The following is a 111,149-nucleotide window of genomic DNA, read 5'->3' on the forward strand; positions in this document are numbered from 1 at the left end:
CGCGCTCGAGGCCTGGGCACTCGACGAGGTGCCGGGCAGCTTCGACGTGGTGGTGAACGCTACCGCCTCCAGCCTCGCCGGCGATGCCGTGCCCGTGAACGCGAGCGTGCTGCGCCCGGGCGGGCTGGCGGTCGACATGATGTACGGCCCCGCGGCCGCCGGCTTCATGGCCTGGGCCGAGGCGCACGGCGCCACGGCGCGCGACGGGCTGGGCATGCTGGTCGAGCAGGCGGCCGAAGCCTTCGAGATCTGGCGCGGCGTGCGCCCGCCTTCGGCGCAGGTGCTGGCGGAGATTCGCGCCGAGCTTGCGGCGCTGGCCGCGGCCAAGCACCCCGCCGCATGAAAGCCGTGCTGCGCCTGATCGCCTGCCTCGTGGTGGCGGGCGTGGCCCTGGAGCTGTTCTTCGTGGTGCGCATCGCGGCCATGGCCGTGGTCGATCCGCAGAGCACGGCCTTCCAGCGCTCCGAGGCCTGGCAGATCGCCATCCACCAGGGCAGCGAAGGCGGCTGGCGGCAGCAATGGGTGCCCTACGGGCAGATCAACGACACGCTCAAGCGCGCCGTCATCGCGAGCGAGGACGCGGGCTTTGTCGACCACAACGGCGTGGAGTGGGAAGCCATCGAGCGTGCGCGCCAGCGCAACGCCAAGGCCGAGGAACTGGCCGCCAAGCGCGCCGCACGCGCGGTGGCGCGCGGCAAGCCGGTGCAGCCGGTGCGCCTGCGCGGCGGCTCGACCATCACGCAGCAGCTGGCCAAGAACCTGCTGCTGTCGGGCGAACGCACCATGCTGCGCAAGGGCCAGGAGCTGGTGCTCGCCACGCTGCTCGAGGTGTTCCTCGGCAAGCAGCGCATCCTGGAGCTGTATCTCAACAACGTCGAGTGGGGCGAGGGTGTGTTCGGCGCGGAAGCCGCGTCGCAGTACTACTTCAGGAAGCCCGCGGCGCGCCTGAGCGCGAACGAGGCCGCGCGCCTCGCGGTGATGCTGCCGAGCCCCAAGTTCTTCGAACGCCGGCCCGGCTCGCCCTACCTGAGCGGGCGCGCCTCGACCGTCATGGCGCGGATGTCTTCGGCCGAACTGCCTTGATCGCCTTGGCCTCCCTGAGCGACCGAACTGCGTTGCGCAGGGCTTCGAGCGCCAGCACCGCTGCGAAGCCGATCACGTAGGCCACCACGTCCCACCAGTCGGCCGTGCTGCCGAGCACGATGCGCAGCGCGCGATTCGGAATGCGCAGGTGCCACGCCGACGCCAGGTACTGCCCGAGTTCGACCGCGCACCCCACGCCCAGCGCGGCCAGCGCCAGCGGCCACGCGCGCGCGCCGATCGCCGTCTTGAACACGAAGTACACCCACACCACGGCGAGCACGTCGCCGAAGAAGCTGCGCACCCAGCCCCATCGCGCGCCGACGGTGGCCAGCAGCACGAGCAGGACAAAAAGGGCCACCGCCCACGCCAGGGAAAGAGGATCGAAACGCCATCGCATGGCCCGTATCATCGCGCCCATATGCTGGCTAAGCTCACAGGTTGGTTGTTGTTGGGAATCGTCCGGTTGCTCACGGGCGCGCAAGCGCGCTGGTACGGGTGTCCGCCGAAGGCCGAGCAACGCATCTATTTCGCCAACCACCAGAGCCACGCCGACCTCGTGATGATCTGGGCCGCGCTGCCCGAGGAATTGCGCAGCATCACGCGGCCCATCGCGGCGCGCGACTACTGGGCCAACACGCCGTTCAAGCGATGGATCACGACGGAGGTGTTCAACGCGGTGTACGTGGAGCGCGCGGCGACGGCGCCCGTCGTGCCGGTGGCTCCAAGTGCTTCAGTAGCTCCGGCGGATGTTCCGGCACCGGCACCGACACCGGCACCGACGGCATCACGCGCCGCCGCAGCGTCGCCCGCCGAGCGCATCGAGCCGTCGATGGAGCCGCTGCTCCCCATGTCGCTGCCCTTCGCCGACGCGTCCGTGGAGGTCATGAACGAAGTGCAGGGGCAACTCGACCTTCCTGCGCCACCGCCACCGCCACCGCCACCACTTTCGCCCGCACCTGAAGCACCACCGGCAGCCACCCAGCCCGAGACGCCGCCCGCCACCGACCCGCTGGCCCCGCTCATCGAGGCCCTGCGCAGCGGCGACTCGATCATCATCTTTCCCGAAGGCACGCGCGGCCACACCGGCGAGCCGCAGAAGTTCAAGTCGGGCCTGTACGCGCTAGCCACGATGTTTCCCGAGGTGGTGCTGGTGCCGGCCTGGATCGACAACGTGCAGCGCGTCATGCCCAAGGGCGAGATCGTGCCCGTGCCCATTCTTTGCTCCGTCACTTTCGGCGCGCCGCTGCGCGTGGAAGAAGGCGAAGAGCGCCGGCCTTTCCTCGACCGCGCACGCGCCGCCGTGATCGCCTTGCGCGACGTCTGACATGAACCAGTTCCTGCGCAACCTCAGCCCGACGCACCAGGTCGCGGCCCTCTTCCTCATCGTCTTCGGCGTGCTGGTCATCGTGAGCACCACGGCCTTCTTCCTGTCGTTCAGGGAGCGCCGCAACCCCGTGCACGACGCCGCCTGGCAAGCCGAGCTGGCGCACTTTCGCGGCCTGCTGGGCACCACCTGGTTCATGGTGGTGATCTTCTGGGTCGGCTGGGCGCTGGGCGAGACGGTGGCCACGGTGCTGTTCGCGCTGATCTCGTTCTTCGCGCTGCGCGAGTTCATCACGCTCTCGCCCACGCGGCGCGGCGACCACCGCAGCCTGATCCTCGCGTTCTTCGTGGTGCTGCCGATCCAGTTCTGGCTGGTGGCCACGGCGCGCTTCGACCTGTTCACGGTGTTCATTCCGGTCTACGTGTTCCTGGCCATTCCGGTGGCCAGCGCGCTGTCGAACGACGCCAGCCACTTCCTGGAGCGCAACGCCAAGCTGCAGTGGGGGATCATGGTCTGCGTCTACGGCATGAGCCACGTGCCGGCGCTGCTGCTGCTGAGCTTTCCGGGCTACGAGGGCAAGAGCGCGTTCCTCGTGTTCTTCCTGGTGTTCGTGGTGCAGACCTCGGTGCTGGTGCAGCACCTGATCTCGCGCCGCATGCAGCGCACGCCCTTCGCGCCCAACGTGAGCCGCAGCTTCAACTGGACCAGCTGGGGCATCGGCATCGTGGTGGCCAGCCTGGTGGGCGCGCTGTTCTCGTTCATCACGCCGTTCAAGTTCGGGCAGGCGCTGGCGGTGTCGGTCATTGCCTGCATCGCGGGCTCGATGGGGCACCTGGTGATGAAGGCGCTCAAGCGCGACCGCGGCATTCCCAACTGGGGCAAGAAGGGCGTGGGCGTGACGGGGGCCAACGGGCTGCTGGACCGCGTCGACGCGCTGTGCTTCGCGGCGCCGATCTTCTTCCACTCGATCCGCTGGTACTTCAACGCCTGAAGCGCCTGCATCGCATGCAAGGCGCGGCGTCTGCGCTCAGGGCTTGCGCCGCATCACCCGGGCCAGGGCCTGCTTCGCCATCCGCCCCAACGCCTTGGCCTTCAGCGCCTGCAGTTCGCGCGACATGCGCGTGCGCTGCTCCGCCGACAGCGCGGTGCCGAAACGCCCCAGCGCCTGTTCGAGCGCCGCGCGCTGCTGCTCCACGCGCCCCTGCCGCCCTTCGGCCTCGGCCAGCCATTCGCAGGCATTGGCCACGCGCTCGCGCAGCGCCGCATCGCCCGACTCGCCGAAGCGCGCGATCAGCACGCGGTAGGCCTTGGCCTGGCCCGTGGCATCGCCGAGCTTCTCGAGCACCTTGGCCTTGTTGACCATCGACCTGGCGGCCCACAGCTGCAGCGCGCTCTCGCGCGCGACCGCGGTGCGCGCGACCACTTCGTCGTAGCAGGCAACGGCGTCGCCGAGCCGCCCGGCCTGGCGCAGCGCGGCCCCCTTGCGGAACAACGCGCCGGCCACGCGCGCGCGCAGCTCGGGCAGCTCGGAGTTGCCCCAGCGCGCGACGATCTGGTCGTGCACCCGCACCTCTTCGTCGCGCTGGCCGAGGCGGTCGAGCGCCGTGCTCTTGTACTGCAGGCACAGCGCCACCTGCTCCTGCATGGCGGTGGAAGCGTCGGCGCCGTAGCTGGCGTCCATGGCATCGGCGGCCTCGACCACGTCGGCGAAGCGCCCCAGCGCGACCAGGCAGAAGGCCTTGTGCACCAGCGCACGCGCGCACTGGCGGCGCAGCTCGGGGTGCGGCGATGCGGCCTGCGCGGCCAGCACCTCGTCGAACAGCGCCACGGCCTCCAGCGGCTGACCCGCATCGCCGAGCGTGCGGCCCTGCCTGATTTTTTCGCGCACCGCATCGCGCAACTCGCCAGGCAGCTCGCCCGCATCGGCAGGCCCTGCCCTGCGCAAGCGCCGCATGCAGGCCGCGCGTCCGCTCGAGGCCTTGCCGAGCGTCACCTGGTGCTCGGGCGCGCTGGCGTCGCGCAGCGCCGCCACGAGCTGCCCGTACACGGCCAGCGCTTCCTCGGCCCGGCCCAGCAGTTCGAGCAGCACATGGCCCTTGTTGAGCAGCGCGCTGGTCACGGTGCGCTGCACCGCGACGTCGGTGTCGTCGGCGAAGATGGCGAGCATGCGGTCGCAGGCGGCCAGCGCCGCCTCGCCGTCGCCGCGGTCGCGCAGGCCCACGGCCCAGTCGTAGGCGCGCACCGCCGCCATGCGGCGCACCTGCGAGGACGCATCGCGCCCGTAGCGCTCAAGCAGCCAGCCCACCAGCTCGGCGCGCCGCGCCTGCTCCTCGAAGCCCAGTCCGTCGAAGAACAGCGCCAGCGCGCGCACGCCTTCCACGCGCAGCTCGGCCGCCGCATCCGACAGGCTCGCCTCGATCTGGTCGGCCACCTGCAGGCACAGCACCTGCGCCTGCGTGTGCTGCGCCAGCTCGCGCAGGTTCAGCACCGAGGCCAGCCGCGCCCGCGCCACGCGCAGCACCACGTCGGGGTCGGTGCTGGCGTCGAAGCGCTCCACGGCGGCCTCCAGCGTGGCCAGGGCCTGCTGCGGAAGGCCTCGGTGGTGCTCGACCTCGGCCTTGCGCAGCCGGGCCTCCACGCGCTGGGCATCGAGCGCGGCGTCGGCCTTGGTGTCGAGCAGCTCGCTCATGGCATCGCAGGCCTCGCAGCGGGCTTCGGGGTCGTCGAGCAGCCAGGTGCGCTGGAACAGCGCGTCGGCGATCTGCAGGCGGATCTCGGGTTCGCTGCGATGGCCGTGCGCGGCCAGCAGGCGGTCGAGCGTGGTCAGGGCGTCGGCCGAGCGGTGCATCTGCCGCAGCATGTGCGCGATGAGGCGCAGCGCTTGGCAGCAAGGCGCCACCACGTCGGCCCCGGGCATGGCGCCGAACTCCTCCAGCAGCCGGCCGCAGGCGGCCAGCGCTTCGCCGCGGCGACCCATCTCGTTGAGCAGCTCGGCGCGGCGAAAGCCCGCGACGACGCGCTCCGAGGGCGACGCCGCGTGTGCGTCGGGCAGGGCCTGCGCCTCGTGCGTTTGCCGGCGCGCGGAGGACTCGACTACATTCACATTCGCTTCCTTGTGTGGCGCGCGCCGCGCGCGGCGGGGTGGACTGTACGAACCGGGCCGGATTCTGCCCGTGATCGAACCGGTTTCACACAAGGTTTCGCAGCTCTTTCTGCTCTCTTTACCCGGGCTTAGGCCTTTACGTTTCCTTTCATGCGCATTCTTGGCATCGACCCCGGCTTGCAGACCACCGGCTTCGGCGTGGTCGACGCGGACGGCCATGCGCTGCGCTACGTGGCCAGCGGCACCATCAGCACGCGGCACCTGGGCACCGGCAATCTGCCGGCACGCCTGAAGGTGCTGTTCGACGGCATCGCGGAGATCACCGCGCGCTACCAGCCCGATGCGTCGGCGGTGGAAATCATCTTCGTCAACGTCAACCCGCAGTCGACGCTGCTGCTGGGGCAGGCGCGCGGCGCCTGCGTCACGGCCCTGGTGACGAACAACCTGTCGGTGGCCGAGTACACGGCGCTGCAGATGAAGAAGGCCGTGGCCGGCCATGGCGGCGCGGCCAAGGCACAGGTGCAGGAGATGGTGCGCCGCCTGCTCGACCTGCCCGGCGTGCCCGGCGCCGACGCGGCGGACGCATTGGGCATCGCCATCACGCATGCGCAGGTGGGGCGCTCGATGGCGCGGCTGGCGCAGGCCGCGGAGCTGTCGAAGACGCATGCCGGCACGTACCGGCAAGGCCGTTCGCGCTAGCGCAGGCCCGGACGCACGCTCAGGCCACGCGCTCCGCGATCAGCACCGCGAAGAAACCGAAGGCCGCGAGCAGCGTCCACTTCAGCACGATCCAGCCGAAGCGCCGGTACTTGGCCTGGCCGGTGCCGGCATAGAACGCGAACGACACGCCCGCCACCAGAAGCAGCAGCAGGATGGCCCAGCGGAAGAGAAGCATCGGGAAGGTTGCCGGCGTTGCGAGCGTCGAGGGGCGTTGCGCCTACCAGGCGCGCGCCACTTCGTTGAAGCCGCGCGGTGCGCGCTTCTCGTCGTCGAAGCTCACGACCTCGTAGGCATCGCTGTGCGAGAGCAGCTCGCGCAGCAGCTTGTTGTTCAGCGCATGGCCCGAGCGGAACGCCGTGTAGGCCGCCAGCAGCGGCTTGCCGACCACGTACAGGTCGCCCATGGCGTCGAGGATCTTGTGCTTCACGAACTCGTCGTCGTAGCGCAGGCCGCCGGCATTGAGGACCTTGGTGTCGTCCATGACGATGGCGTTGTCCAGCCCGCCGCCGAGCGCGAGGCCCTTGCTGCGCATGTACTCGACTTCTTTCGTGAAGCCGAAGGTGCGCGCGCGTGCGATGTCGCGGCTGTACGAGTCGGTGCCCAGGTCGAACTCCACGCGCTGGCCGGTGGAGTTCACCACGCGGTGGTCGAAGTCGATCTCGAAGGCCAGCTTGAAGCCGTGGTACGGCTCCAGCCTCGCCCACTTCTCGTTGGCGCCCTCACCTTCGCGCACCTCGACCTTGCGGGTCACGCGAATGAAGCGGCGCGGCGCCTTCTGCAGCGCGATGCCCGCGCTTTGCAGCAGGAACACGAAGGACGAAGCCGACCCGTCGAGGATCGGCACTTCGTCTGCCGTGATGTCGATGTAGAGGTTGTCGATGCCCAGGCCCGCGCAGGCGGACATCAGGTGCTCGACCGTCTGCACCTTGGCACCGCCTTCGGAGACGGTGGAGGCCAGGCGCGTGTCGGTGACCGCCTCGGCGGTCATGCGGATCTCGACCGGCTCGGGCAGGTCGACGCGGCGAAACACGATGCCCGTGTCGGCGGGGGCCGGTCGCAGGGTCAGTTCCACGCGTTGCCCGCTGTGAAGCCCCACGCCCACGGCGCGGCTGATCGACTTGAGGGTTCGTTGTTGCAGCACGCCGGGGATTTTAGGCGCGCCACGCGCGTGGCGGCCTATGCCCCTGGCTATGGCACCGATAGACATGGGTTCTATGAATGACCAGGCGAATGATGGACGCAACGGGCACGAAGCAAACGCAGCGCGTAGGGCCGGTGGAAGTCCCTTTCAGGTCTTCCCCGTGCCCCTTGCGAACCTTCGTGCCCGCTGCGTCTGGTCAGCCACTTCGCACAACACAGCGGAACCGGCCGGGCCGGTCCGCGGGCGTCGCCCCCGGCAGGGGTCGGCGAAGCGGCACGAAGTGCGCGCAGCCTGGCGGCGAGCCAGGTTCAGTCGGCCTGGCGGCGCAGGAAGGCCGGGATCTCGAAGTCGTCCATGCCGCCCGAGGACAGCGCGTCGACCTTGGCAGCGGCCATCGTGCGGTTGGTGCGCCACACGCTGGGCACGGCCATGCCGTCGTAGTTGGGCTGGCTGCCGTGGCCGCCGCTGCTGGCGTGGCCCATGCCACCGAGCGTGGGCACGGTGAACGGGATGTTGTCGGTGCCGGTGCGGATCACTTCCAGCGTCGGTGCCTGGCGGCGCGCGTCGGCGCGCGACAGGCCCGTGGCCACCACGGTCACGCGCATTTCGTCGCCCAGCGTGTCGTCGTAGGCCGCGCCGTAGATCACGTGCGCGTCCGGCGAAGCGTAGGCGCGGATGGTGTTCATCGCCAGCTTCGACTCGTTCAGCTTCAGCGAGCCCTTCGATGCCGTCACCAGCACCAGCACGCCCTTGGCGCCCGAGAGGTCGATGCCTTCCAGCAGCGGGCAGGCCACGGCCTGTTCGGCGGCGATGCGCGCGCGGTCGGGGCCAGCGGCCGCGGCCGTGCCCATCATGGCCTTGCCGGGTTCGCCCATCACGGTGCGCACGTCTTCGAAGTCGACGTTCACGCCGCCGTACTCGTTGATGATTTCCGAGATGCCGCCCACGGCGTTCTTCAGCACGTCGTTGGCTTGCGCGAAGGCTTCGTCCTGCGTCACGTCTTCGCCCAGCACGTCGAGCAGCTTCTCGTTGAGCACGACGATCAGCGAGTCGACGTTGGCTTCGAGCTCGGTCAGGCCGGCGTCGGCGTTGGTCATGCGGCGGCCGCCTTCCCAGTCGAAGGGCTTGGTCACCACGCCCACGGTGAGGATGCCCATTTCCTTGGCCACGCGCGCGATCACGGGGGCCGCGCCGGTGCCGGTGCCGCCGCCCATGCCGGCCGTGATGAACAGCATGTGCGCGCCGTCGATGGCCGCGCGAATGTCGTCCACCGCGAGCTCGGCTGCTTCACGGCCCTTGTCGGGCTTGCTGCCGGCGCCCAGGCCGCTGGTGCCGAGCTGGATGATCTTGTGCGCGTTGCTGCGTTGCAGTGCCTGTGCGTCGGTGTTCGCGCAGACGAACTGAACGCCCTGCACGCCACGCTCCATCATGTGGGCGACTGCATTGCCGCCGCCACCGCCGACACCGATCACCTTGATCTGCGTGCCCTGATTGAACTCTTCGACTTCGATCATTTCGATGGTCATTTTTAACTCCTTGAATCTTGCAGTTGCCGTTATGTATCTGTGAATGTTCTTGTGCCTGACGCGCTCAACGTTCGAGCGTCACGATGGTGGACCTGTGCGTCGCCATCGCTCGTTGAAATGCAAAGGGGGGCTGCCGCGCGCGAGCCAGAGTGGAGACTTGATCATGGCTAGAAATTCCCCACGATGAAGTCCTTGAAACGTCCGAATGCAGTCTTTACCGACCCATTCTTCTGTGCCACCTTGAAGCCGCGCATGCGTGCGAAGCGAGCCTCCTCGAGAAGGCCCATGACTGTAGCGGCGCGAGGCTGCGCGACCATGTCGGACAACGCGCTGGAATACTTCGGAATGCCTCGGCGCACGGGCTTCAGGAAGATGTCTTCGCCGAGCTCGACCATGCCCGGCATCACCGCGCTGCCGCCCGTGAGCACCACGCCCGAGGACAGCACCTCTTCATAGCCCGACTCGCGCACCACCTGCTGCACGAGAGAGAAGATTTCCTCGATGCGCGGCTCGATCACGCCGGCCAGCGCCTGCTTGCTCAGCATGCGCGGGCCGCGGTCGCCGAGGCCCGGCACCTCGACCTGCGACTCGGGGTCGGCCAGCAGCTGCTTGGCATAGCCGTGCTCGACCTTGATGTCTTCCGCGTCCTTGGTCGGCGTGCGCAGCGCCATCGCGATGTCGCTCGTGATGAGGTCGCCCGCGATCGGGATCACGGCCGTGTGGCGGATCGCGCCGTTGGTGAAGATGGCCACGTCGGTGGTGCCCGCGCCGATGTCCACCAGCACCACGCCCAGCTCGCGCTCGTCCTCGGTCAGCACCGCCTGGCTGGAGGCCAGCGGGTTGAGCATCAGCTGGTCGACTTCCAGGCCGCAGCGGCGCACGCACTTGATGATGTTCTCGGCCGCGCTCTGCGCGCCGGTCACGATGTGCACCTTGGCTTCCAGGCGCATGCCGCTCATGCCGATCGGCTCCTTCACGTCCTGGCCGTCGATCACGAACTCCTGCGGCTCCACCAGCAGCAGGCGCTGGTCGCTGGAGATGTTGATGGCGCGCGCCGTCTCCACCACGCGGGCCACGTCGGCGGGCGTGACTTCCTTGTCCTTCACCGCCACCATGCCGCTGGAGTTGATGCCGCGGATGTGGCTGCCGGTGATGCCCGTGTACACGCGGCTGATCTTGCAGTCGGCCATCAGCTCGGCCTCTTTCAGGGCCTGCTGGATGCTCTGCACCGTGGCGTCGATGTTCACCACCACGCCGCGCTTGAGCCCGTTGCTCGGCGCGATGCCGAGGCCGGCCAGCTTGAGCTCGCCGCCGGGCAGCACCTCGGCCACCACCACCATGACCTTGGCGGTGCCGATGTCGAGTCCTACGACCAGGTCTTTGTATTCTTTGGGCATTGATATGTCCTCGATTCCTCGGTGTTCGCTACTTGATTTTTCTTGGGGTCTCGGGCGAGACCGTGGTGACGCCGCGCAGCCGCAGGGCATACGCGTCGTTGTGGCGCAGATCGGCGCCTTCGACATCGGCCATCGAGCGGCGGTACTGGGCCGAGACCTGGGTCACGGTCTTCAGGAACCGTTGCAGCCGGGCCGTCACTTCCTCGCTCTGGCCGCGGCCGAGTTCGATTTCCGCGCCGCTGTCCAGCACCACCTTCCAGCTGCCCCGGCTCGACAGCGTGAGCTCGTCGATGGCCAGGTCGTAGGGCTGGAACTGCGGCTGCAGCACGCGGTACATGCCCAGCACCTGTCCGGCCTGCTCGATCGGGCCGTCCAGGCGCGGCAGGTTGTCGTCCACCTCCGCCACGTTGGCTTCGAACACATCGCCGAAACCGTTGATGAGCTTGGAGCCCGCGTCGTCGCCCCACGTGGCCACCGGCACCTGCTCGGTCAGTGTGACGTGCAGCTTGTTCGGAAACTCGCGCCGCACCACCGCGCTGCGCACCCACGGCACCGACTCGAACGCCGCGCGGGCGCGCGACAGGTCGATGGTGAAGAAGTTGCCGTTCAGCTGCGGCGCCACGTTGGCGCGCAGGGTCACCGCGTTGTTGTGCGTGACCTCGCCATCGACCTTGATGCCGGCCAGCGGGAAGAAAGGTTGGCGCAGCACCCACCAGGCACCCGCCGCCAGCAGCATGAGCGTGACCATCACGAAGGCGATGTTCGCGACGATGTTCATGAGCTTGACGTCGAAGGGTGCGGGAATGCTGTCGGCCATGGCTATTGCGAGCCTCCCGTGGCGTCGAGCGTGGCCGAGGCCAGCACGCGCACGCACAGTTCTTCGTAGGCGATGCCCGCGGCGCGCGCGGACATCGGCACCAGCGAATGGCTGGTCATGCCGGGCGAGGTGTTCATCTCCAGCAGGAAGGGCTTGCGGTCGCTGGCGCGGATCATCACGTCGGCGCGGCCCCAGCCGCGGCAGCCGAGCGTGCGGTACGCGGCCAGCGTGATGCGCTGGATCTCGTGCTCCTCGGCGTCCGACAGGCCGCTCGGGCACTGGTACTTCACGTCGTCGGTGAAGTACTTGTTCTGGTAGTCGTAGGCACCTTCGGGCGCGCTGATGCGCACCACCGGCAGCGCGCGGGCATCGAGCCCGTGGCCGAGCACGGCGCAGGTCACTTCCTCGCCCTCGATGAACTCCTCGCACAGCACGTCGGCGTCATACCTGGCCGACAGGGTGATCGCGTCCTGCATCTGCGAGTAGCCCTCGACCTTGGTCACGCCGATGGACGAGCCCTCGCGCGGCGGCTTCACGATCAGCGGCAGGCCCAGCACATCGGGCACGGCCATGACCTGCTCGCGGCTTTGCTGGTCGAAGGCCAGGCGCACGTACTTGGGCGTCGGCAGGCCGTCGGCCTGCCAGATGCGCTTGGTCATGACCTTGTCCATGGCCACGCTCGAGGCCATCACGCCCGAGCCGGTGTAGGGAATGCCGAGCAGCTCGAGCGCGCCCTGCACGGTGCCGTCTTCGCCGTGGCGGCCGTGCAGCGCGACGAAGCAGCGCGCGAAGCCTTCGCGCTTCAGGTCGGCCAGCTCGCGCTGCGAGGGGTCGAAGGCATGCGCATCGACGCCGCGCGAACGCAGGGCCTCGAGCACGCCGGTGCCGGACATCAAGGAGACTTCGCGCTCGGCGGAACTGCCGCCGAACAGCACGGCCACCTTGCCGAAAAGCTGGGGGTTCTGAAGGCTCACGAGGCCCTCCCTTCGCGCGAATCGCGCTGCGATGTGGGGGACGCCGCGATGGCGGCGGTGGCAGTGGAGGTGGCGGTGGCCGAGGCGTTGGTGTTGCCGAGCTCGACGACCTTGCCCGGCACCGCGCCGATGGAGCCGGCCCCCATGGAAAGAATGACGTCGCCCGCACGGGCGTTGTCGAGGATGGCGCGCGGCATGGCCGCGATGTCGTCGACGAACACCGGCTCGACCTTGCCGGCCACGCGCAGCGCGCGCGCCAGCGTGCGGCCGTCGGCGGCCACGATGGGCGCCTCACCGGCGGCATACACCTCGCCGAGCAGCACCGCGTCGGCCGTGCCGATGACCTTCACGAAGTCTTCGAAGCAGTCGCGCGTGCGGGTGTAGCGGTGCGGCTGAAAGGCCAGCACCAGCCGGCGCCCCGGGAACGCGCCGCGCGCGGCGGCGATGGTCGCGGCCATCTCCACCGGGTGGTGGCCGTAGTCGTCGATCACGGTGAAGGTGCCGTTGCCGGCCTCGCCCTGCACCTGGATGTCGCCGTAGCTCTGAAAGCGCCGGCCCACGCCCTTGAAGCCTTCGAGCCCGCGCTGCACCGCCTCGTCGGCGATGCCGAGCTCCACGGCCACGGCGATCACCGACAGCGCATTGCGCACGTTGTGCTCGCCCGGCAGGTTCAGCACGATGGGCAGGTCGGGCAGCGTCACGCCGTTGCGGCGCTGCGCGGTGAAGTGCATCTGGCTGCCGACGGCGCGCACGTCGATGGCGCGCACCTGCGCGTCTTCGTTGAAGCCGTAGCTGGTCACGGGGCAGTTCACGTCGGCCGCAATCTCGCGCACCGCCGGATCGTCGGTGCAGAGAATGGCCACGCCGTAGAACGGCATGCGGTGCAGGAACTCGACGAAGGCCTTCTTCAGCTTGCCGAAGTCGTGCCCGTAGGTCTCCATGTGGTCGGCGTCGATGTTCGTCACCACCGCCATCACGGGCAGCAGGTTCAGGAACGACGCATCCGACTCGTCGGCCTCGACCACGATGTAGTCGCCGCTGCCGAGCTGCGCGTTGGCGCCGGCGCTGTTCAGCCGCCCGCCGATCACGAAGGTCGGGTCGAGCCCGGCGGCGGCGAGCACGCTCGCCACCAGGCTGGTGGTGGTGGTCTTGCCGTGCGTGCCGGCAATGGCGATGCCCTGCTTCAGGCGCATCAGCTCGGCCAGCATCACCGCGCGCGGCACCACCGGAATGCGCTTCTCGCGCGCGGCCAGCACCTCGGGGTTGTCCGACTGCACGGCGGTGGAGGTGACGACCGCGTCGGCACCTTCGATGTGCGCGGCCGCATGGCCCACGAAGGTGCCGATGCCCAGGCCCGCGAGCCGGCGCAGCGTGGCGCTGTCGGCCAGGTCGGAGCCGGTGATCCTGTAGCCCAGGTTCAGCAGCACTTCGGCGATGCCGCTCATGCCCGAGCCACCGACGCCGACGAAATGGATGTGACGAATCGCGTGCTTCATTTGGCAAGCTCCTCGCAAGCGCGGACGACCGCCTCGACGGCTTCGGTCTTCTGCAGGGTCTTGGCCTTGGCGGCCTTGTCGATCAGCGCGGCGCGCCCGGTTTTCTGTAGCAAATCAGCCAGCAATTCAGGAGTGAGGTCGGCCTGCTGCACCAGCCATCCGCCGCCCGCGTCCACGAGGAAGCGCGCGTTGGTGGTCTGGTGGTCGTCGACCGCCGAAGGAAAAGGCACGAACAGCGCTGCTGCGCCGACGGCCGCGATTTCTGTGACGGTGCTGGCACCGGCGCGCGCGACGATGAAGTCGGCGTCCGCATAGGCCTGCGCCGTGTCTTCGATGAACGGCGTGAGCTCGCCCTCGACGCCGGCGGCCGCGTAGTTGGCGCGCAGCTCGTCGATCTGCTTGGCGCCGCTCTGGTGCAGCACCTGCGGACGGGCTTCGCTCGCGATGCGGGCCAGCGCCTGCGGCACCACGGTGTTGAGCCCGCGTGCGCCCAGGCTGCCGCCAACCACCAGCAACTTCAGCGGACCGGTGCGGCCCGCGAAACGCGCGGCCGGTTCGGGCTGCGAAGTGAAGGCCGCGCGCAGCGGGTTGCCCACCCACTGCGCCTTCTTCAGCACGTTGGGAAAGGCCGTGAACACGCGGTCGGCCACGCCGGCCAGCACCTTGTTGGCCAGGCCGGCGACCGAGTTCTGCTCGTGCAGCACCAGCGGCTTGCCCATGAGCACGCCCATCATTCCGCCCGGAAAGGTGATGTAGCCGCCCAGGCCCACCAGCACATCGGGCTTCACGCGGCGCACCACGCCCAGGCTCTGCCAGAACGCGCGCAGCAGCTTCAGCGGCAGCAGGAACAGCGTGAGCGGGCCCTTGCCGCGCACGCCGCCGAACTGCACCGGCTCGAAGGCGAAGCCGCGCGGGGGGACCAGTTTTTCTTCCATGCTGCCGGGCGCGCCCAGCCAGTGCACGCGCCAGCCGCGCTCGCGCAGGGCCTCGGCCACGGCCAGTCCGGGGAAGATGTGGCCGCCCGTGCCGCCCGCCATGACGAGTGCGATCTTGCCAGTCATACGCGGCCTCCCCGCATCAGCACCCGGTTCTCGTAGTCGATGCGCAGCACGATGGCCAGCGCCACCAGGTTCATCAGGATGGCCGAGCCGCCGAAGCTCATCAGCGGCAGCGTCAGGCCCTTGGTCGGCAGCGCGCCCAGGTTCACGCCCATGTTGATGAAGGTCTGGAAGCCGAGCCACACGCCCACGCCCTGGGCCACGAGGCCGGAGAACACGCGGTCGAGCGCGATGGCCTGGCGGCCGATGTGCATGATGCGGCGCGTGAGCCAGAGGAACATGCCGATGATCAGCAGCACGCCGACCAGGCCGAACTCCTCGCCGATCACCGCGAGCAGGAAGTCGGTGTGCGCCTCGGGCAGCCAGTGCAGCTTTTCCACGCTGCCGCCCAGGCCCACGCCGAACACCTCGCCGCGCCCGATGGCGATCAGCGAGTGCGACAGCTGGTAGCCCTTGCCCAGCGCATGCTCCTCGCTCCACGGGTCGAGGTACGCGAAGATGCGCTCGCGCCGCCACGGGCTGCTCGCGACGATGCTGCCGAAGGCCACCACCACCAGCGCGGCAATCACGAAGAACATGCGCGCGTTCACGCCACCCAGGAACAGGATGCCCATGGCGATCACGGCAATCACCATGAACGCGCCCATGTCGGGCTCGGCCATCACCAGCATGCCGACCACCACCACCGCGATGCCCATCGGCAGCACGGCGCGGAAGAAGCGCTCCTTGATCTCCATCTTGCGCACCATGTAGCTGGCGGCGTACAACACCATCGCCAGCTTGGCCAGCTCCGACGGCTGGAAGCGCATGAAGCCCATCGGCAGCCAGCGGCGCGCGCCGTTCACGTTGATGCCGATGTGCGGAATGAGCACGGCCACCAGCAGCAGCAGCGAGGCGACGAAGAGCCAGGGCGCGGCGCGCTCCCAGGTCTTCATGGGGATCTGGAAGGTCAGCAGCGCGGCGACGAAGGCGAACGCCACCGAGGCCGCGTGCCGGGTGAGGAAGTACGACGCGCTGTAGCCGGCGCGCGCGAAGCGCGGGTTGTCGGGCAGCGCGATGGAGGCCGAATACACCATGATCAGGCCCCAGGTCAGCAGCGCGACCGTGACCCACACCAGCGCCTGGTCGAAGCCCAGCACGCGCATGGGCGTGGCCTTGGTCTGCGCGATGCCGGCGCCGCCCAGCCGCACGGGCAAGTGCACGGGCAGCGCGTCGATGCCGCTGCGGGCGCGCCTGAACCAGCCGCTGAAGCGGCCGGTGCGGGTGTTGGACGTGGCGCCTGCGGTTGCGGGGTTCAAAGCGGTTCCTCCGTCGAAGCATCGGACGCGGGGTCTTCCACCAGCCCGCGCGGGCTGTCTTCCCAGGCCTGCACGGCCTCGCGGAACACCTCGGCGCGGTGGGCGTAGTCCTTGAACATGTCGAAGCTCGCGCAGGCCGGCGACAGCAGCACGGCGTCGCCCGGGTTGGCGCGCTTGCCGGCCAGCGTCACGGCCTCGTGCATCGAGGCGGCATGCAGCAGCGAGACGCCGGTGGACGCCAGCGCGGCCTCGATGATCGGCGCGTCGCGGCCGATGAGCACCACGGCGCGCGCGTAGTGGCGCACCGGCTCGGCCAGCGGCTCGAAATCCTGTCCCTTGCCTTCGCCGCCGAGGATGACGACCACGCGGCGCTCTTCGCCCAGGCCCACGAGCGCGGCCACGGTGGCGCCCACGTTGGTGCCCTTGCTGTCGTCGAAGAACTCGACCTCGTCCACGACGGCGACGGGCTCCACGCGGTGCGGCTCGCCGCGGTACTCGCGCAGGCCATAGAGCATCGGGCCCAGCGCGCAGTCGGCCGCCGTGGCGAGCGCCAGCGCGGCCAGCGCGTTCAGCGCGTTGTGGCGGCCGCGGATGCGCAGCGCGTCGGCGGGCATCAGGCGCTGCAGGAAGATTTCTTCTTCCACCACCGCGCCGCGCTTGCGCTTCTGCGTTTCGTCGGCTTCCAGCGCGCGCACCAGCCAGGTCATGCCGTTGACACGCTCGATGCCGTAGTCGCCCGGGCGCAGCGGCATCGCCGAGCCGAAGGTGACGTGCGTGCGGATCAGCGGGCGCTGCAGCTTCACGCGCACCGGCGCGGGCAGCATGGCCATCACGCCGTCGTCGTCGCGGTTCAGCACCATGAGGCCGCGCGCGCCGAAGATGCGCGCCTTGGCCGCGGCGTAGCCCTTCATGTCGCCGTGCCAGTCGAGGTGGTCCTGCGTGAGGTTGAGCACGGTGGCGGCGGTGGGCTCGAAGCCCTGCACGCCGTCCAGCTGGAAGCTGGAGAGCTCCAGCACCCACACGTCGGGCAGCGTGTCAGCGTCGAGGTGCGCGCTGAGCGTGTCCAGCAGCGTCGGGCCGATGTTGCCGGCCACGGCCACGGTCTTGCCCGCGCGCTCGACCAGCTGGCCGGTGAGCGAGGTGACGGTGGTCTTGCCGTTGGTGCCGGTGATGGCGAGCACGGCGGGCTTGTAGCCCTTGGGCGCTTCGGGCTCGACGGGCGGCGCCAGCTCGAGCTGCGGCGTTTCCTCTTCCACGGCGGCCGAGGCCGGGTTGGAGGCGGCGAGTTCGGCGATCTTGGCGACGAACTCGGCGGCCTCCCTGGCGGCGGTGGGGACGTAGGGCTTGCCGGTGGTGGGCAGGCGGGAAACGGTGGCGGGTGCAGTTGAAGCAGCGGGGGCTTCAGGAGCTTCCAGTGCTTCGGATTCGGGGCCGCTGGAATCAGCGGCTTCGGCTGCTGCAGCGGTGGCCTCTGTTGCGGGGGCTTCCGTAGCAGTGACTTCCGATGCCGGCGTTTCGGCGGCTGCGTCTTGCGGCACGGCTTCAGGCTCTGCGGCCACGGGCGCGTCAGGTGCCTCGGTCGGCGCAGGCACGGTCACGCTGATCGATGGATCACGCGGCATGGCCTCGGCCATCGCGGGCACGGCCGGTTCGGGTTGCGCTTCGGCGGTTTCGGTCGTCGGCTCGGGTTCGGCGGCCTGGGCAGCTTCGACCTCTGCAACCTCTTCGACGGCTGCCGCCTCGAGCGGCAGTTCGGCCTGTGCTTCAGCTTGCTCGGCTTCGCCGACGACTTCAGGCGCGGCTTCCAACGCAGGCTCGGCGTCGGCTTCGACCACCGGCACGTCGACGGTCTGCAGATCGAGCAGCGCGCGCGCGAACAGGTCCAGCTCGCCGCCGACCGGCAGCCCCATGGCGCGTGCCGCATCGGCCACCGGCGCGATGGTCTCGGGCGACAGGCCCGGCGAGCGGTACACCGCGCGAATCGGCGTGCCGTCGACCAGCGCGGCCGAGAACGGACCGCCGACAAAAACCACATCGGGCAGCTCGGCCTTCAGCGTGGCCAGCTGCGCCGGCGCCTCGCGCGTGTCCGCCACGGTCACGACCGCGCCGTGGCGCGCGCACCAGCGCGCCATCGCCAGTCCGGACGCGCCGAGGCCGAGGATGAGAACGGGGAGGTCTTGCAGGTGCCGCATGTTTTTATTACCGCAGCTTCAGCGTGGACAGGCCCACGAGGCACAGCAGCATCGTGATGATCCAGAAGCGCACCACGACCTGCGTCTCGCGCCAACCGCTCTTCTCGAAGTGATGGTGCAGCGGCGCCATCTTGAGCACGCGGCGGCCTTCGCCGTAGCGCTTCTTGGTGTATTTGAAGTACATCACCTGCGCCATCACCGAGATCGCCTCGACCACGAAGATGCCGCCCATGATGAAGAACACGATTTCCTGGCGCACGATGACCGCGATGGTGCCCAGCGCGCCGCCCAGCGCCAGCGCGCCCACGTCGCCCATGAAGACCTGCGCCGGGTGCGTGTTGAACCACAAGAAGGCGAGGCCCGCGCCGGCCATGGCCGAGCAGAACACCAGGAGCTCACCCGAGCCCGGAATGTTGGGGAACAGCAGGTACTTGGAGTACACCGCGCTGCCCGTCACATAGGCGAACACGCCCAGCGCCGAGCCCACCATCACCACCGGCATGATCGCCAGGCCGTCCAGCCCGTCGGTGAGGTTCACCGCGTTGCTCGCGCCCACGATCACCAGGTACGTGAGGATCACGAAGCCGATGCCGCCCAGCGGGTAGCTCACTTCCTTGAAGAAGGGCACCAGCAGGTTGATCTTGGGCGGAAAGTCGAGGTCGAACCCCGACTGCACCCAGGCGAAGAACAGCTGCAGCACGCGCCAGTTGGAGCTTTCCGAGATGCTGAACAGCAGGTAGAAGCCCGCCAGCAGGCCCACCACCGACTGCCAGAAATACTTCTCGCGCGAGCGCATGCCTTCGGGGTCCTTGCGCACCACCTTGCGCCAGTCGTCGACCCAGCCGATGGCGCCGAAGCCCATGGTGACCCACAGCACGATCCACACGAACCGGTTCGAGATATCGAACCACAGCAGCGTGGCGAAGGCGATGGCGAACAGCACCAGCACGCCGCCCATGGTGGGCGTGCCGCTTTTGGTCAGGTGCGTTTCCATGCCGTAGCCACGCACCGGCTGGCCGATCTTGAGCGCGGCGAGCCGGCGGATCACGAAGGGGCCGGCCACCAGGCCGACCACGAGCGCGGTCACCGCGGCCATCAGCGCGCGGAAGGTGAGGTACTGGAAGACGCGCAGGAACCCGAATTCGGGCGACAGCGTCTGCAGCCATTGGGCGAGAGTCAGCAGCATGTGTTTTCGCGCGGCTCATGCGTCATGACCGGCCTCCTTTTGTTGTTGTGCCTCGATGGCCTGCACGATGCGCTCCATCTTCATGAAGCGGGATCCCTTGACCAGCACGCTGCCGACCTGCGGCAGGCGCGCGAGCACGGCCGCGCCCAGCGCGTCGAACTCGTCGAAATGTCGTCCGTCCGCACCGCCCTGGAAGGCGGTGGCGGCATGCGCCGTGGCGGCGCCCAGCGTGTAGACCGACTCGATGCCGCGCTGCCGGGCCCAGGCGCCGACCTCGGCGTGGAACTCCGGCGAGCGGTTGCCCACCTCACCCATTTCGCCGAGCACCAGCAGGCGCGGCGCCGGCAGGGCGGCGAGCACGTCGATGGCGGCGATCACGGAATCGGGGTTGGCGTTGTAGCTGTCGTCCACCAGCGTGAGCGCGTGGCCGCCGGCCAGCACCACCTCGCTGGCGCGCGAGCGGCCCTTGACCGGCACGAAAGCGTCCAGGCCCGCGGCAATGGTCTCCAGCGACACGCCGGCCGCCAGCGCGCAGGCGGTCGCCGCCAGTGCATTCACCACGTTGTGGCGCCCGGCGATGTGCAGCCGGGTGGCGAAGGCGCCCAGCGGTGTGCGGATGCGCACGGCCCACGCGCCCTGCGCCCATTCGGCGCTCTCGAGCGAGATGTCGGCGTCCTGCGCTTCGCCGAACGTCATGCAGCGGCGCGAACCGCCGGCGCGCGCCATGTCGGTCCACAGCGCGGTGAAGGTGTCGCCGTACGGGAACACGGCCGTGCCGTCGTCGGGCAGCGCCGCGAACACGGCGGCGTTTTCCACGGCCACCGCCTCGACGCTGGCCATGAACTCCTGGTGCTCTCGCTGCGCGTTGTTCACCAGCGCGATGGTCGGGCGCGAGATGGCGGCCAGCCGCGCAATTTCGCCCGGATGGTTCATGCCCAATTCGAGCACCGCGCGGCGGTGCTCCGCGCGCAGGCGCAGCAGCGTGAGCGGCACGCCGATCTCGTTGTTGAAGTTGCCGGCCGTGGCCAACGCACGTTCGGCCCGTTCAGCACGTTCGGCGGCGGACGCGAACAGCACCGCCGCGATCATCTGCGTGACCGTGGTCTTGCCGTTGCTGCCGGTGACCGCAATGAGCGGCAGCGTGAACTGCGCGCGCCAGCCGGCGCCGAGCGCGCCGAGCGCGGCCAGCGAATCGGGCACCTCGAGCCCGGCCAGTCCGGCGGCTTCGAGGCCATGGTGCGCAATGGCGGCGACGGCGTCCTGCGCCTTCGCGTCGGCGAGGAATTCGTTGGCGTCGAAGCGCTCGCCCTTGAGCGCGACGAACAGGTCGCCGCTCGCGAGCGTGCGCGTGTCGGTGTGCACGCGGGCGATGACGGTCGCGCCGTCGCCGACCAGGCGCGAACCCGGAATCCATTGCTGCACCTGGGCCAGCGTGAGGTTGAGCGGCGTGCTGTCGGTCATGCCACGCTCCCGGTGTTTACCGGGTTACCTGGGTTACCCGGGTTCACCCTGCGTGCCAGCGCCTGCAGCGCATGGGCCTTGTCGGAAAACTCGATGCGCTGGCCGGCAATTTCCTGCCACGCCTCGTGGCCCTTGCCGGCGATGAGCACCACGTCCTGCGGGGCCGCCTGCGCGAGCACGTTGGCAATGGCCATGGCGCGGTCGGGCTGCACCTGGGCGGCCTCGGGGCGCGAGAAGCCGCGCAGCACCTGCGCGATGATCGCGTCGGGCTTTTCGCTGCGCGGGTTGTCGCTGGTGACGACCACATGGTCGGCCTGGCCCTCGGCCACGGCGGCCATCATCGGGCGCTTGATCGGGTCGCGGTCGCCGCCGCAGCCGAACAGGCACCACAGCGCGCCGCCGCGCTGCTTCGCGAGCGGGCGCAGGCCGATGAGGGCCTTGTCGAGCGCGTCGGGCGTGTGGGCGTAGTCGACCACGGCCAGCGGCGCGCCCTCCCCGGTGCCGGCGCGGTCCATGCGGCCCGGCACACTGGTGAGGTTGGCGCAGGCGGCCACGGCCCGCTCCAGCGACAGGCCCAGCGCGCGCAGCGTGCCCAGCACGCCCAGCAGGTTGGCCACGTTGTACTGCCCGATGAGGCCGGTCGACAGGCGCTGCACCTCGGCCGTGCCGTGCTCGGCCACGGAAAACTGCAGGCCCTGCGCGTCGTAGCCGATGTCGCGCGCCATCAGGCGGGCCGGCTTGCCCTCGGCGGACACGGTCCACACGTCGAGCGCGCCGATGCCGGCGTCGATCAGGTTGGCGCACAGGCTCGCGCCGTGCGTGTCGTCGATGTTGATCACCGCGGCGCGCAGGCCGGGCCAGCGGAACAGCTCGGCCTTGGCCTGCCAGTAGGCGTCCATGCTGCCGTGGTAGTCCAGGTGGTCCTGCGTGAAGTTGGTGAACACGGCCACCGCGATCTGCGCGCCGTCGAGCCGGCGCTCGGCGATGCCGATGGACGAGGCCTCGATGGCGCAGGCGCCGAAGCCGCGCTCCACCAGGGAGCGCAGCTCGCGCTGCATCATCACGGGGTCGGGCGTGGTCAGGCCGGTGTAGGTCAGCGCGGGCGGCATGCCGATGCCCAGCGTGCCCATCACGGCGCACGGCGAAGGCGCGTCGCGCTGCACGGTGCCGTCGGGCTTCATGGCGCGAACGCCGCCCGCCGCGCGCAGCGTGGAGAGCGACTCGGCCAGCCACCAGGCGGTGGAGGTCTTGCCATTGGTGCCGGTCACGGCCAGCACGTCGAGCAGCGCCGAGGGGTTGTCGTAGAAGGCCGAGGCGATCGGGCCGGTAGCGGCCTTCAGGCCGGGGTAGCTCACGATGCGTTCATCGCCGTCGAAGCCGAATGCTTCCACGCCTTCGTGCTCCACCAGGCACGCGGCCGCGCCCTGCGCCAGCGCGGCGGCCACGTGCTTGCGGCCGTCGGTGGCGGCGCCGGGCCAGGCAATGAAGATGTCGCCCGCGCCCACGGCACGGCTGTCGGCGTGCATGGCGCCCTGCGGCGCGCGCTCCTTGAGCCAGGCCGCGGCCAATGGGGGGGAAGTGAAGGTCAGCATGTTCAGAAACTCTCGTCGACGCCCTGCGTCATCACAAGCGGTTTGACCGCCAGGTCGGGCGGTACGTTCATCATGCGCAGCGTCTGCTGAACAACTTCGCTGAACACGGGGGCCGCGGCCACGCCGCCGAAATACTGGCCGTCGCTGGGCTCGTCGATCATCACGGCCACGATGATGCGCGGCTTCTCGATGGGCGCCATGCCGGTGAACCATGCGCGGTATTTGTTACTCGCGTAACCCTTGCCAACCTGCTTGTGCGCCGTGCCCGACTTGCCGCCGACCGAATAGCCGACCGTCTGCGCGCGCGTGCCGGTGCCGCCGGGGCCGGCGGCCATCTGCAGCATCTTGCGCACCGCCAGCGCGTTCGAAGGCGAGAACACCCGCACGCCCACCGGCGGCTCGGTGTTCTTCAGGATGGTGACCGGAATGAGCGAGCCGTCGTGCGCGAACGAGGTGTACGAATGCGCCATCTGGAACAGCGACGCCGACAGGCCGTAGCCGTAGGCCATGGTGGCCTGCTCGACCGGCTTCCAGGTCTTCCAGGGGCGCAGCCGGCCGGTGACCGCGCCGGGGAACTGAATTTGCGGCTTCTGGCCGTAGCCGAGCGCGGTGTAGGTGTCCCACATCTCGTGCGGGGTCATCTTCTGGGCGATCTTGAGCGCGCCGACGTTGCTCGACTTCTGGATCACGCCCTCGACCGTCAGCGTGCCGTAGTTGTGCGTGTCGCTGATGGTGAAGCCGCCGATCTGGAAACGGCCGGGGCCGGTCTCGATGAGCGTCGAGGGCTTCACGCGGCCGGCTTCCAGCGCCATGGCCACGGTGATGGGCTTCATGGTCGAGCCGGGCTCGAAGGTGTCGGTGAGCGCGCGGTTGCGCAGCTGCTCGCCGGTGAGGTTCTGGCGCTTGTCGGGCACGTAGCTCGGGTAGTTGGCCAGCGCCAGCACTTCGCCGGTGGTGCTGTCGAGCACCACCACGCTGCCGGCCTTGGCCTTGCGCGCCGTGACGGCGTCGCGCAGCTTCTGGTAGGCGAAGAACTGCACCTTGCTGTCCACGCTCAGCTGGATATCCTTGCCGTCCAGCGGCGGCACGGTGTCGCCCACGCCCTCGACCACGCGGCCCAGGCGGTCCTTGATGACGCGGCGCGAGCCGGCCTTGCCGGCCAGGTCCTTGTTGAACGCGAGCTCGATGCCCTCCTGCCCGTTGTCTTCCACGCTGGTGAAGCCCACCACGTGCGCGGCGGCCTCGCCCTCGGGGTACTGGCGCTTGTATTCGCGGCGCTGGTAGATGCCCTTGATGTTCAGCGCGGCAATCTGCTTGGCGATGGGCTCGTCGACCTGGCGCTTGACCCAGACGAAGGTCTTGTCCTCGTCCTCGAGCTTCTTGTCGAAGTCCTTCTGCGGCATCTCGAGCAGCTTGGCGACCTGCTTGAGCTTGGCGCGCACCTCGGGGTCGTCGCGCTCGATGTCTTCCGGAATGGCCCAGATGCTGGGCGCCACCACGCTGGACGCGAGGATGAGGCCGTTGCGGTCCAGGATGCGGCCGCGGTTGGCCGGCAGCTCCAGCGTGCGGGCGAAGCGCACTTCGCCCTGGCGCTGGAAGAAGCTGTTGTTCAGCACCTGCACGTAGGCGGCCCGGCCCGCCAGCATGACGAAGCCGAGCGCGATGCCCGCGACGATGAACTTGCTGCGCCAGACCGGCGTCTTGCTCGCCAGCAGGGGGCTGGTGGTGTAGCGCACGCTGCGGCGGGTCATGGCGCGGCCCTCGTGGCGGTCACGGGCCTGGCGGCCGGCTTGGCCGGCGGCTTGGCGGCGGGCTTGGCACCGGTGGTCGCGGGCATGGCCGGCGCCACGGGCGCGACGGCCGGAATCACCGAGCCGTCGGGGCGCACGTACTGCGTGATGGCCGGCGAGGTGGTGCGCATCTGCAGCTGCTCCTTGGCGAGCTTTTCGACGCGAAGCGGCGTGGCCTGGGCGCGCTTCTCGACCTGCAGGCGGTCGCGGTCCAGCTCAAGGCGGCGGGCTTCCTGCTGCACGCGGTCCAGCTCGGTGTAGAGCTGGCGCGACTGGTACTGCGTGTGCACGAGGTACAGCGCCGTCGCGACGACGGCCAGCAGCAGGAGCAGGTTGATGCGGGCCATGCTCAGCTGGCCTCGGTGCGTTCGGCCACGCGAAGGATGGCGCTGCGCGAGCGCGGGTTGCCGCGCACTTCGTCGTCGGACGGCTTGATGCGCTCCAGCGCGTTCAGCTTCATCACCTTGGGCGCGGCAAAGGGCGCGCGGCGGTCGTAGACCTCCTTGGAGTGCTTCGCGATGAACTGCTTCACGATGCGGTCTTCCAGCGAATGGAAGCTGATCACCGCGAGACGGCCGCCGGGCTTGAGCACGGAAAGGCTCGCTTCTAGCGCCTGTTGCAGCTCTTCAAGCTCGGCGTTGATGAAAATCCGAAAAGCCTGAAATGTGCGCGTTGCAGGGTTCTGGCCCTGCTCGCGGGTTTTGACCGTGCCAGCCACGAGCTCGGCCAGTTCGGTGGTGGTTGAAATTGGGCCCCGTTCTTGTCGGCGAGCAACAATCGCCTTTGCAACCTGAACAGCAAACCGTTCTTCGCCATAGTCACGGATCACCTCTGCAATCTGCTGGAGTTCGGCCGTTGCCAGCCATTCGGCCACGCTCTCGCCGCGCGTGGTGTCCATGCGCATGTCGAGCGGGCCGTCGAAACGAAAACTGAAACCGCGCACCGGGTTGTCGATCTGCGGCGAACTCACGCCCAGGTCCATCAACAAGCCGTCGACGCTCGCGTCGGGCAGTTCGCCCAGCGAGCGGAATCCCTGGTGCCGGATGGAAAAACGCGCATCGGAGATGCGCGCTGCTTCGGCCACTGCTTCCGCATCCTTGTCGAATGCGATCAGCCTGCCCTGCGGCCCCAGCCTCGCGAGGATGGCGCGCGCGTGCCCTCCCCGTCCGAAGGTGGCGTCCACGTAGGTGCCGGCGGCATCCGTGCTGCCTGAAAGAAGAGCTTCCACCGCTTCGTTCAGCAAGACGGTCGTATGGGTCCATGGGGTGTTCACGTGAGTCCTCAGAACGCGAAGTCCTGAAACACATCCGGCATCTCGCCCTGGGTGGCCTCGGCCTCCTTGGCCTCGTAGGTGGCCTTGTCCCAGAGTTCGAAGTGGTTGCCCATGCCCAGCAGCAGCGTGTCACGCACGATGCCGGTGGCGGCGCGCAGTTCAGGAGAAACCAGGATGCGGCCGGTGCCGTCCATCTCGACGTCCATGGCGTTGCCCAGGAAGACGCGCTTCCACCACTGCGCCGACATCGGCAGCGCGGCAATGCGTTCGCGGAATTTTTCCCATTCGGGACGGGGGAACACCATGAGGCATCCGTGCGGATGCTTGGTGATCGTGAGCTGGCCGCCTGCCGTGGCGCTCAGGACGTCGCGATGCCGGGTCGGCACTGAGAGCCGCCCCTTGGCATCCAGACTGAGCGATGAAGCGCCTTGAAACACGACCACGAAACCCCTGTGTTGGGAGCTGCCGCAGCACCCGAAGGGGGCACTACCCGCACTTTCTCCCACTTAACTGCACTTTTTTGCACTGTAGCAGGAAACACTTAGGAAGCAACTGGCCGTTGGTGGTATTTTTTGTAATGGAATCAACGACTTAGCGCCGATTCCAAATGCATGGAATCGGCGAATTTCGTTGAGAATGAACTACTTAGCTCACGCAGTGAAAGTGATGCGTGAAGCATTGCCGCCGTTACAGGGGCAAGAGAAGCGGCTTCAGAGGATGAAGCGCGAGAGGTCTTCGTCGTGACTTAGTGCCGCAAGGCGCTGGTCGACGTAGGCGGCATCGATGCGGATCGATTGGCCTTCCAGGCGGGTCGCATCGAAGCTTACCTCATCCAGCAAACGCTCCATCACGGTGGACAAACGGCGCGCGCCGATGTTCTCGGTGCGCTCGTTCACCTCGTACGCAATGGTGGCCAGGCGGTTCACGCCGTCGGGCGTGAATTCGAGCGTGAGGCCCTCGGTGGCCAGCAGCGCCTGGTACTGCTTCACGAGCGACGCGCGCGTCTGCGTGAGGATGCTCTCGAAGTCGGCCACCGACAGCGACTGCAGCTCGACGCGAATCGGCATGCGGCCCTGCAGCTCGGGAATCAGGTCGCTGGGCTTGCTCAGGTGGAACGCGCCGCTCGCAATGAACAGCATGTGGTCGGTGCGCACCACGCCGTACTTGGTGCTCACGGCCGTGCCTTCCACCAGCGGCAGCAGGTCGCGCTGCACGCCCTGGCGCGACACGTCGGAGCCCTGCGCGTCGCTGCGCGTGGCGACCTTGTCTATCTCGTCGATGAAGACGATGCCGTTCTGCTCGGCGTTGGTGATGGCCTGCGCGCGGATCTCGTCCTCGTTGATCAGCTTGCCCGCCTCTTCGTCGATCAGCAGGCGCATGGCCTCGCCGATCTTCAGCTTGCGCGTCTTGCGCTTGCCGCCGCCCATCTGGCCGAACATGCCGCGCAGTTGCTCGGTCATTTCCTCCATGCCGGCCGGGCCCATGATTTCGAGCGGGGCGCGCGTCTCGGCCAGGTCGAGCTGGATCTCCTTGTCGTCGAGCTGGTGCTCGCGCAGCTTCTTGCGGAAGGCCTGGCGCGTGGGGTTGGGCCCGTCCAGCGCGGGCGTGGCGCCGTCGGCACCGCGCGCCGGCGGCAGCAGCACGTCGAGGATGCGTTCCTCGGCCGCGTCTTCGGCGCGCGCGCGCACCTTGACGCTTTCCGATTCACGCGTCTGCTTGACCGCGATTTCGGCGAGGTCGCGAATGATCGAATCGACGTCCTTGCCCACGTAGCCCACCTCGGTGAACTTGGTGGCCTCGACCTTGATGAAGGGCGCGTCCGCCAGGCGTGCCAGGCGGCGCGCGATCTCGGTCTTGCCCACGCCCGTGGGGCCGATCATGAGGATGTTCTTGGGGGTGATCTCGTGGCGCAGCTTTTCGTCGACCTGCTGGCGGCGCCAGCGGTTGCGCAGGGCGATGGCCACGGCGCGCTTGGCGGCCGGCTGCCCGACGATGTGGTTGTCGAGCTCGGAGACGATTTCCTGGGGGGTCATGGACATGGTCAGAGCGCTTCCACGGTGTGGTTCATGTTCGTGTAAATGCAGATTTCTCCGGCGATCGCCAGCGATTTGCGCACGATCTGCTCGGCCGAAAGATCGGTGTTGTCGATCAGCGCCTTGGCCGCCGACTGGGCGTAGGCGCCGCCCGAGCCGATGGCGATCACGCCGTCTTCGGGCTCCAGCACGTCGCCGTTGCCGGTGATGATGAGCGAGGTGGTGGCGTCGGCCACGGCCAGCATGGCCTCGAGCTTGCGCAGCACGCGGTCGGTGCGCCAGTCCTTGGTCAGCTCGACCGCCGCCCGGGTGAGGTGGCCCTGGTGCTTTTCGAGCTTGGCCTCGAAGCGCTCGAAGAGCGTGAAGGCGTCGGCCGTGGCGCCGGCAAAGCCGGCGAGCACCTTGCCGTGATAAAGCCGGCGCACTTTGCGCGCCGTGCCCTTGATGACGATATTGCCGAGAGTGACCTGCCCGTCCCCGCCGATGGCGACCTGATCGCCTTGGGGGGTCTTGCGGCGCACGCTCACGATGGTGGTGCCGTGAAACTGTTCCATCGAAGCCACTTGGGGATGGCCACAGGCAATGCAACCCGCGCAAGGGCGGGCCGGGCCCTTAGTTTTTCCTAACCGCCACGGTGGCGTGATCGGCAATGCCTACCAGGTTGAACAGCGCGGCAATCAGGCGATGCGCATCCACGAACTGCACGCGCTCGCCGTTGGCATCGCGCGCCCGCACCCAGCTCAGCAGCGTGCCGGCGGCGGCCAGATCCATGCGCAGCAGCGCTGCGCACGAGATGACCGGCGCGGTGGTGTGGCGCAGGTCGTGGTCCAGCCGCTGCCAGTTCGACAGCGACTCGCCCCGCAGGTCGCCCGCCAGCGCGGCAAAGCCACTGTCGGTGGACGGAAAGCTCTCCGAATCGCCGCCGACCGACAGCAGCGACCACACCGAGCTGTGCCGGTTCACCGCCGGCGCGGCCAGCGCGGTGCATTCGCCCCGCGGGTCCTGCCAGGAAGGCGGCGACACCTCGTAGGTGATGCAGTAGTTCAGCGCCACCAGCTCGAAGTCGTCGGGCAGGTGCATGAGCCGCAGCGCGGCCATGTGCAGCTGCCACCACACATCCTCGGTACTGCGATCGTTGTTGGGAGACGCCTCTGCCAGCACGGCCAGCAGCTGGGCCGAGCCCATGAAGCGCAGCTGCACCGGCGAGTCGGACCAGTGGTTGAACAGTACGCGCAGCGGCGCGGCGGCCTCGAGCTCGATGCCGCCCAGGCTGCGCCAGTCGAGCGTCCACACCGAGCCCGCCTTCGACAGCGCGCGCGTGAGCGCCACCAGCCCCTCGCGCGCCAGCCGCGGCGGGCTGGCCCAATCGGCGTGGGCGTCGCCCTCGGCGGCGGCACCTGCAGCCTCTTCGCTGGCAGTGACGGCCTTGACGCTGCGGGCCAGCTCCTCGAGCGAGACCCAGTCGGGGCCCATGCGCCGCATGCGCTGGGCGTAGCGCATGCGGGCGGCCGCGAACTTGGCGGCGGCACCCGTGGCGCGGTAGAGGTCGAACAGGGCGCGCCAGCGGTCGTCGTCGCGCTCGGCCATCGAGGCGTGCTGGCCGTGCTGGCCGTTCTCGGACTCGGGCGGCGCGCTCTCGGAGGCCAGGGCCTGCAGCAGGATGGCTTCCGCGCCGGTGTCGTCGCCGTGCGCGAAGCGGATCACCGCTTCTTCCAGGGCGCCGTCGTGCGAGAGGTGCGAAGAGGTCAGCGGCGTGCTGGCGGCGGCCGGTGTCGTGTCAGGCGATGAAGCGGGTGCCGACACAGGCGCATCGGCCGGTGCGTGGGCCGCATGCGCAACGGTTTGAACCGGAGGCTGGGCCGCCGGCTGCCCTTCGGCCGCCTCGTCGTCGAGCACGGGCGGCAGCGTTTCGGCGCCGGCGTCCGGCGGCGGGGTGGACAGCGCTTCGCCGTTCGGCCCGCGGCCCTTCCACCACTGCTGGGACATCTGCTCTTCGATCTCGTCGATCTTCTTGAGCGTGAGCGCGCGGCCTTCCTGCTTGCCGGAAGAACTGTTGACGTTGAACGACGACGGCGTCACCGTGCCGTCGAAGGCGTGCGCGGCGGCTTCGCGCTGGCGCAGCTTGCGCAGCATGTCGAACTCGCGCCGGCGCACGAAGTCGTTGCGCTGGCGCCGCTCGATCATTTCCTTCAGCATCTCGCGGCTGTAGGTCTGGTCGGGCAGCGAGGAATCGGACGCGGCCGGCGCGTCGAGCTCCGACCAATCCTTCAGGGGATTGCGAACAAACTTGGCCACCTTCGAAAAAAGGCGGCCCGATTCTTCCTTGGCCATGCGGTGAAGACTATCGAACGGAAAGTGTCCCGGGGGTGCTCTCGGTCAATCCCCGAACATCTTCTGCTTGAGCTCGCGGCGCTGCTGCGCTTCGAGCGACAGCGTGGCCGTCGGGCGGGCCAGCAGGCGGCCCACGCCGATGGGTTCGCCGGTTTCGTCGCAGTAGCCGTAGTCGCCGGCGTCGATGCGCTGGATCGACTGCTCGATCTTCTTCAGCAGCTTGCGTTCGCGGTCGCGCGTGCGCAGCTCGAGGGCGTGTTCTTCCTCGATGGTGGCGCGGTCGGCCGGGTCGGGCACGACCACGGTGTCTTCACGCAGGTGCTCGGTGGTCTCGCCGGCGTTTTCCAGGATGCCGCGCTTGAGTTCGGCAAGCTTCAGGCGGAAGAACGCCATCTGCTTGTCGTTCATGTACTCGTCGTCGGGCATCGCGATGACTTCGGCGTCGCTCAGCTCGGCGGGCGTCTTGGTCTTCCAGTTGTTGGCCAGCTTCGGGTCTTTCTTGACGGCCAGGGGCGGCGGCGGCACCAGCGCGGTGGACGGCGCCTGCGAGAAGCTGGATTTGGCGGCCGTCGACGCCACGGATTGCGGCATCGAGGGGACGGTCAATTGCGACAGCCGGGACACGCGGCCACCACGCGCGGGAGCGGGCGTGGCGGTTTGAGCGGGCATCGAGGGTGTCGCCGGGGCGGAAGTGGAGGCGGCAGCCGTTTTTTTCATGGGACTCGAGGGGACGGAAGTAACGGCAGCAGGGCGGCCGACGGGTTTGGATGACGAGGCGCCCGCGCCTGCGGTCTTGGTCGCAGCAGTGGCAGGCTTGGCGGACTTCTTTGCAGCGGTCTCGGCCTTGGCCGGGGCTGCTGCGGGCTTTTTGGATGCGCTTTTCTCCTTCGCGGGGGAGTCATGTGCAGCGGCGGAAACCTTTTTTGCCGCAGGTACAGCCTGCTTCGCAGCCGGCGCCTTCGTTGCGGCGGGCTTGGTTGCTGGCGTGGCCTTGGCGGCGGGTTTCTTCACGGTGACTGGCTCCTTTGACGAACTGGAACGCGCTTTCACTGGGTGTCTCCTCCCATGGAGACCCTGCGGCTTTCAGGCCGCGCGATGTCTCCGTTGTCGGGGTGCCCGCCAGTGACGAACCCCGGGGTTATACCCCCGAAAGCCCGCCAGAAACGTGCGGCGCCCCGTGCCGGAAGTCACATCTTGTCCATGGGGACGAGGAGTGGCTGCCGGAACAGGCGCGCGATTGTATAGAGAACTCGGCAGCGCGGGCGATGTGCGTGCGCCGCGGCCGGCGCCGCCGGCAACTCCGTTAGCATCGCCCGGCGTTGTCGAGGGGGCAACGCGGGTCCGCGCCCTGTCCTGCTTTGTCCGTACGGCGGCGGGGGCCTATCCGATCATTCGATACAAGAGAGAGAAAAACCTTGAGCAATAAAGCAGTTCTGGGAGTGGGTGCATTGGCCGCGGCCATCGCGGTGGCCTACGGCGGCAGCACCTGGTACGCCGGGTCGCAGATCAAGTCGCGCTACGACACCGCGCTGGACGAGTTGCCGAAGCAGACCGCGCTGGTGCGCGTGACCGACCGCCAATACGAACGCGGCTTCTTCGGCGCCGTGAGCACCGTGACCCTGGAAATCGGCTGCGCGCCGGACGCCACGGCCGCGGCCACGCCTGCCGCGCCGACCCCGCCCGCCGAGGGTGAAGAAGCCGAAGCCGACGAGGAAGCCGAAGCGCAGGCATACGCCACGCCGCCCAAGCCGCTGCGCTTCACCATCCGCGACACCATCCACCACGGCCCGATCGCCGGCGGCTCGCTGGCCGCGGCCACCATCGACAGCGAACTGGTGCTCGACGCCAAGACCCAGGCCGATGCGAAGAAGCTCTTCGGCGATGCCAAGCCCCTGAGCGCGCGCACCCAGGTCGGCTTCGGCGGCGCCTTCACCACCGACATGACCGTGGCGCCCGCCAAGCTGGCCGAAGCCGGCAAGGGCCAGTTCGCCTGGCAGGGCGCGCAGATGCGCATGGACGTGAACGCCGCGCGCACCCAGGTGCGCTACGACCTGGCCATGCCGGGCCTGGACTTCAGCGACGCGCGCACCGGCACCACCCTGAAGATGGGCAAGCTCACCGCCAAGGCCGACATGGACAGCAGCGCCGGCTGGTTCCTGGCCACCGGCAAGACCGAGGGCAAGCTCGACACGCTGGAGCTCGTCGTGAAGAAGACCGGCGGCCCGCTGGGCGCCGCCGCCGTGCCGGCCGACACCCCGCCCAAGGTGGTGACCACCGTGCTGCTGCAGGGCCTGGACATGCTCGGCGAAGCCACCATCAAGGACGGCCTCTATGCCTCCAGCGGCACCGTCAAGGGCAACGGCACCATCGGCGCGACCAAGATCGACAAGTTCGAGCTGACCAGCAGCGCGCGGCGCATCCAGGCCGCCGGCTACAAGAAGCTGGCCGACGCGTGGATGCAGTCCAGCGCCGTCAACGGCTGCGGCAAGGGCGGCAGCAAGGCATCGCAGGCCGCGATGCAGGCGCTGGCCGACCAGCTCGCGCCCGACCTGAAGGCCATGGCCAAGTTCAGCCCCGAGGCCGGCGTCGACAGGATGGTCGTCGAAATCGACGGCAAGCGCGGTGAAATCAGCTACATGGCCGGCATGGCCGGCGTGACCGACGAAGACCTGCAACTGCCCGGCACCGCCCTGCTCATGAAGCGCGGCGCGCTCAAGGCCAACGCCCGCCTGCCCATGAAGTGGCTCGAGAAGCTCGCCGAAACCGGCGCCGAGAGCGGCCAGACGCCCCCGCCCGAAATGGTGGCGGGCCTGGTCGAGCAAGGCGAGGAAAAGGGCTTTGTGAAGCGCGAAGGCGACGACGTGGCCGCCCAGGTCGAGTACAGCGACGGCAGCCTGAAGATCAACGGCAAGCCGATGGGCGCGCCGGGCCGGTAACTTCATCAAGCAACCCACGACGCCTTGAATGCAAAAAGGGCGCCGACCTCGCGGTCGGCGCCCTTTTTTTGATTTCAGCGAGGCCGTCGGCTCACACCAGGCACTGCTCCAGCCCCTGTTCCAGGATTTCGCGCGGCAGCTCGATGCCGATGAACACCATGCGGCTCTGGCGTGCCTCGTCCTGGCCCCATTCCGGGCCCAGGTCGCTGCCCATCAGCTGGTGCACGCCCTGGAAGATCACCTTGCGCTCGGTGCCCTTCATGTTCAGCACGCCCTTGTAGCGCAGCATGCGCGGGCCGTAGATGTTCACGATCGCGCCCAGGAAGTCTTCCAGCTTGGCCGGGTCGAAGGGGCGGTCGGCCTTGTAGACGAAGCTCTTCACGTCGTCGTCGGTGTGGTGGTGGTGGCCGTGGCCCTCGTGCTTGTGGGAGGGGTGGTCGCAGGCCTCGCCATGCGCATGGTCATGGTCGTGATGGTCGTGGCCGTGGTCGTCTTCCTTCAGGAAGTCGGGGTCGATGTCCAGCTTGGCGTTCAGGTTGAAGCCGCGCAGGTCGAAGATGTCCTTCAGCGGCACGTCGCCGAAGTGCGCCTTCTGCTGCGGCGCGCGCGGGTTCATGTGCTTCAGGCGGTGGATGAGCGCCTCGGTTTCCTCGGCGGACACCAGCTCGCTCTTGCTGATGAAGATCTGGTCGGCAAAGCCCACCTGGCGGCGCGCTTCCTGGCGATCGTTGAGCTGCTGCGGCGCGTGCTTGGCGTCCACCAGCGTGAGAATCGAGTCGAGCAGGTAGCTCTCGGCGATCTCGTCGTCCATGAAGAAGGTCTGCGCCACTGGGCCGGGGTCGGCCAGGCCGGTGGTCTCGATCACCACGCGGTCGAAGTCCAGCAGGCCCTGGCGCTTCTTGGCGGCCAGCAGCTGCAGCGCTTCGCGCAGGTCTTCACGGATGGTGCAGCACACGCAGCCGTTGCTCATCTGCACGATCTGCTCCTTCGACTCCGTCACCAGGATGTCGCTGTCGATGTTCTCCTCGCCGAACTCGTTCTCAATGACCGCGATCTTCTGGCCGTGGGCTTCGGTCAGGATGCGTTTGAGCAGGGTGGTCTTGCCCGAGCCGAGAAAGCCGGTGAGGATGGTCGCGGGAATGAGGGCCATGGGGAAAGTGCTCCGGAAGCGGAAAACAGGAAAAAGGGGCGAAAAGCAGACGTGGCGGGCAGTTTAGCCAATGCCACTGAGTTGCGTTGCCGAAGGGGTCAACGCGATGTGGGCGCCAGCGGTTTCAGGCCGGCTTCCTGACCACCACCAGCCCCTTGAGGTACTCGCCCTCCGGGAATTCGATGGTCATCGGGTGGTCCGGCGCCGCGCCCAGGCGTTCGCTGATGTAGCCGTCCACGCCCGCGTCCAGCCCCGCAGAGGCCACGATCTTGTGGAACAGGTCGGCGCCGATGCCGCCCGAGCAAGAGAAAGTGAGCAGCACCCCGCCCGGCTCCAGCAGCTTGAGCGCCAGCCGGTTGATGTCCTTGTAGGCCCGCGCGGCGCGCTCGGCGTGCGCCACCGTGGGCGCGAACTTGGGCGGGTCGAGCACGATGGCGTCGAAGGTGCGGCCCTGGTCGATGAACTCGCGCAGCAGGGTGTTGACGTTGGCATCCAGAAACTCCGTCTTCGCGCCCGAACCCGCATCGCCTTGACCTTCACCTTCACCTTGACCGCCGCCGAAGCCGTTCAGCGCCACGTTCGCGCGCGCCAGGTTCAGCGCCGGCAGCGACGAGTCGACCGACACCAGCTCGGCCCCGTCCAGCGCGCCCGCGGCCTTCAGCCCCGCCAGCGCCGCCACCGTGAAGCCGCCTGTGTAGCAGAAGCAGTTCAGCACGCGCCTGAAGCGCCGGTGCTGCGCCAGCTCCGCGAAGCGCTGGCGGCTGTCGCGCTGGTCGAGGTAGAAGCCGGTCTTGTGGCCGGTCGCGATGTTCAGCGACAGCTGCCAGTCGTGCTCGCGGATGGTGATGTCGGTCGCGCTCTCGCCGCGCAGCCAGCCCGTGACCGGCTTCAGCCCTTCGCGCTCGCGCCCGCTGGCGTCGGAGCGCTCGTAGAGCTTGCCGAGGCCGGTGGCCGCGAGCAGCGCGTCGGCCAGCGCGTCTTTCCAGCGCTCCACGCCGGCGGACAGGAACTGCGCCACCAACGTGTCGCCATAGCGGTCGACGATGAGCCCCGGCAGCCCGTCGGCCTCCCCGTGAATCACCCGCACGCCGTCGCTCTGCAGGTCGAACAGGCCGCGGGCCTTCACGGCGCGCGCGCACACCGAGGCCAGGAAGGCCGCGTCGATGCGCTGCGTTTCCACGAAGCTCCAGGCCCGCGCGCGGATCTTTGAAGCCGGGCTGAAAGAAGCCCAGGCCAGGAAGGCGCCGTCGTGCGACTCCACGCGCACCGTCTCGCCCGAATCGGCGGCGCCGCGTGCGATGGCGGACTCGAAGATCCAGGGGTGGCGGCGCTGCAGCGAGCGCTCCTTGCCGGGTTTGAGGCGAAGGGTTTTCATGTGTTTATTTGTCTTTGTCTTCGCGAGATTTCGCTCTCGGGTGGGCCTGGTCATAGACCTTGGCCAGGTGCTGGAAATCCAGCCGCGTATAGACCTGCGTGGTCGTGATGCTCGCGTGCCCCAGCAGCTCCTGCACCGCGCGCAGGTCGCTGCTCGACTGCAGCACGTGGCTGGCGAACGAATGGCGCAGCATGTGCGGGTGCACCGGCGCGGCCAGCCCCGCCTTCAGGCTGCGCTCGCGCAGCAGCTTCCACACCGCCTGCGACGTCATGCGCACGCCCTTGGCGCTGATGAAAAGCGCGGCCGCCGCCTGCGGGTCGCGCACCTGGGCCACGGTGATGGCGGCGCACTCGCCGCGCACCGCGAGCCAGTCGCGCACCGCTTCGGCCGCCTTGCTGCCCAGCGGCACGATGCGGCGCTTGCTGCCCTTGCCCAGCACGTTGGCCTCGGCCGCGTCCAGGTCGATCCAGCCGCGCGCCGTGCCGCTGGGCTGGGCGTCGAGCCCCGTGAGCTCGCTCACGCGCAGGCCGCAGCCGTACAGCACCTCCACGATGGCGCTGTCGCGCGCCTCGGTCCAGGGGTCGGCCTCGGGGTCGTACAGCTCGGCCAGGCGCACCGCGTCGTCCACGCCCAACGCCTTGGGCAGCGGCCTGCCGGCCTTGGGGGCGTGCACGTCCTGCACCGGGTTGAAGCCGATCAGGCCCTCGTGGCCCAGCCAGCGGTAGAAGCTGCGCCAGCACGACAGCACCAGCGCAATGCCGCGCGGCTCGCGCCCGGCGCTGTGCAGCTGCGCCATCCAGCGGCGAACGTGCGCGGTCTGCACGCGGTCGAGCGACAGCTTCGCCTGCGCGGCGTTGTCGCTCAGCGCCTTCAGGTGAAAGGAGTACAGCTCCAGCGTGCGTGCCGCAAGGCGGCGCTCCACGCGCACATGCGCGAGGTACTTGTCGATCCAGCCCGAATCGGCTGGCGGCGCGGCTTCAGAAGAGGAATCCACGGAAGGCATTGTTCACGATGGCCGCCGGCTCGCGCAATGCGCCCTTCGACAACGGCCCCAGCGCGTTCCAGCACGAAGTGGGGGCGGCCGCGTACTGCACGTCGAAGCTGCGGTCGAAGCCGCTCATCTTCACCAGCCGCTGCACGCGCCACAAATGAAAGGGCTCCGACACGATCACCACGCTGCGCACGCCGGCCACCTGCAGCAGCGGGAGCGACAGCGACAGGTTCTGCCGCGTCGAGGTGGAGGCCGGCTCCTGCAGCATCGGGCCGGCGAAGCCCTCGGCCACGGCGCGCTCCTGCATCACCTTGGCCTCGATGCGGCCGTCTTCCGAATCCACGCCGCCGGTGAAGGCCAGCAGCTTGACGGTGCCGGCATGGGCCAGCGCCACCGCCGTATCGACCCGGCCCGACAGGCACGGGTGCGGCTTGCCGTCCAGGTAGGCGCGGCTGCCCAGCACCAGCGCCGCATCGGCCGGGCGCTGCGGCGGGTTCGCCAGCAGCGCTTCGGCCTGCCACCACACGAAAGCCCCGAGGGCGGCATACGCCAGCACCCCGCCCGTCAGCACGACCGCCAGCAGCACCTGCCAGCGCCGGCGCAACCCGCGCGGACGCTTCAAGGACGCAGCCGCGACAGTCCGCCCGAGGCCAGCTCGGCGATGCGCTCCAGAAAGTCGGTGCCCATCTCGGCGTTGAAGCGCTGCGCGTCGGGCGACGCCAGCACCAGCATGCCGAAGGCCGGCGACTCGGGGTCGGCGCGCAGCGGAATCAGCGCGATCGACATGGCCGACTGCGGCTCGGGCAGCCAGTTGGCCGCCTCGAAGCCCGCGTTGAGGCCGCAATACGGAGAGGTCAGCGAGGTGGCCAGCGCCTTCACGTCGTCGCTCACCCACTGGGCGTAGGCCTCGTTCAGGTATTCGCTGCTGCAGTCCCACACCTTGATGGCCGTTTGCGGCACCAGGAACAGCGACTGCAGGTCGACCGCGATGCGGTACGGCAGGCTGCGCGGGTCGCGCGTGGTCAGCAGGCCCTTGGTCCAGCGCTGCAGGCGGTCGGCGATGACCACGTTCTCGGTGCCGTGGCGCACCATGTCCATCAGGCGGTGTTCCAGCGCCTTGATCTTCTCGCGCAGCATCTCGGCCTGGCGCTCCTGCAGGCTCACGGCGCGGTTGCCGTGCGGGCTGGTGAGCTGCACCTGCGCCAGCAGCTGGGCATGGCGCTCGAAGAAGTCGGGGGTGTTCGCCAGGTAGTTGGCGATGTCGTCCTCGGTGATCGGATTCATGGCGTTGGCGTCGTTGTTGTTGTGGGAGGAAGTCATGTCAGATCGGGAACCTCGATGTCGCCTTCGAAAACCGTCGTGGCCGGCCCGGTCATCAGCACCGGCTGACCCTCGCCCTGCCATTCGATCGTGAGAATGCCGCCGTGCGTCTGCACGTCGACCCTGCGCTCCAGCAGCCCCAGCCGTATGCCCGCCACCACCGCCGCGCAGGCGCCCGTGCCGCAGGCCAGCGTTTCGCCGGCGCCGCGCTCGAACACCCGCAGCCTGATGTGCGTGCGGTCGACCACCTGCATGAAGCCCGCGTTCACCCGCTGCGGAAAGCGCGGGTGGTGCTCGATCTGCGGGCCCTGCTCGGCCACCGGCGCGGTGTCGACGTTGTCCACCACCTGCACCGCGTGCGGGTTGCCCATCGACAGCACCGCCACCGACACGATGGCGCTGCCGGCATGCGTGCCCAGCGCCAGATGCCACTTTTCCCACGCGCCCTCGGGCTGCGGGCTGAGCCCGGCGGGGTCGAAGGGCACGCGCGCGGGCTCGAACACCGGGGCGCCCATGTCGACCGTCACGCGGCCGTCGGCGCCCAGGCGCGGCTCGATCACGCCGGCCAGCGTCTGCACGCGCACCGTGTCCTTGGCCGTGAGCTTGTGTTCGCTGACGAAGCGCATGAAGCAGCGCGCGCCGTTGCCGCACTGCTCCACCTCGCCGCCGTCGGCGTTGTGGATCACGTATTGAAAGTCGATGCCTTCCGCAGGCGATGGCCGCACGGTCAGGATCTGGTCGGCGCCGACGCCGAAATGGCGGTCGGCCAGAAAGCGGTATTGCGCGGCGCTGAGGCCCAGCGTGCCGCGTGTTTCGTCCAGCACGACGAAATCGTTGCCGGCGCCCTGCATCTTGGTAAAGCGGATTCGCATCCCGGGATTATCGCCACCGGCACCGCCCCTTACGATCGCAGGCCCAAATGAAACCACGGGGGAGAGGCCTGCGAATGAACCACTGGAAAGCACTGGAACCGCTGATCGTCGAGGACGCCCTGCGCGCCTTGCGCGCCCTGATGCAGGAAAACCCCGACGAGCGCTTCTACGTGGCCGCCTTCCACGGCGTGTACCGCGAGTGCGACGGCATCATCGCCCTGCCCTCGCTGGGCGCCAACACCGTGTCCGCGCGCGAGGACGAAGCGCGCGCTTCCATCGACTTCTGGGACGCCGACTGGAACCCGGCCGACTGGGCACACGAGCTGGTCGAGTTCGAGAGCGACGCGCTCAAGGAAGCCGCCGACGCGGCCGACCAGGCCGCCCGCCAGGGCTCGCGCGCCGACTGGCTGCAGGCCGAGAAGGACTGCTTCGACATGCTGGTGTCGGCGGCGCACAAGGTGCGCGAGGCGCTCGGCGATTCAGTCAGCGATTCGCTCCAGCTCACGCCCGACTTCGTCATGTTCGTGAACGACGAGGAATACGCCACCGCCCTGGCCCGCCGCTGCCTCGGCGACGCCACCTTCGAGCGCCTGTTCGAAAAAGACGCCCGCGACGACCGCGAACGCACCCGCGTGGCCGCGCTGCCCGTGGCCGAGCGCGTCGAGTTCCTGGTCACCTGCCTGGACCGCCCGAACGGCTCCATCGGCGCCGAGGAGGCCTGCGACCAGCTCTGCGCCATTGGCGCGCCGGCCGTGCCCGCGCTGCTCGCGCGCCTGGAAAACGGCAAGCGCAAGAGCCCCCGCGGCTGGCACGCCGCCCTGATGCTCGGGCGCATCGGCGTGGCCACGCCCGAGGTGCTGGACGCGCTGAAGACGCAAATGGCGGCCTCCCGCGACGAACCCGGACGCGCCTGGGCCGCGCGGGCGCTGGCCTACCTGGGCCAGAGCGACTGGTTGCTGGCGCAGCTGAAACAGGTGATGCAAGAGCCTCAAGACGGCGACAACCTGCCCGACGCCGCCAGGATGGCCATCGAAGGCCTGTGCGCGCCCTGCTCGTCGTTTCGCGACCCGACGCCGCTGCCGCTGGACTACCGCCCGTTGGAGGCGTTGCTCGCGGCGCCGCCGGCCACCGTCGCCCTTGTGCGCGAGATCCTGCGGCCCGGCAGCAGCTACTGCGAACTGCGCCCGGGCGAGGTCGACGAGGCGCTGCGCGGCCTGGCTTCGCCGCACGCCTTCATTCGCCTGCACGCGGCCAGCCTGTGCGGGGACCGCGGGCTGGGCAGCGCCATCGGCCAGCGCGTGCTGCCCGTGCTGGCCGAACGCGCCGCGCAAGACGACGACGCCGACGTGCGATGGACGGCCGTCACGGGCATCGGCGACTGGAAAGTCGAAGGGAAACCCTGGCACGCCGCGCTCGAAGAGGCCGCGCGGAACGACGCCAGCGAGCGCGTGCGCACCGCCGCGCAGTCGGTGCTCGACGGCGACGATTGAAGTTCAGGTTTGAAATTCAGGCTTGAGATTCAGGCCTGAGGTTCAGCCCGCGCGCAGCTTGTCCAGCGCCCGGTCCAGGAAGCCCAGCCGGTCTTGCCCCCAGAAGCGCTCGCCGTTCAGCAGGAACGTGGGCGAGCCGAAAACGCCCGCCTCCACCGCCTCGGCGCTGTTCACGCGGTACGCCGCCAGCACCTCGGCCGACTGCTCCATCGCCTGCAGCGAGGCGCCGTCGTAGCCGTTCTCGATGGCCACGGCAATGCGCACGTCGGCCTGCGCGGTGTCGCGCTCTTCCGCCCACAGCGCGCGCAGCAGTGCATGCGACAGCGGCTGCGCGTCGAGCCCGCGCAGCTGCGCGGCGATCACCATCCAGCCCGGGTACTTGTTCCAGTTCGGGTCGGCGGGCGCGCCCTTGGGGTAGTGCGCGGGCGCCAGGTTCATCGGCATGCCGAGGTACTCGCTCCAGCGCGCCAGCTCCAGCGCGTGGTACGTGCGGCGCGGCTCGGGGCGCGTCTTCAGCGGAATGCCGCCGGTCTGCGGCACCACCGACTGGAAGTCGTATGGCTTGAGCACGAGCCGCACATGGTGGCGGCGCACGATGTCCTGCAGCCGCGGGCCGCCGAGGTAGGCCCAGGGGGAGGAGAGGCTGTAGTAGCAGTCGAGGGCGATCATGGGCGGATTATTTGCGGCGCTCACGCGCCTGCCATGTCAGCCGCGAGCCCAAGTTTTGCTCCCTCCCCTCCCGGGGGAGGGCGGGGGTGGGGGCACCCGGCGCATCCACGGGGCGCCGTGCCTGCCCCCATCCCGGCCTTCCCCCAGAGGGGGAAGGAGCGATGCAATGCAACGCAAACGCGCGTCTGCTACAGCACTTTCACCGCACGCCCGATGAACTGGATCGGCCCGGTCGGCCGGTCGATCGGCGAGCCGTTCTCGGGCTCCAGCGTCAGTTCGAACAGCTGGTTGGGTTCCAGCGGCGGCAGCTTGTCGATGGGAATGCGCAGCGACTGGCCCTGCTTGACCAGGCCCAGCGACACCGGGCCGCGCCACTGGTCGGCCTTGGTCCAGAACTGCAGCGTCTTCTGCGGCGGCACCTCGAAGGTGCCCAGCGGCACCAGGCTCAGCTGGCGCGACGCGCTGGTCTGTATCACCCAGCCAGGCGCCTTGTCCTGCGGCGCGACCAGCACCACCATGTACTGCGGCGTGGGCAGCGGCCGCGTGACCATCACCGCCACCATCAGCGCGGCGGCGGCGAAACCGCCGGCGGCCAGGCCGCGCCACAGGTTCAGGTTGTTCCACCAATTGGAGAACGCCGACGTGCCCGCAGGCCGCGTCCTGGCACCGAGCACCGGCCCCAGGCTTCGCTCGATGCGCGACCACAGCGCGGGCGACGGCTCGGCCGGCGGCGCGAGCGTGGTCAGCGGCAGCAGGCGCGCTTCCCAGGCCTGCACGGCGTCGCGCAGCGCGGGTTCGTCGCGCATGCGCGCGTCCACCGACGCACGGGCCGCGGCCGACAACGTGCCCAGCACGTACTCGCCCGCCAGCGCGTCGATGTCTTCGAAATTGTTGCTGTTGCCCGGGGTCGTGCTCATGCCATGCACTCCCTCAGCGCGCGCATGCCGCGCTGTATCCAGGACTTGACCGTGCCCAGCGGCGTCTGCAGCCGCTCGGCAATCTCGCCGTGCGAGCAGCCTTCCACGTACGCATACAGGATGCAGTCGCGCCGCGCCGGCTCCAGGCCGCCCAGGCAGCCTTCGAGCTTGCCCAGGTCGGCGCGCAGCTCGAACGGGTCGGCCGACGAGGCATAGGCCGCCATCGCGGCCTGGTCGTCGATGGCTTCCACCGCTTCTTCGCTCACATGCACCTGACGCGCGCCGCTGCGCACCATGTTCAGCGCGGCGTTGCGCACCACGCTGTAGATCCAGCCGCGGCCTTCGCCGCGCGCGGGGTTGAAGGTTTCCGCGCGCTGCCAGATGCTGATGAAGGCGTCGTGCAGCACGTCTTCAGCCTGCTGGCGCTGGCGCACGATGCGCAGGGCCACCCCCATCAGGTAGCGGCTCTCGCGCTGGTAGAGCTGCTGGAGGGCCTGGCGGTCGCCGCGGGCGCAGGCCATGAGTGCGGCGTCGTAGTCGAAGGGGTCTGCGGCGGGCAAGGTGGTGAGCGTCGGCGGGTTGCGGGGATCGGGCAAGGGCCCGATGGTAGTCGCAGCCCCCGCCCTCGCCCCGCATTCACCCCCCGATCAGGACGCCTTCCAGAAGATGTAGTCGGCCTGGTACTGCACCACTTGCTTCTGGCCCTTGGTGGCCGGCGTGCAGGGCATGGCCGCCGGTGCCACGCCGCCTTGCAGGGCCACGCGCTGGATGTAGGTCACGCCGGTCATCGCGCCCGAGCCGGTGGCGGGGTTGGCCTTGACGAGCTGGAACGGCAGGCTCGTGGGGCCCGACGGTGCGACGGCCAGTTGCGTGGCGGTCAGCTTGGAGCCGTCGTTCGATTCCCAGGTGGCCGGCGGGCCGTAGTACTTGCCGACCTGCTTGCCGCTGCGGTCCCACAGCTTGGCGTCGGGGCCGACGAACACCCACTCGGTCTGGCCGGGGGCGTTGGCCTTGTCGCGGCATTCGTAGGTGATGTCGCCCTTGCCCACGGTTTCCATGGCGACCTTGTTGCCGGCCGGCACCTGGATGGTCGGCGGCAGGCTCGACTGGTTGAACGCGGGTGCCATCGACATCGAGCCGCAGGCGGTGAGGAAGGCGGCGGCGGAAACGGCGCCGAGCACGGCGACGGAACGGGTGGTACGGGAGGTGTGCATGGAAGTTCTCCTGGGGTGGTAGAGGGTCAGCAGCTCCTCGCTGCTGTAGGGTCTACACGTCGGGGGCGGGTTTGGATGCAGGCAGTTTTGAAAAATTTCTGCTGCTGGTGGTTGCGGGGCTTTTTCCAGGCGGCTGGTGTGCGGCTGATGCGTGGCACGGCCCCAGAATCCGGGCCTGCGCCGCAACAACACGCCCACGAAAGCCCCCCGCCCATGAAGCCACGATACAGCTCGATGCTCATCGCGCTCAGCACTATCTTCCTTGCGACAGCGCCCGCCTGGGCCGATGGCACCGTCAGCTTCGAGTCGGACATTCGGCCGCTGCTCAAGGCCAGGCCGGCGTTCGAGAAGTTCGTGCTCGGCACGCTGAAGATCGACGACGCCGGCTCAGGCGTGCGCATCTCCGATGCGGCGATGCCGCACCTGGGCGGCGCGCGCATGGGGCCCTACGAGTTCCGGGCGGTGTGGCACGGCGACAGCGGCGATGTGCCGGTGACCCTCATCGTCGACACCGACACCAAGTTCCTCGACAAGGCCGGGCGGGAGATCACCACCGCCTCGCTGAAACAGGCGGTGAAGCTGACGGAGACGTTCAGCGCGATCGAGATTGCGCCGGCGCGCTGAACCGCGGCAATTACCCCTTCCCCCGGATCACCTGCGCCAACAACGTCAGCACCGCAAACCCCAGCATCACCCCCACGCCCGGATACAGCATCGCCAGCGCCGTGCCCGGCCCGATCGCCGCCGTCAGCACCGCCAGCCCGCGGGCGCCGCCCACCTGCAGCGAGCTGTTCAGCAGCCCGGCGGCCAGCCCTTGCTCTTCATCGGCGACGCCCGTGGTGCCGGCCACCATCAGCGCGGAGATGCTCAGCGCAAAGCCCGCGCCCCACAGCACCGAGGCCGGCAGCAGCACGCCCCACAAATCGGGCTCGGGGCCGATGCCGAACATCAGCAGGTAGCACGGCACGAAGGCCGACAGCCCCGCCGGCAGCAGCACCAGCGCCATTTGCCACGGCGCCCAGCCCTGGATGTTCTGCAGGTACAGCGCCACCAGAAACTGGAAGGTTGCTGGAGTGCCCGATGAGGGCCAGCGGCTACGCAACCGCAACAAGTCCAAGGTGCGCGCGCAGGTCGAGCACGTGTTCGGTGTCGTCAAGAGACTGTGGGGCTTCAGCAAGGTCCGATACCGTGGACTTCACAAGAACGCGACCAGGGCATTCACGGCCCTTGCGCTGGCCAACATCTACAAGAGCCGAGGGCTGCTGTTGGTGCGAGTGCGCCCGTAAAACGCAGAAGGCCGCCGAAAGCAGCGCGCCGATGCACAGACACGGCAAAAACCGCCATCCCTGAGTGCCGATCAGCGCAATCCAAAGCGTGCAGCATGCTCGATGCAGAAAAAGGGGGCTACTTCAGCGTAGCCCTAAAGCGCAGGCAAGCTGGCTAAAGCAGTTGTTATCGCAGAGCACTGGAAGAAAATTTGAGACACGCCCAGTCATCGTTTTTCCGGGTTGGTTTGTGGCTAACTCGGGCGGCTTTCGCGATCTATGGGTCTTAGAGCCCAAAGCCTTGCCGTCATTCCTTCAGAACGAGCCCGCCCGCCTCTCTGCCGATGAGATCAATCTCGCGAGCTTTCATCTTTCCAGATTGATTCGAGCCACTGAACGAGAACGCAATCCAAGCTGATTGTTGATCTATCCGCAACTATCTTCTGCCCCATCCCCCCTTAATCCGCAAAGGTATCCGCAAGACACTCCTCCCATCCCAAGAAGGAGTGCCCCATGCCAATCGCCCTACTCGCGCTGACCCTCAGCGCCTTCGCCATCGGGACGACCGAGTTCGTCATCGTTGGCCTCATTCCCACCGTCGCTGCCGACCTCGGCATCGGCCTTCCCTCGGCCGGCCTGCTGGTCAGCCTCTACGCGCTGGGCGTCGCCATTGGCGCGCCGGTGCTCGCCGCCCTCACGGGCAAGCTGCCGCGCAAGGCGCTGCTGCTCGGGCTCATGGCGCTGTTCACGGTCGGCAACCTGCTGGCGTGGAAGGCGCCCAGCTATGAATCGCTGATTGCCGCCCGCGTGCTCACGGGCCTGGCGCACGGCGTGTTCTTCTCCATCGGCTCCACCATCGCCACGGGCCTGGTGCCCAAGGAAAAGGCGGCGAGCGCCATCGCGGTGATGTTCACGGGCCTCACGGTCGCGCTGGTCACGGGCGTGCCGCTGGGCACGTTCATCGGGCAGCACTTCGGCTGGCGCGAAACCTTCCTGGCCGTGTCGGCGCTGGGTGTTGTCGCGTTCATCGGCAGCTGGATCTTCGTGCCCTCCAACATCCGCCACACGCCGCCCGCCTCGCTGGCGCAGCAAGCCAAGGTGCTGGCGGAGCCGCGCTTGCTGCTGGTGTATGCCAAGACGGCCATCGGCTACGGCGGCTCGTTCATTCCGTTCACGTTCCTGGCGCCCATCCTCACCGACGTGTCGGGCTTCAGCGCGGGCGCGGTGGGCTGGGTGATGCTGGTGTACGGCGTGTCGGTGGCGGTGGGCAACATCTGGGGCGGCAAGCTGGCCGACCGGCTGGGCCCCATTCCGGCGCTGAAGATCATCTTCGCGCTGCTGGCCGCGGTGCTGCTGGTCTTCAACTTCGCGGCGCCGCACAAGTGGCTGGCGCTGCTGGCGGTGATGATGTGGGGCGCGGTGGCCTTCGGCAACGTGCCGGGCCTGCAGGTGTACGTGGTGAAGCAGGCCGAGCGCTTCACGCCGCAGGCGGTGGACGTGGCCTCGGGCCTGAACATCGCCGCCTTCAACCTGGGCATTGCCGGCGCGGCCTGGGCCGGCGGCCTCATCGTGACGCACCTGGGCCTGATGCACACGCCCTGGATCGGCGCGCTGGTGGTGCTGGTGTCGCTGGCGCTCACGCAATGGAGCGGCTCGCTCGACCGCCGTGCCGGCATTCCGGTGCGGGCCGCAGGGCCAGGGCCGGTGCCGGTCGGGCACTGAGCCACTTCGTTTCTCTCTACCTCATTCTTTTCTTTCAACGCACAAGGACAACACATGAACACGAACAACCCCATTCCCGCCTTCGGCCTCGGCACCTTCCGCCTGAAGGGCCAGGTGGTCATCGACTCGGTGAAGAACGGCCTCGACGTGGGCTACCGCGTGATCGACACGGCGCAGATCTACGGCAACGAAGCCGAGGTGGGCCAGGCCATTGCCGAAAGCGGCGTGGCCCGCAAAGACCTGTTCATCACCACCAAGATCTGGACCGACAACTACGCCGCCGCCAAGCTGGTGCCCAGCCTGAAAGACAGCCTGGCCAAGCTGCGCACAACCCAAGTGGACCTGACGCTGATCCACTGGCCCTCGCCCGGCAACGCGGTGCCGGTGGCCGAGTTCATGGGCGCGCTGGCCGAGGCCAAGGCGCAGGGGCTCACGAAGCACATCGGCGTGTCCAACTTCAACATCGCGCTCATGAAGGAAGCCATCGCGGCGGTGGGCGCGCAGAACATCGCCACCAACCAGGTCGAGCTGCACCCCTACCTGCAGAACCGCAAGGTGGCGGAGTTCGCAAAGAGCCAGGGCATCCACATCACCTCGTACATGACGCTGGCCTACGGCAAGGTGCTGAACGACCCGGTGGTCGAGGCCATTGCCAAGGCGCACGGCGCCACCGCGGCGCAGGTGGTGCTGGCGTGGGCCATGCAGCTGGGCTACGCGGTGATTCCGTCGTCCACCAAGCGCGCGAACCTCGAAGGCAACCTGAAGGCGCAACAGCTGAAGCTGACCGACGCCGACATGGCGCAGATGGCCGCGCTGGACCGCAACGAGCGCCTGACCGACCCGGCCGGCCTGTCGCCGGCGTGGGACTGAGCGGCAACGCCATGAGCAACGACATGGGAACCGCTTTGCCCTCCCTGCCCACCTTGCCGTTCGCTGGTCGCACCTTCGAAGTGCGCTACGGCGACACGATGACGGCGCTGAACATCTACGCCGCCGACGGCCACACGATGCGCTACGAGGTCACGGCCGGCCCTTTCACCGGCGCGACCGCCGAGGTGCGCTACCAAAGCGAGCAGCTTGCGCCCGGGCTCTACGCGCTGTCGTGGCAAGAGGCCGACAAGGGCACGGTGGTGCACGTGGACGACTTCGAGGCCGGGCAATCGCGCTCGTACTACACCACGGCCGCGCATGAGTTCGTGCGCATGGCGGGCACGCTGCGCGAAGTGAAGGCAACGGCGTGATGAACAGCCCGATGAGCAGCGTGATGAGCAGCCCGATGCACGGCGCGCTGCAATCGCTGGTGGCGTCGAACGGCGCGGGCCCGAGCATCGGGCTGGAGCTGCCGCTGGACAACGACTGGTCACCAGCACGCGACGCGGCCCGCCGCGCCGAGGGCGATGCGGGCAGGCCCTTCGGCGTGTCCGACCTTGCGCAGCACGCGCGGCTCGCGAAGCTGGCCGACCGGCTGGGCTTTCGTGCGCTGTGGGCGCGCGACGTGCCGCTGTACGACCCGTCGTTCGGCGACGCGGCGCAGGTGTTCGAGGTGTTCACCTACCTGGGCTACCTGGCGGGCGTTACGGAGCGCATCTTGCTGGGCACCGCCGCGGTGGTGCTGCCGCTGCGCGAGCCGATGCTCACGCTGAAGTCGGCCGCCACGGTCGACCAGCTGAGCAACGGTCGCCTGCTGCTGGGCGTGGCCAGTGGCGACCGGCCGGTGGAGTACCCGATTTTCGAGCGCGACTTTGCCTCGCGCGGCGAGCGCTTCAGGGAACAGGTGGCGATGGTGCGTAGCTGGGCTTCGGGCAGCCTGCCCGCTGGCATCGAACTCCTGCCGCGCCCTGCACAGCCGTTGCCCTTGCTGGTGGCGGGCCTCGCGCAGCAAACGCCGGAGTGGATCGGCGCGCACATGGACGGCTGCCTCGCCTATCCCGGCACGCCGGAAGACCACGCGCGGCGTTCGGCGCAGTGGCGCGCCGTGACAGCGCCCCTCAGCGAAGGGGTGCCAAAGCCGTACATCAGCTTCATTCACCTCGACCTGGCCGACGACGCCCACGCGCCGCTGGAGCGCTACCGCTTCGGCGGGCGCATGGGCCGGCACGCGCTGGTGCACGAACTGGCTGCGCTGCATGCGGCAGGCGTGCAGCACGTGGCGCTGCACCTGCGGCGCAACCAGCGACCGGTGGACGAGACGATGCAGGAAATCGGGGAATTCGTGCTGCCGGTGTTTCACACGGCGCAGGCTGTGACTGCCTGAACGGCTGACTGAGGCAGAAGAGCCGACGTCAGCAAGCCGATTCCGGCATCTCCACCCCCTGCACGACGAAGAAGCGCTGCATGCCGTCCAGCGTGTCGAAGAAGCCCTTCTTCGATCTTCGCAACGGCGTGCCGTCGCTCAGTCTGTAGCTGATCGCGCCCCTCACGGCCGGGTATCGCTTGGAAATGCTCACGCGGTACAGGCACTCCGTGTACTCGAGCACGGTGGCAGTCTTGTCGAGCGCATCGACGACCTCGAAGCGCCCGGTTTCCTGCAGCACGGATTCATAGGTGGACATGGGTGTTTTGTCGCTCTGACGCAAAACACGTGAACCGTCGAAAGCGCACTGCTGGAGTAGGACGGCGCCCCGCACGCATTCGCAACCACCAGCGCGCCGCGCAGCGCTGACACGAGTGTTTCAGTTCAGAAACTCCCCAGTTATCACCGTTGTGAAACAGGTGCCGTGCCATCCTCGCGCCGAGTTGCATCGGGGATCGCCATGCGCGCCATTTCGTGTCGATTGCACGTCGATTGCGCGTCATCAAGCGATGCCCTCGCAAAGTTCTTTCAGTCTTCTTCCGTCTTTCTTCCAACCATGACAGCCGAGGAGTTGCTATGCAGCTGGGACGAGTGATGCGCCGGATGGTGTCTGCCTTCGGGTGGGCGTTTGCGTTGGCCGTGGTCAGTTGCGGCGGCGGAGGCGGGGGTGGCGGTGGGGCCGCGTTGCCGGTGCTCCCTGTTGCGCCCGCCACCCCTGCGGCCCAGCCCGCGGCGCCACCGGCAGAGCCTGTCGCGGAGCCCGCGCAACCTTCGACGGCCCCGGGGCGCGTGGTGTCCGACACCATCACCTCGGCCAAGACGGGGGCGACGTATCCGCTGCAGATCTACCTGCCGGCCTCCTACGACACGGGCAGCACCGCGTACCCGGTGATCTACGCGATGGACGGCGACGCCATCTTCAACCCGCCCGGCACGCGCTTCGACAACTTCAGGCAAACGCTGGACACGCGCCACACGCAGGCGGTGATGGTCGGCATCGGCGGCACCTCGCGCCGCGAGACCGACTACCTGCTGCCCGGCGCGCGGTCGTACCACGACTTTCTGACGCAGGAGCTGGTGCCCTTCATCGAGGCCAAGTACCGCGCCGACACAAAGAAGCGCATGCTCACCGGCCTCTCGCTGAGCGGCAGCATGGCGGGTGTCGCGCTGCTGCTGGAGGGCGCGAGCGGCACGCTGACCTTCTCGTACTTTCTGTCGTTCGAAGGCTCCTTCGATTCGCAGACCGACCAGAACAACGACCTGGAGCAGAAGATGTTCGACGCGCTGGCCGGCAAGCCGCTGCCCGCCACGCTGATGCTCACGCGCTGCGACAACCCGCGCGAGTGCAACTTCGGCAACGTCGACGACATGTACAAGCGGCTGCTGGCGCGGGCGTACCCGCAGTTCGTGGTCACGGAAACCACGTACAGCACCATTCACGTGGCGACCGACATTCCCTCGTTCAACGACGCGGTCGCCAAGCTGCTGCCGTAGCGCTTGGCCTACCCTGGCATGCATGGCGGTGTGCGAGCATCGCGCGCATGCACATGCAATTTCAAGGGAACACGTCGAACGCCAACCCCTCGCAGGGGCTGTGCGACGAATACCGGTTGAGCTACATCGCCAGCCTGGCCGAGCTGGCCGAGGCCCATCGGCAGATTGCCGCGGACCACCCCGGCTGCACGCCGCTGTTCTCGCTCGACGACTTCGGCCAGGCGCGCTACACCTCGGGGCACGCGCGCATGAACCTGGAACTGGACGACGTGAGCGGGCTCGACACCTCAGGCCTGCCCGCCGAATGCTTCGAAGACGGCAAGTACCTGGGCCACCTGAACACCAAGGCCGAGTTCGCCATTTGCCTGCACAACTTTCGCAAGCACACGGCGGCGGTGTCGTTCGAAGACGCGTGCGCGCACGGGCTCACGCTGGACGACGAGGCGCTGGAGGAATGGACGGGCTACCAGCGCGACCCGCTGTCGCTGCTCGACCAGCCGGTGTCCGCCTGGTGGTGCCGGTGCAGCCCGCGCATGAAGCGCTCGCGGCGTTTCCCAACGGCTACTTCACCTGCGACCTGGGGCCGGCGCTGAACTTCGCGGTGGCGCGCCACCTGCACGGCGCGCACGGCTACGCGCTGGTGGGCGTGGGAGCGTCTTACCTTGGTTACCTGCGTGCAACGCCGCCGGATGCGACGCAGGCCAAGGCGATTGCGGCGGACCTGTGCGCGCTCTACAACGCGGGGGACGAAGACCGCGACGCGCTGGCCGAGACTTTTGCGCAGGGCATCGCGGGCCGCACGCACCTGTGGGTGCGCTACGTGGAGTAAGGCTGTAAAGCGATGAGGCTGCAGGGGCGCTGAAAGCTTCGGCTGACGGCGGTGGGGTCTTCGGCTTCCTGGTCAACGACAGCAGCAACCGGAACCGGAACCGCAACGACAGCAACGGCGGCGTCCACCGCGCGCGGCGCCAGCACGTCGAACGCCGGGCATGCCCTGCGCAACGCGGCGGCCACCAGCTCGGGCGACTGGTGCAGCTCGGCGATGTCGCGCTCGCCCACGCAGTGGCCGTCGAGCCGAACATAGATGCGCTTGAAGTCGCCGCCCAGGGCCTTGGCCACGTCGCTGAGGCATTCGGCCAGGCTGGCGACGCCGCAGTCCTGGTAGGAGCTGGGCGGTATCACGCCCTTGGAGCGGGGGGCGCGCACGGAGTACGCAAAAGACGCCCCTTCTTCCCGGAGCTCCACGACGGGCTGCAGGCGGCGTTGAGCTTCCCCGGTGCTTTGCATGGCCGCAGTTTAAGTGCGGCGCGCCGAATCACTTCACGGTGTGCAGCCTGCCAGCAACAAGGTCTGTAAGCAGCGCCAGCACCACGGCGCCGCCGCCCAGCGAGAAGAGCAACGCATAGTTACCACCCGAGTGCCCGAGCAGCCACGACATGCCGTATGCCGCGCTGGCCTGCAGCACCGCGAAACCGGTGGTCGCCTGGCTCCATGCGGCCTTCTGCAGCGAGGGGTGGTGCGCCAGCAGCTCCTGCACCCGGCCCAGCACCAGCGGCACGATGCCCGGCGTGAACGCGCCGATGACCACGCTGGACACGATGAGCCCGCCATGCCCGATGACCCCGAAGGCCGGCAGCGCCAAGGCCAGCGCCTGCACCGCGAAGGCGATGCGCAACGCGGCGCCGAAGCCCACGCGGTCCGCCAGGTAGCCGCTGAGCACCGGCCCCACGATGGCACCCAGGCCGAACACCACCCAGTACTGCGCCCCCACCGCCAGCCCCTGCCCCAGCCCGCGCGCGACGAAGTCGACCAAAAAGATCATGTGCGGCACCAGGCACACGGCGTTCAGCGCGTAAGACAGGGTCAGCGCGCGCAACCTGCCCGTGGCGACGGGCGGGCGCGCGCTGGCCGCATGCGCAGCGTGCGCGGCATGCGAACCGGGAGCCACCGGCGCCGCGGCGGGCCAGCCGTGCCACGCGACGGCGGTGAGCACCAGCGCCAGCACCGCCAGCCCGATCCACGTGGCCGCCAGCCCCTGGCGCAGCAGCAGCGGCACCAGCGTGCCCGAGGCCGCGATGCCCAGGCCGATGCCCGCGAACACCATGCCGCTGGCCAGCCCGCGTTGCTGCGGCGTGACGTGCGCGAGCACCGTGGGCGCAGCCAGCACCATCAGCGCGCCGCCGGCACTGCCCGAGACCACGCGCCAGCCGAAGAACCACGCGAAGTCGACAGGCCAGGCGCAGGCCAGCAAGGACGCGGCGGTCGCCAGCATCATGGCGCGCAGCACGCTGCGCACCGGCCAGCGCGCCGACATGGGGCCGCCCAGCAATGCGCCCAGCAGGTAACCCACGAGGTTGGCCGCGCCCAGGTAGGTGGCGGCCGAGGCGCTGAACCAGTGCGCGTCGATGATGGCCGGCAGCAAGGGCGTGTAGCCGAAGCGCGCCAGCCCCAGGCCGACCAGCGTGGCGCAGAAGCCCGCGAGGATGGCGCGCCACGGCGGCGCGGCGGGGTTCGCACGACCGGTGAGGTTCGCGGGGATGGCGGGGTTCGCCTGGTTGGCGCGGTGGGCTGCGGCCATGGGAATTTCTCCTGCTGTTCGTCGGCTACACGTGTGTGCCAACCGACGCCTCGATGCTAGTAATTGCCGCCGCCCGAGTGAATCCCTATGCTTGGGCATTCAGTATTTCGCAGCAAGGAAGAATCGTGGACCGCATCGATGCCATGAAGGTGTTCGTCGCAGCGCTGGCCGAAGGCAGCCTGGCCGGCGCGGGGCGCAAGCTGGGCAAGTCGCCCGCCGCGGTGAGCCGCGCGATCGCCTTCCTGGAAACGCACGTGGGCGCCGAGCTGCTGCACCGAACCACGCGCTCCATTCGCCTGAGCGACGCGGGCGAGCGCTACGCGGTGGCATGCCGCCGCATCCTCACCGACCTGGAAGAAGCCGACATCGCCGCCGCCGGCGAGCGCTCGGCCCCGCGCGGCCGGCTCACGGTGACGGCGGCGGTGGCCGTCGGCGAGGCGCTGCTGAGGCCCATCCTCGACGAGTTCATGAACGCGCACCCCACCGTGTCGGTGCGGCTGCACCTGCTCGACCGGCCCGCCAACCTGATCGACGAGGGCATCGACGTGGCGCTGCGCATCGCGCACCTGGCCGATTCGACGCTGGTGGCGCTGCCCATCGGCGAGGTGCGGCGCGTGCTCACGGCGTCGCCGCGCTACCTGGCGCGGCACCCGCGCATCGCGCAGCCGTCGGACCTGGCGGAGCACCAGGTTGTGGCCATGACGCACTTCGGCATCGACTCGTGGAGCTTTCCGCCGCAGGCCGGCTCCACGATGCCGCGCACGGTGCAGTTCGCGCCGCGCTTCGTGGTCAACAGCCTGCGCGCGGCGGTGGCGTCGGCGGCGGAGGGGCGCGGCGTGCTGCGCTCGTTCTCGTACCACGTGGCCGACGAGGTGGCGCAGGGGCGGCTGCGCATCATCCTGCCCGACGACGAGGCGCCGCCGCTGCCGGCGCACCTGGTATCGCCGCACGGGCGGCTGTCGGTGCCGAAGGTGCGGGCCTTTGTCGACTTCGCGTTGCCCCGGCTGCGCGCGGGGTTCGCGGCGTGGTCGGAGGCTTGCGCGCCGAAGGAGAAGGCTGCGGCCAAGCCAAGGCCCAAAGCGGTCCCAAAGCCAAAGCGCGCCTGATTCACTCGCCATAAGGAAGAGTGATTGCCGAACGCCGGCTATTCACTCTTCGCCCGGTCGAATCCACACTTCCTTCCATGACGGCGCCGCATCTCGCGGCCCGCTGAAACCGGAAGGAAATCATCATGACCGTGCAGATCCCCCAAGGCGGCAAGACCGCCGTCGTCACCGGCGCCAGCAGCGGCATCGGCTTTGGCATTGCCCGCCGCCTGCTGGCCGAAGGCTGGAACGTGGTCGGCAATGCGCGCAGCGATGCGCGGCTGCAGGAGGCCGCGGGCCAGCTGAACGCGGGCGACCGCTTTGCCGGCGTGGCCGGCGACATCGCCGACCCGCGCGTGGCGCAGGCGGTGGTCGGGCATGCGGTGTCGCGCTTCGGCGGCGTCGATGCGCTGGTGAACAACGCCGGCATCTTCCTGCCCAAGCCCTTCATCGAGTTCACGCCCGAAGAAATCGAGCAGCAGATCGCCACCAACGTGAAGGGCACCATCTTCGCGTCGCAGGCCGCGGCCAGGCACATGATCGGCCGCGGCGCGGGCGCCATCGTGAACATCACAGCATCGATCGCGCTGCAGCCGCGCAGCAACGTGCCGGCCTTCATGGCGGTGCTGCTCAAGGGCGGGCTCAACGCGGCCACGCGCGCGCTGGCGCTCGAACTGGCGCCGCATGGCGTGCGCGTGAACGCGGTGGCGCCCGGCATCATCGACAGCCCGATGCACCCGGCCGAGTCGCATGCCTTCCTGAAGACCCTGCAGCCGACCGGCCGCCTGGGCACCGTCGACGAAATTGCCGACGCCGTGCTCTACCTGGTGAACGCGGGCTTCACCAGCGGCGCCGTGCTGGCGGTGGACGGCGCCGCGGCGGCGGGCAACTTCTGAAACCGGGCGCGAAGCACAAGGAGCACACCATGCCATTCGTCAACGTGCGCATCACGCGCGACGGCGTCACGCGCGAGCAGAAGGCCACCGTGATCGCGGAGATCACCGACACGCTGCAGCGCGTGCTGGGCAAGAAGCCCGAGCTGACGCACGTGGTGATCGACGAGATCGACACCGACAACTGGGGCTATGCGGGGGAAACGACGACGGTGGTTCGGGCGCGGGAGCGTGCGAACGCGAGCGCTGACTAGCAGCGTCCCCGTTCAGCGCAGGTCGAACAACGCAGCCGCATTGCCCCACGCAATGCGCTGCGCCACATCGGGCGGCAGGTCGCCCAGCCACACGCGGTAGCCGCGCATGATGTCGTCGTAGGCGCTCCAGCGCTGGTTGACCCAGGTGTCGGAGCCGACCAGGAAGCGCCCGGGGTACTTGAGGATGAGCGCGCGCCACTCGGGGCACAGCGTGCCGCCCTCGCAGGTGAGCCCGGGCCGGTAAGACAGCTCGCCCATCAGCAGCGGGTAGCGCTCCAGCAGCGCCTGCACGCGCGCGATGGGCGCGCCGCCGATGCCGGTGTGCGCCCAGATGAGGCGCAGGTCCTGCCCCTTCGACGGGGCGTTGGCCATCAGCAGGTCGATGGCCTCGTCGTCCACATGCGCGAGCACCGCGAGCTTCTGGCGTTCCGCCAGCGCAATGAGCTTCTTGGCCACGGGGCCGTTGGCATTGGCGCTGTCGTACAGGTGGAACTCGCCCAGGCCGCGGTAGGGGCCGCTGGGCGTGCCGCGTGCGAGCTCGGCCTGCACCATGTCGTGGATGGTGTCGTCGCGGAACCAGTTGCCGTAGTCGTCGCGGTTGCGGTACAGGCGCACGAAGGGCACCACGCGCACGCCGGCCTCGCGCGTTTCCTTTGCCGCGGGCAGCGTCTGCGTGCCGGCGTTGGGGCGCGAGTTGGCGACGATGGCCTTCACGTTGTTGCGCTGCATGCGCGCCAGCGCTTCGGCGGGCGGGTAAGGGCCGGTGTTGCCGTCCCATGCTTCCTGGTTGTAGTGCAGGTGGGTGTCGAACAGCGGGCCGTCGTACGGCGCCTTTGCGGGAGCCTGTGTAGGCGCCTGTGTCGCGGCCTGCGCGAAGGCTTGCGACACCAGCGTCGAAGAGGCGGCCAGCAGCAGGCTGGCGAGGATCGCGGGAGCGCGCATGGGGTCCTCTCGGGGTCGCGGATGGTAGAACCTGAATTATTCGAGACTCCGCACGCACCCATGAGCAATACCCCGACAACCCAGACGCGCATTGCCGACAGCTTCGGCTCGCAAGGCCTCATGAAGACGCTGGGCGCCAGCCTCGTGTTCGTGGGCGAAGGCGAGGTCCACATCGCCATGCCGTTCTCGCTGGCGCTCTCGCAGCAGCAGGGCTTCGTGCACGCGGGTGCGGTCACCAGCATCGTCGACAGCGCATGCGGCTATGCCGCGTTGACGACGGCACCGGCGGAGTTCGACGTGGTGACGGCCGAGTTCAAGATCAACTTCATGCGCCCCGCGCTGGGCACGCGCTTCCTGGCCGTGGGCAAGGTGCAGAGCGCGGGCAAGCTGCTGTCGGTGTGCACGGGTGAAGTGCGCGCGTTCACCGACGGTGGCACCGCGTACAAGGTGGTCGCGATGATGCAGGCGACGGTGGTCAACGTTCGCCGCGCAGGCTGAACCACGGTTCACCCGTCATCACGCGTCGCTCATGAACGACGAAGGGCACGCCGCGCAAGGCGGCATGCCCTTCAGCGGGGGAGCGTGGATCAGCCCGCGTTCTTCAGCGACTGCTTGGCCTTGTCGGCCGACGCCTTCGAGCGGTTCTTGTGATAGCCCGACTTGACGTTGTTCACGGCCTTGCCCACGGGGCCGCTCTTCTTGGCCTTGCTGTCGGCCTGCTTCTCGTCGATCTTGTGCTGCGCGGCGTCGGTCGCCTCGGAGGCGGCCTTGCCGATCTGCGCACTGGCGGTGCCAGCGGCGAGCAGGGTGAGCGACGTGGCGATGGCGATCAGGGCTTTGTTCATTGAGCGGTCCTCCGGGTTGTTGAAATCAGGCTTCATGGTTGCACCGCGCCGCGAGATGCCGTGTCAGCGGCCACCGCGCGTGGGTTGGCGACAAACACTACAGGTGCGATCATCCGCGCCGGCGCGCCGCTGGAGGGGCACGGCTCGCGAAGGTCGAAAACCAACAAGGAGACTCGCGTGGATCAAGCTGTCGAGAAGGCATTGGTATCAACGTGCCTGGGGCGCCCGAAGCGCATCCGGCTGTCGGCTTCGGTGCTCGCCACGGCGTTGCTGCTGGCGGCATGCGGAGGGGGTGGAGGCGGCGGGGGTGGTGGGGGCGCGGCGCTTCCCATCGTCGTCGCACCGCCCGCATCAACCGCGCCACCCGCGAACGGAGGCACCGACGGCGGCAACAGCGCCGCCTACCCCCACGCGAACGAGCCCATCGGCACGGTGCGCCAGATCTACGACGGTGCGCTCTCGGCCGACCTGGCCGTGAACACCTACCGCAACATCGACCGGCTGTTTCCCACGCGCACCATCGAGCCCGGCGGCACGCCGTACCCGCTGCCCGCAGCACCCACGCCACTCACGCAGCTGAGCTTCACCGCCAACGGCAACACCTACGCCCTGGCCGACTTCCTCACCGTGAACCGCGTGGCCGCGCTGCTGGTGCTGAAGAACGGCAACGTGGTCAACGAGACCTACCGCTACGGCAACACCGCCAAGACGCGCTGGATGTCGATGTCGGTGGCCAAGTCGGTCACGTCCACGCTCATCGGCGCGGCCGTGAAAGACGGCTACATCGCCAGCATCGACGACCAGGTCGTGAAGTACGTGCCCCGCCTGGCGGGCAGCGCCTACGACGGCGCCACGGTGCGCGACGTGCTGATGATGGCCTCGGGCGCGAAGTGGAACGAAACCTACACCGACCCGGCCTCCGACCGCCGCCAGCTGCTGGAGGCGCAGATCAGCCAGAAGGCCGGCTCTGCCATGGACCTGATGAGCAAGCTGCCGCGCGCGGCAGCGCCGGGCTCGGTCTACAACTACAGCACGGGCGAGACGCAGGTGGCCGGGGAGATCGTCCACAACGCCGTGAAGAAGCCGCTGGCGCAGTACCTGTCCGAGAAGATCTGGTCGAAGGTGGGCATGGAGTCGCAGGCCAACTGGTGGCTGGACTCGCCCGACGGCGTGGAAATTGGCGGCAGCGGCATCAGCGCCACGCTGCGCGACTACGCGCGCTTCGGCCTGTTCGTGATGAACGACGGCGTGGCCGCCGGGCAGCAGGTGGTGCCGGCGGGCTGGATCGCGCAGGCGGGTTCGCCCAAGGTGCTGAGCACGGGCAAGCCGATCAGCTACGGCTACCTGTGGTGGATACCGCCCAGCGGGCCCTCGGCGGCCGACGGTGCGTTCTACGCGACCGGCATCATGGGCCAGTACATCTACATCAACCGCAAGGAACAGGTGGTCGTCGTGATCTGGGGCGCCCAGACCGACCCGGCGGGCAACGGCAGCTTGCCGGTGGTGCCGTTCTTCGATGCGGTGGTGGCGGCGTTGAAGAGCCCGGTGTAGGGTTTCAGCAGCCTCAGCCCACCCGGCGCGAGGCAGCCCAGTCCGAAAGAATCCGCACGGCGTCGTCGGCCAGCTTCTGTTCCGCGGGCAGCGTGCGCTGCTCCAGCGTGGCGCCGGCCTCGGCGCGCAGCGCCTCGACGTCGATGGGGTGCCTTGCCGCCACGCTCACGCCCTCGAAGGCCTCGCCCGACTGCGCGAGCGAGGCCGCGTAGTACAGCTGGCCGATGCCCGCGATGTGCATGGCCGCCACGCACATGGCGCAGGGCTCGCACGAGGTGTACATCTCGCAGTCCGCGAGGTTGACCGTGCCCAGCTTGCGGCAGGCATCGCGAATGGCCTCGATCTCGCCGTGCGAGGTCGGGTCGGAGTGCGCGACGGAGTGGTTGAAGCCTTCGCCGACGATGGCGCCGTCTTTCACGACCACGGCACCGAAGGGCTCGGTGCCGGGCACGCTCAGCGCCTGCGCGGAAAGTGCGAGCGCGCGTTGCATGAAGGGCTGGTGGTACATGCGGGTCATGGGGGTCATGGGGGTCATGCCTTTCTGGCGCCGTCGAGCGCGTGGACGGGTGAGTGGGTGTGCGGCGAGGACGGCTGCGGTGCGAACAGCCCCGCCATCGCTTTCGCATAGCGGCCCGGGTCGAAGCACAGCATCAGCGGCAGCAGCACCACGACCACCGCGCCCAGGTAGGCCCACGCGAGCGTGAAGCCGCCGGTGTGCTCGCGCACCCAGCCGGTGACGAAGGGCGCGAGCGCCGCGATCATGAAGCCCACGCCCTGCATGAAGCCCGCCAGCGCGCCGGCCTGCGCCGGATCGCCCAGGTGGTCGAGCGCCAGCACCATGCACAGCGCGAACGCGCCGCCCAGGCCGAAGCCCAGCACCACGGCGACGGCCGGCGCCGGCACGGGCGCCTCGAAGGTGAGCGCGGCAAAGCCCGCGAGCTGCGCGAGCAGCGTGAGCACCAGCCAGGGCCGCATGTCGCGCCCCCGGCTGCGCGCGATGGCGGGCATGGCCAGCGCGGCCACCACCTGCGCCAGCGTCATCAGCGCGAGCACCGAGCCGCCCTGCTGCGCGCTCCAGCCCTGCTGCGCATAGAAGTGCGGCAGCCACGCGACCAGGCTGGTGTAGCCGCCGTTGATGAGGCCGAAGCACACGGCCAGCAGCCAGGCGCGGCGGTTGCCGAAGCAGCGCAGCCACGAGAGGTTCTGGCGCGGCGCGTCGGCAGTGAACTGCACGCGCCGCATGTTCAGCCAGTACAGCAGCGCGAAGGTCGCGAGCAGCGCCCAGATGGCCAGGCCCGCATGCCAGTCGGGCTGCGCGCCGCCGAACGCGTGCGCCACCCACGGGCTGGCCATGGCACCGAGGCCGCCGCCGCCCATGATGGCGGCGGAGTACAGCCCCGTCATCACGCCGATGCGCGTGGGGTAGGCCTGCTTGACCACGCCGGGCATCAGCGCCTGCACCAGCCCCACGCCCGCGCCCGCGAGCGCCGCGCTCCACAGCAAGGCCGCCGCGCCGCCCGCCACGTAGCGGCTCGCGCAGGCCACCGCGATGGCCGCCAGCCCGCAGGCAATGCCGGCGCGCGCGCCCACGCGCTGGCCCACCGCCGCGCCGACGAGCGACATGGCGCCCATGGCGAACATCGGCAGCACCGTGAGCAACGCGACCGCATGAAAGCTGATGCCCGTGGCCTGCCGTATGGCCGCCAGCAGCGGGCTGCTCGAGGTGAGAAAGGCGCGCAGGTTGAGCGCCACCAGCACGATGACGACGGCGAAGGCCATGCCGCCATCGCTGCCGCCGTCCTTGCTGCCGCGCCGCACCGTCACAAGGCCGCGACCTCGGGCTGCAGCACGCCCTGGCGCGCCACCACGCGCCCGCCCGACACCACCAGCCGGCGCACGGGGCGAGCGACCACGGCCTGCGCCACGGTCTGCGCGTCGACCAGCACCAGGTCGGCGCGGTTGCCGGGCACCAGCCCGTACTGTTCGAAGCCGCAGCCGCGCGCGCCGGAATGGGTGACGGTGTCGAGCGCCACTTCGAGCTCGTCGTCGCGGCGCAGGTTGTAGCGCAGGCCGATGATCATGGCGCGCTCGAGCATGTCGGGGTTGCCGTACGGCGACCAGGTGTCGCGGATGCCGTCGTTGCCGCCCAGCACCGTCACGCCGGCCTGGCGGCAGGCCAGCAGCGGCGGCACGCTGCGCGAAGGCGGCGCGCTGGTGACGAGAACCACGCCCAGCTTCGCCATGCGTGCGAGCAGGGCTTCGCGCTCGCGTTCGCCTACGTCACCCAGGCAGAAGCCGTGGCTGATCGCCACCTTGCCCTGCATGCCCAGCGCCTCGGTGCGCTGCAGGATCAGGTCGAGCGAAAACGCGCCCATGGCGCCGGGCTCGTGCAGGTGGATGTCGAGCGGGCGCTGGTGCTTGTGCGCGATGCCGAAGAGCACGTCGAGCGACTTCACCGGGTCGCCGTCGATGGCGCAGGGGTCGAGGCCGCCGAGCACGTCGGCCCCCATGGCGAGCGACTCGTCGAGCAGCTCGGCGGTGCCGGGGCGGCCCAGCAGGCCCGACTGCGGGAACGCGACCAGCTGGATCTGCTGCACCTCGCGCAGCGCCTCGCGCGTGCGCAAGGTGCCTTCGAGGTGGCGCAGGCCGGCCTGGGTGTCCACGTCCACATGCGTGCGCAGCCGCGTGGTGCCCAGCGCGAGGAAGGCCTTGGCCAGCACCTTCGATTGCGCGGCGGCGTCGTGGCCGCTGGCATGGCGAAAGGCGCGCTCGTTGTCGATCTTGTCGGTGAGGTTGGTGCCGACCTCGTTGCGGTACCAGTCCATGCCCCACATCGTCTTGTCGAGGTGGGTGTGGCCTTCGACCAGGCCGGGCAGCAGCAGGGCGCCACCGCCCTCTTCCACCGGCGTGGCGGTCGGCGCGGCGAGCGCGGGGCCGACCTCGGCGATGCGGCCGTCCTGCACGCGCACGTCGACGGCCGGACCACCAGGGGAGCCCATGGGGCGAACATTGCGGATGAGGAGCGAGGACATGGGGTCGGGTTCTTTCAAGGACGTGGGACGGCAGGTCAGGGCGGCAGCTCAGGGCGCCAAGTCAGGCCGGTTGCGCGGACACGCTGCGCGGCACGGCGCGTGCCGTGAACAGCGCGACGATCACGAACACCAGCGCGTTGGTCGCCAGCGCCACCAGGCCGGTGTTGAGCGACTTGAACACCACCGGCGCCGCGGGAAACAGCGTACCCAGGTTGGAGCCCGTCGTCATCATGAAGCCGAGCACCGCGCCGCCCGCCAGGATGCCCGCGAAAGCCGCGTGCTTGTTGCCGAAAGGCTTCTTCATGAGGCTGAACAGCAGCGACGGCAACAGCTGCGTGAGCAGGCTGGACGCGAAGATGGCCACCGCCACGATGGTGGTGCCGCCGCGCAGCACGAAGTACACCGCCACCAGCGCGAACACCGGCAGCACGCCGCGCGCCACGCGCGACACCTGCTTGTCGGTGGCGTTGTGGGCGAAGCCTTCCTTGTAGACGTTCTTGCCGATCACGGTGGAGGCGGTCAGCAGGATCATCGAGCCCGGCACCAGCGCCGTGAGCACGCCCGTGCCGCCGATGACGCCCACGAACCACGGGTCGAAGGTGTGCTTGACCAGACCGAACAGGGCCAGGTCGACCTCCGCGCCCTTCAGCCCCGGCACCTGCAGGATGGCCGCGAAACCCACCAGGAACAGGAAGGCGATGACCACCTGGTACAGCGGCATCAGGATGGTGTTGCGGCGCACTGCGCTCGCGCTCTTGGCCGCGTACACCGAGGTGAGGTTGAACGGGTACAGGTAGTAGCCCAGCGCGGTGAGCAGGATGGTCGAGTTGTACCAGGTGAGGTTCAGGCCTTCTTTCGGGAACTCGAAGAACGTGGGGTTCGCGGCATGGATGGCCGTGAACATCGGCGTGACGCCGCCGTAGTAGTGCCACGGCAGGTAGAGCCCCAGGAACACCGCGAGCGCGAGGATGAGCACGTCTTTCACGATGGCGATGCTGGCCGAGCCGTGGATGCCCGAGAACAGGATGTAGCTGACCATGACCACCGTGCCGATCCAGATGGCCACCTGCGGCGAAATGGTGCCGTACGAGGCCTCCGACACGATGATGCCCAGCCCGCGCAGCTGGATGGTGAGCAGCGCCACCATGCCCATGAGCGCCACCACGGACACCAGCACGCCGAGCGGTCGGCTGTTGTACTTGTGCGCGAAGAAGTCCGAGAACGACACCAGCTTGTGCGTGGTGGCGTAGCGCCATACGGCCGGCAGCATCCAGAAGGCCATGAGGTAGGCCAGCCCGCCGTAGGCCAGGATGTAGAAGGCCGGCGTGCCCTTGCTGTACGACCAGCCGCTGGCGCCCAGGAAGGTGAAGGTGGAAAACGACTCGCCCGCCATCAGCAGGAACACCATGATGGCACCCAGCCCGCGCCCGCCGAGCGCCCACTGCTCCAGGCTCATGGTGCGCCCGCGGCGCGCGAGCACCGCCAGGCCCAGCGCGCCGATGACGAACAGCGCGATCACGCCGAGGGCGGCGTTCATCGGGCGTCTCCCTGCGCGCGCAGCGCGACCGCTGCACTAGCTGCGTCAGCCGCGTCGATGGCATCCAGGTCGCCCTCGGCGCGGTCGATGAGCACCATGATGAGCGAGGTCAGCACCAGCCAGCTGACGTTCCACACCATCAGGAAGGGCATGCCGAGCACGAAGGTGGGCGCGACCGACGAGAGCCAGCCGCCGCTGAAGAAGGCGACGACGGGCAGCGCGGCCAGCCATTTGACGGATTTCATCGGGGAGCCTCGATTCCGGGTTTGGTTGAGAGTTGAATCCATTTTGGTTGACCATAAATATTATTTTGGTTAACCAAACGAGGCGAATGGTACGGAGCGGGGCGGGCCGCGTCAATCCGGGGGATTTCCCGGAGGCCGTGGGGTGAAGCCGTATGCAACGGGGGTGCGGGCAATAATTGCCCCGCTCTTTCCCATGCCCATGCCTTCCACCGCACGCAAACCACCCGCCCCCACCGAACCGCCGGAGCTCACCGAGGCCATGGAGTCAGACGACGCCAACGTGGACGAGCGCGTGTACGCCGCCGTGTCCAAGGCCCTGCTGAGCGGCAAGCTGCGCCCCGGCACCCCGCTGCGCGAGCGCGCGCTGGCCGAGGCGCTGGGCTGCACGCGCGGCGCGGTGCGCAAGGTGCTCGCGCGGCTGGGCTCGGAAAAGCGGCTGGTGCTGGAGCACAACCGCGGCGCCTTCGTGCCCAACCCGTCGATCGCCGACATGCGCGGCATCTACCGCGCGCGGCGCATCGTGGAGGCCGGCCTCATCACCACGCTGTTCGGCCAGCTCGCGCGCGAGCAGGTGGCCGCGCTGCGCAAGCACGTGCAGGCGGAGCAGAAGGCGTTCAAGGAAGGGCGGCGCGAAGACTGCATTCGCCTGGCCGGCGACTTCCACCTGCTGCTCGCGCAGATGGCGGGCAGCGACGAGCTGCTGTCGTACATCCAGCGGCTGATTTCGAACACCGAGCTGTACAAGGCCCTGTACGACTCGGCCGAGGCCGCGAGCTGCGCGCCGCGCGAGCATGAACAGATCATCGAGGCGCTCACCGGCAAGTCGCTGGACAAGGCCATCGCCATTGCGATGGAACACCTGGACGAGCTGGAGCAGCGCGTGATCGCGGGCGCGGCGGCGGAGCAGGAGGTGGACCTGGCGACGCTGCTGAATGGTGGGGGCAACAGCGCACCGCACCGCGGGCACGACCACAGCCACTGAGGCATTCGCGCTTCGCTCGCAGTGGGGCGCGCACATTTCGCTCGCCAGCGGGGCGTGCACATTTCGCTCGCCAGCGAAGTGTCGGTGGCCCGGTCTCGCGAAGATCGGCGCACCATGCAAAGCCCCGCCCTCGCCGCTTCAAGCCGACCCCACGCCCCCGCCTTCGAATGGGCACTGCTCGCGGTGCTCGCGACCTGCTGGGGCGCGTCGTACACCTTCATCAAGATCGGTGTCGCGACCATCCCGCCCGTCACGCTGATCGCCGCGCGCACCCTGGTCGCCGGCCTGCTGCTGCTCGTGGTGCTGCGCCTGCGCGGCGTGCGCTTGCCGACCGATGCCGCCACGTGGCGCCGCTTCGCGCTGCAGGCCTGCCTGAACAGCGTGCTGCCGTTCACGCTCATCGCGTGGGCCGAGCGCAGCGTCGACGCGGGCCTGGCGACGATCCTCAACTCGACCTCGCCCATCTTCATCTTCCTGCTCGGGCTGGCGCTGGGCGGTGCCGACAGGCCGACCCTGCGCCGCCTGTTCGGCGTGGGCGCGGGGCTGGCCGGCATCTGCCTGATCGTCGGGTTCGAGGCATTGAACGGGCTCGGGCATTCGCTTCTTGCGCAGCTCGGGCTGGTGGTGGCCGCCGTTTGCTACGGCTGCGCCGCGATGTTCGGGCGCGTGTTCAAGGGCCTCGACCCGATGGTGCCGGCCGCGGGCTCACTGCTGAGTGGCGCGGCCCTGCTGCTGCCCGCGAGCCTGCTGATCGACAGGCCCTGGACGCTGTCGCCGTCGGCCGGATCGGTGGGGGCCGTGCTGGCGCTGGCGGTGCTGTCGACCGCGCTGGCCTTCACCCTCTACTTCAGGCTCATCAAGACACTGGGGCCGATGTCGACCGCGGCGCAGGCGTACCTGCGCGTGCCGATCGGGGTGGGAATCGGCGTGGTGTTTCTGGGCGAGACGCTGGTCGCCACGGCATGGATGGGCCTCGCCTGCATCGTGGCGGGAGTAGTCGCCATGACGATTCCTGTCAAACAAAGAGCAGTACTTAACGAAGCTCACAAAGTTTGAATTCTTGCTAACACACTCCCTGTTGGTGCAGGTGCATTTCTGTTGGTGCACTGCCAAATTTGGCACGGATGTTGCGGAAGTTTTTCGCGCCGTCGCGCAAACAACAAACAGGGAGTTGCCTACATGGCTCAACAAGAGAAGTCCGATTCGGAGAAACGGCTTGTTCAGGGAACGAATCGTCGTTCGGTGCTGAGGGCCGGCCTTGCGGTTCCACTTGGATCGTCTGTGTGGCTGGCTGCATGCGGGGGTGGTGGAGGTGGCAGCGATCCGTTCGTACCGGCACCGGCCGCAACGACGACGCCCGAACCCGCGCCACAGATGGTTGCATCAGCGCCCGCTAAGGTGCAGGTGCCACCCATTGATCCGCCACCGGCGAAGCCCGTGCAAGAGGCGGTGAAGCAAGTGCGTGTCCTGAACTTTCATACACCCACCGCGCCAACGCCTGCCAGACAACGTGCGCCCACCGAGGACATGAAGACTTATGCGACGCGCGCGTTGCAATCGAAGTTCGAGTTGCTTCGAGATGCGCTGGCAGAAGGGTTACCGAAGAAGACCTCGCCGGCCGAACTCTGCTACTTCGTGGCGCCCGAGTTTTTCTGGAACGTGAACTGGGATGCCGTACGAAACGAAGAAGACATCAAGATCTTTTCGGACACATGCGTGATCGAGGTGAAGAAGCATGTGCGCGCGCTGATCAGCCTCTTTCCCCAGGAGCAATTCGGCAAACTGACCTTGCTGCCCGGAACGGCGCAGGTCTTGATCAAGCTGAACCACACGGTACCAAACGCCCGCTTGCTTGCCACGGCAGACGACAACGCCGGCATCCTCCTCGTTGGACGCGACGGCAGACACTTCGAGATCCCGTTCCCCGGTGACAAGGTCTACGAGGCGTTCAACTATGTTCTCGCGATCGATAACTTCAGCAAACCCAATCCAGATGGCGCCCAGCCAATGTCCATGTGGCCCAAGCGCACCGTTTCCAGCATCGACTTCCCGCACAGCGTGGACCTTGGCGCCCCGTATTGGGTACCCCGCCTGGGAAAGCTTGACATTCTGGTTTTGAAAACATCTTCCACTGACGCCTTTTCCAATGCAGGCGGCAGCCAGTTCCCTGGCTTCGACAACGACCCGCTTGGTGGTGTGCCGTTCGGGGTAGACATCTGCCTCGACTACATGTCGATGTACGACAACGGGGAGTACAAGCGGATGTCACAGATCGAGGACACCAACTACGTCATCGATTTTCTGATTGCATCCGGCATGTCCATTGCGGCCGATCACAACTATCTGCCGTCGGTTCAGTACATCGTCAGAAACGACGGCGCAAACCATGCGTTCGATCTTGGCTGCGAAATCTTCCGGCTCTCCGCGCCGGCCACCAAAGAAAAACCCGGGCCGAGGCATGTCCACAAGCGCGTTCGACAGACCGTGGTCGCAAACCCCAGAGGTGCCGCAAACACCCTTTTCGACTCGTACTTCGACGTTCATCCGAACGCGGGCAAAGATGCACCCAAAGTCATCGACGATCTGCCGTCCCCGATAGGGCTCTAGTTCAACCGACTGTCGCGCACTCCCCCGCCCGACACATCTGCACTCAGAAATTTTGCGCCCGCACGCGCATTTTTTACACGGCTTTTAGACCCGGCCTTCTACGCTGCCGGCTCACCGACATTCATCAAGTTTTCCACTCATGAACAACCTTCTTCGCATCGCTTTCCCGGTGCTCGTTCTCCCCACCCTTGCCGCCCTGCCCCTGCTCGCCAGCGCGCAGCTCGCCGGCAATGTGGCCCTCACCACCGACTACAAGTTCCGCGGGCAAGACCAGGACATGCTGGGCAAGAACGACTACGCCAAGACCAAGGGCTTCAAGCCCGCCATCCAGGGCGGGCTGGACTACGCCTTCGGCGACAGCGGCTTCTACGTGGGCAACTGGAATTCGAGCGTCAACTGGCTCAAGGGCAACAGCATCGAAAGCGACATCTACGGCGGCTACAAGTTCAAGGCCGGTCCGTTCGACATGGACGTGGGCGCCCTCACCTACCTCTACCCCGGCAATTCGTCCGGCAACACCACGGAGCTGTACGGCAGCGCGGGGTACACCAGCGAGGCCATCGGCTCGTTCACGCTGAAGTATTCGCACACCGTGTCCAAGGACTACTTCGGCTACGCCGGCAACAAGGCCGGCTCGGGCCTGAAGGGCACCAACACCGGCTACCTGAACCTGGCGTACAGCAAGGAAATCGTGCCCAAGGTCACGCTGAAGGCCGCCGTGGGCTACACCAACATGTCCAGCGACATCCGCAGCCTGGGCTACAAGAGCTATGTCGACTACAACGTCGGCGCTTCTTACGACTTCGGCAACGGCCTCTCGCTCGCAGGCTCGGTGCAGGGCGCGAACAAGCAGAGCTCGTACCTCGCGGTGAGCAACCCCGGCATCGACCTGGGGTTCGGCACTTTCGGCAAGCAGACCTTCTCGCCGAACAAGGCGCGCTTCATCCTCACGCTGACGAAGACGCTGTAGCCCGGCCACGCAGAGCCGCGGCCGATCAGCGTTTCACCCGCCGCGTGCCCCGGTGCGCAGGGCGTCGGGTGCTTCCCGCAGCGAAATGAAGGAGGAGCGAAGCGGGGGACATTCGCGGAGGGAAGTACCCGGCGGCCTGTGCACGCGCCCTGAACACGACAGCGCCCAAACAAGCCCCCGGAAAAAATCAATCGACGCTGATGTTCGCGGCCTTGGCAACCTCGGCCCACTTCAGCCGGTTCTCGTGCACGGTCTTCTTGAACTGTGCCGGCGTCTCGATGCGCACCGTGTTCCCCTGGCTCTCGAAACGCTCGCGGACCTCGGGCTGCTCGAGCACCGCCTTCACCGCCGCGTTGAGCTTGTCGACGACCTGCGCGTCCGTGCCCTTGGGCGCGAAGATGCCGAACCAGATCGAGCTGTCGAAACCCTTGGTGCCCGGCAGCCCGCTGGAGGCGATGGTGGGCACCTCTTTCACGGCCGGCACCGCCGTGGCCGTCGTCACGCCCAGCAGCCGCACCTTGCCGGCCTTGTACTGCGGCAGCACCGTCTGCACCTGGTTCATGATGCAGCAGGTCTCGCCGCGCACCACCGACGTGATGGCCTCGGGCCCGCCCTTGTACGGCACGTGCACCATGTTCAGCCCCAGGCGCGAATTGAACTCGGCGAACGCCATGTGCGTGCCCGCGCCGTTGCCTGTAGACGCATAGTTGTACTTGCCCGGGTTGGCCTTGACCAGCTCGACGAATTCCTTCAAGGTCTTGACGTTGATCACGTCCGGGTTGACGGTGAGCACGTTCGACACGTCGAGCACCGGCGCCACCGCGACGAAGTCGGCCTCCACGTCGAAGGGCAGCTTCTTGTACAGCGCGGCGTTGCTGCCGTGCGTGGCCGCCGTGCCGAAGGCCAGCGTGTAGCCGTCGGGCTTGGCGTGGGCCACGTAGTCGCTCGCGATGTTGCCGGCCGCGCCCGACTTGTAGTCGATGATGACCGGGCGGCCCAGCTGCCTTGCCAGCGGTTCCTGGATGGCGCGGGCCACCACGTCGACGCCCGAGCCCGCGGGGAAGCCCATGATCAGGGTGACAGGTTGCTGGGGCCAGTCCTGCTGCGCGAAGGCCGCGGAAGCCACGAGCGACGCTGCGGCGAGCGTCAAGGCACGGCGCATGAAACGGGCAGGCATGAAACGGGCAGGCATGAAACGGGCAGGCATGAGACGAGAAAAAAGGGAGGAACGAGAATGGGCCATGTCAGTCTTTCAGCCCTTGTCCAGGGCGGTCCGCGCGAGCTGCGACGAGTCGGAAAAGCCGGATTGTGGCGCGCCGCTCATGCCTGTTTCCCTCTGAGCTTATGCACCCGGCCGGGCGTTTCAAGCACGCGCCGCGCCCGCTCCCGATAATCACCCCATGGTCCGCCCCACACAACAACTCCACCCCCACCGCGAGCCCGTGACGGTGCGCGCAGCCGCCACCGTGCTGCTGCTGCGCGACACCGACGCCGGCTTCGAAGTGCTCATGACGCGCCGCTCGGCCACCGCCAGCTTCGCACCCGGCGCCTATGTCTTTCCCGGCGGCCACATCGACGCCGCCGACGAAGCCGCCAAGCGCATCGCCACGCGCCGCCCCACGCAAAGCCGCGTGCAGCGCACGCAGGCCATCGCGGCCATCCGCGAGGCCTTCGAAGAGCTCGGCGTGCTGCTCGCCCACCATGCCGACGGCCGCCCCGTGAGCGCCGAAGACATCGCCGCCATGGACCGCGACGACACCGCCGGCACCGCGTTCGCCGACCAGTGCGCCGCGCGCGGCCTGGTGCTCGACTCGGACCGCGTGTTCACCTTCGCGCACTGGATCACCGACCGCGACCTGCCCAAGCGCTTCGACGTGCCCTTCCTGGTCGCGCGCATGCCCGAAGGCCAGGAGCCGAGCGCCGACGAAAGCGAACAGTTCGAGCCCTGCTGGGTGCGCCCCGCCGACGCGCTCGCGCGGCACGACGCGGGCAGCTTCTTCATGATTTTCCCGACCGTGCGCACGCTGCAGCGCATGGCCGCGTACACCACCGTCGACTCGGTGCTCGCGGCCTGCGCGCCCGGCGGCGCCGGCGAAGCGCCGCTGTGGACCAGCTGCCCGCGCGGCGGCCTGCTCAAGGGCGCCGACGTGCGCTACATGGAGCACGAGTCGCCCTTCGGCGAGCTTGCGCTGGTGTGCCCCGACGGCCAGATGCTGCATGCGCTCGACTGGCAGAGCGAGCAGCCGGTGCCCCTGCTGAAGAACGTGATGCGCCTGACCGCGCCCAACCCCAGCGCCATGACCGGCCCGGGCACCAACAGCTACATCGTGGGCGACGCGGCCACCGGCTACATCGTGATCGACCCGGGCCCGAACGACTTCGACCACATCGGCCGGCTGTGGCGCGCCACGCACGGCGACATCCGCATGATCGTGTGCACGCATTCGCATGCCGACCACTCCCCGGGCGCCGCGCCGCTGCAGGCGCTGTGCAAGGGCGCGAAGCCGCCGATCCTGGGGCTGTCGTCGGCGCCCACGGCGCGCTCGTCGGCGCGCTTCACGGCCGAGCGCGAGCTGCAGGACGGCGAGCGGCTGGTGCTCTCGGGCACCGACGCCGAGGGCCACCCGCTCACGCACACGCTGCGCGTGATCCACACGCCCGGCCATGCTGCCAACCACCTGTGCCTGGTGCTCGAGGAAGACGGCCTGCTGTTCTCGGGCGATCACATCCTCAACGGCAGCACCACGGTGGTGGACCCGCCCGACGGCGACATGACGGCGTACCTGGGTTCGCTGGACGCGCTCGACGCGGCCTGCGAGGCGGGGCACGTCGAGTTCATCCTGCCGGCGCACGGCTACGTGATCGGCTTTGCGCGCACGGCCATCGGCATGCTGAAGGCGCACCGCCTGAAGCGCGAGGCCAAGATTGCCGCGGCCATGCGCAAGCTGCCCGACGGCACGCCCGAACAATGGCTACCCCTGGCCTACGACGACGTGCCCGAGCGCATGTGGCCGGTGGCGGCCCGCTCGCTGGCCGCGCATGTGGCGCGCATCCGGCAACTGACTGCAACTTGATGACCAACGACAACCACGACAAGAACACGCCGCCTGGCCAGCGCGAGGACGGCAAGGGCCGCGAAAACGGCAACAGCCGCAACCAGGGCCGCGGCGATGCCGACGAAGGCATTCGCCTGGCCAAGCGCGTGGCCGCGATGGCCGGCGTGTCGCGCCGCGAAGCCGAGCTGCTGATCGAGAACGGCGCGGTGCGCGTGGACGGCGTGGCGCAGACGCTGCCGCAGTCGCGCGTGCTGCCGCACCAGCAGGTGGAGATTGCCGCCGGCGCCAAGCCCGAGCCGGTGCTGCCCGTCACCCTGCTGCTGTACAAGCCCGCGGGCATGCCGACCGACAACGCGCACCGCCTGCTGGTGGCCGCGAACCACCACGAGCCCGAGCGCGCCGGCCAGCGCTTCCTGCCGGCGCATGCCAAGGGGCAGCACTGCATGACGCCGCTGGAAACCGGCGCCAGCGGGCTGGTCGCGTACACGCAGGAGTTCCGCATCGAACGCAAGCTGCAGGAAGACGCGGGCATCCTCGAGCACGAGGTGATGGTCGACGTGGCCGGCCCGGTGAGCCCCGAGACGCTGGCGCGGCTGGAGCGCTCGCCGGCCCGCGTGAGCATCGGCCGCCAGAGCGACGAGCAGACCGGCCTGCGCTTTGCGCTGAAGGGCGCGCGGCCGGGGCAGATTGCGCACATCTGCGACCACGTGGAGCTGCGCATCCTGGCGATGCGGCGCATCCGCATCGGCCGCGTGCCGCTCGCCGGGCTGCAGCCCGGCCAGTGGCGCTACCTGGCACCGCACGAACGCTTCTGAAAAGAACAGCGACAACAAAGACGACACCCCGGCCCCCGGCCCGGCGAAGCTTTCCCCCCCGACGACGCACCGCATGTTCGCGGACTGCATTTTTCAGCCTGCGGCACGCCCGTGCCGCCGACAGGAGACTCAGCCATGAAGTTCGGCTCAACGAGCGCCGCCCTGGCCTGCACCGTGCCCCTGGCACTGGTCGCCGGCTGCAGTTACCTCAACCCCGCGCCGCCGCCTGCGCCCTCCGCTCCGCCCCCGCCGCCGGCGGTGGTCACGCGCGACGGGCTGGCCCCCATCACCGAGGCGCAGGTGGAGCGCATCCGCGAGGCCATCGGCACCAAGGCGCCCAGCCCGGCCATCGAGAAGGTGCTGCGCAGCGCGTCGCCGACCATCGAATCGTTCGTGCGCACCGAAGGCTGCATCACCGCGCGCAACGGCGCGGTGCTCAACCCGTTCGCGGCGCCGGGCCGCCTGTTCGACGGCACGGGCTTCCAGGGCGCGCCGATGTCGGAAATGCAGTTCCACGACAAGACCGCCTGCGTGACCGTGCAGCGCATGCAGAACTGGAAGATGGTGACGCCCAGGCTGCTGCGCTTCGAGGTGGTGTACGTGGGCGACGACGGCGAGGAGCGCGCCGTGAAGCGCCACGAGCTCACGCGCCAGCCGAAGGGCGGCTGGCTCTTCACGCGCTAGGCAAGGGCCACGCACGGCCCGGGCAGCAGGTCATCACGCCGGCGCCGACAGCGGCTCGGCCACGCCCGAGCCCTGGTGGCTGGCCAGCTTCGCGTAGGCGCCCTGCCTGCGCAGCAACGCGTCGTGCGTGCCGGCTTCGGCCAGCGCGCCGTTTTCCAGCACCAGGATCAGGTCGGCATCGCGAATGGTCGACAGGCGGTGGGCGATCACCACCGTGGTCCGGTGCCGCATCAACACGTCGAGCGCGCCGCGCACCTGCGCTTCGGAGAGCGAGTCGAGGTGCGAAGTGGCCTCGTCCAGGATGAGCACCGGCGCGTTCTTCAGGAAGGCGCGGGCAATAGAGATGCGCTGGCGCTGCCCGCCGGACAGCTGCATGCCGCGCTCGCCGACGCGGGTGGCCAGGCCCTCGGGCAGCGTCTGCACGAACGCCGTGAGCGCCGCCTGCTCCAGTGCCAGCGCCAGTTCCGCGGGCGTGGCGTCGGGTCGGGCCAGGCGGATGTTGCCTTCGAGCGTGTCGTTGAAGAGGTAGGTGTCCTGCGTCACCAGCGCCACGCGCTCGCGCAGGCCGTCGAGCCGCAGTTCGCGCACGTCCGCGCCGCCAAGCCTCACGGTGCCTTGCCGCGGGTCCCAGAACCGCAGCAGCAGGCTGGCCACGGTGCTCTTGCCCGCCCCCGAGGCACCGACCACGGCCACGGTGGCGCCGGCGGGCACGGTGAAGCTCAGGTCGCGCAAGGTGTCCTGCGCCTTGCCGGGGTACGCGAAGCAGACGTGTTCGAAAGCCAGCGACAACCCCTGCGACCCCGCCTGCGACCCTGCCTGCGAGGGCAGCGGTATCGACAGCGTGCCGTCGGCGACCGGCTCGGGCTCGTTGTTGACCACATGCAGGCGGCGCGTGGCGGCGATGGTGTCGGCCAGCTGGCGGCTGACCTGCGAAATCTCGGACACCGGCAGGAAGGTGGCCAGCGCGATCAGCACCAGCAGCGGCAGCATGCCGGCGGGCAGCGCGCCGGCGGCCACCTGCAGCGCGCCGACCACGGCGACGGCCAGCCCGCCGAGCCCCATCGCGACTTCGAACCACGCGCCCTGGCGCGACAGGTCGCGCAGCAGTTCCAGCCGCTTGCCGCGCGACCGGTCGGCGACCTCGAGGAACTGCGCGCGGCGGCGGCCGGTGGCCTGGAAGGCGGTCAGGTCGGCCAGGCCCTGGATGGTGTCGGTGGTGTGGGCGCTCATTTCGCCCAGGGCGTGGCGGGCGCGGTCGCCCAGCGCATCGATCTTGCGCCGCCCCTGGACGGGCGACAGCAGCGCATACGCCAGGAACGGCAGCAGCGCCAGCGCCACCGGCGCGTTGTACGCCGCGAGAAAGCCCAGCACCGACAGCGGCACCAGCACCGACACGATGGCCGGGGCGATGGTGTGGGCGTAGAAGTACTCGACCATTTCCACGTCGTGCGTGGCCAGCGCGACCAGGTCGCCCGAGCGGCGCTGCAGCAGGTACGCGGGCGCCAGCCGCTCCAGCTTGTCGTAGAGCTTGACGCGCATGTCGGCCAGCAGCTGGTAGGCCATGGCGTGCGCCAGCCAGGACTCGAGCCAGTGGAACAGCGCGGCCAGCGGCGCGGCAACCAGCAGGCCGACGACCAGCACCGAGGTGTCGCGGCCGTCGCGAATGGCGGCCACCACCAGCGCGCTGAGCACGCCCACCCCGATGAAGGCCGCCACGCGCGCCACGCCCAGCAGGATGGTGGCGACCAGCGTGCCGCGCCAGGGCCGCACCACCGACAGCAGCGTGGCCAGCGTGGCGGACCAGCCGACTTGGGCGGCATCGGTGTCCAGCGAGCGCAGGGCCGGGCCCTGGCCGCTTTCGTTGTCGCTGTCGTTGTCGTTGTCGCTGCCGTCATTGCTGTCGCCATCGCCGGCAACACGCGACGGCGCGGCCTTCGCCGTGGCGCGCGAAGGAGCGGCGGTGGCCGATGGCGTTGCCGCGCTCACCGCCTGCTCGTGCATCAGCCGGTAGTACAGGCCCCGCTGGCGCATGAGCTCCGCATGCGGCCCCTGCTCCACCACCCGCCCCTGGTCCAGCACCAGGCAGCGGTCCGCGCCGATGACGCTGGCCAGCCGATGCGCCAGGATCAGCGTGGTGCGCCCGGCCATCAGGCGGTCCAGCGCCTGCTGGATCAGCGCCTCGTTCTCGGTGTCGACCGAAGACAGCGCTTCGTCCAGGATCAGGATGGGCGCGTCGCGCAGCAGCGCGCGGGCAATCGCCACGCGCTGGCGCTGCCCGCCCGACAGCTGCAGGCCGCGCTCGCCGATGGGCGTGGCGTAGCCCTGCGGCAGCGCCATGATGAAGTCGTCGATGTTGGCCGCGCGGGCCGCGGCGCGCACCTGCTCTTGCGTGGCCTCGGGCCGCCCCAGCCGCAGGTTGTCGTCGATGGTGCCGTGGAACAGCGTGATGTCCTGGCTGACCAGCGCCATGTGGCCCAGCAGCGTCTGCGTGTCGAGCCGGTTGACGTCGTGCCCACCCACGCGGATGGTGCCGGCCTGCGGCACGCACTCTCGCAGCAGCAGCCGCACGATGGTGGACTTGCCCGCGCCGCTCGGGCCCACGATGCCGACGCGCTCGCCGGGCGCGATGCGCAGCGACAGGCCCTGGTGGGCGGGGCGCTGCGGCGAATAAGAGAACGACACGGCGTCGAACTCGATGGTCGGCGCCAGGCGCGTCACTTCGCCTTCGGTGGCCTGCACATCGGGCGCGGCGGTCAGTGGCCGCGCGTCCATCAGCGCATGGATGCTCGCCGCGGCGGACTGCCCCAGCATGCCCCGGTGCAGCACGGAGCGCAGGTCGCGCAGCGGCCGAAAGATCTCGGTGCCGGCCATCAGCACGATGAGCAGCGCTTCCACGCTCATGTCGCCGGCCGCCACGCGCCAGGTGCCCACCGTCAGCGCCAGTGCCGCGCCCAGCGCCACGCCCAGGTCGCTGATGCCGCGCGTCAGCAGGCTCACCGACAGCACCCAGAACGTGCTGTCGGACAGCTTGCGCGCGCGGGCCGCCAGGCGCTCGCCCCAGGCCTTGCCCTGGCCGTACGACTTGAGCGTGGGCAGGCCCTGCACGGCGTCGAGAAACTCCTCGCCGAACGCGTTCAGCGAACGGGTGCGCGCCAGGCTCGCGCGGCGGTCGATCATGTGCACGGCCATCGGGCCGAACAGCGCGAACAGCGCCGCGACCAGGAACACCAGCGCGGTCGGCACATCCCAGAAGGCGATGACCGCGAAGATGGCGAACGGCGCCACCGCCGCGATGACGACCTGCGGCAGGTACTGGCCGAAGAAAGTCTGCAGTTGCTCCACGCCGTCCACCACCGTCAGCATCACGCCGCCGGTGCGCTGGTTGGCGAACCAGGCCGGCCCCAGCGCGACGATGCGGTCGTACAGCCGCGCGCGCAGCGCCTGCTGCACGTCGGCGGACGACCGGTTGGCCTGCACGGTGCGCAGGTGGTCGAACAGCGCGCGCAGCAGCACCATGGCGCCGGCGCAGGCGGCCGGCGCGAGCCACTCGGTGGCGGGCGCGCCGTCGAACACGCGCGCCAGCAACTGGCCGAGGAACACGTAGCGGGCGACGCCGGCGGCCAGCGCCAGCAACCCGAGAAAGATGCCACCGGCCATGCGCATGCGCAGCCCCGCGGTCAGTTGCCATAGCCTGGTGTCGAAGTACATGTCGGTTGCTTCCTGGGAAGCGGCGATGGTCGGGCATCCGGCATGCGGGCGAAAGCGATAGTTACTCACTCGTGGGTTGAGCTAAATTGCACCCCTTCTTCGTGTTGTCGCCGATCTTCTTGTGCCCATGCCACCCCTGGCCACCCTGCGCGCCTTCGAAGCGGTCGCCCGCCTCGGCAGCCTGAGCCGCGCCGCCGCCGAGCTCAACGTCACCAAGAGCGCCGTCAGCCACCAGCTGCGCGCGCTGGAGGCCGACCTGGGCGTGAGCCTGCTGCTGCGCGGCGGCACGGTGCGCCGCGCGCAGACCACCGAGGCCGGCGCCGCGCTGCTGGTGTCGGTGCAACAGGCCTTGACCCTGCTCGACAGCGCCTGCCGCCATGCGCGGGCTGGCGCAAGCGGCAAGCGGCGGGTTCACCTCAACGTGTCGGCCAACCCGTCGCTCGCGGCACTGTGGCTGGCGCCGCGCATCGGGCGCTTCGCGGAGATGCACCCTGACATCGACGTGCAGCTGTTCCTGCACGCCAGCCAGGACCCCGCGTGGAAGGCGCAGGACCTCGACCTGGCCTTCCTGCACAAGCAGGCCCTGGGCCCGCGCTTTGCCGAGGCCGGCGACATTCCGCTGTTCACCGAGACCGTGGTACCGGTCTGCAGCCCGGCGCTGATTCCCCCACACGAGCGCGACGACCCGCTCGCCCTTGCGCGCCACCGCTGGCTGGAAGAAAAGCACATCGACAGCCCCGAGACCGACTGGCGCACCTGGCGCCTGCGGCTGGGCCTGCCGGAAAGCGCCGGGCGCGACCCGCTGGTGTTCAGCGGCCTGAGCACCGTGGTGGCCGCAGCCGCGGCGGGCGTGGGCATCGCGCTGGGCCGCGCGCCGCTCATCGACGAGGAATTGGCCCGCGGCCGGCTGGTGGCGCTGACGCCCGCGCTGCGCATGCCGGGCTCATGGGGCTATGTGATGCGGCTGCATGCCAACCGGCCGATGGACGCGTCGCTGCCGAAGCTGGTGGAGTTCCTGGCCGAAGAGGGCCAGGGCCGGCGCGCGCCGGTGGGCTGAACGACCTGCGCTTGCCGCGGCGCTTACACGGCCTCGGCCGCCACCCGGCGTGCCTCGTCCGCGCGCCGCTGCGCACGCAGCGCCACCGCGAACGACAGCTGCGCCACGATGCCCGCCCCCGCCAGCACGATGGCCGAGGCCAGCGCCGGGTTGCGGTGGCCCATGCCCGCGAGCGCGGTGCACAGCGCGCCCACGGCCATCTGCGTGAAGCCATACAGGCCCGAGGCCGAGCCGATGACCTGCGGGTTCACGCTGATGGCCTGCGTGAGCGCCGCCGGCGAGGCCATGCCGCAGCCGACCGTGAACAGGAACATGCAGGTGACGATGAGCGGTACCGACAGGTGCTCGCTGAGCGCCGCGCCCAGCAGCACGAAGGCCGCGGCCACGCTCAGCGCGTTGGAGCGCACCATGAGCCGGTCGACGCGCACGCGCGAGATCATGTGGCTGGTCAGGAAGCTGCCGAGCCACACGCCCGACACCAATATCGCCAGGTAGATGCCCGCCTCGTGCGCGGGCCGGTGCAGCTGGTCCACGAAGATGAAAGGGGCCGACGCGATGAAGGCGTACATCGACGTGGTGGCGCAGCCGCCGCCGATCGAAAACCCGAGAAAGGCCGGCGAGGCCAGCAGCTTCTTGTAGTTGCGCGCGAGATCCCTGGCGTTGACCGCGGCACCGGGCGAACCGGTCTCGGGCATCAGCCGCCAGGTGAACAGGAAGCCGACCACGCCCAGGCCGAACAGCGCATAGAAGATGGAGCGCCAGCCCAGCGTGGTGGCCAACGCGCCGCCGATCAGCGGTGCGAGGCTGGGGCCGATGGTGACCATCAGGTTCATCAGCGCGAGGCGGCGCGTGGCTTCTTGCGGGCCCGCGGTGTCGCGCACGATGCTGCGGCCCAGCACCAGCCCGGCGCACCCGCCGATGGCCTGGAACAGCCGCGCGGCGATCAGCGAATGCACTTCGGGCGCGACAGCCGCGGCGAGCCCCGACACGCAGTAGATGCCCAGCCCGACCAGCAGCACCGGGCGCCGCCCGTAGCGGTCGGCCAGCGGCCCGTACACCAGCTGGCCCACCGCCAGGCCGAGGATGTAGAGGCTCACCGTCATCTGCATGGCGCCCATGCCGGCGCCCAGGCTCTTCGCGGCGATGGGCAGCGCGGGCACGAAGACGTGCATGGCCAGCGTGCCGCTGAAGGTGACGAGCGCCAGCAGCCACAGCGGCGCGTGCAGGCGCGGCGGGAGCGCGGAGGTTGCGGCGGTGGTCATGGGCGGGTCATTGCCTGATCGTGGCGGGGTGCGTGGTGTCGTGGGTGGCGTCGTGAGCGGCGTTGTGAGCGGTGTCGCGCACGCCAGCCTGCGCCAGGTTCGTATCGTCCGGCTCCCAGCCCCCGCCCAGTGCCATGAAAAGCATGACCTGGTCGTCGGACAGCTGCGCCTCGCTGGCGGCCAGCGACGACTCGCTCGCGGCCAGCGCGCGCTCGGCGTCGAGCGACTCGAGGTAGCTGGTGCGCCCGTTCTGGTAGAGCTGGCGCGCCTGCCGCGCCACGATGGCGCTCTGGTCGCGCGAGGCTTCCAGCGCGGCGCGGCGGTCGAGCTCGCGGGCGCAGTTGCCCAGCGCTGTCTCGGTCTCGCGCAGCGCGGTGAGCACGGTGCCGTCGAATTTGGCGAGCGCGCCGCGCGTGCCGGCCTCGGCCTGCGCGATGCGCGACTGCACCACGCCGGTGTTCGGAAGGGTCCACGAAATCAGCGGGCCCAGGCTGTAGCTCATGCTGTCCTTGTGGCCGAAGTCGGAGGCGGTGCTGGCCGACATGGCCGACAGGCCGATCGACACGTGCGGGTACAGGTCGGCCGTGGCCACGCCGATGCGCGCGGTGGACGCGGCCAGCGTGCGCTCGGCCTGGCGGATGTCGGGCCGGCGGCGCAGCAGCGCGGCGCCGTCGCCCACCGGCAGCACGCCGGCCACGCGCGGCGGCGTGGTGCAGTCGGCCACCTCGCGCGGAAAGTCTTGCGGCAGCGCGCCGGTGAGCGTGGCCAGGCGGTACAGCGCGGCCTGCCGGCTGGCCTGCAGCGGCGGCAGCGCGGCATTGAGCGACTGCAGCTGCGCGCGCGCGCGGCCCGCGTCGATGGCGCCGGCGCGCCCGGCGTTCTGCAGGCGCTCGGTGACGTTCACCGCGTCTTTCTGCAGGCTGACGGACTTCTGCGCGATCTCCAGGCGCAGGCCGGTGGAGCACGCCTCGGCATACGCACGCGCGGTGCCCGCGGCCACGTTCACGCGCACCAGGTCGAGCGCGGCTTCGGCCGCCTCGGTGTTGGCGGCGGAGGCCTCGATGGCGCGGCGCAGCTGGCCGAACAGGTCGACCTGGTACGACAGCGAGGCGCCCAGCCCGTAGTTGAAGGTGCTGGGCGGCTCGTAGCCGCGCTGCAGCAGCTGGATGCCCGACTGGTGGCCGAACGACGGCCCGCCGTTCACACCGATGGTCGGGTACTTGCCGCCGGCCACTTCGTCGTCGATGGCGCGCTCGCGCTCCAGGTTGGCCACGGCCTGGCGCAGGTCGGTGTTGTGGGCCAGCGCCTGCGCCACGAGGCGGTCGAGCAGCGGGTCGTGGTACAGGCGCCACCAGTGCGCGGGCAGCGGCGCGGCGCTGGCGGGCGAGCCCGCAGCGGCGCCCGCGAAGGGCTTGCCGGCGGCGTCCTGGCTGGCCAGGGCTTCGGGCGGCTGCTTGTAGTCGGGGCCGACCGCCGCGCAGGCCGCGAGCGCGGCCGCGGCGGCCAGCGTCGCGATGCGGAAGATGCCGCGGGTGACGAAGCGGGGGGTCATGGTGTTCATCCCTTCTTCGGCGCCGCCGAGGCGGGCTCGGCAGCGGTCTTGCCCTGTGCCGTCTTGTTGTCCAGCACCTGCACCGTCACGGTCTGGCCCGAGACCAGGCGCGCGCCCTGCGGCAGCGGGTCGAGCTTGATGCGCACCGGAATGCGCTGCGCCAGGCGCACCCAGTTGAAGGTCGGGTTCACGCTGGGCAGCAGGTTGGCGCTGGTGGAGCGGTCGTGGTCGGCAATGCCGGCGGCCACGCTGTCGACCGCGCCTTCGAGCACCGCGCCGCCGCCCATGGGCGTCACGCGCACGCGGTCGCCGAGGTGGATGCGCGGCAGCTTGGTTTCCTCGAAGTAGCCCTCGACGTAGAACGACTGCGCATCGACCAGCGCCAGCACCGGGCGGCCCGCGGCGGCGTAGCTGCCCTGGCGCAGGTCGAGGTTGGTGACCAGGCCGTCGGTGGGCGCGCGCACTTCGGCGCGCTGCAGGTTGAGGCGGGCCGAGTCGAGCGCCACTTCGGCCTGCGCCACGGCGGCCTGCATCTGCTCGACGCGCGAACGGGTCTGCTCGCGCGACTCCTTGGAGATGAGGTCGCTCAGGCCCACGTTGCGCTGGTTCTCGCGCTGCACCTGGGCGCTCATGGCGCGCTGCGCCGACAGGGCGGCCTGCGCCTGGCGCACGGCCAGGTCGTAGCGCGCGCGGTCCACCTCGAACAGCAGCGTGCCGGCGGCCACCGACTGGTTGTCGCGAATGGGCACGGAGGTGACCAGGCCCGACACGTCGGGGGCGATCTGCACGACGTTGGCGCGCACGCGGCCGTCGCGCGTCCACGGCGCGAGCTCGTAGTGGTCCCACAGGCGAAAGCCCGCCCACACGGCGGCGGCCACCACGGCCACGGTCAGGAGCACGCGGCCCAGGCGCGGTGCCCAGGGGTTGTTGGAGGAAAAACTGGCTTTCATGGGACTCTCGCGATTCATTGAAGGTAGGAGGTGACGCGGCTCAGCGCGTAGAGCAGCAGCAGGTACAGCGCCATGTCGAACAGGGCCGGGTGCCACACCCAGCGGTACGCGCCGGTGGCTGCGAGCAGGCGGCGCACGGCCCACAGGGCCACGAACGCGCCGAGGGCCAGCACCATGATCCAGGGCAGGTACAGGCCGTAGAAACTGGCTTCGCCGATCATGCGGAAGCTCCTTGAAGAGGGGCGCGCGCCAGCATCGGCGGCGCTTCGGGGAAGAGGTTGCGGCGCAGGCCGACCAGGGCGGTGATGGCCGAGCGGGATGCAGCGGAGGAGGCGGAAGAAGAAGCTGAAGCGGATGACGCTGACGCGGATGAAGCTGCGCCGTCGCGGGCCCCGCGCGCTTCACTTGTTTCACTCGTTTCGAGCACCGCGCTCAACGCCTCGTCGATCTGCGGCAGCAGCCCCGACGGACGCGGGTTCATGCGCCCTTCGCCGCGCTGGCGGAAGAAGCGCGCAATGCTGTCGAGCAGCGCGGCCGAGGTGGCCAGGGGCAGCTGCGCGCGCACGCGTTGCAGCACCACGATGTCGGCGCCCATGCGCAGGTCGCGCAGCGCGTCGTTCGCGGCCACGCCTTCGACCGTGCCGCCGGCCTGCGCGATGCGCGGCGCGAGCAGGCCGATGCGGTCGAGCATGCGCACGGCATAGGCGTCGCTCTGCGCGTACTGCGGGTGCGACGAAGCGGCCATGTCCCCCAGCTCGCGCCAGGTGGCACGCTGGATGCGCCGCGCGCTCCAGTCGGCGCCCACCGAGCGCACCAGGCGGGTGACGCGCGCCGCGACCACCACGCCCACGATCTGGCCGATCATGCTGTTGATGAAGCTCACCAGGTCGGAGCTGGCCGTGTCGTGCAATGCCAGCGTGCCGGCCACGCCGAAGACCAGCGCCATCGCCGGCATGAAATGCGTCGGGCGCGGCAGGTACAGCCCCAGCAGCAGGAACAGCGGCGCGCAGATGGCTACCAGCATGCCGAAGTCCTGCACGGTGGGCATGAGCACCAGCACGTAGACCGCGGAAATGGGCACCGACCACAGCGTCCACTTCAGGAAGCCGTGAATGGCCGGCACCGGGTCGTCCATGGTGGCGAAGAAGCAGCAGAACACCGCGGCCATCATGGTGGCGGCCGAGCCCATGGGCCAGCCGGTGACGATCCAGAACGCGCCGCACAGGCAGATGGCGATGACCGCGGCCAGCGCCGACAGCAGCGCCATGCCGTAGTCGCGGTGCAGCACGCGCGCGCCCAGCGCGGCGGTGCGGCGCAGCGGCGCGGCGCCCTTCAGGCCTTCGTCGATGTCCAGGCGCAACTGGCCGCAGGCGGTCCAGCCGTCGATCAGTTCCTCGAGCCGGCCGGCCAGGCCGATGCGCAGGGCGCGGCCCCAGGGGGTGGGTTGTGCGTTGGCGGCTGCAGGTATGTTGCTGAGCCCGTCGATGGCGCGGCGCAGCGCTTGCAGGCGCTGGCCGCGCGCGGCGGCGTCGGCGGTCGGTTCGGCTTCGTCGTGCAGCCATTGCGCGGCCTGCGCGAGCACGGCGGCCACGTCGGGCGCCAGCCGGCCTTCGGCCTGCTCCAGCGCCTGCAGCCGGTCTTCGACGGCCGACAGCGCGGGCGTGAGCGCGGCCACGCGGTCCTGCATGGCGCGGATGGCGCCGGCGGTCCAGCGCAGGTGCGTGGTGTCGAAGGGCACGTGGGTGGAAAGAAGGCGCAGCTGCGTGATGTCGCCGGCCAGGCGGCGGCGGTCGTCGTCGAGCCGCTTGGGGTCGGCCTTGGTACGGCCGCCAGCGTCATCGCGGCCGGCGGGCTGCAGCAGGTCGCCGAGCCACTTGCGCGCATCCACCAGCGTGCGGTCGAGCAGGCCGAGCACGGTCGGCGCGAGCCCCGCGGGCAGCACCAGGCTGTGGACCAGCGTCGCGCAGAAGATGCCCAGGCCGATTTCTTCCACCCGCGCCACGGCGGTGTCGAACAGCACGAGCGGCGTTTGCACCGACGGAAAGCCGATCAGCGCCGCCGTGTAGCCCGCGAGCATGAACACATAGGAGCGCGGCGTGCGGTCGAACAGCGAGATGCACAGGCACAGCCCGACCCACAGCGCGAGCACCAGCGTGAGCAGCTCGGGCGCGTTCGACAGCGCGGGCACCAGCAGCACGGTGGCGGTGCTGCCGATGAGCGTGCCGCAGAAGCGGTACAGCGCCTTGGAGCGCACCGCGCCGGCCAGCGGATGGGCGACGACGTAGGTGGTCATGAGGGCCCAGAACGGGCGCGGCAGGCCGGCGCGGCTGGCGAGGTACATCGCGAGCATGGCGGCGGCGAAGCTCTTGGCGGAAAAGAGAAGCTCCGCGCGAGTGAAGCGCGGGAGGCTGAGCGAGGCCATTTACTTGCGCCCTTCTGGCGGGGCGGCCGGGGCGGAAGGTGCTGGCGGGGCGGAAGGTGCCGGGGGCGCCGGCGGGTTCTGCACGGCGCGCACGCCCATGCGCTCTTCCAGCACCGCGAACACGCGCAGGCAGGCGGCCACGTCGGCATCGGCCACGCCGTCGAACAGCGACGCGCGCATCAGCGTCAGGGCGGCCTCGATGGGGGCGCAGGTGGCCTTGCCGGCGTCGGTGAGGTGCAACGTCTTGGCGCGGCGGTCGGCCGGGTCTTCGCGGCGCTCGACCAGACCCGCCTCGACCAGCTGGTCGACCGAGCGCACCAGCGACGGCCCTTCGATGCCCAGCGCCTCGGCCAGCACGCCCTGGCGCACCTCGCCGTTCATGCGCCCGAGCATCACGATGGGATAGGCCAGCGTCTGCGACACGCCGACGTGCGCCACCGCCTTGTCGGCCGCGGCGCGGTAGCCGCGCTGCAACACCGCGAGCGACGTGCCAAGCCGCATCAGCGCCTGTTCGCGCGTTGGCAGGGAGGGGTCGGAATCGATCACGGTAGTTGCCTAATAGTTAGCTTGCTATCGATTGTACGGGTTTCTACCGATCCGTGCAGGCGTGCGCGGTCAACGAGGCGTTTTGGGGGAGATGAGAGGGATTGCCCCGGGCGCAGCGTGGCGCCCCTGGATGCGCGACGACGGCATTGCGCCGTCGTCGAAAAAGAAAGTGTGAAGCTCGCCGATAAGCCGGATTCTGTGCATCGAGGGCCTCTTGCGAAACCCTCGACGTGACCGCCATTACTCTGGGCCGTTTGTCGCCAAACGGCTCGATGCCACCTACCCGCCAGCTCAGCGGAACCACCTCGATACTGGCCTACTTGGTGTTGCTGCGCGCAGAGATTGCCCGTTTCACCCGAACTGAATCGGCTCGTCTCTGTTGCTCTGATCCTCACCTCACGGTGGAGAGTCGTTAACTCCTGCGCTGTCCTGTGCAGTCCGGACGTTCCTCCAGTGCGGTCTTTCGACACGGCGCCTTGCGGCGTCGCCCCTTGCGGGCCAGCACCAGCGGCGGTCTGGCGTGCTTCACGGGGCGGATTATCGCCTCATGAAGAAAGCGCCTTCCCGCAAAAGTCAAAGAGGCCACGAGGTCACGCGGTCACGAGGTCACGCGATCCCGCAGAACTCCCGCCGGTACTGCTCCGGCGTGGTCCCGGCCTCGCGCTGGAACATCGCGATGAAGGCCGAGGCCGTGCTGTAGCCCAGGTCGAACGCAATGTCCTGCACCGTGCGCCCGGCCTCCAGCGCGTCGATGGCGCGCAGGAAGCGCAGCCGCTGGCGCCATTCGCCGAAAGAGATGCCCAGCTCCCGCTGGCACTGGCGCGCCAGCGTGCGCTCGGTCATGTGCACGCGCTGCGCCCAGTCGGCCAGCGAACGGTGGTCGCCGGGCTCGGCCTGCAGCGCCTCCAGCACCGAGACCAGCGCGGGCGACGCCGCCGCCGGCAGATAGCAGCGCTGCACCTCGGCCACGGCCAGCTGGTCGACCACCACGTGGGCCAGGCGCAGGTCGGCGGGCGTGGCGGGCACGTGCAGCTCGCGCGCCGCGAAATCGGCCAGCACGCTGCGGATGATCGGGCTGATGCGCACCGTGCATGCCTCGGCCGGCAGCTGCCCGCACAGGCCGGGCGCGATGTAGATCGAGCGGTAGACGATGGCGTGGCGCAAGGTGCAGCTGTGCACCACCTTCGGCGGAATCCAAACCGCGTACTGCGGCGGCGAGAGAAAGCGCAGGCCCTCGGTTTCCATCTGCATGGTGCCGTGCGCGGCGTAGTTCAGGTGGCCCCAGCTGTGGCTGTGCGGCGCGGCGAGCGTGTCGGCGCCGAACTCGTCGTAGCGGAAATAGAACGGGCCTTCCTGGTCCTCCACGTTCTGGATCCGCAGGTAGCGCGGCGTGTCGGCGGTGGGCAGGGACAAGGGCAAGTGCACGGTCTCCGGTTGAAAGCGTCCGGATCGCCGGACGATATGTCCTGATTCAGCTATATGCCGCAGGACAGACGCACCGATGATAGCCACGTACCCCGAAGAAAGCTCCCCGTCATGTGGCCCTACGCCTTCCCCCTGCTCGCCATCGTCATCTGGTCGGGCAACACCGTCGTCAGCAAGATGGCCGCCGGCGCCATCGCGCCCGCCGAGATCAGCTTCTACCGCTGGCTGCTGGCCGCCCTGCTCTTCACGCCCCTGGCATTGCGCCCGGTGCTGCGCAACTGGAGCGCGATTCGCCCGCAGCTGGGCCGCATCGCCGTGCTCGGGCTGCTGGGCATGGTGGTCTACCAGAGCCTGGCCTACTACGCGGCCTACCTCACCACGGCCACGCACATGGGCATCATCGGCTCGCTCACGCCGATGATGGTGTTGGCGCTGTCGATCGCGCTGCTGGGCCAGCGGCTCACGGCCGGCGCGGTGGCGGGCTCGCTGGTGTCGATCGCGGGCGTGGCGGTGGTGGTGTCTTCGGGCGACCTGGGCACGCTGCTGAAGACCGGCGCGAACCTGGGCGACGGCCTGATGCTGCTGGCCATGCTGGCGTACGCCGTCTACGTGATCCTGCTCAAGCGCTGGGGCATGAAGAACGTGCCCGCGCTGCAGCTGCTGTACCTGCAGATCGTGTGCGCCGTGATCGTGCTGCTGCCGCTGTACCTGCTCTCGCCGAAAACGGGCCTCTCGGCGGCCAACCTGCCGCTGGTCGGCTTCGCCGGGCTGGGCGCCTCGATGGTCGCGCCGCTGCTGTGGATGCACACGGTGGCGCACATCGGCCCCAGCCGCGCGAGCATGTTCTTCAACCTGATTCCGCTGTTCACCGCGCTGATCGCCGCCGCGGTGATCGGCGAATCGCTGGCGGCGTACCACGCGGTCGGCGGCGTGCTGACGGTGGCGGGCGTGCTGCTGGCGGAGCTGTGGAAGGCGCCGCTGCGGCGCCGGCGCGCCGTGCCGGCGTGAATAACGTGAACGGCCTGAACGGCTGAGCGGCCTGACCGGCGTGATGCTCAGGGGCTGATCGTCGAGAACACCTCGATGGCGATCACGTTCGACACCGATCGCCCCTGCTTCACCTCGCCCGGCACCACCAGCCGCGCGAAGCCGGTGGTGGTGAGGTCGACGCCGTTCATCTGGTAGGCGACCATCGCCGCCTTGCCGCCGAAGCCGGGGTCGATCTCGCCCAGCGACAGCACGGCCCGGTAGCCGTCGCTGCCGGTCACCACGGCGTACATGCCGAGCGTGGCGTTCTTGGGCGTGGTGGGCAGGCCCAGGCCGTTCAGCAGCGACCACAGGCTGACGCCGCTGTACACGTTGCCGCCCACCGTCACATCGGGCGACGCCGTGAGGCCCTTCAGGTCCGCGGCCGTGAAGCTCTTCGCGGTGCCCACCTTGCCGGACACGGCGAACGAGGCCGACACCCCGCCGCCCACGCCCGCCGCGGTCGCGGGCGCGGCGGCCACGTCGAGCCGCACCAGGTTCGACACGTAGCGCCCGCCCTTCACGTCGCCCGGCGCCGTCACGCGGAACGGGCCGTCCGCAGTACCCAGCGGGGCCGAGGCGCCGCCGGTGGTCTCCGCGTAGGCGACCACGCTCGGCTTGTTGCCGAAGTCGGGGCTGAGCTCGCCGAGCGCGAACACCACCTTGTAGCCGTCGGCGCCCGTGGCCAGCAGGTAGCGGCCGAGCACGTCGTTCTTGCGCGCGACATCGAGCTGCAGGCCGGCGTCGCTCAGCAGCGGCCACAGGCCGGCGCCGGTGTAGGTGTGCACCTGGGCGCCGCTGCCGCTGGAGAAATTGACGGTCTGCGTAATGGGCGTGCGCGCCGCGAGATCGGCCTCGGTGAGCGCGGCCGGCCGGTCGATGGCGCCGTCGAGCTGGACGGATGGCGCCGGGGGCGCGGGGGGCGGGGGCGGTGGTGGGGGCGGCGGGGGCGGCGGTGAGGCCGGCACCGGCGCAGGCGCCGGCACCAGCGGAATGAACACCGCGCCGTTGTCGCTTCCGCCCCCGCCGCATCCGGCAAGCACGAGCGCGGCCACGCCGCAAGCAAGACCTTTCAAGCCTCTGGACCCATCCATATCCAAGTCTCCATCCTCGATGTATTCAATTCGACACAGCGACATGCGTTCTCGAAGTGCTTTTCCGCTGCTGTAACCCGCCGCCCGTCCGGCCCGAATTAGCAGAAGCAACGCCGTCGCGGATTTGCCCGACCGCCCTCTCGCGGCCGACCGGCGAATGTACATCGTTGTATCCATCAAAACATATCAAAAACGATATTCCGCCCACCACCGACCGAAGGCCTGTCATGACCCCGAAAACTGGACGCCGCTTTGCCATTGCCGCCGGAACCTCGACCCTTGGGCTGGCCATTGCCCAATCGCTGGGGCTGCTCGGCTGGAGTTCCCGGCCGGCGCAGGCCGCGGAGAACGAGACCTTCGCGGTCACCCACACCGAGGCCGAATGGCGCAAGCTGCTCGACGCCAACCAGTTCGACGTGCTGCGCCGGGAAGGCACCGAGCGGCCTTACACCAGCCCGCTGAACGACGAGCACCGCAGCGGGCGCTTCGCGTGCGCGGGCTGCGCGCTGGAATTGTTCACCTCTGCCACCAAGTTCGACAGCCACACCGGCTGGCCCAGCTTCTGGAAGCCGCTGGACAACGCCGTCGGCGAGCACACCGACCGCTCCTTCGGCATGGCGCGCACGGAGGTGCATTGCAGCCGTTGCGGCGGCCACCTGGGCCATGTGTTCGACGACGGGCCCAAGCCCACCGGCCTGCGCTACTGCATGAACGGCGTGGCGATGAAGTTCACGCCGGGCGCGGCCTAGCTTTATTGCGCGGGGACCGCAGCGCCCGCAGTGCTTGCCGCGCCTGAAGAGGCGCGGCGGAAGCGCCCCGGCGTCACGCCCGCATGGCGCGTGAACGCGCGGTTGAACGCGGCCTCCGAGCGGTAGCCGACCGCCTCGCCGACCGAAGCGGTGTCCTGCACGCCCTGCGCCAGCATCCGCGACGCGAGCTCCATGCGCAGCGTGGTCAGCAACGCCAGCGGCGCGGTGCCCGTGCGCCGCGCGAACTCGCGCGCGAAGGTGGCGCGCGACATATGGCAGCGCTCGGCCAGGGAGGCCACGGTCCACGCCTGGCCGGGGTGCGCGAGCATGGCCTCCAGCCCGGCGGCCAGCCGCGGGCTGGCCATCAGCCCGAGCACGCCCGCGAGCGCCGGCCGTGTCTCGAGGTGCGCGCGCACCGCCAGCGTGAACAGCGTGCCCGACAGCTCCGCCACGATGGCCTGCGCGCCCGGGCGCTGCTGCTCGATCTCGTGCGCCATGAGCCGCACCAGCGCCTCCAGCCACGGCGATTCGGGGCGACCGGCGAACGGCACCACCAGCGGTTCGGGCAATGCCTCGCGCAAGGCGCTGCGCCGCTGGCCCGGAAACTCGAACTCGCCGCACAGGATGTCGGTGTCGGCCTTCGCGGGCTGGCGCAGGTTGGTCTTGAGGTCGACCAGCGCGCCGCGCCGCAGCCGGACCGCGGGCTGGCCTTCTTGTACTTCCCCTGCTTGCAGTTCGGCGTCGCGCCCGACGGAACGCAGCACATGCGCCGAGCCCCTCGGCAAGATCACCAGGCTGCCCTCTTCCAGCGGCACCAGCGTGCGGCTCGCCGGCAGCCACAGTTCGCAGCGCCCGCGCAGCACGATGTGAAAGGGCGCGCGCCACGGGCCGATGGGCGCATGCGGTGCCGCCCAGTCCTGCCCGAACAGGCAGCGCAGGTCCATGCGGCCGCGCGGGGCGAGCCAGCCGACGAGTTCGCTCAAGGGGTCCATGGCACGAAAGCTCCAGGTGAGACGATGAAGCAATTTTCAGCTTTTATACAGCATTCAAAATACCACCGCGCAAGCCTACAGTGCATTCACCGACTTCCACGAGGTGAACCGAATGACTTCCGCCCGCGCCCCTATCCCGGTGTCCTTCTTCGGCATTGCCGTCGGCGTGCTGGCGCTCGGCAACGCCTGGCGCGTGGCCACGCCGCTGTGGCACCTGCCGCCGGACATCGCCGTTGCCGTCACCTGGCTCGGCCTTGCCGCATGGCTCGCGTTGCTGGCGCTGTACGCCCGCAAGTGGCTGCGCCATGCGGTCGATGCGCGCGCCGAAATGAACCACCCGGTGCAGTCGTCGTTCGCCGCGCTGGGGCCGGTGGCCAGCATGCTCGCGGCGATGGCGCTGCTGCCGTACGCGCCGCACCTGGCGCTGGCGGTGTTCGTGGCGTCCGTCGCCGCGCAGCTCGCACTCGGGCTGTGGCTCTACGGGCGCCTGTGGCAAGGCGGGCGCAAGCCCGAGCTGGTCACGCCCGCGCTCTACCTGCCCGCGGTGGCGCAGAACTTCGTCGCCGGCACGGCGGCCGCCACCTTCGGCTGGCCGCACCTGGGCGTGCTGTTCTTCGGCGCGGGGCTGTTCCTGTGGCTCGCGATCGAGTCTCTGGTGCTGGGCCGCGCGGCCGTGCAGGGGCCCTTGCCCGAGGCGCTGCGCCCGGTGCTCGGCATCCAGCTGGCGCCGCCGGTGGTCGGCGGCGTGGCGTACATGAGCATCAACGGCGGCGCGCCCGACCTGTTCGCGCAGATCCTGCTGGGCTACGGCCTGTACCAGGCGCTGCTGCTCCTGCGCCTGCTGCCGTGGATTGCCAGGCAGCCGTTCACGGCTTCGTACTGGGCCTTCAGCTTCGGCGCGGCGGCGCTCCCCACGCTGGCGATGCGGCTGCTGGCCAGCGGCGCCGCGGGGCCGGTCGAATGGCTCGCGCCGGTGCTGTTCGTGGCGGCCAACGTCTTCATCGGCCTGCTGGTGCTCAAGACGCTGGCGCTGGCGGCGCGCGGCAGCCTGTTGCCGGCCGCAACACCCTTGCGCTGAAAGCGTCGCGGGCTGGTCTCACAATGCGCGCTGTCCGTCTGACACAACGCATCGACACAAGGAGATTGCATCCATGAAGGCCCAGAACATCCTCCAGACCATCGGCAACACGCCGCACATCCGCATCAACCGGCTGTTCGGCAATGCGAAGCAGCAGGTGTGGATCAAGTCCGAGCGCGCCAACCCCGGCGGCTCCATCAAGGACCGCATCGCGCTGTCGATGGTGGAAGACGCCGAGAAGAGCGGCGCGCTGAAGCCCGGCGGCACCATCGTGGAGCCCACCTCGGGCAACACCGGCATCGGCCTGGCGATGGTGGCGGCGGTGAAGGGCTACAAGCTGATCCTGGTGATGCCCGACAGCATGTCCATCGAACGCCGCCGCCTCATGCTGGCCTACGGCGCCACCTTCGACCTGACGCCGCGCGCCAACGGCATGAAGGGCTCCATCGCCCGCGCCGAGGAAATCGTGGCCGGCACGCCCGGCGCGTGGATGCCGCAGCAGTTCAACAACCCCGCCAACGTCGAGGTGCACGTGCGCACCACGGCCGAGGAGATCGCGGCCGACTTCCCCGACGGCATCGACGTGCTCATCACCGGCGTGGGCACGGGCGGCCACATCACCGGCGTGGCGCGGGTGCTGAAGAAGAAGTGGCCCAGGCTGCAGGTGTTCGCCGTGGAGCCGGTGGCCTCGCCCGTGATCTCCGGCGGCGCACCGGCACCGCACCCCATCCAGGGCATTGGCGCGGGCTTCATTCCGGAGAACCTCGACACCTCGCTGCTCGACGGCGTGCTGCAGGTCGACGCCGAGCCGGCGCGCGAAATGGCGCGCCGCTGCGCGCAGGAAGAAGGCATGCTGGTGGGCATCTCTTCGGGCGCCACGCTCGCGGCCATCGCGCAGAAGCTGCCTTCGCTGGCACCCGACGCGGTGGTGCTGGGCTTCAACTACGACACCGGCGAGCGCTATCTTTCGGTCGAAGGCTTCCTGCCGGCCTGACAGCCCGTTACAGGGGCTTCCCACAGCTATCGCTTTCATAGCGCCTTCGGCGCTTAAAATGCCCGGCCTGCTTGATAACCACAAGCCCTACGCCGCTCCCCATGCTGAGAATCTCCGAACTCAAACTCCCGCTCGACCACGCGCCCGACGCGCTGGCCGCACTGATCGCCAGGACGCTCGGCGTCCCGCCCGAAGCGATCGCCTCCCACACCGTCTACAAGCGCAGCTTCGACGCGCGCAAGGTCGACCTGCTCACGGTCTACATCTGCGACGTGGCGCTGGCCGATGCAACGCTGGAGGCCGCCCTGCTCGCGAAGCACGCTGGCCACCCGCACATCCAGAACGCGCCCGACATGCGCTACACGCCGCCCGCCGATGCGCCCGAAGGCACGGCGCGCCCGGTGGTCATCGGCTTCGGCCCCTGCGGCATCTTCGCGGCGCTGATGCTCGCGAAGATGGGCTTCAGGCCCATCGTGCTCGAACGCGGCAAGACCGTGCGCCAGCGCACCCGCGACACCTGGGGCCTGTGGCGCAAGAGCACGCTCAACCCCGAGTCGAACGTGCAGTTCGGCGAAGGGGGCGCCGGCACCTTCTCGGACGGCAAGCTGTACAGCCAGATCAAGGACCCGCGCTTCCTCGGCCGCAAGGTGATGGAAGAGTTCGTCAAGGCCGGCGCGCCGCCTGAAATTTTGTACGTCGCGCATCCGCACATCGGCACCTTCAAGCTGGTGAAGGTGGTGGAGAACATCCGCGAGCAGATCGTGGCGCTGGGCGGCGAGATTCGCTTCGAGCAGCGCGTGACCGACGTGCACATCGAAGACGGCCCCAACGGCAAGCGCTTGCGCGGCCTCACGGTGCTCGACCAGGCCACGGGCCACAGCAGCGAGCTGCGCGCCGACCACGTGGTGATGGCGCTGGGCCACAGCTCGCGCGACACCTTCGAGATGCTGCACGCGCGCGGCGTGCACATCGAGGCCAAGCCCTTCTCCATCGGCTTTCGCGTGGAGCACCCGCAGGGCCTCATCGACCGCGCGCGCTGGGGCCGCCATGCGGGCCACCCGCTGCTGGGCGCGGCCGACTACAAGCTGGTGCACCACGCGAGCAACGGCCGCTCGGTGTACAGCTTCTGCATGTGCCCCGGCGGCACCGTGGTCGCGGCCACCAGCGAGCCGGGCCGCGTGGTCACCAACGGCATGAGCCAGTACTCGCGCAACGAGCGCAACGCCAACGCGGGCATCGTGGTGGGCATCGACCCGAAGGACTTCCCGGGCTGGGCCGCCGATGCACCGGGCGACGCCCTGGCCGGCATCGCCTTGCAGCGCGAACTCGAAAGCAACGCCTACGTGCTCGGCGGCAGCAACTACCACGCGCCCGGCCAGCTCGTGGGCGACTTCGTGGCGGGCAGGCCTTCCACCGCGCTCGGCAGCGTGACCCCGTCGTACAAGCCCGGCGTGACGCCGACCGACCTGCACCAGGCGCTGCCGGCCTACGCCATCGAGGCCATGCGCGAGGCCTTTCCCGCCTTCGGCCGCAAGATCAAGGGCTTCGACACGCACGACGCGGTGCTCACCGGGGTGGAAACGCGCACGTCTTCGCCGATCCGCATCACGCGCGGCGACGACTTCCAGAGCCTCAACGTGCGCGGGCTGTACCCCGCCGGCGAAGGCGCCAGCTACGCGGGCGGCATCCTGTCGGCCGGCGTGGACGGCATCAAGGTGGCCGAGGCCGTGGCGCATGCCGTGCTGGCCGCGTCCGAACGCGAACGCACCGCGAGCGCCTGATGCCAGCCATGCACGCCCTGCGCTTCGAGCGCCCCACGCTCGGCCATTTCATCGCCGCCACGCTGGCCATGGCCGCGGTGGTGCTGGCCTCCAACATCCTGGTGCAGTTCGCGCTCAACGACTGGCTCACCTGGGGCGCCTTCACCTACCCGGTGGCCTACCTGGTCAGCGACTTGGTCAACCGGCGCTTCGGCCCCGGCATGGCGCGGCGCGTGGCGTGGGTGGGCTTTGCGGTGGCCGTGGGCGTGTCGCTGCTGCTGGCGCCGGCACGCATCGCGGCGGCCTCGGGGCTGGCCTTCATCGCCTCGCAGCTGCTCGACATCGGCGTGTTCGACCGGCTGCGCCGCGGCCTCTGGTGGCGCGCGCCGCTGGTCGCCACGGTGATTGCCGCGGTGCTCGACAGCATCGTGTTCTGGGGCATCGCCTTCGCGGGCACCGAGGGCCCGTGGCTCACCTGGGCGCTCGGCGACCTCGCGGTGAAGCTGGCCGTGGGCGTGCTGATGCTGCTGCCGTTCCGGCTGCTGATCGGGCGGCAAGCCGCTCGCCCGGCCCACCCTTCGGCCCTCGGCCACTGAGCCACAGAGCCCCGGAGAACAACGATGGCGAACACCGACTTTCACTTCTACGAACCCGCCCACGGCCACGGCCTGCCGCACGACCCGTTCAACGCGATGGTCGGGCCGCGCCCCATCGGCTGGATCTCGTCGCAGGACGCGAACGGCGTGCTCAACCTGGCGCCGTACAGCTTCTTCAACGCCTTCAACTACACGCCGCCCATCGTCGGCTTCGCGAGCATCGGCGCCAAGGACAGCCTGCACAACATCCGCCAGACGCGCGAGTTCGGCTGGAACCTGGCGACCCGGCCGCTGGCCGAGCAGATGAACCGCTCGTGCGCGGCCGTGCCGCCCGAGGTGAACGAGTTCGAGCTCGCGGGGCTCACCACCGCCGCCTCGAAGACCATCGCGGTGCCGCGCGTGGCCGAGAGCCCCGTGTCCTTCGAATGCAGGCTCACGCAGATCGTGCAGCTCGAGGGCGTCAACGGCGTGCCCGTGCCCACCTGGCTGGTGCTGGGCGAAGTGGTGGGCGTGCACATTGCCCGCCACCTGCTGAAAGACGGCATCTACGACACCGCCGCGGCGCAGCCGATATTGCGTGGCGGCGGCCCTGCAGACTATTTCGAAGTCAGCCCCGACAATCTCTTCAAGATGTTCCGGCCGCGCTGAAGGCGCGCCACCGGACTTCATTTCTTTCCTCCTTCATTCATCGCGCCCCTTGCCGCGCCCCCCGCATGACCGACGCTTCCACCGCCACCCCGAAGACGAACGCGCGCCCGCCCCGGCGCCAGCAACTGGACATGGCCGATCAGCTGAAGCAGCTGCAGGCCGGCCCCGATGCGGGCACGGGCGCGAACGCCGACGCGGGCGCTCCCGCGCAGCAGGCGCGTGAACCCCGCGAAGCCCGCGAATCGCGCGGACCCCGTGAACCTCGCCCGCCCCGCCAGAACAACCAGGGCGGCGGCAACCAGCGCCCGCAACGGCAGCAACAGCCGCGCCGGCAGGGCGAAGGCCAGCCGCAGGGCCAACGCCCGGCTCAAGGCCAGGGCCAGGGCCGCGATCAGGCCCAGGCGCAACCCCAGCGCACGCCGCGCAAGGTCAGCCCCGCGCTCGAGCGCCTGTTCGAGCTGTACCCGCAGCTGTTCGGCGCGCGCTTCCTGCCGCTGAAGCTCGGCGTGTACGAGGAATTGCTCGCGCGCCATCCCGAAGACTTCAAGGCCGAAGACCTGAAGATCGCCATGGGCCAGCACGCGCGCTCCACGCGCTACCTGGAAGCCGTGGCCGCCGGCCTGGCGCGCCACGACCTCGACGGCAACGCGCTCGACCCGGTCGCGCCCGAGCATGTGCACCACGCCATCCTGGAGCTGCACCGCCGCCGCCTGCAGCGCGCCAACGGCGAAGACCTGCGCCCGCAACTGGTCGCGCGCATCGCCAAGGCCGTCGAGGCCTCCGGCCTGGACCGCGAAGCCTATGCGGTGCTGGTGCGTTCGCGCGACGAGAACAACAACGCCGTGGTCGACGAAGCCCTGGCCGAACTCGCCCAGCAGGCCGCCAAGCGCGAAGCGCTGCTGCGCGCTTTCGAGGCCAGCGGCCGCAGCGAGCAGGAGTTCGCCGACATGTACGGCATGAAGCACGGCGACGTGACGCGCACGCTGCAACGCGCGCGCAAGGACCGCGAGGCGCCAGCGCCTGCCGCACCGGCACCTGCATCGACACCGGCACCGGAAGCCGACGCAACGCCTGCCGAGACGCAGGCCGTTGAAGCGACGACCGATGCAACCGAAACGCAGGCAGCCCCCGAGCAAGCGCCCACGGCAGCGGCCGAAACGCCTGCATCGCCCGACACTCCCGCCGCGAACTGAGCACGCCGCAGACGAAAAAAGCCGCCACAGCGATGTGGCGGCTTTTTTCATGGCGCCGCGGAACCGCCGCGGCTTGCCGTGTCAGCGTTGCGCGTTCTGCAGCGCCGCGATGCGTTCCTCGATGGGCGGATGGGTCGCGAACAGCTGGCCCATCTTGCCCGTGATGCCCATGGCTTCCACCGCCTTCGGCAGCTCGCCGGCCGGCAGGCCGCCCAGGCGCGCCAGCGCGTTGATCATCGGCTGCTTCTGGCCCATGAGCGCGGCGGCGCCGGCGTCGGCGCGGAACTCGCGGTGGCGCGAGAACCAGGCCACCACCATCGCGGCGGCGAAGCCGAGCACGATGTCCAGCACGATGGTGCTCACGTAGTAGCCGATGCCCGGGCCCGACGAGCGGTCGTCGCCGCGGCGCAGGAAGCTGTCGACCGCATAGCCGATCACGCGCGACAGGAACACCACGAAGGTGTTCATCACGCCCTGGATGAGCGTCATGGTCACCATGTCGCCGTTGGCGATGTGGGCCACCTCGTGGCCGATGACGGCCTCGACCTCTTCGCGCGTCATGTTCTGCAGCAGCCCAGTGGACACCGCCACCAGCGACGAATTCTTGAACGCGCCGGTCGCGAAGGCGTTGGGCTCGCCCTCGAAGATGCCGACCTCGGGCATGCCGATGCCGGCCTTGTCGGCGAACTTGCGCACGGTGCCGACGATCCAGGCCTCGTCGGGCGTCTGGGGGTTGTCGATCATGTGCAGGCCGCTGGTCCACTTGGCCATCGGCTTGCTGATGAGCAGCGAGATGATCGCGCCGCCGAAGCCCATCACCAGCGCGAAGCCGAGCAGCGCGCCCAGGTTCAGCCCGTTGGCCGTCAGGAAGCGATTGACGCCCAGCAGGCTGGCGACCACGCCCAGCACAGCGACCACCATCACGTTGGTCAGGACGAACAGAAGGATACGTTTCAAGTTGAATTCTCCGTGGGGAAACCTGCCACCCAGATGAGGGTCCCGGGGCCCTCTTCAAGCCATGCGCGGCATGCAGGCCCTGGGTGTCGTTGTGCGTTTCGGGGGCTCCGGCCAGCCGCAGATGGCTGCCGCTGGCGCAACCATGATAGGAGCAAAAGTCGCGGCGCCCGGGTATTCCCCGTGTCCGCAAAGGCCTGTCAGACGACTCAGAAAAGCCCCGTCGCGCCCGGCGCCGGCCGGCTCGCGATGTCGGCGTGCAGCCGGTTGCGGCGGCGCAGGCTCTGCGAGAGACGCAACGCGAACAGCACGCCGTTGGCCAGCACCAGCGCCAGCGCGAACACCCACCACAGCGTGTGCGCGGCGGCGGACGCGGCCTGCGTGGCGTCGCGGTCCGGGTCGATGTGCAGGCGCACGGCGCCCGTGTCGTCGGTGTCCCGCAGCGTCACCAGCCCCGCCAGCGTGAAGGGCTTCACGCCCTCGGGCGCGGCGTTGCGCTGCAGGCGGGCCCAGCGGCCCGGCAACGACCTGTCGCCTGCGCCTTCGTCGTTGCTGTCGGCCTCTGCCGCCGCGTCGGCTTCGGCCGATGCGGCATCAACGTCGGTGGCCACCGCGGTGTCTTCATCGCCGGCCCGGCGCGGCGCCACGCCGATCGCCGAAGTGGACACCAGCACCACGCCGCCCGTTGCCGCCACGATGGCCGGGCGCGTCGCCTCGACCTTCGCGGCGATGCGCGCGTCGACCGCCTGCCGCACCGCGTCCCGCAGCCTGGCGAGCTGGCTGCGCGTGAGCACCAGGTCGGCGTTTTCCTTGTCGGGCGCCGCGCTCGCGGCCAGCACCGGCCAGGTGCGCACCGGGGTGTCGGCGCCGTCTTTCGCCACGGTCGCCTCCACCGCGTCCACGATGGCCTGCTGCAGGTGGCGGCAGGCGGCGGGCGGCAGCCCTTCGCTGTCCTTGCAGGCGGCGTCCACCAGGGCCACGGTGCGGTCGAAGCCGCGCACGACCATCGGCACGCTCTCGCGCGCGCGGTAGGCGGCCAGCGGGTCGGCCGCCTGGCCCATCTGCATGCGCAGCATCGCGATCAGGCTGGCGGCAATGCCGTTTTCCGACGCGCGAACCAGGTCGGGGTCGCCGAGCGCCACGATGCTCTGCGGCACCTTCAGCTCGGGCACCACGGGCGCCTGGCCGTTCCAGCGCACCCGGGTGCAGTCGACCACGGGCACCGTGTGGTTGTCATCGCTGTGGCCGTTCATGTCGATCTCGCAGCGGCCCTCGCCCTTCACGCTCACCAGGCTGCCCCACTTGGGCGGCTGGCCGGCCAGTTGTTCGGCGCTGGTGTAGGCCGGGCCTTCGTCGTGGAAGGCGGTTTGCGCGACCAGCGCCAGGTCGGCCCGCAGGTCGCCCACGGGGTCGTTGCGCCCGTCGAGCAGCGACAGCGCCAAGGCCGCCAGCGCGAGCAGCCCGACGAGCAGGTGCAGCAAATGCCGTCCCCAGTAAACCGGCCTGAAGCGGCGCCATTCGTCGGCCACCGACCACTTGTCGCCGAAGCTCACCGCGCTGCAGTCGTCGGCGCGCAGCTCGGCCTCGATCACCTCGCCATACGGCGTCGAGCGCGCATGCGCCCAATGCGGCGGCAGCTGCAGGCTGAGCTTGTCGCCGATGAACAGGCCCACGCGCTTGATCGACACGTTATCGACGTTGACCGCCGCGATCTCGTTGAGCATGCCGCGCACGCGGTTGACCTGCTGCGGATGGCGCTCTGCCGCCGACATCGAAGGCCGGCGCACGAAGAGCCATGCGGCCCACAAGCCCGCGAGCAGACCGGCGCCCAGCAGGTACGGCTGCGCACCGCGCGCCGCGCTCCAGGTCGCGAGCCAGAGCAGCGCGAACGCCAGCAGCCACAGCAGCGCCGACACCCAGCCGCTGCCGCGCCCCACGCGGCTCGCGACTTCCTCGGGCGTTTCAGCCCGCTGGTTCAGGATGTAGACCTCGCCGCCGCGGTAACGCGCCTCTGGGTCGGCCGGCACCGGCGCGGCGGCGTCCGGTGCGAGCATTGCGGCGTGCGACGCGGTGAGGGATGCAGCCTGCGGCGCGACATCGTCCAGCCCGGGCAGCGCGCCGACCTCGCCGCGCTTCCATTGCGCGTCCTGTGCCTGCTGGCGCTGCGCGCGCAGGCGGCCTTCGAGCAGGTCGAAGCCGTTCACGCGAATCACCACCGCGCACTTCTTGCTCAGCACCACCAGCGCTTCGTTGTGCGCCTCGACGTACGACAGCGCGTCGTACGGCAGCAGCACGTCGACCTCGCCGATGGTGTCGTGCTCGGTGGACGAGCCCTGCGTCTGCAGGCCGTGGCGCAGGAAGGCGCCGCTGAGTTCGCGCACCTCGTCCTCGATGGTGATGCCCTGCCCCATCAGGAAGGGTTGCAGCGCGGACTTCTCCTCGTCGGTGATGCGCCGCAGCACGGGCCGCGCGCGAAAGTCCTTCAGCGCGCTCTTGTTGCCGGAGCGGCGCGTGGCGTAGACGATGAAGCTGTAGATCGCATACAGGATGAGCCCGACCTTGAGCAGGATGATGACGGTGTCCATGTTGTTGTGTGTTCCCCTCTGAAGATGAAATGCCCGCACCGCACTTGTCGCGCGCCTTACGTGCGTCACGCGATTTGCTTGTGGTGCGGACGGTGCGCCGGGCCCTCCCGAGCCCCCTTTTTTTCCAACGCGCTTTCAACGCGCCTCCAACGCGTTGCCGGCGTGTCGCTGGTGTGCCGCTAGCGCGCCGACGCTCCGGCCAGGGGCCGGAAGACCTGCGTGTCGGCGTAGAAAGATGCGGCTTCATTCTCGGCGCACCAGCCGGGCACGCCGAGCACCGGAAGCGGTACGAAAGGCTTCGTTTCGAGGCTTTTCGCATCGAAACTTGCGGCGATTGCCGCGTCGTCGAAGCCGGTCGGTCCGTGCAGGCCTTGCCGATCGGGCACGCACAGCACATGCGCGGTGATGGGCTTGCGCGGCGTCACGAGTTTCTCGAGCAGCGCATGGCCGAAGAGCAGCAGGCGCGCTTCGTTCCACAGGCCGCGCCGCGTGACGAACAGCGTGTGCCAGTCGCGCGCGACCAGGGCTTGCCAGAGCGCGGGCGGTGCGTCGAGCAGCGCGCCGTTCTCGTCGAACAGCGTGAGCGCGTCGCGCAGCGGGCCGCGCACCGTGCTGACGCCCGCGCGCGCGATCTCGCCCGCCTGCAGCTCATTGAGCCGGCGCTTGGCTTGCGGAAAGGCGAGCCACACGAGGCCGTTGAACAGGTCGTGCAGGTTGTCGCGCGTGGGAACGCTGCGGGTCTGGAAGATGTGCGCCTCGTAGGCCCGGCCCGCGGGCAGCGCGTGCTGCGCGACGAAGTCGGGCATGTCCGGCATGCCTGAAGAAAGCCGGGCGCCTTGCAGCGCCGCGGCCACCGAGCCATGCAGCGCGGCCTGCGCCACCGCTTCGCCGGGGGTGCGATAAGGCGCGAGCCAGGGCTGCGCCCAGTCGACCGCCGGCAGGGTCAAGACGCGGAGGCGCCCGTCCAGCGGATGCGGTCGGGGTGCTGCATGACCACGAACTCCGCCGTGAGCTTGTCGAACAGCTTGAGCGAACTGCCGTGCTTGCCGAGCAGGCCGGCGGCGCGCAGGGCCTGGGCCACGTCGTTGAGCTGCACGTCCTTGCCGCTGCGCAGGGCGGGCACGGCTGCGAGGATGAACTCGGCCGCCTCGGAGGTGGGGGGCGCCTTGGGTGCCTGCGGCTGTGCTGGGGGGGAAGATTTGGCGGTCTTCGTCGTCTTGCGCGCCGCCGTCTTGGTCGCGGCCTTGCGCGCGGCCGGTGCGGGGGCGGGTGCAACGTCCGCCGAAGACGACTCAGCGGCTGCTCTGCTTGCGCTCGTCGCACGCGTGGCCCGCGTCTTCTTCGCGGGCGCCGTCTTGGCCGCGGCCTTCTTCGCCGTCGCGGTGCGCGCCGCCGGCTTCACGCCGTGGTGCTCCAGGTCGATGAACGCGTCGTAGATGCCGACCGTTTCCTCGCCCGTCTTGCCCTGCTGGCCGATGCCGCACACGCGGCAGCCCTTCTCGCGCAGCCGGATCACCAGCGGCGCGAAGTCGGAGTCGGAAGACACCAGCACCACCACGTCGGGCCGCTCGTCGATCACGAGGTCGATGGCGTCCACCGCCAGCGCGATGTCGGTGCTGTTCTTGCCGGTCGACAGGTTCACCATCGGGCGCACCGACAGGCGCTTGAACATCGCCTGCCGGTTCACCGCCATCTCGGCGTTGCAGTAGGCGCGGCGCACGTGAATGGCGCCGTACTCGTCCATCGTGCGCTGCACGGCCTGCTCGATCACATCGGCCGAGACGTTGTCGGCGTCGATCAGCAGCATCACGCGCGGCGTGGGGGTCATGCGAGTTTCCAGTTCAGGGTTTCGCCGCCGCGCAGGGGCTTGAGCGTGGCGTCGCCGTAGGGCACGGTCTCGGGCACGGTCCAGCTTTCGCGCTTCAGCGTCACGGTGTCCGTGTGGCGCGGCAGTTGGTAGAAGTCGGGGCCGTGGAAGCTGGCGAAGCCTTCGAGCTTGTCGAGCGCGTTCACGCTGTCGAAGGCCTCGGCGTATAGCTCGATGGCGGTGAGCGCGGTGTAGCAGCCGGCGCAGCCCAGCGCGTGTTCCTTCAGGTGCGCCGGGTGCGGCGCGCTGTCGGTGCCCAGGAAGAAGCGGTCGCTGCCGCTGGTGGCGGCCTCCACCAGCGCCACGCGGTGCGTCTCGCGCTTGAGCACGGGCAGGCAGTAGTAGTGCGGGCGAATGCCGCCGGTGAAGATGGCGTTGCGGTTGTACAGCAGGTGGTGCGCGGTGATGGTGGCGGCCGTGAAGCGGTCGGCGTCGCGCACGTAGTGGGCGCCTTCCCTGGTGGTCAGGTGCTCGAACACCACCTTCAGCTCGGGGAAGTCGCGGCGCAGCGGAATCATCACGCGGTCGACGAACACGGCCTCGCGGTCGAACAGGTCGATGGCGGGGTCGGTCACCTCGCCGTGCACCAGCAGCAGCAGGCCGTGCTTCTGCATGGCTTCCAGCGTCTTGTAGGTCTTGCGGATGTCGGTCACGCCGGCATCGCTGTTGGTGGTGGCGCCGGCCGGGTAGAGCTTGAGCGCGCGCACGCCGGCCTCGGCCGCCAGCGCGATTTCCTCGGGCGGCAACTTGTCGGTGAGGTACAGCGACATCACCGGCTCGAAGGCCACGCCTTCGGGCACGGCGGCGAGGATGCGCTCGCGGTAGGCCAGCGCCTGCGCGGCGGTGGTCACGGGGGGACGCAGGTTGGGCATGATCAGCGCGCGGCCGAACTGGCGGGCGCTGTGGGGAACGACGGCTTCGAGGGCGGCGCCATCGCGCACGTGCAGGTGCCAGTCGTCGGGGCGGGTGATCGTGAGGGTGTCTGTCATGGCGGGGGCGATTGTCGCATCGGCCTTTTCGCCAGGCTCGGCATCCTCACCGGCGCGCGAACGCTACCGCAGGAACACCCGGCAGGTGCGCGCGCCCGCGGCCTGCACCCACTTGTAGAAGTTGACCGAGCTGCGCGCGCCCTTGTTCGGCGGCCACGGATCGAAGATGCGCAGCGTGGTGCCGCGCCCGCTCGGGTCGGCGTCGCCGCGAATGCCCGCGAGCACCACCGTGTGGCCCGGCCGGCCGGCGCCCTGCGCGTAGGCCTTGGGGTTCCACAGCATCTCGAGCATGACCGGCCCGTCCTGCAGCGCGGCGCGCAGCGACTTGAGCGACCAGGGCGACGGCGCGCGCACCGTCAGGCCGTGGGCCTGCGCGAAGTGGCGACCTTGGCGGCCGCCATCCCCACCGTCGGCACCTTCCACATGGCTGTCGACAAAAGGCTGCAGCGCGCCGTCGGTGGCCAGCACCTCGCCCGGCGTGCGCGCCAGCACCGCCGGCACGGTCGAGCGGGTCATCATCGCGACGCCGGCGGCCCAGCACAGCGCGGGTTCGGGCGACGGAATCAGCGCCACGGGGTGCAGCACCGGCGCCTCGCGCTCGCCGTCGAAGGCCACGTTCTGCGTGCAGGGGCCGGCCTCGCCGTCTTCCACCAGCCAGTGCTGGGCCTGCAGCCGCAGCACGGCGGCGCGCGTGCGCGGGCCGTAGTCGCCGTCGGTGACCAGCGCGGGGCTGGGCGACAGCTTGCGGTTCAGCGCCTCCTGCAAGCGGCGGACGTCGGCTCCTCGCCAACCCTGTTTCAGCGTGTTCATCGGCGTGGGTTCTCCTGGCGCTCGACATCACGGCCCCTGGAATCGCGGACTCTGGAATACGAGCGTCTGCATTGTCAAAAATGGCCCCAGGCGCGTCTATTCGCCGGATGGCGTAGCCAATGGGACCGGTCTGCATGCAGGTACGCACGCGCGGCGCAAACGGTTTTGCGCCGCCGCTCAGCCAGCGCTCGACCACAACTCCGGATGCGCCTTCGGGCTCAGGCAGTGGTGCCCTTCCTGCGGCGGATCGATGCAGGCGCCCGCCAACGGCCGCAGCAGTTCCTCGACGGCACGGGCCTGCTCGACGGTGCGAGCCGTCACTTCGTAGGGCGCGTCGTCGTCGGACATCGACAGCTCGAGCCGGCCGGCGAGCCCCCACACGAAAACCGATGCCCCGGCGATGCGCACCTGCCGCGGTTGCCTGATCGGTGGATGAAAGCCCGCGATCGCGGGAATGAAGCGCGCGAACTCCGTGCCCGAGTAGTGCACGCCGACTTGCGGCACGGGGTTGTCGGCAGGCAAGCGCTCCAGCGGAATACCGAGCTGCGCGAACAGGTCGCACAGGTGCTGCTCCGACGCCACGGCGAGGGCCACGCGCAGGCAGTCGCCGTCGTTGGCATGGCCGCCGAAGGCACGGCAAAAGCGGAAGAACGCCAGGCTGCGCGCCCAGTGCCTCAGTTCTTCGCGGGAATGCCGCTCGTACAGGTAGGCCTCCCAGCGGGCGTCTTCGGTGCTCATCGGCTTGTGGAACCCATCGCTCATGCCGCCATTGCAACAGAAGCCGACGGCGAGCCGGGCGCTTCACGCGCGCGGGCCAGGTCGGCCCTCCAGCGCTCGTAGGCCTCGGCGCGCTCGCCGTCGGGCAGCCGCAGCAACGCCGACGGATGCAGGGTGACGAACACGGGCAGGCCGTCCGCGCGCTCGTGCACCCACGCGCCGCGCTCGGCCTGCACCGCCACCGGCCGGCCCAGCAAGGCGCGTGCGGCGGTCGCGCCCAGCGCCACCAGCGCCTGCGGCCGCACCAGCGAGATCTCGCTGTCGAGCCAGTGCGCGCAGGCCTCGGCTTCGCGCTGCGCCGCGGTCTTGTGGATGCGCCGCTTGCCGCGCAGCTCGTACTTGAAATGCTTGACCGCGTTGGCCAGGTACACGCTGTCGCGCGCCCAGCCCAGCTGCGCCATGGCGCGGTCGAGCAGCTGGCCCGCCGGGCCGACGAAGGGGCGGCCGGCCAGGTCTTCCTGGTCGCCGGGCTGTTCGCCCACCAACATGTGCCGTGCGCCCACCGGGCCTTCGCCGCACACCGCCTGCGTGGCGAGCGCGCCGATGGGGCAGCCGCGGCAGGCATGCGCGGCCATGCGCAGTTCGTCGAGGGTGGCCGGCGCCGCGCCGCTTGCCGGCAGCAGGTGCAGCGGCATGGGCGCGCGGATGCGCCGCGTGGGCGTGGCCGGCGCGTCGATCATCGACTGGCTGCGCGCCCCGGCCGCCTCGGCCAGCGGCTGGATCAGCGCGGCCTCGGGCAGGTTGTGCCAGTAGCGCTGCGGCATCTCGCGCCGCATCATCGCGAGCTTCAGGCGCGCGGGGTTGAAGATGTGCTCGTAGTACGTGAGCCACAGCTGCTCTCCCGCGTCCGGCGGCGGCTTCTCGCGGCGGTTTGCGCCCTCGCGGAACGACAGCGCCTGGCCGTCCCATTCCACGCAGCGCTCGGGTGTGAGGATGGCCCAGCGCATCTGCGCGAAGCGGCGCGCGAAGAAGGGCGCGTTGGCCTCGACGATGCGGTGGTCGGGCTCGAACCAGGCCACGTGGCGCTCGCCCACCTCGGCGTCGGCCACGCGGGTGAAGCGCACGAAGGCGCGCATCTTGTGAATGTCGCGGTGCACGGCCTTGGCCATCAGCTGCGCCTGCATCATGTCGGCGTCCAGCGGGTCGTGCCGCAGCGCCGGCTCGTGCGCCAGGCGCCAGAGCAGCCGGTACAGCAGCGCGAGGCGTTGCGGGGCGCGGTGCAGGATCACGTCGGCGCACAGCGCGACGAAAGACGCGGGCACCGGATGCCGCGCGGCGCTCGGCATGGAAGGCGGGGGCGCCAGCTCGAACGCATCGGCCTCGCCCGGCGCACCGCCGAACAGGTCGCCCGATGCCTCGCTCGCAGGCCCCTCGCTCCACTCGACATGGTCCGGCGGCACGCCGCTCGCCAGCAACTGGCGCGCATGGCGGCGGAAGGCATCGAGATCGACCGGGTTGTCGAGCCGCACATGCATGGCCGTTCCTTCGCGTGCTTCGTCAGAACAGCGCCGCTTGCGCCGGCTGGGCCGGTTGTGCCGTGGGCGCGGACAACGCCATCGCCCCCGCCGCCGGCCGGTGCCCGTCGGCCACCACGAAGGGCAGCACCTTGCGCGAGGGCACGTGCAGGCGGCGCAGGTCGTCGGCGCGCACGCGCCGCACGCGCCGCGCCTGCAGCAGCCGCTCGACCGCCTTCACGCCCAGCCCCGGCACGCGCAGCAGCATCTCGCGCGGCGCATGGTTCAGGTCGACCGGAAAGCGCTCGGCATGGGCCAGCGCCCAGGCCAGCTTGGGGTCGACGTCGAGCCGCAGCAGGCCGTCGGGCGCGGCCACGATCTCCTGGTGCTCGAAGCCGTAGAAACGCATCAGCCAGTCGGCCTGGTACAGCCGGTGCTCGCGCATCAGCGGCGGCGCCACCAGCGGCAGCGCGCGCGCCGCGTCGGGAATGGGGCTGAAGGCCGAGTAGTACACGCGCTTGAGCTTGTAGGCGCCGTACAGCGTGGCGCTGGAGGCGAGGATGTGCCGGTCGTCGGTGGCGTCGGCGCCCACGATCATCTGCGTGCTCTGCCCCGCCGGCGCGAAGGGCGGCGGCTTGGCGGCGGTGGGCGCGGCGCCCGGCAGCGCGCGAATGGGCACCACGCGGCGCGCCTCTTCGCGCGTGTCGTCGATGCGCAGGCGCAGCCGCGCCATGGAGCGGCGGATGGCGCTTTCGTTCTTCTCGGGCGCCAGGGCCTGCAGGCCTTCGGTGGTGGGCATCTCGACGTTGATGCTGAGCCGGTCGGCATAGCGGCCGGCGCGCGCCAGCAGCTCGTCGCTGGCGTCGGGAATGGTCTTCAGGTGGATGTAGCCGCGAAAGTCGTGCTCCTCGCGCAACTGGCGGGCCACCTCGACCACCTGCTCCATGGTGTGGTCGGGCGACTTGATGATGCCGCTGGACAGGAACAGCCCCTCGATGCAGTTGCGCCGGTAGAAGTCGAGCGTGAGCTGCACCACCTCTTCCACCCGGAAGCGCGCGCGCGGCACGTTGCTCGATGCGCGGTTCACACAGTACAGGCAGTCGTACTGGCAGTGGTTGGTCAGCAGCACCTTCAGCAGCGAGATGCAGCGGCCGTCGGGCGCGTAGCTGTGGCAGATGCCCGCGCCCTCGGTGGAACCGATGCCGCGCCCGCCCACCGAGTCGCGCGGCTGCGAGCCGCTCGACGCGCAGGAGGCGTCGTACTTGGCGGCGTCGGCCAGGATGGCGAGTTTGCGCTGGAGGTCCACGGGAGCCTTGGAAGAGAAAATACTGTATGAATATACAGTTTTAAACTGCCACCGTCTCGCGAAAAAGGCTTCAGGCAAGCGCTATCTGGCAGCGATTTGTAAGCGCGCCACCGCGCGTTGCGCCCCCCGGCAACCTTGGCTACCCTCGCTGGCAGATGACCGACGACTTCACAGCGCCCGCCCCTACGCCCGATCACGGCGCCCCCGACCCCGCCCGCCAGCAGATTGCCGCCACGCTCTCCAGCGATGGCCTCGCAAGCAAGTTCACCGCGCCCGACGGCGTGCCCGCCTTCGCGGTGCGCTGGCAGGGCGGCGTGTACGCGTACCTCAACCAGTGCCCCCATGCCGGCGGCCCGCTCGACTTCGAGGGCCAGGTGCTCGAAAGCTCGGGGCGCTTCCTGATGTGCGCGCGGCACGGCGCCATCTTCGAGCCCGACACGGGCAAGTGCGTGGGCGGCCCCTGCCGCGGCGCGCGGCTCACGCCGCTGGCGGTGCACGAGAAGACCGACGGCAGCGTGTGGCTCGGCCACGCCGGATAGAGACAACCTTTCCAGGAGATTCCATGCGCAACAAGCTTCACTCACTCGCCCTGCCGGCAACGGCGATCGCCTTCGCGAGCCTCATGACGGGCTGCACCGGCATGTCCGGCGCAGCCAACAGCGGCCCCGGCGGCAAGGCCTACACCGGCATGCGGGTCAGCTCCAGCGCCTTCGCCGACAACGGCGTGATCCCGGCCGAGCACGCCGGTGCCGGCGAATGCGGCGGCAAGAACGTGTCGCCGCCCGTGGCCTGGAGCAACCTGCCGGCCAAGACCAGGTCGGTCGCCGTGTTGATCTTCGACCCGGACGGCGCGGCCGGCCTGGGCGTGTCGCACTGGGTGGCCTACAACATCGCGGCCGAGCGCGGCGAGTTGAAGGCGGGCGAGGGCCAGGCGGGCTCCAACTTCAACTTCACCATGGGCCCGAACGTGGCCGGCGCCCCCGCCTACCGCGGCATGTGCCCGCCGGTGGGCGACCGGCCGCACCACTACGTGATGACGGTGGTCGCCACCGACCTGGCCCCCGGCGCGCTGCCGGCCGGCCTGGGTCGCGACGCGCTGGTGGCCGCGCTCAAGGGCCGTGCGCTGGGTGGGCAGAGCGTGGTGGGCCTGTATAGCCGCTGAGGCACCGGTAATGAGCCCGTGCTGCCCGGGCCCCGCCGCGTGGCGCTCGTGCATCACAAGATGTAAGCACGCGGGTAATAATTAAGGCTCCAGTTCGCCGGCACTCGGCAGCCATGGCTGCAGCCGCTTTTCTGAAAGCTCATCGATGGTCCAGCCCGCAGCCGCGCCCGGCGTCTCTCTTGCTCCCCCTCACAGCGGCGACCTCGACGCCATGTTCGACCTGGCGCCCGTCTCCCTCTGGCTCGAGGACTACAGCGAGCTCAAGCGCAAGCTCGACGGCTGGCGGGCCGAAGGCGTGACCGACCTGGTCGCCTACCTGGCCGAAGACCCCGCCCGCGTCAGCGGCTGCATGGCGCTGCTGAAGGTGCTGCGCGTCAACCAGCACACGCTGAAGCTCTTCGCCGCCGACAGCCAGGAGACCTTGCTCGGCGCGCTCGACCGCGTGTTCCGCGGCGACATGTCGGCCACCGTGGTGCACGAACTCGACCGCCTGTGGCGCGGCGAACTCACCTTCGAGAGCGAAACCGTCAACTATGCGCTCGACGGCCGCCGGCTCGACGTGCGCGTGCGCGCCCGCGTGCTGCCCGGCCACGAACACAGCTGGGACCGCGTGCTGGTGTCGCTCGACGACATCACCGAGCGCGTGGCCGCGCAGCGCCTGCGCGACGAAAGCGCCACCTACGCGCGCAGCCTGTTCGACCGCTCGCCGGTGTCGCTGTGGGTGGAAGACTTCAGCGCCGTGCGCACGCTGATGCAGAGCATTCGCGCGCGCGGCATCACCGACTTCGCCACCTTCATCAAGGTGCACCCCGAGTTCGTCACGCGCTGCATGCAGGAAATTCGCGTGGTCGACGTGAACCACGAGACCCTGCGCATGTTCGGCGCGCCCGACCTCGGCACGCTGCTGGGCAACCTGTCGCGCATCTTCCGCGACGAGATGCGCGAGTCGTTCGCCGAGCAGCTGCAGGACCTGTGGAACGGCAAGACCGTGCAGCACCGCGAGGTGCTCAACTATTCGCTGTCGGGCGAGGTGCTGAACATCCACATGCAGTTCGCGGTGCAGGACGACCGGCTCGACACCTGGGACCTGGTGCTGGTGTCGCTGGTGGACATCACCGCGCGCAAGAAGGCCGAGGCCTACCTCGAGTACCTGGGCAAGCACGACGTGCTCACCCAGCTGTGCAACCGCACCTACTACAGCGAGGAGCTCAACCGCCTGTCGCGCAAGGGCCCGTGGCCGGTGTCGATCGTGGCCATCGACCTGAACGGCCTGAAGCAGCTGAACGACCACGAAGGCCACGCCGCCGGCGACTCGTTGCTGCGCCGCATGGGCGAGGTGCTAGACAAGGCCGTCGACCCGCCGGCCTGGCCCGCGCGCATCGGCGGCGACGAGTTCGCCGTGCTGCTGCCGCTGACCGACGAGCGCGGCGCCGAGGCGATGCGCGAGCGCATCCTCACGCTGCTCGAAATGAACAACCAGTTCCACGCAGGCCAGAGCGGCCACGCGCTGAGCCTGGCGATCGGGCTGGCGACGTGCAACGCCGGGGAGTCGCTGGAGTCGGCGCTGCAGCGCGCGGACCGGGCGATGTACGACGACAAGGCGCGGTACTACGAGACGAGCGGCCTCGACCGGCGCTCCAACTAGCCTGGCCCGCGGCTTGGCCGACGGCATCGATTCGGTGCCGATAATCCGGCCGATGAAATCTGTTCTGCTGATGTCTTTGCTGGCCTTCGCATTGCCGGCCGCCGCCATGTTCAAGTGCCAGTCACCGGACGGCAAGACGACATTCCAGGAGATCCCGTGCGCCGCGACGCAACAGCAGAGCGCGGTCAGGATCTTCGCGTCTCCGCCGGCCGCCGCCACGCCGCAGGACGCGCGCTCGCCGGCGGAGCGCAGCGCCATCAACGTCGCCTTGCTCCATGGTTATCCGGTGCGCGGCATGACGCTCGGCGAACTGCAGACGGCAATGGGCGAACCGACACGCATCAACGCTGGCGACCACGAAGGCGGGTTCACCGAGCAGCGCGTCTACCAGCGCGGAAACGGCACGTTCTACGTCTACACCGACAACGGCATGGTGCGCGCCATCCAGACGACCGGCGCCACCGCGCGCGCGCCAGCCGGGGCACCCGCAGCCGCCGCACAGGGTCGTGCCTGCCCTTCGGCGGCCGACATCAAGAACGAAGAGGTCTCGGCCAACAGCATCAGCCTGAGCGAAGACCAGCGCCGTGCAAAGCAGCGCCAGGTCGCCAACATGCGCGCTTGCCGCTGAGCACGCAGGGCGCGCCGCGGCGCTTTGCGCCTAGAGCGCGCCGAGCCCCTGCGCCGCCGCTTTTCCCGCACCTTCGCTCGGCACCCTCACCCGCTCCAGCACGAAATCGATGAACGTCCTGATCGCCCGCGTGTGCTGGCGGTTGGGCATGTACAGCATGAACATCTGCGTGCCGAAGATGCTCAGGCGCCAGTCGTCCAGCGTGGTCACCACGTCGCCCTTGCGCACGTCTTCCTGCACCACGTAGTCGGGCACCAGCCCGATGCCCAGGCCGGCGAGGATGGCCTGGCGCAGGAACAGGAAGTTTTCTGAAATGAGCGTCGGCTCCAGGATCACCTCGCGCCGGGTTTCACCCTGGTAAGCCGACACGCGCAGCTGCCGCCCGATGACGGCCGCCGTGACCACCGGCGCGCCCTGCAGCGCGTCGAGCTGCACCGGCAGCGGGTTCCTGGCCGCATAGTCGGTCGATGCGCAGGCCACGTAGCGCACCGGGCCCATCTCGCGCGCCACCAGGTTCTGCGGCGGCTCGGGAATCACGCGGATGGCGATGTCGACCTCGTCGCGCAGCAGGTCTTCGATGCGGTTCTCGAATACCACGTCGAGCACGATGCCGGGGTATTGCCGCTTGAAGTCGATGAGCCAGTCGGCCATCACCAGCTGCCCGTAGCCGCTGGGCACGCTCAGGCGCACGCGGCCGTGCAGGCCCTGGCCCAGCTCGGTGACCGACTCGCGCGCGGCCAGCAGCTCGCCCTGGATGGCCACGCCGTGCTGGTACAGCCGCAGGCCGATCTCGGTGGGCTCGGCGCGCCGGGTGGTGCGGCGCACCAGCTGCGCGCCCACCGAGCGCTCCAGCTGGTTCAGGTGGTAGCTGACGTTGGCGCGGGTCATCTTGAGCCGGCGGGCCGCCGCGCTCAGGTTGCCCGCATCGAGTATTTCCACCAGCAGGGTGAGCGATTGCAGGTCCATGCGGGCGATTGTGTCAAAAATTCTTTGACAGTCTGTCAACCGGCTATGCAATTGTCAAAGCGGCGCTGCGGGCAAAGAATGCGGGGTTCACCCCCCAGAGCCTCCGGGTCCGCGCGTTCGCCGGTACCCGCCACGCAAGAGACAAGCACATGGCCACACCAAACCCAAGCCCTTCCACGTCTTCCGGTCCCGTCACCTTCGAGCGTCATGGCGACGTGTTCGTGGTGACCATCGACAACCCGCCCGTCAACGCCCTGGGCGTGGACGTGCGCCGCGGCCTGGTGGCCGCCATCGACGCGGCCGAAGCCGACAGCGCCGCCAAGGCGGTGCTGATCGTCGGCGCGGGCCGCAACTTCATCGCTGGCGCGGACATCCGCGAGTTCGGCAAGCCGCCGCAGGCGCCCTCGCTGCCCGAGGCCTGCCTGAAGATCGAGAACTGCACCAAGCCGGTGGTCGCCGCCATCCACGGCGCCGCGCTCGGCGGCGGGCTCGAAGTGGCGCTGTCGGCCCACTACCGCCTGGCCTCGCCCACCGCCAAGCTGGGCCTGCCCGAAGTGGCGCTGGGCCTGCTGCCCGGCTCGGGCGGCACGCAGCGCGCACCGCGCCTGATCGGCGTGAAGCCCGCGCTGGAACTGATGCTGAGCGGCCGCCACGCGGGCGCGAAGGAAGCGCTGTCGCTGGGCCTCGTCGACCGCCTGGCCACCGACGCCGACGCGCGCGCCGAAGGCCTCGCCTACGCGCAGGAGTTGGTTGCGGCCAACGCCCCGGTGCGCCGCACGCGCGAAGCCGCCGGCCTGGCCGACACCGAAGCCAGTCGCGCCGTCCTGGAGGCCGCGCGCGCCGACACCGCCAGGAAGAGCCGCGGCCTGTTCTCGCCGATGAAGATCATCGAAGCGGTCGAAGGCGCGCTCTCGCTGCCCTTCGACGAAGGCATGGCGCTGGAGCGCAAGCTGTTCCTGCAGTGCATCGACAGCCCGCAGCGCGCCGGCCTGATCCACGCCTTCTTCGCCGAGCGCGAGGTGCTGAAGGCGCCCGAGACCAGGTCGGCCAGCCCGCGCCCGCTCGCGTCGGCCGGCATCGTCGGCGGCGGCACCATGGGCGCCGGCATTGCCGTGGCCATGCTGGACGCGGGCATGCCCGTGACCATGATCGAGCGCGACGACACCCAGCTCGCGCGCGGCCGCGCCAACGTCGAGAAGGTGTACGACGGCCTCATCAAGAAGGGCCGCCTCACCGAAGAGGCCAAGGCCGCGGTGATGGCGCGCTTCAATGGCTCCACGCACTACGACGCCCTGGCCAACGCCGACATCGTGGTCGAAGCGGTGTTCGAGGACATGGCCGTGAAGAAGGCCGTGTTCGCCGAGCTCGACCGCGT

106 protein-coding genes, 1 other RNA gene and 1 pseudogene (2 of these 108 cut by a window edge) are annotated in these 111,149 nt (G+C 69.4%); 42 read left to right on the forward strand and 66 right to left on the reverse strand.

Annotated features, from left to right (window positions below; all coding sequences use genetic code 11):
* On the forward strand, nt 1-343 hold the 3' end of the coding sequence (gene aroE, locus AB6807_RS34055) for a shikimate dehydrogenase (RefSeq protein WP_371088012.1). Its footprint begins 536 nt before the window's first position; only the last 343 of its 879 coding nucleotides appear in the window; its start codon lies off the left edge, out of view; the stop codon is at nt 341-343.
* A complete protein-coding gene (gene mtgA, locus AB6807_RS34060) occupies nt 340-1,083 on the forward strand; it encodes a monofunctional biosynthetic peptidoglycan transglycosylase (protein ID WP_286517987.1) in 744 nt (247 codons plus the stop codon). The genes aroE and mtgA overlap by 4 nt, the downstream gene beginning before the upstream one ends.
* Here mtgA and AB6807_RS34065 read toward each other — a convergent pair.
* Nucleotides 1,049-1,492, reverse strand: coding sequence for a DUF2809 domain-containing protein (locus AB6807_RS34065; RefSeq protein WP_371088013.1), 444 nt, complete (start codon nt 1,490-1,492; stop codon nt 1,049-1,051). The two genes, mtgA and AB6807_RS34065, sit on opposite strands and share 35 nt — an antisense overlap.
* Nucleotides 1,493-1,501: 9 nt before the next feature.
* On the opposite strand from AB6807_RS34065, the gene AB6807_RS34070 reads away from it, so the two are divergent.
* Together AB6807_RS34070 and AB6807_RS34075 are read left to right on the forward strand one after the other, a co-directional pair.
* Nucleotides 1,502-2,407 (forward strand): lysophospholipid acyltransferase family protein, encoded by a 906-nt coding sequence (locus AB6807_RS34070; RefSeq protein WP_371088014.1) that lies wholly within the window; start codon nt 1,502-1,504, stop codon nt 2,405-2,407.
* Nucleotide 2,408: 1 nt separating this feature from the next.
* Nucleotides 2,409-3,398, forward strand: coding sequence for a phosphatidate cytidylyltransferase (locus AB6807_RS34075; protein WP_116910557.1), 990 nt, complete (start codon nt 2,409-2,411; stop codon nt 3,396-3,398).
* 36 nt (nt 3,399-3,434) lie between these two features.
* Here the strand turns inward: AB6807_RS34075 and AB6807_RS34080 are convergent, their stop codons facing one another.
* Nucleotides 3,435-5,510, reverse strand: a complete 2,076-nt coding sequence (locus AB6807_RS34080) for a hypothetical protein (protein ID WP_371088015.1) — start codon at nt 5,508-5,510, stop codon at nt 3,435-3,437.
* A 150-nt stretch (nt 5,511-5,660) separates the two neighbouring features.
* Here AB6807_RS34080 and ruvC point away from each other — a divergent pair, with 150 nt between their 5' ends.
* Nucleotides 5,661-6,209 carry a crossover junction endodeoxyribonuclease RuvC gene (gene ruvC, locus AB6807_RS34085; protein WP_116910559.1) on the forward strand — a complete coding sequence of 183 codons (549 nt, stop codon included), beginning with the start codon at nt 5,661-5,663 and terminating at the stop codon, nt 6,207-6,209.
* Nucleotides 6,210-6,228: 19 nt separating this feature from the next.
* Here ruvC and AB6807_RS34090 read toward each other — a convergent pair whose 3' ends face one another.
* The 21 genes from AB6807_RS34090 to dksA all read right to left on the reverse strand — a co-directional run bounded on the left by AB6807_RS34090 (nt 6,229) and on the right by dksA (nt 30,464).
* The gene (locus AB6807_RS34090; RefSeq protein WP_165840367.1) at nt 6,229-6,405 is read right to left on the reverse strand and encodes a hypothetical protein; all 177 of its coding nucleotides are present in this window, start codon (nt 6,403-6,405) and stop codon (nt 6,229-6,231) included.
* A 42-nt stretch (nt 6,406-6,447) separates the two neighbouring features.
* The gene (gene lpxC, locus AB6807_RS34095) at nt 6,448-7,371 is read right to left on the reverse strand and encodes a UDP-3-O-acyl-N-acetylglucosamine deacetylase (protein WP_371088016.1); all 924 of its coding nucleotides are present in this window, start codon (nt 7,369-7,371) and stop codon (nt 6,448-6,450) included.
* 308 nt (nt 7,372-7,679) lie between these two features.
* A complete protein-coding gene (gene ftsZ, locus AB6807_RS34100; protein ID WP_116910561.1) occupies nt 7,680-8,897 on the reverse strand; it encodes a cell division protein FtsZ in 1,218 nt (405 codons plus the stop codon).
* Between the two features lie 167 nt (nt 8,898-9,064).
* Nucleotides 9,065-10,294, reverse strand: coding sequence for a cell division protein FtsA (gene ftsA / locus AB6807_RS34105; RefSeq protein WP_093126106.1), 1,230 nt, complete (start codon nt 10,292-10,294; stop codon nt 9,065-9,067).
* Nucleotides 10,295-10,322: 28 nt separating this feature from the next.
* A complete protein-coding gene (locus AB6807_RS34110; RefSeq protein WP_116910562.1) occupies nt 10,323-11,111 on the reverse strand; it encodes a cell division protein FtsQ/DivIB in 789 nt (262 codons plus the stop codon).
* Nucleotides 11,112-11,113: 2 nt separating this feature from the next.
* Nucleotides 11,114-12,085, reverse strand: coding sequence for a D-alanine--D-alanine ligase (locus tag AB6807_RS34115; protein WP_286517976.1), 972 nt, complete (start codon nt 12,083-12,085; stop codon nt 11,114-11,116).
* Entirely contained in the window at nt 12,082-13,581 is a 1,500-nt protein-coding gene (gene murC / locus AB6807_RS34120) for a UDP-N-acetylmuramate--L-alanine ligase (RefSeq protein ID WP_371088017.1), read from the reverse strand. The genes AB6807_RS34115 and murC overlap by 4 nt, the downstream gene beginning before the upstream one ends.
* Complete coding sequence (murG, locus tag AB6807_RS34125; protein WP_371088018.1) at nt 13,578-14,642, reverse strand: undecaprenyldiphospho-muramoylpentapeptide beta-N-acetylglucosaminyltransferase; 1,065 nt, start codon at nt 14,640-14,642, stop codon at nt 13,578-13,580. Before murG ends, murC begins: the two co-directional genes overlap by 4 nt.
* On the reverse strand, nt 14,639-15,937 hold the full coding sequence (gene ftsW, locus AB6807_RS34130) for a putative lipid II flippase FtsW (protein WP_116910566.1): 1,299 nt from the start codon (nt 15,935-15,937) through the stop codon (nt 14,639-14,641). Before ftsW ends, murG begins: the two co-directional genes overlap by 4 nt.
* Nucleotides 15,934-18,129, reverse strand: coding sequence for a UDP-N-acetylmuramoyl-L-alanine--D-glutamate ligase (gene murD, locus AB6807_RS34135; protein ID WP_371088019.1), 2,196 nt, complete (start codon nt 18,127-18,129; stop codon nt 15,934-15,936). Before murD ends, ftsW begins: the two co-directional genes overlap by 4 nt.
* Nucleotides 18,130-18,136: 7 nt before the next feature.
* On the reverse strand, nt 18,137-19,315 hold the full coding sequence (mraY, locus tag AB6807_RS34140; protein WP_116910568.1) for a phospho-N-acetylmuramoyl-pentapeptide-transferase: 1,179 nt from the start codon (nt 19,313-19,315) through the stop codon (nt 18,137-18,139).
* Between the two features lie 15 nt (nt 19,316-19,330).
* Nucleotides 19,331-20,776, reverse strand: a complete 1,446-nt coding sequence (gene murF / locus AB6807_RS34145; RefSeq protein WP_371088020.1) for a UDP-N-acetylmuramoyl-tripeptide--D-alanyl-D-alanine ligase — start codon at nt 20,774-20,776, stop codon at nt 19,331-19,333.
* The gene (locus AB6807_RS34150) at nt 20,773-22,368 is read right to left on the reverse strand and encodes a UDP-N-acetylmuramoyl-L-alanyl-D-glutamate--2,6-diaminopimelate ligase (RefSeq protein ID WP_371088021.1); all 1,596 of its coding nucleotides are present in this window, start codon (nt 22,366-22,368) and stop codon (nt 20,773-20,775) included. The genes murF and AB6807_RS34150 overlap by 4 nt, the downstream gene beginning before the upstream one ends.
* Nucleotides 22,369-22,370: 2 nt before the next feature.
* Nucleotides 22,371-24,119, reverse strand: a complete 1,749-nt coding sequence (locus tag AB6807_RS34155; RefSeq protein WP_116910571.1) for a penicillin-binding protein 2 — start codon at nt 24,117-24,119, stop codon at nt 22,371-22,373.
* Nucleotides 24,116-24,505, reverse strand: a complete 390-nt coding sequence (gene ftsL, locus AB6807_RS34160) for a cell division protein FtsL (RefSeq protein WP_286517967.1) — start codon at nt 24,503-24,505, stop codon at nt 24,116-24,118. The genes AB6807_RS34155 and ftsL overlap by 4 nt, the downstream gene beginning before the upstream one ends.
* 2 nt (nt 24,506-24,507) lie before the next feature.
* Nucleotides 24,508-25,431, reverse strand: coding sequence for a 16S rRNA (cytosine(1402)-N(4))-methyltransferase RsmH (gene rsmH, locus AB6807_RS34165; RefSeq protein ID WP_116910573.1), 924 nt, complete (start codon nt 25,429-25,431; stop codon nt 24,508-24,510).
* 8 nt (nt 25,432-25,439) lie between these two features.
* On the reverse strand, nt 25,440-25,868 hold the full coding sequence (gene mraZ / locus AB6807_RS34170; protein ID WP_012746060.1) for a division/cell wall cluster transcriptional repressor MraZ: 429 nt from the start codon (nt 25,866-25,868) through the stop codon (nt 25,440-25,442).
* A 273-nt stretch (nt 25,869-26,141) separates the two neighbouring features.
* A complete protein-coding gene (hslU, locus tag AB6807_RS34175) occupies nt 26,142-27,470 on the reverse strand; it encodes an ATP-dependent protease ATPase subunit HslU (RefSeq protein WP_371088022.1) in 1,329 nt (442 codons plus the stop codon).
* 2 nt (nt 27,471-27,472) lie between these two features.
* Nucleotides 27,473-28,018, reverse strand: a complete 546-nt coding sequence (gene hslV, locus AB6807_RS34180) for an ATP-dependent protease subunit HslV (RefSeq protein ID WP_042578379.1) — start codon at nt 28,016-28,018, stop codon at nt 27,473-27,475.
* Nucleotides 28,019-28,076: 58 nt separating this feature from the next.
* Entirely contained in the window at nt 28,077-29,795 is a 1,719-nt protein-coding gene (locus AB6807_RS34185; RefSeq protein ID WP_371088023.1) for an STAS domain-containing protein, read from the reverse strand.
* Between the two features lie 45 nt (nt 29,796-29,840).
* Nucleotides 29,841-30,464: an RNA polymerase-binding protein DksA gene (dksA, locus tag AB6807_RS34190; protein WP_116910576.1), complete on the reverse strand. Its 624-nt coding sequence runs from the start codon at nt 30,462-30,464 to the stop codon at nt 29,841-29,843.
* 746 nt (nt 30,465-31,210) lie between these two features.
* Between dksA and AB6807_RS34195 the strand changes: the two genes are divergently transcribed.
* The gene (locus AB6807_RS34195) at nt 31,211-32,731 is read left to right on the forward strand and encodes a YdgA family protein (protein WP_371088024.1); all 1,521 of its coding nucleotides are present in this window, start codon (nt 31,211-31,213) and stop codon (nt 32,729-32,731) included.
* A 91-nt stretch (nt 32,732-32,822) separates the two neighbouring features.
* On the opposite strand, the gene AB6807_RS34200 is transcribed toward AB6807_RS34195, so the two are convergent.
* The 6 genes from AB6807_RS34200 to dapF form a co-directional block, all read right to left on the reverse strand.
* On the reverse strand, nt 32,823-33,881 hold the full coding sequence (locus AB6807_RS34200) for a GTP-binding protein (protein ID WP_116910577.1): 1,059 nt from the start codon (nt 33,879-33,881) through the stop codon (nt 32,823-32,825).
* Nucleotides 33,882-34,005: 124 nt separating this feature from the next.
* Nucleotides 34,006-35,256 carry a class I SAM-dependent rRNA methyltransferase gene (locus AB6807_RS34205; RefSeq protein ID WP_371088025.1) on the reverse strand — a complete coding sequence of 417 codons (1,251 nt, stop codon included), beginning with the start codon at nt 35,254-35,256 and terminating at the stop codon, nt 34,006-34,008.
* Nucleotides 35,257-35,260: 4 nt separating this feature from the next.
* Nucleotides 35,261-36,259 (reverse strand): tyrosine recombinase XerC, encoded by a 999-nt coding sequence (locus AB6807_RS34210; protein ID WP_371088026.1) that lies wholly within the window; start codon nt 36,257-36,259, stop codon nt 35,261-35,263.
* On the reverse strand, nt 36,234-36,869 hold the full coding sequence (locus AB6807_RS34215; protein ID WP_371088027.1) for a YdcF family protein: 636 nt from the start codon (nt 36,867-36,869) through the stop codon (nt 36,234-36,236). Before AB6807_RS34215 ends, AB6807_RS34210 begins: the two co-directional genes overlap by 26 nt.
* Nucleotides 36,866-37,567 (reverse strand): DUF484 family protein, encoded by a 702-nt coding sequence (locus AB6807_RS34220; RefSeq protein WP_286517953.1) that lies wholly within the window; start codon nt 37,565-37,567, stop codon nt 36,866-36,868. The genes AB6807_RS34215 and AB6807_RS34220 overlap by 4 nt, the downstream gene beginning before the upstream one ends.
* Entirely contained in the window at nt 37,564-38,439 is an 876-nt protein-coding gene (gene dapF, locus AB6807_RS34225; RefSeq protein WP_371088028.1) for a diaminopimelate epimerase, read from the reverse strand. Before dapF ends, AB6807_RS34220 begins: the two co-directional genes overlap by 4 nt.
* A 74-nt stretch (nt 38,440-38,513) precedes the next feature.
* Here dapF and AB6807_RS34230 point away from each other — a divergent pair, with 74 nt between their 5' ends.
* The gene (locus AB6807_RS34230; protein ID WP_371088029.1) at nt 38,514-39,929 is read left to right on the forward strand and encodes a HEAT repeat domain-containing protein; all 1,416 of its coding nucleotides are present in this window, start codon (nt 38,514-38,516) and stop codon (nt 39,927-39,929) included.
* Between the two features lie 42 nt (nt 39,930-39,971).
* Here the strand turns inward: AB6807_RS34230 and AB6807_RS34235 are convergent, their stop codons facing one another.
* The 4 genes from AB6807_RS34235 to AB6807_RS34250 form a co-directional block, all read right to left on the reverse strand.
* Nucleotides 39,972-40,598, reverse strand: coding sequence for a 2-hydroxychromene-2-carboxylate isomerase (locus AB6807_RS34235; protein ID WP_116910584.1), 627 nt, complete (start codon nt 40,596-40,598; stop codon nt 39,972-39,974).
* A gap of 188 nt (nt 40,599-40,786) precedes the next feature.
* A complete protein-coding gene (locus tag AB6807_RS34240) occupies nt 40,787-41,515 on the reverse strand; it encodes an anti-sigma factor domain-containing protein (RefSeq protein WP_286517950.1) in 729 nt (242 codons plus the stop codon).
* Nucleotides 41,512-42,036, reverse strand: a complete 525-nt coding sequence (locus tag AB6807_RS34245; protein ID WP_207786733.1) for a sigma-70 family RNA polymerase sigma factor — start codon at nt 42,034-42,036, stop codon at nt 41,512-41,514. Before AB6807_RS34245 ends, AB6807_RS34240 begins: the two co-directional genes overlap by 4 nt.
* A 126-nt stretch (nt 42,037-42,162) precedes the next feature.
* Nucleotides 42,163-42,729 carry a DUF3455 domain-containing protein gene (locus tag AB6807_RS34250; protein WP_286517948.1) on the reverse strand — a complete coding sequence of 189 codons (567 nt, stop codon included), beginning with the start codon at nt 42,727-42,729 and terminating at the stop codon, nt 42,163-42,165.
* A 234-nt stretch (nt 42,730-42,963) separates the two neighbouring features.
* Here AB6807_RS34250 and AB6807_RS34255 point away from each other — a divergent pair, with 234 nt between their 5' ends.
* Nucleotides 42,964-43,353, forward strand: coding sequence for a hypothetical protein (locus AB6807_RS34255; RefSeq protein ID WP_371088030.1), 390 nt, complete (start codon nt 42,964-42,966; stop codon nt 43,351-43,353).
* A 10-nt stretch (nt 43,354-43,363) separates the two neighbouring features.
* Here AB6807_RS34255 and AB6807_RS34260 read toward each other — a convergent pair whose 3' ends face one another.
* The gene (locus AB6807_RS34260) at nt 43,364-43,780 is read right to left on the reverse strand and encodes a hypothetical protein (protein ID WP_371088031.1); all 417 of its coding nucleotides are present in this window, start codon (nt 43,778-43,780) and stop codon (nt 43,364-43,366) included.
* A gap of 16 nt (nt 43,781-43,796) precedes the next feature.
* Between AB6807_RS34260 and AB6807_RS34265 the strand changes: the two are divergent.
* The 5 genes and pseudogenes from AB6807_RS34265 to AB6807_RS34285 all read left to right on the forward strand — a co-directional run.
* Nucleotides 43,797-44,015, forward strand: a pseudogene (locus AB6807_RS34265) (transposase); the annotation flags it as partial.
* Between the two features lie 492 nt (nt 44,016-44,507).
* Nucleotides 44,508-45,716, forward strand: a complete 1,209-nt coding sequence (locus AB6807_RS34270) for an MFS transporter (protein WP_371088032.1) — start codon at nt 44,508-44,510, stop codon at nt 45,714-45,716.
* A 54-nt stretch (nt 45,717-45,770) separates the two neighbouring features.
* Nucleotides 45,771-46,586 carry a 2,5-didehydrogluconate reductase DkgB gene (gene dkgB / locus AB6807_RS34275; protein ID WP_371088033.1) on the forward strand — a complete coding sequence of 272 codons (816 nt, stop codon included), beginning with the start codon at nt 45,771-45,773 and terminating at the stop codon, nt 46,584-46,586.
* Nucleotides 46,587-46,609: 23 nt separating this feature from the next.
* On the forward strand, nt 46,610-46,957 hold the full coding sequence (locus AB6807_RS34280; protein ID WP_371088034.1) for an adenylate cyclase: 348 nt from the start codon (nt 46,610-46,612) through the stop codon (nt 46,955-46,957).
* A gap of 35 nt (nt 46,958-46,992) precedes the next feature.
* Nucleotides 46,993-47,970 (forward strand): TIGR03571 family LLM class oxidoreductase, encoded by a 978-nt coding sequence (locus AB6807_RS34285; RefSeq protein WP_371088095.1) that lies wholly within the window; start codon nt 46,993-46,995, stop codon nt 47,968-47,970.
* Nucleotides 47,971-47,998: 28 nt separating this feature from the next.
* On the opposite strand, the gene AB6807_RS34290 is transcribed toward AB6807_RS34285, so the two are convergent.
* A complete protein-coding gene (locus AB6807_RS34290) occupies nt 47,999-48,268 on the reverse strand; it encodes a hypothetical protein (RefSeq protein ID WP_116910591.1) in 270 nt (89 codons plus the stop codon).
* 533 nt (nt 48,269-48,801) lie between these two features.
* Between AB6807_RS34290 and AB6807_RS34295 the strand changes: the two genes are divergently transcribed.
* From AB6807_RS34295 to AB6807_RS34305, 3 genes are read left to right on the forward strand one after another with little or no spacing between them, the layout of a single operon-like run.
* On the forward strand, nt 48,802-49,503 hold the full coding sequence (locus tag AB6807_RS34295; protein ID WP_371088035.1) for an alpha/beta hydrolase: 702 nt from the start codon (nt 48,802-48,804) through the stop codon (nt 49,501-49,503).
* A gap of 53 nt (nt 49,504-49,556) precedes the next feature.
* On the forward strand, nt 49,557-50,096 hold the full coding sequence (locus AB6807_RS34300) for a hypothetical protein (protein ID WP_371088036.1): 540 nt from the start codon (nt 49,557-49,559) through the stop codon (nt 50,094-50,096).
* Nucleotides 50,024-50,332, forward strand: a complete 309-nt coding sequence (locus AB6807_RS34305; RefSeq protein ID WP_371088037.1) for a hypothetical protein — start codon at nt 50,024-50,026, stop codon at nt 50,330-50,332. Before AB6807_RS34300 ends, AB6807_RS34305 begins: the two co-directional genes overlap by 73 nt.
* Here AB6807_RS34305 and AB6807_RS34310 read toward each other — a convergent pair.
* Complete coding sequence (locus AB6807_RS34310) at nt 50,320-50,790, reverse strand: hypothetical protein (RefSeq protein ID WP_371088038.1); 471 nt, start codon at nt 50,788-50,790, stop codon at nt 50,320-50,322. The two genes, AB6807_RS34305 and AB6807_RS34310, sit on opposite strands and share 13 nt — an antisense overlap.
* A 28-nt stretch (nt 50,791-50,818) precedes the next feature.
* Nucleotides 50,819-52,081 carry a YbfB/YjiJ family MFS transporter gene (locus AB6807_RS34315; protein ID WP_371088039.1) on the reverse strand — a complete coding sequence of 421 codons (1,263 nt, stop codon included), beginning with the start codon at nt 52,079-52,081 and terminating at the stop codon, nt 50,819-50,821.
* Nucleotides 52,082-52,206: 125 nt separating this feature from the next.
* Between AB6807_RS34315 and AB6807_RS34320 the strand changes: the two genes are divergently transcribed.
* The 3 genes from AB6807_RS34320 to AB6807_RS34330 all read left to right on the forward strand — a co-directional run bounded on the left by AB6807_RS34320 (nt 52,207) and on the right by AB6807_RS34330 (nt 54,313).
* On the forward strand, nt 52,207-53,187 hold the full coding sequence (locus AB6807_RS34320; protein WP_371088040.1) for a LysR family transcriptional regulator: 981 nt from the start codon (nt 52,207-52,209) through the stop codon (nt 53,185-53,187).
* 125 nt (nt 53,188-53,312) lie between these two features.
* A complete protein-coding gene (locus AB6807_RS34325) occupies nt 53,313-54,062 on the forward strand; it encodes an SDR family NAD(P)-dependent oxidoreductase (protein ID WP_371088041.1) in 750 nt (249 codons plus the stop codon).
* 29 nt (nt 54,063-54,091) lie between these two features.
* Nucleotides 54,092-54,313 carry a 4-oxalocrotonate tautomerase family protein gene (locus tag AB6807_RS34330; protein ID WP_371088042.1) on the forward strand — a complete coding sequence of 74 codons (222 nt, stop codon included), beginning with the start codon at nt 54,092-54,094 and terminating at the stop codon, nt 54,311-54,313.
* A 12-nt stretch (nt 54,314-54,325) separates the two neighbouring features.
* Here AB6807_RS34330 and AB6807_RS34335 read toward each other — a convergent pair whose 3' ends face one another.
* The gene (locus tag AB6807_RS34335; protein WP_371088043.1) at nt 54,326-55,255 is read right to left on the reverse strand and encodes an amidohydrolase family protein; all 930 of its coding nucleotides are present in this window, start codon (nt 55,253-55,255) and stop codon (nt 54,326-54,328) included.
* A gap of 60 nt (nt 55,256-55,315) precedes the next feature.
* Between AB6807_RS34335 and AB6807_RS34340 the strand changes: the two genes are divergently transcribed.
* Nucleotides 55,316-55,753: a PaaI family thioesterase gene (locus AB6807_RS34340; protein ID WP_371088044.1), complete on the forward strand. Its 438-nt coding sequence runs from the start codon at nt 55,316-55,318 to the stop codon at nt 55,751-55,753.
* Nucleotides 55,754-55,842: 89 nt separating this feature from the next.
* On the opposite strand, the gene AB6807_RS34345 is transcribed toward AB6807_RS34340, so the two are convergent.
* Nucleotides 55,843-56,100 (reverse strand): hypothetical protein, encoded by a 258-nt coding sequence (locus tag AB6807_RS34345; protein WP_116910600.1) that lies wholly within the window; start codon nt 56,098-56,100, stop codon nt 55,843-55,845.
* Between the two features lie 177 nt (nt 56,101-56,277).
* Here AB6807_RS34345 and AB6807_RS34350 point away from each other — a divergent pair, with 177 nt between their 5' ends.
* The gene (locus tag AB6807_RS34350) at nt 56,278-57,651 is read left to right on the forward strand and encodes a serine hydrolase domain-containing protein (RefSeq protein ID WP_371088045.1); all 1,374 of its coding nucleotides are present in this window, start codon (nt 56,278-56,280) and stop codon (nt 57,649-57,651) included.
* A 13-nt stretch (nt 57,652-57,664) separates the two neighbouring features.
* Here the strand turns inward: AB6807_RS34350 and AB6807_RS34355 are convergent, their stop codons facing one another.
* From AB6807_RS34355 to AB6807_RS34375, 5 genes are all read right to left on the reverse strand, one after another.
* Complete coding sequence (locus tag AB6807_RS34355; protein ID WP_371088046.1) at nt 57,665-58,177, reverse strand: nucleoside deaminase; 513 nt, start codon at nt 58,175-58,177, stop codon at nt 57,665-57,667.
* A 5-nt stretch (nt 58,178-58,182) separates the two neighbouring features.
* A complete protein-coding gene (locus AB6807_RS34360; protein WP_371088047.1) occupies nt 58,183-59,475 on the reverse strand; it encodes a cyanate transporter in 1,293 nt (430 codons plus the stop codon).
* Nucleotides 59,472-60,683, reverse strand: coding sequence for an amidohydrolase family protein (locus tag AB6807_RS34365; RefSeq protein WP_371088048.1), 1,212 nt, complete (start codon nt 60,681-60,683; stop codon nt 59,472-59,474). The genes AB6807_RS34360 and AB6807_RS34365 overlap by 4 nt, the downstream gene beginning before the upstream one ends.
* A gap of 61 nt (nt 60,684-60,744) precedes the next feature.
* Nucleotides 60,745-62,220, reverse strand: coding sequence for a sodium:solute symporter (locus AB6807_RS34370; RefSeq protein ID WP_371088049.1), 1,476 nt, complete (start codon nt 62,218-62,220; stop codon nt 60,745-60,747).
* On the reverse strand, nt 62,217-62,465 hold the full coding sequence (locus AB6807_RS34375; protein WP_371088050.1) for a DUF3311 domain-containing protein: 249 nt from the start codon (nt 62,463-62,465) through the stop codon (nt 62,217-62,219). Before AB6807_RS34375 ends, AB6807_RS34370 begins: the two co-directional genes overlap by 4 nt.
* A gap of 199 nt (nt 62,466-62,664) precedes the next feature.
* Here AB6807_RS34375 and AB6807_RS34380 point away from each other — a divergent pair, with 199 nt between their 5' ends.
* From AB6807_RS34380 to AB6807_RS34395, 4 genes are all read left to right on the forward strand, one after another.
* Nucleotides 62,665-63,447 (forward strand): GntR family transcriptional regulator, encoded by a 783-nt coding sequence (locus AB6807_RS34380; protein WP_371088051.1) that lies wholly within the window; start codon nt 62,665-62,667, stop codon nt 63,445-63,447.
* A gap of 114 nt (nt 63,448-63,561) precedes the next feature.
* Nucleotides 63,562-64,503, forward strand: coding sequence for a DMT family transporter (locus AB6807_RS34385; RefSeq protein WP_371088052.1), 942 nt, complete (start codon nt 63,562-63,564; stop codon nt 64,501-64,503).
* A gap of 123 nt (nt 64,504-64,626) precedes the next feature.
* Nucleotides 64,627-66,054, forward strand: coding sequence for a hypothetical protein (locus AB6807_RS34390; protein ID WP_371088053.1), 1,428 nt, complete (start codon nt 64,627-64,629; stop codon nt 66,052-66,054).
* 139 nt (nt 66,055-66,193) lie between these two features.
* Nucleotides 66,194-67,024 carry a TorF family putative porin gene (locus AB6807_RS34395; RefSeq protein WP_371088054.1) on the forward strand — a complete coding sequence of 277 codons (831 nt, stop codon included), beginning with the start codon at nt 66,194-66,196 and terminating at the stop codon, nt 67,022-67,024.
* 187 nt (nt 67,025-67,211) lie between these two features.
* Here the strand turns inward: AB6807_RS34395 and AB6807_RS34400 are convergent, their stop codons facing one another.
* On the reverse strand, nt 67,212-68,186 hold the full coding sequence (locus AB6807_RS34400) for a Bug family tripartite tricarboxylate transporter substrate binding protein (protein WP_371088096.1): 975 nt from the start codon (nt 68,184-68,186) through the stop codon (nt 67,212-67,214).
* A gap of 238 nt (nt 68,187-68,424) precedes the next feature.
* Between AB6807_RS34400 and AB6807_RS34405 the strand changes: the two genes are divergently transcribed.
* The 3 genes from AB6807_RS34405 to AB6807_RS34415 all read left to right on the forward strand — a co-directional run bounded on the left by AB6807_RS34405 (nt 68,425) and on the right by AB6807_RS34415 (nt 71,579).
* Nucleotides 68,425-70,098, forward strand: coding sequence for an MBL fold metallo-hydrolase (locus tag AB6807_RS34405; protein ID WP_371088055.1), 1,674 nt, complete (start codon nt 68,425-68,427; stop codon nt 70,096-70,098).
* A complete protein-coding gene (locus AB6807_RS34410) occupies nt 70,098-70,895 on the forward strand; it encodes an RNA pseudouridine synthase (RefSeq protein ID WP_371088056.1) in 798 nt (265 codons plus the stop codon). Before AB6807_RS34405 ends, AB6807_RS34410 begins: the two co-directional genes overlap by 1 nt.
* A gap of 135 nt (nt 70,896-71,030) precedes the next feature.
* Nucleotides 71,031-71,579, forward strand: coding sequence for a hypothetical protein (locus AB6807_RS34415; RefSeq protein ID WP_371088057.1), 549 nt, complete (start codon nt 71,031-71,033; stop codon nt 71,577-71,579).
* Between the two features lie 33 nt (nt 71,580-71,612).
* Here the strand turns inward: AB6807_RS34415 and AB6807_RS34420 are convergent, their stop codons facing one another.
* Complete coding sequence (locus AB6807_RS34420; RefSeq protein ID WP_371088058.1) at nt 71,613-75,287, reverse strand: ATP-binding cassette domain-containing protein; 3,675 nt, start codon at nt 75,285-75,287, stop codon at nt 71,613-71,615.
* 127 nt (nt 75,288-75,414) lie between these two features.
* Between AB6807_RS34420 and AB6807_RS34425 the strand changes: the two genes are divergently transcribed.
* Nucleotides 75,415-76,344 carry a LysR substrate-binding domain-containing protein gene (locus tag AB6807_RS34425; RefSeq protein ID WP_371088059.1) on the forward strand — a complete coding sequence of 310 codons (930 nt, stop codon included), beginning with the start codon at nt 75,415-75,417 and terminating at the stop codon, nt 76,342-76,344.
* A gap of 23 nt (nt 76,345-76,367) precedes the next feature.
* On the opposite strand, the gene AB6807_RS34430 is transcribed toward AB6807_RS34425, so the two are convergent.
* The 8 genes from AB6807_RS34430 to AB6807_RS34465 all read right to left on the reverse strand — a co-directional run bounded on the left by AB6807_RS34430 (nt 76,368) and on the right by AB6807_RS34465 (nt 84,495).
* A complete protein-coding gene (locus AB6807_RS34430; protein ID WP_371088060.1) occupies nt 76,368-77,606 on the reverse strand; it encodes a multidrug effflux MFS transporter in 1,239 nt (412 codons plus the stop codon).
* Nucleotides 77,607-77,613: 7 nt separating this feature from the next.
* On the reverse strand, nt 77,614-79,158 hold the full coding sequence (locus AB6807_RS34435; RefSeq protein ID WP_371088061.1) for an efflux transporter outer membrane subunit: 1,545 nt from the start codon (nt 79,156-79,158) through the stop codon (nt 77,614-77,616).
* Nucleotides 79,159-79,163: 5 nt separating this feature from the next.
* Nucleotides 79,164-80,108, reverse strand: a complete 945-nt coding sequence (locus AB6807_RS34440; RefSeq protein ID WP_371088062.1) for an efflux RND transporter periplasmic adaptor subunit — start codon at nt 80,106-80,108, stop codon at nt 79,164-79,166.
* A 14-nt stretch (nt 80,109-80,122) separates the two neighbouring features.
* Nucleotides 80,123-80,329, reverse strand: coding sequence for a DUF1656 domain-containing protein (locus AB6807_RS34445; RefSeq protein ID WP_286516887.1), 207 nt, complete (start codon nt 80,327-80,329; stop codon nt 80,123-80,125).
* Nucleotides 80,326-82,530: an FUSC family protein gene (locus tag AB6807_RS34450; protein WP_371088063.1), complete on the reverse strand. Its 2,205-nt coding sequence runs from the start codon at nt 82,528-82,530 to the stop codon at nt 80,326-80,328. The genes AB6807_RS34445 and AB6807_RS34450 overlap by 4 nt, the downstream gene beginning before the upstream one ends.
* A complete protein-coding gene (locus AB6807_RS34455; RefSeq protein ID WP_371088097.1) occupies nt 82,531-83,031 on the reverse strand; it encodes a MarR family winged helix-turn-helix transcriptional regulator in 501 nt (166 codons plus the stop codon).
* A gap of 214 nt (nt 83,032-83,245) precedes the next feature.
* An RNA gene (rnpB, locus tag AB6807_RS34460) (RNase P RNA component class A) lies at nt 83,246-83,603 on the reverse strand.
* 79 nt (nt 83,604-83,682) lie between these two features.
* Nucleotides 83,683-84,495, reverse strand: a complete 813-nt coding sequence (locus tag AB6807_RS34465) for a helix-turn-helix transcriptional regulator (RefSeq protein WP_371088064.1) — start codon at nt 84,493-84,495, stop codon at nt 83,683-83,685.
* A 117-nt stretch (nt 84,496-84,612) separates the two neighbouring features.
* On the opposite strand from AB6807_RS34465, the gene AB6807_RS34470 reads away from it, so the two are divergent.
* Nucleotides 84,613-85,509: a DMT family transporter gene (locus AB6807_RS34470; RefSeq protein WP_116910811.1), complete on the forward strand. Its 897-nt coding sequence runs from the start codon at nt 84,613-84,615 to the stop codon at nt 85,507-85,509.
* Nucleotides 85,510-85,556: 47 nt separating this feature from the next.
* Here the strand turns inward: AB6807_RS34470 and AB6807_RS34475 are convergent, their stop codons facing one another.
* Nucleotides 85,557-86,603 (reverse strand): molybdopterin-binding oxidoreductase, encoded by a 1,047-nt coding sequence (locus AB6807_RS34475; protein WP_371088065.1) that lies wholly within the window; start codon nt 86,601-86,603, stop codon nt 85,557-85,559.
* 245 nt (nt 86,604-86,848) lie between these two features.
* Here AB6807_RS34475 and msrB point away from each other — a divergent pair, with 245 nt between their 5' ends.
* Nucleotides 86,849-87,370, forward strand: coding sequence for a peptide-methionine (R)-S-oxide reductase MsrB (msrB, locus tag AB6807_RS34480; RefSeq protein ID WP_116910615.1), 522 nt, complete (start codon nt 86,849-86,851; stop codon nt 87,368-87,370).
* 2 nt (nt 87,371-87,372) lie between these two features.
* Here the strand turns inward: msrB and AB6807_RS34485 are convergent, their stop codons facing one another.
* Nucleotides 87,373-88,362, reverse strand: coding sequence for a cupin domain-containing protein (locus AB6807_RS34485; protein WP_371088066.1), 990 nt, complete (start codon nt 88,360-88,362; stop codon nt 87,373-87,375).
* 112 nt (nt 88,363-88,474) lie between these two features.
* On the opposite strand from AB6807_RS34485, the gene tehA reads away from it, so the two are divergent.
* The 6 genes from tehA to AB6807_RS34515 all read left to right on the forward strand — a co-directional run bounded on the left by tehA (nt 88,475) and on the right by AB6807_RS34515 (nt 94,631).
* Nucleotides 88,475-89,440, forward strand: coding sequence for a dicarboxylate transporter/tellurite-resistance protein TehA (tehA, locus tag AB6807_RS34490; RefSeq protein WP_371088067.1), 966 nt, complete (start codon nt 88,475-88,477; stop codon nt 89,438-89,440).
* 73 nt (nt 89,441-89,513) lie between these two features.
* Nucleotides 89,514-90,434, forward strand: a complete 921-nt coding sequence (gene cysK / locus AB6807_RS34495; RefSeq protein WP_371088068.1) for a cysteine synthase A — start codon at nt 89,514-89,516, stop codon at nt 90,432-90,434.
* A gap of 101 nt (nt 90,435-90,535) precedes the next feature.
* Complete coding sequence (locus AB6807_RS34500) at nt 90,536-92,215, forward strand: NAD(P)/FAD-dependent oxidoreductase (RefSeq protein ID WP_371088069.1); 1,680 nt, start codon at nt 90,536-90,538, stop codon at nt 92,213-92,215.
* Between the two features lie 8 nt (nt 92,216-92,223).
* Nucleotides 92,224-92,790, forward strand: coding sequence for a VUT family protein (locus tag AB6807_RS34505; RefSeq protein ID WP_371088098.1), 567 nt, complete (start codon nt 92,224-92,226; stop codon nt 92,788-92,790).
* Nucleotides 92,791-92,814: 24 nt separating this feature from the next.
* Complete coding sequence (locus tag AB6807_RS34510; protein ID WP_286516896.1) at nt 92,815-93,438, forward strand: flavin reductase family protein; 624 nt, start codon at nt 92,815-92,817, stop codon at nt 93,436-93,438.
* A gap of 65 nt (nt 93,439-93,503) precedes the next feature.
* Complete coding sequence (locus AB6807_RS34515) at nt 93,504-94,631, forward strand: ProQ/FinO family protein (RefSeq protein WP_371088070.1); 1,128 nt, start codon at nt 93,504-93,506, stop codon at nt 94,629-94,631.
* Nucleotides 94,632-94,712: 81 nt separating this feature from the next.
* On the opposite strand, the gene htpX is transcribed toward AB6807_RS34515, so the two are convergent.
* The 9 genes from htpX to AB6807_RS34560 form a co-directional block, all read right to left on the reverse strand.
* On the reverse strand, nt 94,713-95,588 hold the full coding sequence (gene htpX, locus AB6807_RS34520) for a protease HtpX (protein WP_116910623.1): 876 nt from the start codon (nt 95,586-95,588) through the stop codon (nt 94,713-94,715).
* Nucleotides 95,589-95,794: 206 nt separating this feature from the next.
* Nucleotides 95,795-98,170, reverse strand: coding sequence for an IgaA/UmoB family intracellular growth attenuator (locus AB6807_RS34525; protein ID WP_371088071.1), 2,376 nt, complete (start codon nt 98,168-98,170; stop codon nt 95,795-95,797).
* 179 nt (nt 98,171-98,349) lie between these two features.
* Nucleotides 98,350-99,117, reverse strand: coding sequence for a DUF3025 domain-containing protein (locus AB6807_RS34530; RefSeq protein WP_371088072.1), 768 nt, complete (start codon nt 99,115-99,117; stop codon nt 98,350-98,352).
* Nucleotides 99,114-99,998, reverse strand: a complete 885-nt coding sequence (locus AB6807_RS34535; protein WP_371088073.1) for an NYN domain-containing protein — start codon at nt 99,996-99,998, stop codon at nt 99,114-99,116. Before AB6807_RS34535 ends, AB6807_RS34530 begins: the two co-directional genes overlap by 4 nt.
* On the reverse strand, nt 99,995-101,026 hold the full coding sequence (gene pyrC / locus AB6807_RS34540; RefSeq protein WP_371088074.1) for a dihydroorotase: 1,032 nt from the start codon (nt 101,024-101,026) through the stop codon (nt 99,995-99,997). The genes AB6807_RS34535 and pyrC overlap by 4 nt, the downstream gene beginning before the upstream one ends.
* A 63-nt stretch (nt 101,027-101,089) precedes the next feature.
* Nucleotides 101,090-101,836, reverse strand: a complete 747-nt coding sequence (locus tag AB6807_RS34545; RefSeq protein ID WP_371088075.1) for a peptidoglycan-binding protein — start codon at nt 101,834-101,836, stop codon at nt 101,090-101,092.
* A 177-nt stretch (nt 101,837-102,013) separates the two neighbouring features.
* A complete protein-coding gene (locus AB6807_RS34550; RefSeq protein WP_371088076.1) occupies nt 102,014-102,598 on the reverse strand; it encodes a hypothetical protein in 585 nt (194 codons plus the stop codon).
* Nucleotides 102,595-104,088, reverse strand: a complete 1,494-nt coding sequence (locus AB6807_RS34555) for a UdgX family uracil-DNA binding protein (RefSeq protein WP_371088077.1) — start codon at nt 104,086-104,088, stop codon at nt 102,595-102,597. The genes AB6807_RS34550 and AB6807_RS34555 overlap by 4 nt, the downstream gene beginning before the upstream one ends.
* Nucleotides 104,089-104,110: 22 nt before the next feature.
* Nucleotides 104,111-105,373 (reverse strand): putative DNA modification/repair radical SAM protein, encoded by a 1,263-nt coding sequence (locus AB6807_RS34560; protein WP_286516906.1) that lies wholly within the window; start codon nt 105,371-105,373, stop codon nt 104,111-104,113.
* Nucleotides 105,374-105,528: 155 nt separating this feature from the next.
* Between AB6807_RS34560 and AB6807_RS34565 the strand changes: the two genes are divergently transcribed.
* The 4 genes from AB6807_RS34565 (at nt 105,529) to AB6807_RS34580 (ending at nt 108,808) form a co-directional block, all read left to right on the forward strand.
* Nucleotides 105,529-105,912: a Rieske (2Fe-2S) protein gene (locus AB6807_RS34565; RefSeq protein WP_371088078.1), complete on the forward strand. Its 384-nt coding sequence runs from the start codon at nt 105,529-105,531 to the stop codon at nt 105,910-105,912.
* A 23-nt stretch (nt 105,913-105,935) separates the two neighbouring features.
* Nucleotides 105,936-106,535, forward strand: coding sequence for a YbhB/YbcL family Raf kinase inhibitor-like protein (locus AB6807_RS34570; RefSeq protein ID WP_371088079.1), 600 nt, complete (start codon nt 105,936-105,938; stop codon nt 106,533-106,535).
* A gap of 145 nt (nt 106,536-106,680) precedes the next feature.
* Nucleotides 106,681-108,180 carry a diguanylate cyclase domain-containing protein gene (locus AB6807_RS34575; protein ID WP_371088080.1) on the forward strand — a complete coding sequence of 500 codons (1,500 nt, stop codon included), beginning with the start codon at nt 106,681-106,683 and terminating at the stop codon, nt 108,178-108,180.
* 13 nt (nt 108,181-108,193) lie between these two features.
* Complete coding sequence (locus AB6807_RS34580; protein WP_371088081.1) at nt 108,194-108,808, forward strand: DUF4124 domain-containing protein; 615 nt, start codon at nt 108,194-108,196, stop codon at nt 108,806-108,808.
* Nucleotides 108,809-108,838: 30 nt separating this feature from the next.
* Here the strand turns inward: AB6807_RS34580 and AB6807_RS34585 are convergent, their stop codons facing one another.
* A complete protein-coding gene (locus tag AB6807_RS34585) occupies nt 108,839-109,774 on the reverse strand; it encodes a LysR family transcriptional regulator (RefSeq protein ID WP_371088082.1) in 936 nt (311 codons plus the stop codon).
* Between the two features lie 149 nt (nt 109,775-109,923).
* Here AB6807_RS34585 and AB6807_RS34590 point away from each other — a divergent pair, with 149 nt between their 5' ends.
* On the forward strand, nt 109,924-111,149 hold the 5' portion of the coding sequence (locus AB6807_RS34590; protein WP_371088083.1) for a 3-hydroxyacyl-CoA dehydrogenase NAD-binding domain-containing protein. 907 nt of this gene lie beyond the right edge of the window; 1,226 of the gene's 2,133 nt are visible here — the first part of the coding sequence; it begins with the start codon at nt 109,924-109,926; the stop codon falls past the right edge of the window.

Origin of the sequence: Variovorax sp. RCC_210 (assembly GCF_041355175.1) — a bacterium.
In the GTDB taxonomy this organism is placed as follows: domain Bacteria; phylum Pseudomonadota; class Gammaproteobacteria; order Burkholderiales; family Burkholderiaceae_C; genus Variovorax.

Excerpts from the sequence above, each read along its gene's own strand:
- mtgA (WP_286517987.1), top strand. The coding sequence starts at position 340 with ATGAAAGCCGTGCTGCGCCTGATCGCCTGCCTCGTGGTGGCGGGCGTG.
- AB6807_RS34065 (WP_371088013.1), bottom strand. The coding sequence starts at position 1,492 with ATGATACGGGCCATGCGATGGCGTTTCGATCCTCTTTCCCTGGCGTGG.
- AB6807_RS34070 (WP_371088014.1), top strand. The coding sequence starts at position 1,502 with ATGCTGGCTAAGCTCACAGGTTGGTTGTTGTTGGGAATCGTCCGGTTG.
- AB6807_RS34075 (WP_116910557.1), top strand. The coding sequence starts at position 2,409 with ATGAACCAGTTCCTGCGCAACCTCAGCCCGACGCACCAGGTCGCGGCC.
- ruvC (WP_116910559.1), top strand. The coding sequence starts at position 5,661 with ATGCGCATTCTTGGCATCGACCCCGGCTTGCAGACCACCGGCTTCGGC.
- AB6807_RS34090 (WP_165840367.1), bottom strand. The coding sequence starts at position 6,405 with ATGCTTCTCTTCCGCTGGGCCATCCTGCTGCTGCTTCTGGTGGCGGGC.
- ftsZ (WP_116910561.1), bottom strand. The coding sequence starts at position 8,897 with ATGACCATCGAAATGATCGAAGTCGAAGAGTTCAATCAGGGCACGCAG.
- ftsA (WP_093126106.1), bottom strand. The coding sequence starts at position 10,294 with ATGCCCAAAGAATACAAAGACCTGGTCGTAGGACTCGACATCGGCACC.
- AB6807_RS34110 (WP_116910562.1), bottom strand. The coding sequence starts at position 11,111 with ATGGCCGACAGCATTCCCGCACCCTTCGACGTCAAGCTCATGAACATC.
- murC (WP_371088017.1), bottom strand. The coding sequence starts at position 13,581 with ATGAAGCACGCGATTCGTCACATCCATTTCGTCGGCGTCGGTGGCTCG.
- murG (WP_371088018.1), bottom strand. The coding sequence starts at position 14,642 with ATGACTGGCAAGATCGCACTCGTCATGGCGGGCGGCACGGGCGGCCAC.
- murD (WP_371088019.1), bottom strand. The coding sequence starts at position 18,129 with ATGCGGCACCTGCAAGACCTCCCCGTTCTCATCCTCGGCCTCGGCGCG.
- mraY (WP_116910568.1), bottom strand. The coding sequence starts at position 19,315 with ATGCTGCTGACTCTCGCCCAATGGCTGCAGACGCTGTCGCCCGAATTC.
- murF (WP_371088020.1), bottom strand. The coding sequence starts at position 20,776 with ATGACCGACAGCACGCCGCTCAACCTCACGCTGGCCCAGGTGCAGCAA.
- AB6807_RS34150 (WP_371088021.1), bottom strand. The coding sequence starts at position 22,368 with ATGCTGACCTTCACTTCCCCCCCATTGGCCGCGGCCTGGCTCAAGGAG.
- AB6807_RS34155 (WP_116910571.1), bottom strand. The coding sequence starts at position 24,119 with ATGACCCGCCGCAGCGTGCGCTACACCACCAGCCCCCTGCTGGCGAGC.
- ftsL (WP_286517967.1), bottom strand. The coding sequence starts at position 24,505 with ATGGCCCGCATCAACCTGCTCCTGCTGCTGGCCGTCGTCGCGACGGCG.
- hslU (WP_371088022.1), bottom strand. The coding sequence starts at position 27,470 with ATGTCCATGACCCCCCAGGAAATCGTCTCCGAGCTCGACAACCACATC.
- hslV (WP_042578379.1), bottom strand. The coding sequence starts at position 28,018 with ATGGAACAGTTTCACGGCACCACCATCGTGAGCGTGCGCCGCAAGACC.
- AB6807_RS34185 (WP_371088023.1), bottom strand. The coding sequence starts at position 29,795 with ATGGCCAAGGAAGAATCGGGCCGCCTTTTTTCGAAGGTGGCCAAGTTT.
- dksA (WP_116910576.1), bottom strand. The coding sequence starts at position 30,464 with ATGCCCGCTCAAACCGCCACGCCCGCTCCCGCGCGTGGTGGCCGCGTG.
- AB6807_RS34200 (WP_116910577.1), bottom strand. The coding sequence starts at position 33,881 with ATGGCCCTCATTCCCGCGACCATCCTCACCGGCTTTCTCGGCTCGGGC.
- AB6807_RS34205 (WP_371088025.1), bottom strand. The coding sequence starts at position 35,256 with ATGAAAACCCTTCGCCTCAAACCCGGCAAGGAGCGCTCGCTGCAGCGC.
- AB6807_RS34210 (WP_371088026.1), bottom strand. The coding sequence starts at position 36,259 with ATGCCTTCCGTGGATTCCTCTTCTGAAGCCGCGCCGCCAGCCGATTCG.
- AB6807_RS34220 (WP_286517953.1), bottom strand. The coding sequence starts at position 37,567 with ATGACTTCCTCCCACAACAACAACGACGCCAACGCCATGAATCCGATC.
- dapF (WP_371088028.1), bottom strand. The coding sequence starts at position 38,439 with ATGCGAATCCGCTTTACCAAGATGCAGGGCGCCGGCAACGATTTCGTC.
- AB6807_RS34230 (WP_371088029.1), top strand. The coding sequence starts at position 38,514 with ATGAACCACTGGAAAGCACTGGAACCGCTGATCGTCGAGGACGCCCTG.
- AB6807_RS34235 (WP_116910584.1), bottom strand. The coding sequence starts at position 40,598 with ATGATCGCCCTCGACTGCTACTACAGCCTCTCCTCCCCCTGGGCCTAC.
- AB6807_RS34240 (WP_286517950.1), bottom strand. The coding sequence starts at position 41,515 with ATGAGCACGACCCCGGGCAACAGCAACAATTTCGAAGACATCGACGCG.
- AB6807_RS34245 (WP_207786733.1), bottom strand. The coding sequence starts at position 42,036 with ATGGCCTGCGCCCGCGGCGACCGCCAGGCCCTCCAGCAGCTCTACCAG.
- AB6807_RS34250 (WP_286517948.1), bottom strand. The coding sequence starts at position 42,729 with ATGCACACCTCCCGTACCACCCGTTCCGTCGCCGTGCTCGGCGCCGTT.
- AB6807_RS34255 (WP_371088030.1), top strand. The coding sequence starts at position 42,964 with ATGCTCATCGCGCTCAGCACTATCTTCCTTGCGACAGCGCCCGCCTGG.
- AB6807_RS34270 (WP_371088032.1), top strand. The coding sequence starts at position 44,508 with ATGCCAATCGCCCTACTCGCGCTGACCCTCAGCGCCTTCGCCATCGGG.
- dkgB (WP_371088033.1), top strand. The coding sequence starts at position 45,771 with ATGAACACGAACAACCCCATTCCCGCCTTCGGCCTCGGCACCTTCCGC.
- AB6807_RS34280 (WP_371088034.1), top strand. The coding sequence starts at position 46,610 with ATGGGAACCGCTTTGCCCTCCCTGCCCACCTTGCCGTTCGCTGGTCGC.
- AB6807_RS34285 (WP_371088095.1), top strand. The coding sequence starts at position 46,993 with ATGCACGGCGCGCTGCAATCGCTGGTGGCGTCGAACGGCGCGGGCCCG.
- AB6807_RS34290 (WP_116910591.1), bottom strand. The coding sequence starts at position 48,268 with ATGTCCACCTATGAATCCGTGCTGCAGGAAACCGGGCGCTTCGAGGTC.
- AB6807_RS34300 (WP_371088036.1), top strand. The coding sequence starts at position 49,557 with ATGCAATTTCAAGGGAACACGTCGAACGCCAACCCCTCGCAGGGGCTG.
- AB6807_RS34310 (WP_371088038.1), bottom strand. The coding sequence starts at position 50,790 with ATGCAAAGCACCGGGGAAGCTCAACGCCGCCTGCAGCCCGTCGTGGAG.
- AB6807_RS34315 (WP_371088039.1), bottom strand. The coding sequence starts at position 52,081 with ATGGCCGCAGCCCACCGCGCCAACCAGGCGAACCCCGCCATCCCCGCG.
- AB6807_RS34325 (WP_371088041.1), top strand. The coding sequence starts at position 53,313 with ATGACCGTGCAGATCCCCCAAGGCGGCAAGACCGCCGTCGTCACCGGC.
- AB6807_RS34330 (WP_371088042.1), top strand. The coding sequence starts at position 54,092 with ATGCCATTCGTCAACGTGCGCATCACGCGCGACGGCGTCACGCGCGAG.
- AB6807_RS34335 (WP_371088043.1), bottom strand. The coding sequence starts at position 55,255 with ATGCGCGCTCCCGCGATCCTCGCCAGCCTGCTGCTGGCCGCCTCTTCG.
- AB6807_RS34340 (WP_371088044.1), top strand. The coding sequence starts at position 55,316 with ATGAGCAATACCCCGACAACCCAGACGCGCATTGCCGACAGCTTCGGC.
- AB6807_RS34345 (WP_116910600.1), bottom strand. The coding sequence starts at position 56,100 with ATGAACAAAGCCCTGATCGCCATCGCCACGTCGCTCACCCTGCTCGCC.
- AB6807_RS34355 (WP_371088046.1), bottom strand. The coding sequence starts at position 58,177 with ATGACCCCCATGACCCGCATGTACCACCAGCCCTTCATGCAACGCGCG.
- AB6807_RS34365 (WP_371088048.1), bottom strand. The coding sequence starts at position 60,683 with ATGTCCTCGCTCCTCATCCGCAATGTTCGCCCCATGGGCTCCCCTGGT.
- AB6807_RS34370 (WP_371088049.1), bottom strand. The coding sequence starts at position 62,220 with ATGAACGCCGCCCTCGGCGTGATCGCGCTGTTCGTCATCGGCGCGCTG.
- AB6807_RS34375 (WP_371088050.1), bottom strand. The coding sequence starts at position 62,465 with ATGAAATCCGTCAAATGGCTGGCCGCGCTGCCCGTCGTCGCCTTCTTC.
- AB6807_RS34380 (WP_371088051.1), top strand. The coding sequence starts at position 62,665 with ATGCCTTCCACCGCACGCAAACCACCCGCCCCCACCGAACCGCCGGAG.
- AB6807_RS34385 (WP_371088052.1), top strand. The coding sequence starts at position 63,562 with ATGCAAAGCCCCGCCCTCGCCGCTTCAAGCCGACCCCACGCCCCCGCC.
- AB6807_RS34390 (WP_371088053.1), top strand. The coding sequence starts at position 64,627 with ATGGCTCAACAAGAGAAGTCCGATTCGGAGAAACGGCTTGTTCAGGGA.
- AB6807_RS34395 (WP_371088054.1), top strand. The coding sequence starts at position 66,194 with ATGAACAACCTTCTTCGCATCGCTTTCCCGGTGCTCGTTCTCCCCACC.
- AB6807_RS34400 (WP_371088096.1), bottom strand. The coding sequence starts at position 68,186 with ATGCGCCGTGCCTTGACGCTCGCCGCAGCGTCGCTCGTGGCTTCCGCG.
- AB6807_RS34405 (WP_371088055.1), top strand. The coding sequence starts at position 68,425 with ATGGTCCGCCCCACACAACAACTCCACCCCCACCGCGAGCCCGTGACG.
- AB6807_RS34410 (WP_371088056.1), top strand. The coding sequence starts at position 70,098 with ATGACCAACGACAACCACGACAAGAACACGCCGCCTGGCCAGCGCGAG.
- AB6807_RS34415 (WP_371088057.1), top strand. The coding sequence starts at position 71,031 with ATGAAGTTCGGCTCAACGAGCGCCGCCCTGGCCTGCACCGTGCCCCTG.
- AB6807_RS34420 (WP_371088058.1), bottom strand. The coding sequence starts at position 75,287 with ATGTACTTCGACACCAGGCTATGGCAACTGACCGCGGGGCTGCGCATG.
- AB6807_RS34425 (WP_371088059.1), top strand. The coding sequence starts at position 75,415 with ATGCCACCCCTGGCCACCCTGCGCGCCTTCGAAGCGGTCGCCCGCCTC.
- AB6807_RS34430 (WP_371088060.1), bottom strand. The coding sequence starts at position 77,606 with ATGACCACCGCCGCAACCTCCGCGCTCCCGCCGCGCCTGCACGCGCCG.
- AB6807_RS34435 (WP_371088061.1), bottom strand. The coding sequence starts at position 79,158 with ATGACCCCCCGCTTCGTCACCCGCGGCATCTTCCGCATCGCGACGCTG.
- AB6807_RS34440 (WP_371088062.1), bottom strand. The coding sequence starts at position 80,108 with ATGAAAGCCAGTTTTTCCTCCAACAACCCCTGGGCACCGCGCCTGGGC.
- AB6807_RS34445 (WP_286516887.1), bottom strand. The coding sequence starts at position 80,329 with ATGATCGGCGAAGCCAGTTTCTACGGCCTGTACCTGCCCTGGATCATG.
- AB6807_RS34450 (WP_371088063.1), bottom strand. The coding sequence starts at position 82,530 with ATGGCCTCGCTCAGCCTCCCGCGCTTCACTCGCGCGGAGCTTCTCTTT.
- AB6807_RS34455 (WP_371088097.1), bottom strand. The coding sequence starts at position 83,031 with ATGCGGCTTGGCACGTCGCTCGCGGTGTTGCAGCGCGGCTACCGCGCC.
- AB6807_RS34470 (WP_116910811.1), top strand. The coding sequence starts at position 84,613 with ATGTGGCCCTACGCCTTCCCCCTGCTCGCCATCGTCATCTGGTCGGGC.
- msrB (WP_116910615.1), top strand. The coding sequence starts at position 86,849 with ATGACCCCGAAAACTGGACGCCGCTTTGCCATTGCCGCCGGAACCTCG.
- AB6807_RS34485 (WP_371088066.1), bottom strand. The coding sequence starts at position 88,362 with ATGGACCCCTTGAGCGAACTCGTCGGCTGGCTCGCCCCGCGCGGCCGC.
- tehA (WP_371088067.1), top strand. The coding sequence starts at position 88,475 with ATGACTTCCGCCCGCGCCCCTATCCCGGTGTCCTTCTTCGGCATTGCC.
- cysK (WP_371088068.1), top strand. The coding sequence starts at position 89,514 with ATGAAGGCCCAGAACATCCTCCAGACCATCGGCAACACGCCGCACATC.
- AB6807_RS34500 (WP_371088069.1), top strand. The coding sequence starts at position 90,536 with ATGCTGAGAATCTCCGAACTCAAACTCCCGCTCGACCACGCGCCCGAC.
- AB6807_RS34505 (WP_371088098.1), top strand. The coding sequence starts at position 92,224 with ATGCACGCCCTGCGCTTCGAGCGCCCCACGCTCGGCCATTTCATCGCC.
- AB6807_RS34510 (WP_286516896.1), top strand. The coding sequence starts at position 92,815 with ATGGCGAACACCGACTTTCACTTCTACGAACCCGCCCACGGCCACGGC.
- AB6807_RS34515 (WP_371088070.1), top strand. The coding sequence starts at position 93,504 with ATGACCGACGCTTCCACCGCCACCCCGAAGACGAACGCGCGCCCGCCC.
- AB6807_RS34525 (WP_371088071.1), bottom strand. The coding sequence starts at position 98,170 with ATGGACACCGTCATCATCCTGCTCAAGGTCGGGCTCATCCTGTATGCG.
- AB6807_RS34535 (WP_371088073.1), bottom strand. The coding sequence starts at position 99,998 with ATGACCCCCACGCCGCGCGTGATGCTGCTGATCGACGCCGACAACGTC.
- pyrC (WP_371088074.1), bottom strand. The coding sequence starts at position 101,026 with ATGACAGACACCCTCACGATCACCCGCCCCGACGACTGGCACCTGCAC.
- AB6807_RS34545 (WP_371088075.1), bottom strand. The coding sequence starts at position 101,836 with ATGAACACGCTGAAACAGGGTTGGCGAGGAGCCGACGTCCGCCGCTTG.
- AB6807_RS34550 (WP_371088076.1), bottom strand. The coding sequence starts at position 102,598 with ATGAGCGATGGGTTCCACAAGCCGATGAGCACCGAAGACGCCCGCTGG.
- AB6807_RS34555 (WP_371088077.1), bottom strand. The coding sequence starts at position 104,088 with ATGCATGTGCGGCTCGACAACCCGGTCGATCTCGATGCCTTCCGCCGC.
- AB6807_RS34565 (WP_371088078.1), top strand. The coding sequence starts at position 105,529 with ATGACCGACGACTTCACAGCGCCCGCCCCTACGCCCGATCACGGCGCC.
- AB6807_RS34570 (WP_371088079.1), top strand. The coding sequence starts at position 105,936 with ATGCGCAACAAGCTTCACTCACTCGCCCTGCCGGCAACGGCGATCGCC.
- AB6807_RS34575 (WP_371088080.1), top strand. The coding sequence starts at position 106,681 with ATGGTCCAGCCCGCAGCCGCGCCCGGCGTCTCTCTTGCTCCCCCTCAC.
- AB6807_RS34585 (WP_371088082.1), bottom strand. The coding sequence starts at position 109,774 with ATGGACCTGCAATCGCTCACCCTGCTGGTGGAAATACTCGATGCGGGC.